This window comes from Massilia sp. YIM B02443 (genome assembly GCF_030411955.1).
Lineage (GTDB): Bacteria > Pseudomonadota > Gammaproteobacteria > Burkholderiales > Burkholderiaceae_D > Telluria.
This window is the reverse complement of sequence record NZ_JASNRA010000017.1, coordinates 1-114967: the sequence shown is the minus strand read 5'-3', so window position 1 is coordinate 114967 and position 114967 is coordinate 1. Positions and strand designations below refer to the sequence as shown.

The 114967-nt window shown below is 65.9% G+C and carries 96 protein-coding genes, 1 rRNA gene, 2 pseudogenes and 1 riboswitch (1 of these 100 cut by a window edge); of the genes and pseudogenes, 43 read left to right on the top strand and 56 right to left on the bottom strand.

What is annotated here, in order from left to right:
• Window positions 1-596: the 3' portion of a DNA polymerase IV gene (gene dinB, locus QPK27_RS17785; RefSeq protein ID WP_290419584.1), read on the top strand. 493 nt of this gene lie to the left of the window's left edge; only the last 596 of its 1089 coding nucleotides appear in the window; its start codon lies off the left edge, out of view; its stop codon occupies window positions 594-596.
• 84 nt (window positions 597-680) lie between these two features.
• Entirely contained in the window at window positions 681-1577 is an 897-nt protein-coding gene (locus QPK27_RS17780; RefSeq protein WP_290419583.1) for a recombination-associated protein RdgC, read from the top strand.
• Between the two features lie 173 nt (window positions 1578-1750).
• Here the strand turns inward: QPK27_RS17780 and QPK27_RS17775 are convergent, their stop codons facing one another.
• Window positions 1751-3394: a catalase gene (locus tag QPK27_RS17775; protein ID WP_290419582.1), complete on the bottom strand. Its 1644-nt coding sequence runs from the start codon at window positions 3392-3394 to the stop codon at window positions 1751-1753.
• Window positions 3395-3509: 115 nt separating this feature from the next.
• Complete coding sequence (locus tag QPK27_RS17770) at window positions 3510-3995, bottom strand: asparaginase domain-containing protein (protein ID WP_290419581.1); 486 nt, start codon at window positions 3993-3995, stop codon at window positions 3510-3512.
• A 134-nt stretch (window positions 3996-4129) separates the two neighbouring features.
• Between QPK27_RS17770 and QPK27_RS17765 the strand changes: the two genes are divergently transcribed.
• Window positions 4130-4906, top strand: a complete 777-nt coding sequence (locus QPK27_RS17765; protein ID WP_290419580.1) for an L-asparaginase — start codon at window positions 4130-4132, stop codon at window positions 4904-4906.
• Window positions 4907-4931: 25 nt separating this feature from the next.
• Here QPK27_RS17765 and QPK27_RS17760 read toward each other — a convergent pair whose 3' ends face one another.
• Complete coding sequence (locus QPK27_RS17760; RefSeq protein ID WP_290419579.1) at window positions 4932-5924, bottom strand: D-2-hydroxyacid dehydrogenase family protein; 993 nt, start codon at window positions 5922-5924, stop codon at window positions 4932-4934.
• A 339-nt stretch (window positions 5925-6263) separates the two neighbouring features.
• Here QPK27_RS17760 and QPK27_RS17755 point away from each other — a divergent pair, with 339 nt between their 5' ends.
• From QPK27_RS17755 to QPK27_RS17745, 3 genes are all read left to right on the top strand, one after another.
• Window positions 6264-8132: a phosphoenolpyruvate carboxykinase (GTP) gene (locus QPK27_RS17755; protein ID WP_290419578.1), complete on the top strand. Its 1869-nt coding sequence runs from the start codon at window positions 6264-6266 to the stop codon at window positions 8130-8132.
• A 174-nt stretch (window positions 8133-8306) separates the two neighbouring features.
• A complete protein-coding gene (locus tag QPK27_RS17750; RefSeq protein ID WP_290419577.1) occupies window positions 8307-8621 on the top strand; it encodes a MerR family transcriptional regulator in 315 nt (104 codons plus the stop codon).
• 60 nt (window positions 8622-8681) lie between these two features.
• Window positions 8682-9275: a TipAS antibiotic-recognition domain-containing protein gene (locus tag QPK27_RS17745; protein WP_290419576.1), complete on the top strand. Its 594-nt coding sequence runs from the start codon at window positions 8682-8684 to the stop codon at window positions 9273-9275.
• A 425-nt stretch (window positions 9276-9700) separates the two neighbouring features.
• Here the strand turns inward: QPK27_RS17745 and uvrA are convergent, their stop codons facing one another.
• Complete coding sequence (uvrA, locus tag QPK27_RS17740; RefSeq protein WP_290419575.1) at window positions 9701-12550, bottom strand: excinuclease ABC subunit UvrA; 2850 nt, start codon at window positions 12548-12550, stop codon at window positions 9701-9703.
• 460 nt (window positions 12551-13010) lie between these two features.
• On the opposite strand from uvrA, the gene ssb reads away from it, so the two are divergent.
• The 4 genes from ssb to QPK27_RS17720 all read left to right on the top strand — a co-directional run bounded on the left by ssb (window position 13011) and on the right by QPK27_RS17720 (window position 18856).
• Window positions 13011-13508, top strand: a complete 498-nt coding sequence (ssb, locus tag QPK27_RS17735) for a single-stranded DNA-binding protein (protein WP_290419574.1) — start codon at window positions 13011-13013, stop codon at window positions 13506-13508.
• A gap of 120 nt (window positions 13509-13628) precedes the next feature.
• On the top strand, window positions 13629-14768 hold the full coding sequence (locus tag QPK27_RS17730; protein WP_290419573.1) for a hypothetical protein: 1140 nt from the start codon (window positions 13629-13631) through the stop codon (window positions 14766-14768).
• Between the two features lie 95 nt (window positions 14769-14863).
• Window positions 14864-15082: riboswitch (cobalamin riboswitch) on the top strand.
• Between the two features lie 209 nt (window positions 15083-15291).
• Window positions 15292-17400, top strand: coding sequence for a TonB-dependent siderophore receptor (locus QPK27_RS17725; protein ID WP_290419572.1), 2109 nt, complete (start codon window positions 15292-15294; stop codon window positions 17398-17400).
• 4 nt (window positions 17401-17404) lie between these two features.
• Entirely contained in the window at window positions 17405-18856 is a 1452-nt protein-coding gene (locus QPK27_RS17720; RefSeq protein ID WP_290419571.1) for a PepSY domain-containing protein, read from the top strand.
• A gap of 229 nt (window positions 18857-19085) precedes the next feature.
• Here QPK27_RS17720 and QPK27_RS17715 read toward each other — a convergent pair whose 3' ends face one another.
• From QPK27_RS17715 to QPK27_RS17690, 6 genes are all read right to left on the bottom strand, one after another.
• Window positions 19086-19874, bottom strand: a complete 789-nt coding sequence (locus QPK27_RS17715; protein WP_290419570.1) for a ThuA domain-containing protein — start codon at window positions 19872-19874, stop codon at window positions 19086-19088.
• A gap of 23 nt (window positions 19875-19897) precedes the next feature.
• The gene (locus QPK27_RS17710) at window positions 19898-20791 is read right to left on the bottom strand and encodes an alpha/beta hydrolase (protein WP_290419569.1); all 894 of its coding nucleotides are present in this window, start codon (window positions 20789-20791) and stop codon (window positions 19898-19900) included.
• Complete coding sequence (locus QPK27_RS17705; protein WP_290419568.1) at window positions 20788-23820, bottom strand: glycosyl hydrolase family 28-related protein; 3033 nt, start codon at window positions 23818-23820, stop codon at window positions 20788-20790. Before QPK27_RS17705 ends, QPK27_RS17710 begins: the two co-directional genes overlap by 4 nt.
• Before the next feature lie 61 nt (window positions 23821-23881).
• Window positions 23882-25192 (bottom strand): gluconate:H+ symporter, encoded by a 1311-nt coding sequence (locus QPK27_RS17700; RefSeq protein ID WP_290419567.1) that lies wholly within the window; start codon window positions 25190-25192, stop codon window positions 23882-23884.
• Between the two features lie 12 nt (window positions 25193-25204).
• Window positions 25205-28273, bottom strand: coding sequence for a TonB-dependent siderophore receptor (locus QPK27_RS17695; RefSeq protein ID WP_290419566.1), 3069 nt, complete (start codon window positions 28271-28273; stop codon window positions 25205-25207).
• Between the two features lie 110 nt (window positions 28274-28383).
• Window positions 28384-28911: a gluconokinase gene (locus QPK27_RS17690; RefSeq protein WP_290419565.1), complete on the bottom strand. Its 528-nt coding sequence runs from the start codon at window positions 28909-28911 to the stop codon at window positions 28384-28386.
• Between the two features lie 365 nt (window positions 28912-29276).
• On the opposite strand from QPK27_RS17690, the gene QPK27_RS17685 reads away from it, so the two are divergent.
• Window positions 29277-29840 carry a putative glycolipid-binding domain-containing protein gene (locus tag QPK27_RS17685; protein ID WP_290419564.1) on the top strand — a complete coding sequence of 188 codons (564 nt, stop codon included), beginning with the start codon at window positions 29277-29279 and terminating at the stop codon, window positions 29838-29840.
• Window positions 29841-29856: 16 nt separating this feature from the next.
• On the opposite strand, the gene mnhG is transcribed toward QPK27_RS17685, so the two are convergent.
• The 8 genes from mnhG to QPK27_RS17645 form a co-directional block, all read right to left on the bottom strand.
• Window positions 29857-30228 (bottom strand): monovalent cation/H(+) antiporter subunit G, encoded by a 372-nt coding sequence (gene mnhG, locus QPK27_RS17680; protein WP_290419563.1) that lies wholly within the window; start codon window positions 30226-30228, stop codon window positions 29857-29859.
• Entirely contained in the window at window positions 30225-30503 is a 279-nt protein-coding gene (locus tag QPK27_RS17675) for a K+/H+ antiporter subunit F (protein ID WP_290419562.1), read from the bottom strand. Before QPK27_RS17675 ends, mnhG begins: the two co-directional genes overlap by 4 nt.
• 24 nt (window positions 30504-30527) lie before the next feature.
• Complete coding sequence (locus QPK27_RS17670; RefSeq protein WP_290419561.1) at window positions 30528-31058, bottom strand: Na+/H+ antiporter subunit E; 531 nt, start codon at window positions 31056-31058, stop codon at window positions 30528-30530.
• Window positions 31055-32692, bottom strand: coding sequence for a monovalent cation/H+ antiporter subunit D (locus QPK27_RS17665; RefSeq protein WP_290419560.1), 1638 nt, complete (start codon window positions 32690-32692; stop codon window positions 31055-31057). Before QPK27_RS17665 ends, QPK27_RS17670 begins: the two co-directional genes overlap by 4 nt.
• Window positions 32689-33033, bottom strand: a complete 345-nt coding sequence (locus tag QPK27_RS17660; protein ID WP_290419559.1) for a Na+/H+ antiporter subunit C — start codon at window positions 33031-33033, stop codon at window positions 32689-32691. The genes QPK27_RS17665 and QPK27_RS17660 overlap by 4 nt, the downstream gene beginning before the upstream one ends.
• The gene (locus tag QPK27_RS17655) at window positions 33033-35951 is read right to left on the bottom strand and encodes a monovalent cation/H+ antiporter subunit A (RefSeq protein WP_290419558.1); all 2919 of its coding nucleotides are present in this window, start codon (window positions 35949-35951) and stop codon (window positions 33033-33035) included. The genes QPK27_RS17660 and QPK27_RS17655 overlap by 1 nt, the downstream gene beginning before the upstream one ends.
• A gap of 70 nt (window positions 35952-36021) precedes the next feature.
• A complete protein-coding gene (locus QPK27_RS17650) occupies window positions 36022-36891 on the bottom strand; it encodes a universal stress protein (RefSeq protein ID WP_290419557.1) in 870 nt (289 codons plus the stop codon).
• A 153-nt stretch (window positions 36892-37044) separates the two neighbouring features.
• A complete protein-coding gene (locus tag QPK27_RS17645; RefSeq protein WP_290419556.1) occupies window positions 37045-37644 on the bottom strand; it encodes a hypothetical protein in 600 nt (199 codons plus the stop codon).
• Window positions 37645-37821: 177 nt separating this feature from the next.
• Between QPK27_RS17645 and QPK27_RS17640 the strand changes: the two genes are divergently transcribed.
• Together QPK27_RS17640 and QPK27_RS17635 are read left to right on the top strand one after the other, a co-directional pair.
• Window positions 37822-38982 carry a serine hydrolase gene (locus tag QPK27_RS17640; RefSeq protein WP_290419555.1) on the top strand — a complete coding sequence of 387 codons (1161 nt, stop codon included), beginning with the start codon at window positions 37822-37824 and terminating at the stop codon, window positions 38980-38982.
• 111 nt (window positions 38983-39093) lie between these two features.
• Window positions 39094-41106 (top strand): hybrid sensor histidine kinase/response regulator, encoded by a 2013-nt coding sequence (locus QPK27_RS17635; RefSeq protein ID WP_290419554.1) that lies wholly within the window; start codon window positions 39094-39096, stop codon window positions 41104-41106.
• On the opposite strand, the gene QPK27_RS17630 is transcribed toward QPK27_RS17635, so the two are convergent.
• The 6 genes from QPK27_RS17630 to QPK27_RS17605 all read right to left on the bottom strand — a co-directional run bounded on the left by QPK27_RS17630 (window position 41088) and on the right by QPK27_RS17605 (window position 50569).
• Window positions 41088-42092 (bottom strand): Gfo/Idh/MocA family protein, encoded by a 1005-nt coding sequence (locus QPK27_RS17630; RefSeq protein WP_290419553.1) that lies wholly within the window; start codon window positions 42090-42092, stop codon window positions 41088-41090. The genes QPK27_RS17635 and QPK27_RS17630 overlap by 19 nt on opposite strands.
• Window positions 42089-44272: a heme-degrading domain-containing protein gene (locus QPK27_RS17625; protein WP_290419552.1), complete on the bottom strand. Its 2184-nt coding sequence runs from the start codon at window positions 44270-44272 to the stop codon at window positions 42089-42091. The genes QPK27_RS17630 and QPK27_RS17625 overlap by 4 nt, the downstream gene beginning before the upstream one ends.
• Window positions 44269-45621: an MFS transporter gene (locus QPK27_RS17620; protein ID WP_290419551.1), complete on the bottom strand. Its 1353-nt coding sequence runs from the start codon at window positions 45619-45621 to the stop codon at window positions 44269-44271. The genes QPK27_RS17625 and QPK27_RS17620 overlap by 4 nt, the downstream gene beginning before the upstream one ends.
• A complete protein-coding gene (locus QPK27_RS17615; protein WP_290419550.1) occupies window positions 45608-46657 on the bottom strand; it encodes a glucokinase in 1050 nt (349 codons plus the stop codon). Before QPK27_RS17615 ends, QPK27_RS17620 begins: the two co-directional genes overlap by 14 nt.
• A gap of 39 nt (window positions 46658-46696) precedes the next feature.
• Window positions 46697-48040 carry a GH1 family beta-glucosidase gene (locus QPK27_RS17610; protein WP_290419549.1) on the bottom strand — a complete coding sequence of 448 codons (1344 nt, stop codon included), beginning with the start codon at window positions 48038-48040 and terminating at the stop codon, window positions 46697-46699.
• Between the two features lie 90 nt (window positions 48041-48130).
• Entirely contained in the window at window positions 48131-50569 is a 2439-nt protein-coding gene (locus tag QPK27_RS17605) for a TonB-dependent receptor (protein ID WP_290419548.1), read from the bottom strand.
• 295 nt (window positions 50570-50864) lie between these two features.
• Here QPK27_RS17605 and QPK27_RS17600 point away from each other — a divergent pair, with 295 nt between their 5' ends.
• From QPK27_RS17600 to QPK27_RS17585, 4 genes are all read left to right on the top strand, one after another.
• On the top strand, window positions 50865-51872 hold the full coding sequence (locus QPK27_RS17600; protein WP_290419547.1) for a LacI family DNA-binding transcriptional regulator: 1008 nt from the start codon (window positions 50865-50867) through the stop codon (window positions 51870-51872).
• Window positions 51873-52084: 212 nt separating this feature from the next.
• Entirely contained in the window at window positions 52085-52510 is a 426-nt protein-coding gene (locus tag QPK27_RS17595) for an organic hydroperoxide resistance protein (protein ID WP_290419546.1), read from the top strand.
• A 208-nt stretch (window positions 52511-52718) separates the two neighbouring features.
• On the top strand, window positions 52719-53735 hold the full coding sequence (locus tag QPK27_RS17590) for an alpha/beta hydrolase (protein WP_290419545.1): 1017 nt from the start codon (window positions 52719-52721) through the stop codon (window positions 53733-53735).
• 623 nt (window positions 53736-54358) lie between these two features.
• The gene (locus QPK27_RS17585) at window positions 54359-55489 is read left to right on the top strand and encodes an MFS transporter (protein ID WP_290419544.1); all 1131 of its coding nucleotides are present in this window, start codon (window positions 54359-54361) and stop codon (window positions 55487-55489) included.
• 144 nt (window positions 55490-55633) lie between these two features.
• Here the strand turns inward: QPK27_RS17585 and QPK27_RS17580 are convergent, their stop codons facing one another.
• The gene (locus QPK27_RS17580; protein ID WP_290419596.1) at window positions 55634-56458 is read right to left on the bottom strand and encodes an AraC family transcriptional regulator; all 825 of its coding nucleotides are present in this window, start codon (window positions 56456-56458) and stop codon (window positions 55634-55636) included.
• Window positions 56459-56596: 138 nt separating this feature from the next.
• Here QPK27_RS17580 and QPK27_RS17575 point away from each other — a divergent pair, with 138 nt between their 5' ends.
• From QPK27_RS17575 to QPK27_RS17560, 4 genes are all read left to right on the top strand, one after another.
• Complete coding sequence (locus QPK27_RS17575) at window positions 56597-58312, top strand: methyl-accepting chemotaxis protein (RefSeq protein WP_290419543.1); 1716 nt, start codon at window positions 56597-56599, stop codon at window positions 58310-58312.
• 149 nt (window positions 58313-58461) lie between these two features.
• Window positions 58462-59097: a DUF4254 domain-containing protein gene (locus tag QPK27_RS17570; RefSeq protein ID WP_290419542.1), complete on the top strand. Its 636-nt coding sequence runs from the start codon at window positions 58462-58464 to the stop codon at window positions 59095-59097.
• Window positions 59094-59984 carry a glycosyltransferase family A protein gene (locus tag QPK27_RS17565; protein WP_290419541.1) on the top strand — a complete coding sequence of 297 codons (891 nt, stop codon included), beginning with the start codon at window positions 59094-59096 and terminating at the stop codon, window positions 59982-59984. Before QPK27_RS17570 ends, QPK27_RS17565 begins: the two co-directional genes overlap by 4 nt.
• Window positions 59981-61126: a glycosyltransferase family 9 protein gene (locus QPK27_RS17560; protein ID WP_290419540.1), complete on the top strand. Its 1146-nt coding sequence runs from the start codon at window positions 59981-59983 to the stop codon at window positions 61124-61126. The genes QPK27_RS17565 and QPK27_RS17560 overlap by 4 nt, the downstream gene beginning before the upstream one ends.
• A 166-nt stretch (window positions 61127-61292) precedes the next feature.
• Here QPK27_RS17560 and QPK27_RS17555 read toward each other — a convergent pair whose 3' ends face one another.
• Window positions 61293-62345 (bottom strand): glycosyltransferase family 9 protein, encoded by a 1053-nt coding sequence (locus QPK27_RS17555; protein ID WP_290419539.1) that lies wholly within the window; start codon window positions 62343-62345, stop codon window positions 61293-61295.
• A 268-nt stretch (window positions 62346-62613) separates the two neighbouring features.
• On the opposite strand from QPK27_RS17555, the gene nudC reads away from it, so the two are divergent.
• On the top strand, window positions 62614-63435 hold the full coding sequence (gene nudC, locus QPK27_RS17550; RefSeq protein ID WP_290419538.1) for an NAD(+) diphosphatase: 822 nt from the start codon (window positions 62614-62616) through the stop codon (window positions 63433-63435).
• Here nudC and QPK27_RS17545 read toward each other — a convergent pair.
• Window positions 63432-64430: a hypothetical protein gene (locus QPK27_RS17545; RefSeq protein ID WP_290419537.1), complete on the bottom strand. Its 999-nt coding sequence runs from the start codon at window positions 64428-64430 to the stop codon at window positions 63432-63434. The two genes, nudC and QPK27_RS17545, sit on opposite strands and share 4 nt — an antisense overlap.
• Before the next feature lie 143 nt (window positions 64431-64573).
• Here QPK27_RS17545 and folE point away from each other — a divergent pair, with 143 nt between their 5' ends.
• From folE to QPK27_RS17530, 3 genes and pseudogenes are all read left to right on the top strand, one after another.
• A complete protein-coding gene (gene folE, locus QPK27_RS17540) occupies window positions 64574-65140 on the top strand; it encodes a GTP cyclohydrolase I FolE (protein ID WP_290419536.1) in 567 nt (188 codons plus the stop codon).
• A gap of 60 nt (window positions 65141-65200) precedes the next feature.
• Window positions 65201-65476 (top strand): annotated as a pseudogene (locus QPK27_RS17535) (transposase); the annotation flags it as partial.
• Between the two features lie 184 nt (window positions 65477-65660).
• Window positions 65661-66269: a phosphatase PAP2 family protein gene (locus QPK27_RS17530; protein WP_290419535.1), complete on the top strand. Its 609-nt coding sequence runs from the start codon at window positions 65661-65663 to the stop codon at window positions 66267-66269.
• A gap of 6 nt (window positions 66270-66275) precedes the next feature.
• Here the strand turns inward: QPK27_RS17530 and QPK27_RS17525 are convergent, their stop codons facing one another.
• Together QPK27_RS17525 and QPK27_RS17520 are read right to left on the bottom strand one after the other, a co-directional pair.
• The gene (locus QPK27_RS17525; protein ID WP_290419534.1) at window positions 66276-66689 is read right to left on the bottom strand and encodes a hypothetical protein; all 414 of its coding nucleotides are present in this window, start codon (window positions 66687-66689) and stop codon (window positions 66276-66278) included.
• 82 nt (window positions 66690-66771) lie between these two features.
• A complete protein-coding gene (locus QPK27_RS17520) occupies window positions 66772-68121 on the bottom strand; it encodes an RNA-guided endonuclease TnpB family protein (RefSeq protein ID WP_290419533.1) in 1350 nt (449 codons plus the stop codon).
• Window positions 68122-68402: 281 nt separating this feature from the next.
• Between QPK27_RS17520 and QPK27_RS17515 the strand changes: the two are divergent.
• Window positions 68403-69583 (top strand): annotated as a pseudogene (locus QPK27_RS17515) (RtcB family protein).
• Between the two features lie 88 nt (window positions 69584-69671).
• Window positions 69672-69881 (top strand): hypothetical protein, encoded by a 210-nt coding sequence (locus QPK27_RS17510; protein ID WP_290419532.1) that lies wholly within the window; start codon window positions 69672-69674, stop codon window positions 69879-69881.
• 237 nt (window positions 69882-70118) lie between these two features.
• On the opposite strand, the gene QPK27_RS17505 is transcribed toward QPK27_RS17510, so the two are convergent.
• From QPK27_RS17505 to QPK27_RS17470, 8 genes are all read right to left on the bottom strand, one after another.
• Window positions 70119-70748 carry an HAD hydrolase-like protein gene (locus QPK27_RS17505; RefSeq protein ID WP_290419531.1) on the bottom strand — a complete coding sequence of 210 codons (630 nt, stop codon included), beginning with the start codon at window positions 70746-70748 and terminating at the stop codon, window positions 70119-70121.
• 54 nt (window positions 70749-70802) lie between these two features.
• A complete protein-coding gene (locus tag QPK27_RS17500; protein ID WP_290419530.1) occupies window positions 70803-71729 on the bottom strand; it encodes an AraC family transcriptional regulator in 927 nt (308 codons plus the stop codon).
• 101 nt (window positions 71730-71830) lie between these two features.
• Entirely contained in the window at window positions 71831-72589 is a 759-nt protein-coding gene (locus QPK27_RS17495; RefSeq protein WP_290419529.1) for an SDR family oxidoreductase, read from the bottom strand.
• Window positions 72590-72692: 103 nt separating this feature from the next.
• Complete coding sequence (locus QPK27_RS17490; RefSeq protein WP_290419528.1) at window positions 72693-73178, bottom strand: MSHA biogenesis protein MshP; 486 nt, start codon at window positions 73176-73178, stop codon at window positions 72693-72695.
• Window positions 73175-74038: a prepilin-type N-terminal cleavage/methylation domain-containing protein gene (locus QPK27_RS17485; RefSeq protein ID WP_290419527.1), complete on the bottom strand. Its 864-nt coding sequence runs from the start codon at window positions 74036-74038 to the stop codon at window positions 73175-73177. The genes QPK27_RS17490 and QPK27_RS17485 overlap by 4 nt, the downstream gene beginning before the upstream one ends.
• Window positions 74035-74541 (bottom strand): type II secretion system protein, encoded by a 507-nt coding sequence (locus QPK27_RS17480; RefSeq protein ID WP_290419526.1) that lies wholly within the window; start codon window positions 74539-74541, stop codon window positions 74035-74037. Before QPK27_RS17480 ends, QPK27_RS17485 begins: the two co-directional genes overlap by 4 nt.
• Window positions 74531-75004 (bottom strand): GspH/FimT family pseudopilin, encoded by a 474-nt coding sequence (locus QPK27_RS17475; protein ID WP_290419525.1) that lies wholly within the window; start codon window positions 75002-75004, stop codon window positions 74531-74533. The genes QPK27_RS17480 and QPK27_RS17475 overlap by 11 nt, the downstream gene beginning before the upstream one ends.
• The gene (locus QPK27_RS17470) at window positions 75001-78120 is read right to left on the bottom strand and encodes a DUF6701 domain-containing protein (RefSeq protein WP_290419524.1); all 3120 of its coding nucleotides are present in this window, start codon (window positions 78118-78120) and stop codon (window positions 75001-75003) included. The genes QPK27_RS17475 and QPK27_RS17470 overlap by 4 nt, the downstream gene beginning before the upstream one ends.
• Window positions 78121-78319: 199 nt before the next feature.
• Here QPK27_RS17470 and QPK27_RS17465 point away from each other — a divergent pair, with 199 nt between their 5' ends.
• From QPK27_RS17465 to infA, 3 genes are all read left to right on the top strand, one after another.
• The gene (locus QPK27_RS17465; protein WP_290419523.1) at window positions 78320-79957 is read left to right on the top strand and encodes an ATP-binding domain-containing protein; all 1638 of its coding nucleotides are present in this window, start codon (window positions 78320-78322) and stop codon (window positions 79955-79957) included.
• Window positions 79958-80028: 71 nt separating this feature from the next.
• A complete protein-coding gene (locus tag QPK27_RS17460; RefSeq protein ID WP_290419522.1) occupies window positions 80029-80169 on the top strand; it encodes a hypothetical protein in 141 nt (46 codons plus the stop codon).
• A 430-nt stretch (window positions 80170-80599) separates the two neighbouring features.
• Window positions 80600-80866 (top strand): translation initiation factor IF-1, encoded by a 267-nt coding sequence (infA, locus tag QPK27_RS17455; RefSeq protein WP_290419521.1) that lies wholly within the window; start codon window positions 80600-80602, stop codon window positions 80864-80866.
• Between the two features lie 54 nt (window positions 80867-80920).
• On the opposite strand, the gene leuA is transcribed toward infA, so the two are convergent.
• On the bottom strand, window positions 80921-82603 hold the full coding sequence (gene leuA / locus QPK27_RS17450) for a 2-isopropylmalate synthase (RefSeq protein ID WP_290419595.1): 1683 nt from the start codon (window positions 82601-82603) through the stop codon (window positions 80921-80923).
• A gap of 576 nt (window positions 82604-83179) precedes the next feature.
• Here leuA and QPK27_RS17445 point away from each other — a divergent pair.
• Window positions 83180-84295 (top strand): hypothetical protein, encoded by a 1116-nt coding sequence (locus QPK27_RS17445; protein WP_290419520.1) that lies wholly within the window; start codon window positions 83180-83182, stop codon window positions 84293-84295.
• A gap of 38 nt (window positions 84296-84333) precedes the next feature.
• On the opposite strand, the gene QPK27_RS17440 is transcribed toward QPK27_RS17445, so the two are convergent.
• Entirely contained in the window at window positions 84334-85083 is a 750-nt protein-coding gene (locus QPK27_RS17440) for an HNH endonuclease (protein ID WP_290419519.1), read from the bottom strand.
• Between the two features lie 188 nt (window positions 85084-85271).
• Here QPK27_RS17440 and QPK27_RS17435 point away from each other — a divergent pair, with 188 nt between their 5' ends.
• Window positions 85272-86558 (top strand): MFS transporter, encoded by a 1287-nt coding sequence (locus tag QPK27_RS17435; RefSeq protein WP_290419518.1) that lies wholly within the window; start codon window positions 85272-85274, stop codon window positions 86556-86558.
• Window positions 86559-86622: 64 nt separating this feature from the next.
• Here QPK27_RS17435 and gyrB read toward each other — a convergent pair whose 3' ends face one another.
• From gyrB to dnaA, 3 genes are all read right to left on the bottom strand, one after another.
• On the bottom strand, window positions 86623-89124 hold the full coding sequence (gene gyrB, locus QPK27_RS17430) for a DNA topoisomerase (ATP-hydrolyzing) subunit B (protein ID WP_290419517.1): 2502 nt from the start codon (window positions 89122-89124) through the stop codon (window positions 86623-86625).
• A gap of 71 nt (window positions 89125-89195) precedes the next feature.
• A complete protein-coding gene (dnaN, locus tag QPK27_RS17425) occupies window positions 89196-90302 on the bottom strand; it encodes a DNA polymerase III subunit beta (RefSeq protein ID WP_290419516.1) in 1107 nt (368 codons plus the stop codon).
• A gap of 112 nt (window positions 90303-90414) precedes the next feature.
• On the bottom strand, window positions 90415-91830 hold the full coding sequence (dnaA, locus tag QPK27_RS17420; protein WP_290419515.1) for a chromosomal replication initiator protein DnaA: 1416 nt from the start codon (window positions 91828-91830) through the stop codon (window positions 90415-90417).
• Window positions 91831-92187: 357 nt separating this feature from the next.
• Here dnaA and rpmH point away from each other — a divergent pair, with 357 nt between their 5' ends.
• The 7 genes from rpmH to QPK27_RS17385 all read left to right on the top strand — a co-directional run bounded on the left by rpmH (window position 92188) and on the right by QPK27_RS17385 (window position 97449).
• Window positions 92188-92325, top strand: coding sequence for a 50S ribosomal protein L34 (gene rpmH / locus QPK27_RS17415; RefSeq protein ID WP_078035393.1), 138 nt, complete (start codon window positions 92188-92190; stop codon window positions 92323-92325).
• Between the two features lie 33 nt (window positions 92326-92358).
• Complete coding sequence (gene rnpA / locus QPK27_RS17410) at window positions 92359-92754, top strand: ribonuclease P protein component (protein ID WP_290419514.1); 396 nt, start codon at window positions 92359-92361, stop codon at window positions 92752-92754.
• Complete coding sequence (gene yidD, locus QPK27_RS17405) at window positions 92751-93026, top strand: membrane protein insertion efficiency factor YidD (RefSeq protein WP_290419513.1); 276 nt, start codon at window positions 92751-92753, stop codon at window positions 93024-93026. Before rnpA ends, yidD begins: the two co-directional genes overlap by 4 nt.
• Before the next feature lie 8 nt (window positions 93027-93034).
• Window positions 93035-94711 carry a membrane protein insertase YidC gene (gene yidC / locus QPK27_RS17400; RefSeq protein ID WP_290419512.1) on the top strand — a complete coding sequence of 559 codons (1677 nt, stop codon included), beginning with the start codon at window positions 93035-93037 and terminating at the stop codon, window positions 94709-94711.
• A gap of 254 nt (window positions 94712-94965) precedes the next feature.
• Entirely contained in the window at window positions 94966-96348 is a 1383-nt protein-coding gene (mnmE, locus tag QPK27_RS17395; protein ID WP_290419511.1) for a tRNA uridine-5-carboxymethylaminomethyl(34) synthesis GTPase MnmE, read from the top strand.
• Between the two features lie 41 nt (window positions 96349-96389).
• Complete coding sequence (locus tag QPK27_RS17390) at window positions 96390-96965, top strand: DUF1439 domain-containing protein (protein ID WP_290419510.1); 576 nt, start codon at window positions 96390-96392, stop codon at window positions 96963-96965.
• A gap of 268 nt (window positions 96966-97233) precedes the next feature.
• The gene (locus QPK27_RS17385) at window positions 97234-97449 is read left to right on the top strand and encodes a hypothetical protein (RefSeq protein WP_290419509.1); all 216 of its coding nucleotides are present in this window, start codon (window positions 97234-97236) and stop codon (window positions 97447-97449) included.
• A gap of 38 nt (window positions 97450-97487) precedes the next feature.
• Here the strand turns inward: QPK27_RS17385 and QPK27_RS17380 are convergent, their stop codons facing one another.
• Both QPK27_RS17380 and QPK27_RS17375 read right to left on the bottom strand, forming a co-directional pair.
• On the bottom strand, window positions 97488-98108 hold the full coding sequence (locus QPK27_RS17380) for an Hpt domain-containing protein (RefSeq protein WP_290419508.1): 621 nt from the start codon (window positions 98106-98108) through the stop codon (window positions 97488-97490).
• The gene (locus QPK27_RS17375; protein ID WP_290419507.1) at window positions 98105-99082 is read right to left on the bottom strand and encodes a CAP domain-containing protein; all 978 of its coding nucleotides are present in this window, start codon (window positions 99080-99082) and stop codon (window positions 98105-98107) included. Before QPK27_RS17375 ends, QPK27_RS17380 begins: the two co-directional genes overlap by 4 nt.
• A 179-nt stretch (window positions 99083-99261) precedes the next feature.
• Here QPK27_RS17375 and pssA point away from each other — a divergent pair, with 179 nt between their 5' ends.
• Window positions 99262-100041, top strand: a complete 780-nt coding sequence (pssA, locus tag QPK27_RS17370; protein ID WP_290419506.1) for a CDP-diacylglycerol--serine O-phosphatidyltransferase — start codon at window positions 99262-99264, stop codon at window positions 100039-100041.
• A gap of 7 nt (window positions 100042-100048) precedes the next feature.
• On the opposite strand, the gene QPK27_RS17365 is transcribed toward pssA, so the two are convergent.
• The 11 genes from QPK27_RS17365 to QPK27_RS17315 form a co-directional block, all read right to left on the bottom strand.
• A complete protein-coding gene (locus QPK27_RS17365) occupies window positions 100049-100363 on the bottom strand; it encodes a metal-sensitive transcriptional regulator (protein ID WP_290419594.1) in 315 nt (104 codons plus the stop codon).
• 2 nt (window positions 100364-100365) lie between these two features.
• Window positions 100366-101280 carry an aldo/keto reductase family oxidoreductase gene (locus QPK27_RS17360; protein ID WP_290419505.1) on the bottom strand — a complete coding sequence of 305 codons (915 nt, stop codon included), beginning with the start codon at window positions 101278-101280 and terminating at the stop codon, window positions 100366-100368.
• 136 nt (window positions 101281-101416) lie between these two features.
• The gene (locus tag QPK27_RS17355) at window positions 101417-102562 is read right to left on the bottom strand and encodes a D-alanyl-D-alanine carboxypeptidase family protein (protein WP_290419504.1); all 1146 of its coding nucleotides are present in this window, start codon (window positions 102560-102562) and stop codon (window positions 101417-101419) included.
• A gap of 103 nt (window positions 102563-102665) precedes the next feature.
• Window positions 102666-103295 carry an alpha/beta hydrolase gene (locus QPK27_RS17350; protein ID WP_290419593.1) on the bottom strand — a complete coding sequence of 210 codons (630 nt, stop codon included), beginning with the start codon at window positions 103293-103295 and terminating at the stop codon, window positions 102666-102668.
• 25 nt (window positions 103296-103320) lie between these two features.
• Entirely contained in the window at window positions 103321-103644 is a 324-nt protein-coding gene (locus QPK27_RS17345) for a ferredoxin (protein ID WP_290419503.1), read from the bottom strand.
• 53 nt (window positions 103645-103697) lie between these two features.
• Window positions 103698-104834, bottom strand: coding sequence for a VanZ family protein (locus QPK27_RS17340; protein WP_290419502.1), 1137 nt, complete (start codon window positions 104832-104834; stop codon window positions 103698-103700).
• Complete coding sequence (locus tag QPK27_RS17335; protein WP_374047086.1) at window positions 104831-105499, bottom strand: ABC-type transport auxiliary lipoprotein family protein; 669 nt, start codon at window positions 105497-105499, stop codon at window positions 104831-104833. Before QPK27_RS17335 ends, QPK27_RS17340 begins: the two co-directional genes overlap by 4 nt.
• An 8-nt stretch (window positions 105500-105507) precedes the next feature.
• On the bottom strand, window positions 105508-106458 hold the full coding sequence (locus tag QPK27_RS17330) for an MlaD family protein (RefSeq protein WP_290419500.1): 951 nt from the start codon (window positions 106456-106458) through the stop codon (window positions 105508-105510).
• Window positions 106459-107376, bottom strand: a complete 918-nt coding sequence (locus QPK27_RS17325) for an ABC transporter ATP-binding protein (RefSeq protein ID WP_290419499.1) — start codon at window positions 107374-107376, stop codon at window positions 106459-106461. It abuts the gene before it with no gap.
• Entirely contained in the window at window positions 107373-108512 is a 1140-nt protein-coding gene (locus QPK27_RS17320; RefSeq protein ID WP_290419498.1) for an ABC transporter permease, read from the bottom strand. Before QPK27_RS17320 ends, QPK27_RS17325 begins: the two co-directional genes overlap by 4 nt.
• A 54-nt stretch (window positions 108513-108566) precedes the next feature.
• Window positions 108567-110084, bottom strand: coding sequence for a B12-binding domain-containing radical SAM protein (locus QPK27_RS17315; RefSeq protein WP_290419497.1), 1518 nt, complete (start codon window positions 110082-110084; stop codon window positions 108567-108569).
• Between the two features lie 157 nt (window positions 110085-110241).
• Here QPK27_RS17315 and rrf point away from each other — a divergent pair.
• Both rrf and QPK27_RS17305 read left to right on the top strand, forming a co-directional pair.
• Window positions 110242-110354 (top strand): 5S ribosomal RNA (gene rrf, locus QPK27_RS17310).
• A 200-nt stretch (window positions 110355-110554) separates the two neighbouring features.
• Window positions 110555-112909 carry a penicillin acylase family protein gene (locus QPK27_RS17305; protein WP_290419496.1) on the top strand — a complete coding sequence of 785 codons (2355 nt, stop codon included), beginning with the start codon at window positions 110555-110557 and terminating at the stop codon, window positions 112907-112909.
• Here the strand turns inward: QPK27_RS17305 and QPK27_RS17300 are convergent.
• Window positions 112893-113783: an aldo/keto reductase family oxidoreductase gene (locus QPK27_RS17300; RefSeq protein ID WP_308633530.1), complete on the bottom strand. Its 891-nt coding sequence runs from the start codon at window positions 113781-113783 to the stop codon at window positions 112893-112895. The genes QPK27_RS17305 and QPK27_RS17300 overlap by 17 nt on opposite strands.
• A 117-nt stretch (window positions 113784-113900) precedes the next feature.
• Here QPK27_RS17300 and QPK27_RS17295 point away from each other — a divergent pair, with 117 nt between their 5' ends.
• Window positions 113901-114830 carry a LysR family transcriptional regulator gene (locus QPK27_RS17295; RefSeq protein WP_290419495.1) on the top strand — a complete coding sequence of 310 codons (930 nt, stop codon included), beginning with the start codon at window positions 113901-113903 and terminating at the stop codon, window positions 114828-114830.
• Window positions 114831-114967 lie beyond the last annotated feature (137 nt).

Here is a 114967-nt window from a genome sequence, read left to right as displayed (position 1 = left end):
TGTTCCTGGTGCGGCCGGAAGAAGTCGATGCGTTTGTCGCGGCGCTGCCGGTCAAGAAGCTCCACGGAGTGGGCAAGGTCACGGCAGAAAAGATGAACCGGCTCGGCCTGCAGACCTGCGCCGACCTGCGCGCCTGGACCATGGACCAGCTGCAAGAGCACTTCGGCAGCTTCGGCGCCCGCCTGTATGAGCTGAGCCGCGGCATCGACGGTCGCGAAGTCAACGTCTCGCGCGAGCGCAAGTCGATCAGCACCGAAGAAACCTATACGCCCGACGTGCCGGACCTGGCCGGCTGCCTGAAATTGCTCCCCGAACTGCACGAACACCTGCTGGGCCGCATCAAGCGCGCGAATGCCGAAAAATTCATCAACAAGCTGTTCGTGAAAATCAAGTTTTCGGACTTCCAGCAGACCACCGTCGAGTGCGTTGGATACGCGCCACATATCCCGACCTATGCGCGCCTGATGGAGACCGGCTGGGCGCGCGCCAGCCGGCCGGTGCGGTTATTGGGCGTCGGCGTGCGCCTGAGCGACACCGAGATCGTCGAGCAATTACGGCTGTTCGACGATTCTCTGGACGACTCGACAACACATTAATTTTCCCCCGTCCCTTTATGCGGATATTTCTGCGCAGCAGCGTAAAATATCGTTCCTTTGAAATAGAAACAATCGGATAAACCTATGTGGTTCAAGAATCTTCAGATCTACCGTCTTCCCGCACCATGGAACTACACCCCCGAGCAACTGGAAAAAGCCCTCGAACCGCAGAGTTTCGTTCCCTCCGAAAGCAATGAACTGCTGCGCCAGGGCTGGGATGCGCCGCGTCCGAACGGCGGCCTGGTGCACACCGTGAACAAGCAGATGCTGATCATGCTCGGCACCGAAAAGAAACTGCTGCCGGCATCGGTCATCAACCAGGTGGCCAAGGCCAAGGCGGCCGAACTGGAAGAGCAGCAAGGCTTCCCGCCAGGCAAGAAGGCAATGAAAGACCTGAAGGAGCGCGTGGCCGACGAACTGCTGCCGCGCGCCTTCACCCTGCGCAGCAATGTCTGGACCTGGATCGACCCGGTCAACGGCTGGCTGGTGGTCGATGCCGCCAGCCCGGCCAAGGCCGATGACGTGGTCAAGCTGCTGCTGAAGGCCGTGGACAAGATGCCGCTGGAGTCGCTGCGCGTGCAGAAGTCGCCGGTGGCCGTGATGACCGGCTGGCTGGAAGCGGATGAAGCGCCGTACGGCTTCACCATCGACCAGGACACCGAACTGCGCGCCACCGGCGAAAGCCGCGCCGCGGTGCGCTACGTCAAGCACACGCTGGAACCGGACGACATCCGCCGCCACATCGCCGCCGGCAAGCAGTGCACGCGCCTGGCCATGACCTGGAACGACCGCATCAGCTTCGTGCTGACCGAGTCGCTGGCGATCAAGGGCGTCAAGCCGCTGGACGTGATCAAGGAAGGCGAAAGCCCGACCTACAATGACGAAGAACGTTTCGACAACGACGTCGTGCTGATGACGGGCGAGCTGGCCAAGATGCTGGCCGACGTGGTGGACGCGCTGGGCGGCGAAGCGAAAGCCTGATTGTTCGATCCGCCATCTGGATGGCGGATCGATATGACGGTGGACGACTCCGCCGTCCACCATACGTAGGGTTGGCGGGTTCCCCGCCGACGCGTTCAACATACGCTGGCACATCGTACGGCAAATTGACGGCCGGTTGGACGCGTCGGCGGCAGAGCCGCCAACCCTACGGTTTACTTGGCAGCTGCAATCTCCTCACTGGTCGCTGGTTCTTTCTTGCCGCCTTCCGACGACCCGTTCTCCAGTTCGCCACTGGTATAGGTCGGCCCCTGCCGCTTCTGATGCGGCGCCGGACGGTTCGGCAACGGCGGCAAGGCCTTCGCCTTTTCCAGGTCGATCCCGGCAACCTCGGCCACGCGCCGGCCGTAATCCTCGTCGCAATGCCACAGGTGCCACACCATGCGCAGCTGGATCGGCTCCGGGCACTGTTTCAAATCCCCGCCGACGTTGGCCACCAGGTCGTCACGCTCCCAGTCCTCGAAGGTCCGGTAGCGCACGCCTGCCTGGTGGTAATCCGACTGCGTCGTGGTGGTCTGGTAGCGGCCCAGGTGACCTTCCACCCACTGGTGGTATTCGGAGCCCGGCGTCTCGGCTTCCTGGTAGCCGCCCATCAGGCTCGGCTCGTAGTTGATGTGCTTGTTCTCATCCTGGCTGCCGTCGACGCCGTCCACATAGAAGGTCATCTGGCCGTCGCGCTGGTTGGTGCGGGCGCGGGCTTTTTCTTGCGGGGCATTGATTGGCAGTTGCAGGTAGTTCGGCCCGACGCGGTAGCGCTGGGTGTCCGAATACGACAGGGTGCGGCCCTGCAGCATCTTGTCGTCCGAGAAGTCGATGCCTTCGACCAGCACGCCGGTGCCGAAGGCCGATTGCTCGGTTTCTGCAAAGACGTTGTCCGGGTTCTTGTTGAGCACCATGCGGCCCACGGGCAGCAGCGGGAACTGGTCTTCCGGCCATCGCTTGGTGTCGTCCAGCGGGTCGAAGTCGAGCTCGGGATGTTCGCCGTCGGCCATGATCTGGACACAGAATTCCCATTCCGGATAGTCGCCGCGCTCGATCGCATCGTACAGGTCGCGCGTGGCGTGGCTGGTATCGCGGCCCTGGATCTCGGCGGCTTGCGCGCTGGTCAGGTTGCGCACGCCCTGTTTCGGCTGCCAATGGAATTTGCACAGGTGCGCCACGCCCTGGTCGTTGACCAGTTTATAGGTGTTGACGCCCGAACCTTCCATCTCGCGGTAGTTGGCTGGAATGCCCCATGGGCTCTTGACCCAGGTAATCATGTGCAGCGCTTCCGGATGGCTGCAGATGAAGTCGTAGAAGCGCCACGGCTCCTGCTGGTTGGTGACGGGATCCGGCTTGAAGGCGTGGATCATGTCCGGGAACTTGATCGCATCGCGGATGAAGAACACCTTCAGGTTATTGCCCACCAGATCCCAGTTGCCGTCGACGGTCTTGAACTTGACGGCGAAGCCGCGTGGATCGCGCGCCGTTTCCGGCGACTCCTTGGCGCCGATCACGGTCGAGAAGCGCACGAACATCGGGGTCTGGACGCCGGTCTCGTTGAGCACGCGGGCGCAGGTGTATTTGGAAGCCGGTTCATTGCCGATCTTGCCGTAGGCTTCGAAGACGCCGTGGGCGCCGGTGCCGCGTGCGTGGACAACGCGCTCGGGAATGCGCTCGCGGTCGAAGTGGGTGATCTTTTCGATGAACTGGTAGTTCTCGAGCGTGGCCGGGCCACGTTCGCCGACGGATCGCAGCGATTGATTGTCGCGGACAGGATGACCCTGGCGCGTGGTCAAGGTGGGGCGCTGTTCGTTCATTGCCTGCTCCTTCTGGTTCGATCAAAGAGAAGGGCAGTATAGGAAGTCGGACAAGAAGGCAGCGCGCGGCTGCCTTCGCTTTCAGACCCTGTCAACACATGTTGTCGAGTACCGGTTACAGCGGCTGGAACACGCCTTCGCTGCGGTTCTTGGTGACGTTATCCCAAGGGAACACCTGGCCGTTCATCGCCACGTAGACGCCGGCCGCCAGGGCCTGCGCCACGCCACAGGCGAAGCCCAGGTTGAACAGCGCATCCGAATTGGCGATCTCGTACGGGATCATGGCGCCGGTGAGGATGATGGTCTTGCCCAGCGCGGCTTCGCCCAGCACGGCGGCGGTGTCGCGCATGGTGTCGGTGCCGTGCACGATCACGATCGCCTGCTCCGCCGACGCCTGGCACGAGGCCAGCACGCGCTGGCGATCCAGGTCTCCCATGTCGAGCGAGTCGAGCAGCGGCAGCACTTCGAGCGCCACCGGCACCGTCATGCGGCTGCGTTTAATCACCTCCGGCAAGTGGCTTTCGGCAAAGCCGAGGACGCCGTTCAGTTCGTTGTAATGCTTGTCGAAAGTGCCGCCGGTGGCGATGAGTCGCAAAGTCATGTTGGTTTATCCACTCGCAGAAATAAGGTGCGTCATGATAGCGCCAAAGCGCCTGTTTCGAGATGTGACTGCGCTAGAATTGACCGGATCGGATGAGTACACTCATCGTCGTTTTCCTTACTTCTCCTGCTCCCATGAAAGCCGTCGCACCCGGAACCGTCATCTTCCACCGCCATCGAGGCTATGGCGTGATTACCCACGTCAACCTGCTGACCGGCTGGATCTCGGCGCGCTTCGGCAACGAGTCGCGCACGCTGGACCTGAACCTGTCGAGCGACGAAGTGCAGCACGCCGACGGCGAGCCGATCCTGTTCCGGCGCGAGCCGCCCGACCGCATGCCGCATGCGCGCCTGATGGCCGTGGTGCGCGCGCTGCACCAGGCCGGCTACCAGAAGCTGTACCTGTATTCCTGGCCCAAGCCATCCGGCCTGCACTGGCGCTGGCACCTGTTCACCGGCCCGCGCAACTGGATGCAGCGCACCTGGCGCGAAGGCTGGTATGGCTCGGGCGCGGACTACAACAACAATCCGGTGCTGGGATGGGGAGACGTGCCGGGCGCCTCAACCGACGAGCTGATCCATGCGCTGGCGAAGTTCGATCCGCAGGGCCTGGCGCAGGCGCTGGGACGCGACGAAGACCATACCGCGTGGTTCGCGCAAGCCTGCGACCTGCTGCTGCCGGGATACATGTACAGCCTCAATATGGAGCGGCCCGCGGGCGCCGGCCTGGTGGAAGCGCCGCCGGTGCCGATCGTGCCGGTGCGGGCCGGGCTCAAGCCGTACAGCGGACGCGACATCGGCTGGCCGCCTGGCTGGGCCGGCTTGTGGACCGGCACCCACGTGATGCCGGCGCCGAAGATCACGATCACGGGCGAGCCGGAAGCGCGCCGCACCGAGAGCGACCGCGCCTGAAGCCGGCGCCTGGCTCGCTTGGCGCTCAGCGTTTGCCGAGCGCTTCCGGATTCAGGATATTGCTCGGCTCACCTTGTGCAAAACGCAGCAGGTTCTCGAAGGCAGTCCTGAAATACAACTCGTAACTGTCCTTCTCGACATAGCCCAAGTGCGGGGTCGCCAGCACGGTCGGGATGCGCAGCAAGGGTGAATCGGCGGCCAGCGGCTCGCTCGTGAACACGTCCAGCGCCGCGCCGCCCGGCTGGCCGCGCTTGAGCGCCGCCTCGAGCGCGCCTTCTTCCACCAGCTCGGCGCGGCTGGTATTCACGAACAGCGCATCTGGCTTCATGCGCGCCAGGTCGGCCGCGGTGACGATGCCGCGCGTGGCGTCGGCCAGCCGCAGATGCAAACTGAGCACGTCGGCCTGCTCGAACAGCGCTTCGCGCGAGGCCGCCGCCTCGAAGCCGTCGGCCAGCGCCGCTTGCCGGCTGGCTTCGCTTCCCCACACGAGCACCCGCATCCCGAACGCACGCCCGTAGCCGGCCACCAGCTTGCCGATCTTGCCGTAGCTCCAGAGCGCCAGCGTATGGCCCTGCAGCACGCGCCCGACGCCATTCAGCAGCGGATTGATCGACGCCGTCTGCCACAAGCCATCTTTCAGATTGTTCGCATATGGCACGATCTTGCGGCTGGCCGCCATGATCAGGGCCCAGGTCAGCTCGGCCGGCGCGGTCGGCGAACCGCTGCCTTCCGCAATGGCGATCCCGTGTTCGCTCGCGGCCGCCACGTCGACATGGCCGCTGACCTTGCCGGTCTGTGAGATCAGCTTCAGGTTAGGCAGCTTGGCCAGCAGCGCGCGCGGAAACGCGGTGCGTTCGCGGATCAATACCAGCGCATCGAACGGCGCCAGCCGGATCGCCAATTGGCCCAGGCCGCGGGTCGAGCTGGTGAGCACCTTGACCTCGTGGCCGTCGAGCATGCGGAAGCAGTCCAGGCTGCGCACCGCATCCTGGTAGTCGTCGAGAATCGCGATTTTCATGTGAGTTGTCTCAATTGCATCTATCGTGCGTAAACAAATAACAGGATCCAGCCGAGGGTCGAATAGCCTACTACATTAGTCAACCAATATTCCTACTTTTTTGTAATGGATGAGGTCGAAACGCTGTTTTCCGGGTGTACAATTGGCCGGAACTTGAGCGAATGACACGTATCCAACGGTGCTTGCGAAGCACCGATCCCAGCCTTGCCAGGGGCTGGCGACACCACCGCTGAACCGCCGCATGCGCTGATTCCGCCGGGCCATTGACCTGTAGACGGAACCGAACGAGGCGATCCAGACCATTCCAGACCAGAATTCTTAATTGGCATTGGAGGCACCATGAATCAGCCCGTGATGGGCGGCATCGCCGCACTGAACGTTCCAGCTTACATCAAACACCAAAAGCTCATCAATTGGGTGGCGGAAATCGCTGCCCTGACCAAGCCTGACAGCATCTACTGGTGCGACGGCTCGGAACAAGAGTACGACCGCCTGTGCGCACAGATGGTCGAGGCCGGCACTATGAAGAAACTGAATCCGGCCAAGCGTCCGAATTCCTACCTGGCCTGGTCCGATCCGTCGGACGTGGCGCGCGTCGAAGACCGCACCTTCATCTGCTCCGCCACCAAAGAACAGGCCGGCCCCACCAACAACTGGATGGCACCAAGCGAGATGCGCCGCACCCTGCACGGCCTGTTCGACGGCTGCATGGCCGGCCGCACCCTGTACGTGGTGCCGTTCTCGATGGGGCCGCTCGGTTCGCCGATCGCCCACATCGGCGTCGAGCTGTCCGATTCTCCCTATGTCGCCGTCAACATGCGCATCATGACGCGCATGGGCAAGGCCGTGTACGACGTGCTCGGCGCGGACGGCGAGTTCGTGCCCTGCGTGCACTCGGTCGGCATGCCGCTGGCCGCCGGCCAGCAAGACGTGGCGTGGCCATGCAACGCCACCAAGTACATCGTCCACTATCCCGAGACGCGCGAGATCTGGTCCTTCGGTTCCGGCTACGGCGGCAACGCGCTGCTGGGCAAGAAGTGCTTCGCGCTGCGCATCGCTTCCAACATGGGCTACCAGGAAGCGCAGCAGGGTGGCACCGGCTGGCTGGCCGAGCACATGCTGATCCTGGGCGTCGAGTCGCCGCAAGGAGATAAAAAATACGTGGCCGCCGCCTTCCCCTCGGCCTGCGGCAAGACCAATTTCGCGATGCTGATCCCGCCGAAGGCGTTCGACGGCTGGAAGGTGACCACCATCGGCGACGATATCGCCTGGATCAAGCCGGGCGCGGACGGCAAGCTGGTCGCGATCAATCCGGAAGCCGGCTACTTCGGCGTGGCGCCGGGCACCAACGACAAGACCAACCCCAACTGCATGGCCTCGCTGCGCGAGAACGTGATCTTCACCAACGTGGCGCTGACCGACGACGGCGACGTGTGGTGGGAAGGCATGACCAAAGAGGCCCCGGCGCACCTGATCGACTGGCAGGGCAAGGACTGGACCCCGGCCTCGGGCACCAAGGCGGCGCACCCGAACGCGCGCTTCACCGTGGCCGCGACCCAGAATCCGGTGATCGACCCGGCCTGGGACGATCCGGCCGGTGTGCCGATCTCGGCCTTCATCTTTGGCGGGCGCCGTTCGACCACGGTGCCGCTGGTGACCGAGGCCGGCAACTGGGTGGACGGCGTCTACATGGCCGCCACCATGGGCTCGGAAACCACCGCCGCCGCCGCCGGCCAGATGGGCGTGGTGCGGCGCGATCCGTTCGCGATGCTGCCTTTCATCGGCTACAACATGAGCGACTACTTCCAGCACTGGCTCGATCTCGGCAAGAAAGTGGCCGCGATCGATCCTGCCGCGCTGCCGAAGATCTTCTGCGTCAATTGGTTCCGCACCGGCGAAGACGGCGGCTTCGTGTGGCCGGGATACGGCGACAATATGCGCGTGCTGAAGTGGATCCTCGACCGCACCGAAGGCAGCGCCGCCGCCGGCACCGCGCACCTGTTCGGCACCTCGCCCGCATACGGCGACCTGAACTGGGATGGCACCGAATTCACCGAAGCGCAGTTCACCCAGATCACCTCGATCGACAATCAAGCCTGGGCCGAGGAACTGAAGCTGCACGGCGAACTGTTCGACAAACTGGCCTACCGTCTGCCGCAAGAGCTGGTGGATACCAAGGCCAGGCTGGAGAAGCAACTGGCCGGCTAACAACGGCTAAGTGGGGGAGAGGCCGCTGCACGACCAGCGGCCATACAAGAAGAAGCAGGGGCGGCGCCGGTGGCGTCGCCCCTGTTTTATTGTAGGCTTGAACAATTGTAGGCTTGACCCTCACGCTGCGTCAGGCTCCATCCTGTCCGGACGCATGAAGAGAGGACCAGAACGATGCTGCTGAAAATTGGAGAACTGGCAAAACGCACCGGCCTGACGGTGCGCACCTTGCACCACTACGACGCCATCGGCCTGATGTCGCCTTCTGCGCGTTCCGATGCCGGCTACCGCCTGTACAACGAAGCCGACATCGCCCGCCTGCACCGCATCCTGGCCTTGCGCCGGTTCGGGCTGGCGCTGGCCGACATCGGAACCACCCTCACCAGACCGGACCTGTCGCTGGCCGCCCTGGTGGCGCGCCAGATCGAGACGCTGACCGAGCAGATCCAGCAGGCGCGCACCTTGCGCAGCCGCCTGACGCGACTGTAAGGCCAGCTGGCCGATGGGCAGGAACCGGATCTGGCCGACTGGCTGACGACCCTGGAGCAGATGACCATGTACGACAAGTATTTTTCGCAGGAAGAACTCACGCAACTGCCGATCTACACGCGGGCCGAGGAGGTGGAACCGCAGTGGCAGCATCTGGTGGCGCAGGTGCAAGCCCTGATCGACGCCGGCGTCGCGCCGGATGACGCCCAGGCACAGGCGTTGTCGCAACGCTGGATGGCGATGGTCAAGCGCGATACGGGCGGCAATCCGGTGCTGTTCGCCAAGCTCAACACGATGCACGAGCAAGAGCCTGCAGTGCAGGAACGCACCGGCATCACGCCGGCGATGATGGCCTTCATCCTGGCCGCCTCGAAGGCGCACCAGCTGTCGATTTACGCCAAGTACCTGAATGAGAACGAGCTGGCCTTCATGCGCGCCAACCTCGGCCGGCGCGACGCCGAATGGCCGCCCTTGATTGCCCGGGTACGCACCGCGATCGACAACGGCTGCGCGCCCGATTCATCGGAAGCGCGCGAGCTGGCGCTGGCATGGTTCGACCTGTTCCGTTCGTTCGCGGGGGACGATCCGGCGACGCAGCAGAAGATCCGGCAGGCGCTGCAGAACGAGCCGGCGTTGACGGAGTCGGGGTTTTAGCAGTTAGCTTGGAACTCATTCAAACCTGTGTAGTCTTATCATACGGCGGTGAGTTCCACCGTGTCAGCCTGTGGAGAAGACGGCTCTGGCCCTGCAAAATTGCAGGGTGAAACCAGCTTCGACGACGCAGGAATTCAACAGTAAAGCACGCTGTAAATAGTTTTACGTAAGTTTGAAGGAACGGATGGTGGATGACACGATGCTCGACTTCATTCGCGCGACGATGGGCGCGTTGCGGGCGGGGTGATGCAAGCGTAGCCATGAAAAAAACAGGGGCAGCGTTGCTGGCGCTGCCCCTGTCATGGATGGCTGTCATACCGTAGGGTTGGCGGCTTGGCCGCCGACGCGTTCAATTCCGGCGTGCATTGCCACTGTGCTTGCACTGGTTGAACGCGTCGGCGGGGGACCCGCCAACCCTACGCAGGTCACGCTTTCAACAACGGCTTCAGGTACTTGCCGGTCGGGCTATCCTTCACCTTCGCCACCTGCTCCGGCGTGCCGCACGCCACGATCGTGCCGCCGCCGGCGCCGCCTTCCGGCCCCAGGTCGACGATCCAGTCCGCGGTCTTGATCACGTCCAGATTGTGCTCGATGATGGCGAGCGTGTTGCCCTGGTCGCGCAGGCGGTGGATCACCTTCAGCAGCAAATCGATGTCGGCGAAGTGCAGGCCGGTGGTCGGTTCATCCAGGATGTACAGCGTGCGTCCGGTGTCGCGCTTGGACAGCTCGAGCGACAGCTTGACGCGCTGCGCCTCGCCACCCGACAGCGTGGTCGCACTCTGTCCCAGCTTGATGTAGCCGAGGCCGACGTCGAGCAGCGTCTGGAGTTTACGCGCAATCACCGGCACCGGCTTGAAGAACTCGTGCGCATCCTCGACCGTCATCTCCAGCACTTCGGTGATGCTCTTGCCCTTGTACTGCACTTCCAGCGTTTCGCGGTTGTAGCGCTTGCCGTGGCAGACGTCGCACGGCACGTACACGTCCGGCAGGAAGTGCATCTCGACCTTGATCACGCCATCGCCCTGGCACGCCTCGCAGCGCCCGCCCTTGACGTTGAACGAGAAGCGTCCGGCCGAGTAGCCGCGTTCCTTGGCGGTCGGCACGGTCGCGAACAGGTCGCGGATCGGGGTGAACACGCCGGTATACGTCGCCGGGTTCGAGCGCGGGGTGCGGCCGATCGGCGCCTGGTCGACCGAGATCACCTTGTCGAAGTGTTCCAGGCCGTGGATCGCGGTGTGCGGCGCCGGTTCCGTCTGCGAGCCGTACAGGTGGCGCGACAGCGCCGGGTACAGCGTGTCGTTGATCAGCGTCGATTTACCCGAACCCGACACGCCCGTGATGCAGGTCATCAGGCCGACCGGCAGGTTCAGCGACACGTTCTTCAGGTTGTTGCCGGTGGCGCCGGTAATCACCAGCTGGCGCGCCGGATCGGACTTGGTGCGCTTCTTCGGCACCTCGATCTTGCGCCGGCCGTCCAGGTACTGCGCGGTCAGCGAGTGCTCGTTCTGCATGATCTGCTCGAGCGTGCCTTCGGCGATCACGGCGCCGCCGTGCACGCCCGCGCCCGGACCCATGTCGACGATGTAGTCGGCGGTGCGGATCGCGTCTTCGTCGTGCTCGACCACCAGCACGCTGTTGCCGATGTCGCGCAAATGCTTCAGGGTCGCGATCAGGCGGTCGTTGTCGCGCTGGTGCAGGCCGATCGACGGTTCATCCAGCACGTACATGACGCCGGTCAGGCCCGAACCGATCTGCGACGCCAGGCGGATGCGCTGCGCTTCGCCACCGGACAGGGTGTCCGCGCTGCGGTCGAGCGACAGGTAATCCAGGCCGACGTTGTTCAGGAACTGCAGGCGCGCCACGATTTCCTTGATCACGCGCTCGGCGATGTCGCGCTTGGCGCCGGACAGTTCGAGCGTGTTGAAGTAGTCGAGCGTTTCGCGCAATGGCTTGTCCGACACTTCATAAATGGCGCGCTGCTGCGGGCCCTGGCCGATCTTGACGAAGCGCGCTTCGGTGCGCAGGCGCGCGCCATCGCACACCGGGCATTTCTTTTCGTTGATGAACTTGGCCAGCTCTTCCTTGACCGCCATCGAGTCGGTCTCGCGGTAACGACGCTGCAGGTTGTTGACCACGCCCTCGAAGGTGTGCTCGCGGATCACGGTGCGGCCGCGCTCGTTCACATAGGTGAACGGGATCGCGGTCTTGCCCGAACCGAACAGCACGGCTTCCTGCGAAGCCTTCGGCAATTGCTCGAACGGCTTGTCCAGGTCGAAGTCGTAATGGGCCGCCAGGTTCTGCAGCATCTGGAAATAGAACTGGTTGCGGCGGTCCCAGCCCTTGACGGCGCCGGAGGCCAGCGACAGGTGCGGGAAGGCGACGATACGCTTCGGATCGAAGAACTCGATGTGGCCCAGGCCGTCACACTCCTGGCAGGCGCCCATCGGGTTGTTGAACGAGAACAGGCGCGGTTCCAGCTCTTGCAGCGAGTAGCCGCACACGTTACAGGCGAACTTGTTCGAGAACACCGTCATGTTCTCGGTATCCATTTCGTAGGCGATCGCACGGCCATCGGCCAGGCGCAGCGCGGTCTCGAAGCTTTCCGCCAGGCGCTGCTTGATCTCGGGATTGACCTTGACGCGGTCGATCACGACGTCGATGCTGTGCTTCTCGGTCTTCTTGAGCTTGGGCAGTTCGTCGATCTCATAGATCTTGGCGGCATTCACGCCGCTGGCGACGCGGAAGCGCACGAAGCCCTGGGCCTGCATTGCCTGGAACAGGTCGCTATGCTCGCCCTTGCGGCCGGCCACCACCGGCGCCAGGATCATCAGCTTGGTGCCTTCCGGCATCGCCAGCACGGCGTCGACCATCTGCGACACGGTCTGGGCCGACAGCGGCTCGTGCGGGTGCTGCGGGCAGTACGGCGTGCCGACGCGTGCGTACAGCAGGCGCAGGTAGTCGTGGATCTCGGTGACGGTGCCGACGGTCGAGCGCGGGTTGTGCGAGGTCGCTTTCTGCTCGATCGAGATTGCCGGCGACAGGCCTTCGATCAGGTCGACGTCCGGCTTTTCCATCAGCTGCAGGAACTGGCGCGCATAGGCCGACAGCGATTCGACGTAGCGGCGCTGGCCTTCGGCGTACAGGGTGTCGAAGGCGAGCGAAGACTTGCCGGAACCCGACAGGCCGGTGATCACGATCAGCTTGTTGCGTGGCAGGTCGAGATTGATGTTCTTCAGATTGTGCGTGCGGGCACCACGAATGCGAATTTCTTCCATTAAGGTCGGCAGACTTTCTATCAGTGTTTAGCGGGGCCGCGCACGCTGGATGCGGGGTGAGCGGGCCAATCAGGGGGAACCCATTAGTGTAGCTGGTTTTCGTTACGGCTGTACATTTATCCAGTGGTTGGTGTGTCAGCGATGATCAACTGGCATGCCATTCTGGAACGATGACGGTGGCTGCTGGCAGCCGTGCGTGATGTATTTGGGCCGAACTCGACGCGCTTCAATGACAAACCGTTCAGAATCCGAAAATTTTTTTGCCGGATAGCGGTTTAATGCAGGGTTGGCTATGACACCCAGCCGGTTGTACCGTGCCACCATTTTCGATGATCCCCACCAAAAATATGGCTAGTTAATCCGGCTCAACACCCCCATAATAATGAGCTGCACCACAACGTTCCCTGACGCTTAGAAGCATGCAGAGTCAGGGCTCACTTTACCCAGTAGGAGTAACAACATGGCTTCAGTCAACAAGGTCATCATCGTCGGCAATCTCGGCCGCGATCCGGAAATCCGCTACATGCCGAGCGGCGACGCCATCGCCAACATCGCCGTGGCCACCTCGTACAAATCGAAAGATCGCAACACCGGCGAGCAGAAAGAGCTGACCGAGTGGCACCGCATCTCGTTCTTCGGCCGCCTGGCCGAGATCGTCGGCCAGTACCTGAAAAAGGGCTCGTCGGTCTACGTCGAAGGCCGCCTGCAGACCCGCAAGTACACCGACAAGGACGGCATCGAGCGCTACGCCACCGACATCATCGCCGAGAACATGCAGATGCTGGGCGGCCGCCAGGGCATGGGCGGCAACGACATGGGCATGGGCGGCGGCATGGACGACGACTACTCGGCGCCGCAGCGCCCGGCCCCGCGCCAGGCTCCGCCGCCGCCAGCCGCACGTCCGCAGCCGAAACCGGCGCCGAACTTCTCGGACATGGATGACGACATTCCGTTCTGATCGTCTCAGTCTTCTGTGCTGATCTGAAAAATGGCCCTGCAGGTGATGACCTGCAGGGCCTTTTTGTTTTTACCCACAGTGCATCGCGATACCAGCGGGCTGTGAGCATCATGCGTGTCCATGAGGAGAATCAGTTTGCGAAGTGAGACGATCGAACGCCAGGTTGTCCTGGTCAGCTACGGCACACAATACCTGCGCGGAAAGATTGCATTGGATGACTGGCATCGCCACGGCACCTTGTTCAACGCGCGCCTGCAGTTTCGTGCGCTCGCCGATAATGGTTTGCTGGCCGACGATTTCACTTTGTGGCTGGGCATATTGAAGGCGTCGGGTGCGACCCGGTTGTCCTTGCATCTGGCGGCAGCGTTCGAGGCGGGCGTTGCGCGCGCCGACAAAGGTGGTGCTTATGCCGTAGTCGTCCATTTCCCCGATCGCCACCAGATATGGGTGGTGGGAGAAGAGCAGGCGACGTGGCTGTCCCATCCCTTGTTCCCCAACGAAGAAGGCCAGGGCTATCCAGTCTTCCCGGATGCGGCCTGTTATGGCGGCCCGATCGACAGCTATTGGTGTCTCGAAGACAGGCCGGGCCAACTGGACGTGCCCGACACCGACTGGAAAGCGCTGGCGCGCGCGATTGCCACGGATCTGGAATCGCCGGTGCCGTCCAGCCTTGCCCCTGCCGGGCCGTATTTCGGGCCACTTCCGCACGATGTGCCGTGGGCGAAATTCCCGCTGTTCCCGAGCTCGAATTTCACCTCGCTGGCACATCGCATCATGTCCACGCTCGTCCGGATGCAGTCGACATTCAGCCATGACACCAATCCCAGGAATGAGAGTAACCCCTATCAGTTCCTGGATCAGGAAGGCGCGGCAAAGCTGACGATCTGGAGCCGGAGTCTCGATAGCTGGATGCTTGAGGTGCAACTGCGCTGCGCCAACGAGACGCGCAGCTTCGACCTGACCGGAAAGAACACGCCGCTCGCGCGCGTGCATACGGCGCCGCCTCCGCGCCCTACCGCGGCCGATGATGACGCAGAAGAAGGCGCAAAAGAAGGCGCTTCGTCACCGGACGCACCAACTCAACAAAGCATATCGAGGTCGAATGGCAAATGGGGTGATCGAATCACATTCCTGATCCAGGTCGCATTGGGCAGCCTGGTTATCGCTTTCATGGCCAGTCTGGTTGCCGCCTACCCGTGGTTGTCGGTTCCGATCGTGGCGATATGGATGTTTTTTGCACGCTTGATGCGCCAGAATTGAAGCACTGCCTGCCGATTATCTTGTTCGTGCGCCGGCAGTTTCCTTGTTCGAGCTGACAATAATGCGGTGACAATCAGGTATTCCTGACTTAGAATCCCGCACACAAAGTGAATGGTGCCCTCCTGCTCGTCTGCCGGAGGGTGAAACGGGAAGCCGGTGACGTGCGCGATAGCCATCGCGCGCCAGTCCGGCGCAGCCCCCGCTGCTGTAAGCCTGACGACCCTGGTCCAACGCCACTGTGCCCTGCACGGGAAGGCATGACCAGGGAAGGATGACGGCAAGCCAGAAGACCGGCCTTCACGAAGCATTGCGCATGTCCCGGGGTGTGGACGTGCCGGTTGGTGGTTCGTCGTTCCCTGTTTCCTGTGACTGCATCGCGGTCGCCTGGTTGTCGCCTGCTTGCCGTGGTTCCGGCGATGCTTGCGCACGCCGGTACTGCGCACGCGCGCGCCAGGCAATCATGGAGCGATCGCGGCCGCCGTGTTTTCACGCGCATTCCCGCGCATTGATGGAAGTCGTTCACATGAACACGCCCAAGCTTTCCCGCGCCCACCTGGCGCGTATCGTCCTTGTTCAGGCCAGCCTGTCGGTCGCCGCCCAAGCCCACGCCTTCGCCGATCAGCCGCTGCCTACTGTCACCGTACGCGGCACAGTCGCCGACGACGGCCTGTCGCTCGACCGCCCGCACGCCAGCGGCAGCCGCCTCGCGATGAGCGCTCTCGACCTGCCGGCCAGCGCCGAGACGCTGAACGCCGCCACCATCGAGGCGCGCGGCGACCTGCAGATCAAGGACGCCGTCACCCGCACCACGGGCCTGACCGACAGCAGCTCGCCCGGCAACGGCATCAGCTATTCGGCGCGCGGCTTCAGCGGCAACAGCTCGATCGGCCTGCTGGAGAACGGCCAGCGCCTGCTGGTCGGCTCCGGCACCGCCACCACCCCGGCCGATCCGTGGGGCTACGAGCGCATCGAAGTGCTGCGCGGCCCCGGCTCGGTGGTCCACGGCAGCGGCACTACCGGCGCCATCATCAACGCCGTGCGTAAACTCCCCAGGCGCGAAGCCTCGGTCGAAGTCCTGCTCGGCGCCGGCAGCAGCGAGTCGCTGCGCGCCGGCATCGGCGCCACCGGTGCGCTGGGCGAGGCGGGCGCGTTCCGCGTCGACGCCTACGCCGGCCGCAGCGACGGCTTCATCGACCGCGGCGAATCGCGTCACGGCAAAATCCTCTCCAGCATGAGCACCACCCTGGCGCCGGGCGTCACGCTGTACGCCCAGCTCGACCACGCCGAGCAGGAACCGCGCCGCTACTTCGGCACGCCGCTGGTCGGCGGCCGCCTGGCGGGCCACCTGCGCGACCAGAACTACAACGCCGGCGACGCGATGCTGCGCTACGTCGACGACAAGGCGGTGGCGCGCCTGAACTGGCAAGTCGCGCCAGGCCTAGAGATCAGCAACGAGCTGGCCTACTTCAAGGCGCGCCGCGATTGGCGCAACATCGAGTCGTACAGCTACGATCCGCTGGCCGACATGGTCGAGCGCAGCGACTACATCGGCATCCGCCACGACCAGGAGCAGACCGCGAACCGGCTGGAAGCGCGTTTCAGCAGCGGCTCGAATCGGGTGGTGGCGGGCTGGGAAGTCTCGACCGTCAACTTCAAGCACACCAATAATTCGCCGTACGGCGGCGCGTCGAGCGTGGCGCCGACCGGCTTCGATCCCGGCAGTTTTTGGGATACGCCAGACCCGCTGCGGCCCAACTTCGCCACCGACACGCTGACCCACGCCTTCTACCTCGAAGACGCTTACCGCGTGAACCAGCGCCTGGTGCTGCTGCTAGGTGCGCGCCACGACCGCTACAAGGTCGACCGTGCCAACCTGCTGGCCGCCAGCGGCAGTTTTGACGCGACGCTGCGTTCGAACTCGGTGCGCCTGGGCGCGACCTGGAAGCTGGCGCCCGATACTTCGCTGTACGGCCAGTTCAGCACCGGCAGCGATCCGGTCACCAGCATCCTGTCGCTGAACCTGGCCAACAGCCGCTTCAGGCTGAGCGACGCGCGCCAGGTCGAGGCGGGCGTCAAGCAGATGCTGGCGGGCGGCCGCGCCGAATGGACCGCCGCGGTCTACGACATCAAGAAGGACGACATCATCACGCGCGACCCGAACAACGCCGCGCTGTCGATCCAGGGCGGCTCGCAGAGTTCGCGCGGCGTGGAGTTCACCGCCAGCGCGGCTCTGGCGCCAGGCTGGCGCGTGGACGCGAATGCCGTCTACACCGATGCCGAATTCGACGCGCTGCTGGAGGCGGGCGGCGTCTCGCGCGCCGGCAACCGCCCGGCCGACGTGCCGAAGACCTCGGCCAACCTGTGGCTCAACTACCGCGCCGACGCATGGCGTGCCAGCGCCGGCCTGCGCCACGTGGGCGAGCGCTTCATCAGCAACGCCAACACGCAGACGCTGCCGGCCTACACCACGCTCGACGCCTCGCTCGGCTGGAGCTTGAGCCGCAACGTCCAACTGCAGCTCAACCTGCGCAACCTGAGCGACAAGCTGTATGCGACCACGTCATATGGTTCGACCCAATACCTGCTGGGCGACCGCCGCAACGCCGAGCTGACCGTCCACTGGCGTTATTGAGCCGATGACGGGATCGCTCAAGCGCTGGCTGCACCTGCTGCACCGCTGGTCCGGGATCGGCATCGGCCTGCTGGTGCTGCTGTGGTTCGGCTCCGGCATCGTGATGATGTACGTGCCGTATCCCGAGCTTACCGAACAGGAACGCATGGCCTGGCTGGCGCCGCTCGACGCGCAGCACGTGGCGGTCGATGCCGCCGCAGCATGGGCCGCGACCGGGGTCACGGGCTTGCCGGACGCGGTGCGCCTGAACACCGTCGCGGGGAGGCCGGCCTGGCATTTTCAGCATGAGCGCGAGCGCGAGCGCGTGCACCATTCGGTGTGGGCCGACAGCGGTGCGCCGCTCGACGTTACCGGAGAAGTCGTCAACGCCAGCGCGCTCGCCGCCGCGCCGGGCGCGCAGTGGTTCGCGGCCGACGTGATCGACCTGGACCAGTGGACTTTTGGACGTGTCAGCGCGCACCGGCCGCTGTACCGGGTGACGGCGGACGATGCCGCCGGCAGCGTGCTGTACGTGTCCGGCCGCACCGGGGAGCTGGTGCGCGACACCACGCGCAGCGAGCGCGCCTGGAACTGGGTCGGCTCGGTGGTGCACTGGGTGTACCTGACGCCGCTGCGCAAGCACGGCGAGGCGTGGCGCCAGGTGGTGATGTGGACCTCCGGCACGGCGCTGCTGCTGGCGCTGTCGGGCATGGTGCTGGGCGTCCAACGCCTGCGCCTGCGGCGCCGCTATGCGGGCGGGCGCATGTCGCCCTATAAAGGCTGGCAGGCCTGGCATCACTGGCTGGGGCTCGGCGTAGGAACGCTGGCGATCACCTGGCTGTTCAGTGGCTGGCTGTCGGTGGGACCGTTCGGGTTTCCATCGGCGCCGGGGCCGTCGGCGCAGGACCGGCTGGCATTCGCCGGCGGGGCGCTGGAATCTTCCGACCTGGCGATCGACGCGGCGGCGATCCTGCGCCGCCATCCGGGCGTGCTGGAGCTGGAATGGCGGCGCGTCGACGGCACGCTGTATCTGTCCGCGCTGGGGCGGGGCGGGCGTGCCTTGTTCGACGGGCGCGATGGCGCGTCGGTCGAGCTGCTGCCGCAGGCGGCGCTCGAGCACGCGCTGCAGGCGCTCAGGCCGGGCGCGCAGCTGGAGCTGGAGATGCTGCACGCGGCCGACGATTACTATTACAGCCATCATCGCCAGGCGGCCTTTCCGGTGCTGCGGGCGCGCTTCGACCTGCCCGCGGCGCCGGTGTTCTACGTCGATCCGCGCCAGGGGCAGCTGGTGGGGTTCGTCGACCGCGATACGCGCTGGGACCGCTGGCTGTTCAACGGGCTGCACCGGTTCGACTTCGCTGTCCTGCGCGCGCGGCCGATGTGGGACGTGGTCGTGATCACGCTGTGCGTGCTGGGGGCGCTGCTGACCGCCAGCGGCTTGGTGCTGGGCTGGCGGCGCCTCAAGCGGATCATTTGAGCAGGGAAGTGGCTGGATGCGGGCCATACATCTCATGCTCGGTCGATATCGCTAGCACGTCGTTCCCGCGAAGGCGGGAACCCAAGTCCGTTGCGCTGCCACTGCGTTCAAAGTAATCAGTGCGCACGCAAACTTGGGTCCCCGCCTTCACGGGGACGATGTGCGAAGGGCGCAGGCCGATTGCATGAGGCGCGGACAAATTGCATGGGATGCGTGGTAAAGCGACGTGTTAGCGCCGCTGCCCCAACCCCGTCGCCGTCCAGTAGATCCCGCCCATCAGGTGCCCGACATACTGCGGATCCCGGTACATCTCGCCGTTATGCCCGAGCGTGGTCACGAATACACGCCCCTGCTCGTGCCGGTGATGCCACGCGATCGGATGGTCCTTGCCCATCGGCTCCGACACCTGTCCCGGCCAGATCTTGCGCGGGTCGTAGCTCGATTCGTCCACGTTCAGCACCGGGTTGATCTTCACGTTGTACGGATTGGTGGTGACGTAGAACTCGTCGCTCCAGATCCAGCGCTCGGGCAGGCCGTAGGTGGCAGGGAAGCCCTTGTCGACGGTGGTGACCACGCCGGTCTGCAGCATCGGGTGCACGCCCACGCGGCGCCCCACCAGCTTCTCGTACCACGGCCAATTGTCAGCCGGCGTGATTGCGGCCCGGTGCACCACGATCGCATTGCCGCCAGCGCGCATGTACTCTTCAAACTTCGCGCGCTGCGCCGGATTGAGTTCTTCGCCCGGCGTATTCAGGAACATCACCGCCGCATACTGGCGCAGGTCGCCCTCGAACACCTGGGTCTTGTTGGTCCATACCAGCTCGAACGCGTGCAGCTTGGCCAGCCGTTCCAGGCTGTCGCGCGCAATCGGGATGTACTCGTAGTGGTACTTGTTCGGGATCGCCAGCACCAGCAGCTTGAACTGGTTGTCGGCCAGGGCGTCGGGCATGCCGAGCGTTGCCAGCGCCAGGCCGGCCGCCAGTGTGCGGGTCATCCGCGTCAAACGTCGATTCTTCAATCGTGTCTCCTTGGTAGTCATTCTCATGGCGCGGGCACGCCTTCGGGCTTGCGCCCGTTGTGCGGCACCAGCCAGCCGCCGTCGGCCAGCCAGTCGGCCAGGCGATCGGGCCAGTGCTGCAGCGAGACGCGCTCGCCGCGCTGGCCCATATTGAACGCGTGATCGGTATCGGCATACAGGTGCAGCTCGGCCGACACGCCGGCGGCGACCAGCTGCTGGTACAGCGCCAGCGTCGGCGGCATGCAGCATTCGTCGCGCGAGCCGGCCACCAGGAAGGCCGGCGGCGCGTCTTTCGCATTTGTCGCCGGCATGCCCCCGGGGCCGGGATAAACCAGCACCTGGAAGTCGGGACGGGCGTCGAAGCCATCGATTGCATCGCGCCTGGCCCCGGCAACGGGCTGCGGATGATCGGCGACCAGCGTCACCAGCTCGCCGCCGGCCGAAAAGCCCATCGCGCCCAGCCGCTGCGGATCGACGCCATACTCCCGCGCATGCGCGCGCACCCAGCGCAGCGCGCGCCGCAGGTCGGCGGCGGCGTGGCCTTCGATCGTGTAGCCCGCGTCGCCATCGCGCGCCAGCCGGTACTTCAGCACGAAGGCGGTGACGCCGATCCGGTTCAGCGCCTTGGCCGCCACCACGCCTTCGTTCTGGAACACCAGCATGCGGTGGCCGCCGCCCGGCGCCACGACCACGGCGGCGCCGTTGGCGTGGCGCGGGTCGGCGCGCAGCACGGTCAGTGACGGATCGTGCACGTTGCTGATGTAGACGTCGCGCACGTTCTCGGGTTCGCCATGACGGCGTTCCGATCCGGGCGCGCCGTCCGGCCACAGGCGCACCTGCTGCGGCGCCGGCGGCTGCTGGGCAAGGGCGCCAGCGCCGAGCAGCAGGGCGCCGACGGCGATGGCGAAGCGCTTCATCGTCCGACCTGGGTCGCGTACAGCGAGTGATGCGTCAGGATGTACAGCGTGCGTTTATCGGCGCCGCCGAAGATCAGCTGCAGCGGACGCTCCGGCACGTCGATGCGGCCCTTCTGCTTGCCGTCCTGGCCATAGATGAAGACCTGGCCGTTGGCGACGTACACGTTGCCGTCCGGTCCCAGCGCCGCGCTCTCGCCGCCGCGATTCGCCACCTGCTTCAGGTCGGTGAGGCCGCCGCCCTGGTTCACCACGCCGCTGAAGGTGCGGTTCTCGGAGCCGTTGGTAAACACCACGCGCTGTCCCACCGGTGCGGTCACGAAGCCGTGCGCCTGCAGCGAATCGGCCCAGCGCCAGCCCAGGTGGTCCGGCCCGCCCTGGCGCAGCACGCGGTAGGCTGGCAGCACCAGGCTGCCGTCGGGCGACACGTATTCGTTCGCCTTCGGCAGCGCGACGTCGCGCGCGAACATCTCGGCCAGCGTGGTGAACTCGTAGGTGTCGAAGTTGAGCTGGTCCTTGAATTCGCCGTTCTGCCAGAAGTTGACCGGCACCGCCACGCGTGCACCATTGCGCGCAGCAACCGGCGTCGGCTTGATCATGGTGAGATCAAGCCCCGGCATGTCCGGCTTGAACGCGTACACGCTGGCCTGCGGACCGTACGACGACAACACCATCACGTTGCCGCTGTTGTCGATCGCCAGGTTGACCGGATCGAGCGGCGCGTCGCGCACCACGCTCAGGCCCTGGCTCTTGCTGTAGCTGAAGATGCGCTTCCAGTAGCGGTCGACGAAGTACAGCTTGCCTTTGGCATCGACCGCGCCGCCGGCGATCGCATAGAAGCCGCCTTCCAGTTTCTCGACCTTGCCCTGCGCGCCAGGTGCCGTGCGCTGCTTGCCGCTGTAGTCGAACATCGCGAATTCGCGCTCGCGCACGTCGAGCTTGTTGGTGACGTCGCGGATCGCGTTCTCGTAGGCGTACTTGCTGGCGCGCAGATAGGTGGTGCAGCCGGCGTCGTCGCAGGTGGCGTAGCCGCTCTCCGCGTTCACGTGCACGTTGCGAAAGCGAATGTCGCTCGAGTTCGTGATCAAGACGGCGGCCGGCATCGGCTTGTACGATCGCGTCACGCGGTAGGCGTGGTAGTTCGCGAACAGCAGGTTCTTCGAGTTGCGGATCTCGAGCGACACTGCATCGGCACCGTCGCGGATTTCCTCTTCGGTCTGCGGCGCCAGGAATTCCCAGTTCTCCACGTTGTCGAGCACGATCTCGGCGCGGATATGGTGCTCGGCCGACAGTTCGTAGACCTTGCCCGGGGTCTTGGTATTGGTCACGTAGAAGCCCGCCTGTGCGTAGCCGCTGGGCGACCAGATGCCGGAGAAGGTGCCGCCGCCGCCGTCCGTCACCCATACGCTCGGGTACTGGCGGTCCCAGTGCGCGGTGGTGTCGAATTTGGCATCCTTCTTGTACGGGTCGGCGCGGCTGCCGTCGTACAGGCGGGTGCCGTGGCCGCCCTGGATGCGCACGTCGTCCACCAGCGACTGCTCGCCGGCGCGCCACAGCAGGGCGACGGCGCGGTTGTTGACTTCACCGGTGGCCAGGCCAATGCCGGACACGATGCCGTCGCCGCCGCGCGCGCTTTCCAGCAGCGCCTTGGGCGCATCCACACCCTGGAACTTGGGCGAGCCGTTCGGGATCACCAGCTGGGTCAGGCCCGGATGCAGGGCGACGATGACGGTATCGGGCCGCATGCGGATGGTGTCGTTGACCACGTAGAAGCCGAGCGGCAGGTAGACGGTGCGGTTGCTGTCGATTGCCTTCTGCAGCGCGGCGGTGTCGTCGGTCTGGCCGTCGCCCCTGGCGCCATAGTCGAGCACATTGGCCCAGTCCTTCGACGATGGCAGCGGGCGCAATGCGCGCGTCGGCGCGGCGTTGGCGGGAATGGCGCCCGTCTTGTAGTTGGTGCCGAACGTGCCCATCTCGCCCATCTGCTTGACGAACAGGCCGTAGTTGAATTCATTCACGCGGTAGTCGCGGCCCTTGCCGGCGATGGTCTTGCCGCTGTCGCGGAAGCGGACAAAAGTCGGCACGTTGCGCGCGATGGCGTTTTCCATGCCGACCTGGGTATAGACGTTGTCCTCGTTGCTGACGATGAGCGCGGCCTTGCTGACGTTCTCGAAGCGCACGTCCTTGCCCCACAACCAGTCGCCGTAGCCGCGGTTGATCTCGACGCCCACCGGCGTATCCTTGATCTCGGTATTGATCATGGTAAGGCTGGCCTCGTGCTCGCGGATCGCCGCGTCGCGCTGGCCTTCGAAGCTCGAATCCATCAGCGTGAACTGCCAGGCGGGCGAGGTCTTCTCGCTCAGGATGCCGTAGCGGCCGCCGTAGAAGCGCAGGTTGTAGGCGACGTTGCCGACCTGGTAGACGCCGGCCAGGCCCGAGCCGAGATGAAAATCGATGTGGCTCAGGTTCGAGTGCTGGGCGGTGTGCATGCGCACCGCGGCGGCGGCCGGGTTGCCGTCCTTGATCTCGAAGTCGACGTTCGACAGCGCCGAATAGAAGGTCGAGGAGTTCGCGTTGCGCACCGCCTTGCCTTCTTCGGCACTGAACGGCACCGCGCTCGGCACCGGCATCGGCACCTTGCCCACCGTGTACTGGTCGCCGCCGGTGAAGATCACCATGTTGGCGACGCCCTTCTGGAAGCCGGGCGTGTTCTCGGCCAGCACCAGCACGGGACGGGTCGGCCCGACGCCGTACAGGCGCACCGCCAGCGGGATCAGGAGCGAGCGCGTGATGCGATAGCGTCCCGACGGCAGGAATACCACGCCGCCCTGGCCCTTGTTGGCGGCGGAATCGAGCGCGGCCTGGATCGCGGCGGTATCGTCGCTGCTGCCGTTGCCGGTGGCACGCACGACGATCGCGCGCGGGTCGACCGGCATGGCCTGGTAGGCGGACACCGAAGGCGTGGGTGCAGCATGCGTGTCAACGGCGACGCCGGCAGCGGCTGCGCCAAGCAGCAGTGCCAACGCAAGCATGCGCGGACGAACAGGTAAGGTTGTCATCATCGTTGTAGTCCCCTCTTATTTTTTACGGCATTCACAAGAACATCGACAGCAGCAGTACGAACAGCAGGCCGAACACCCCGACCAGGGTTTCCATCAGCGTCCAGGAACGGAAGGTGTCCTTCAGCGACAGGCCGAAGTACTCCTTGAACATCCAGAACCCCGAATCGTTGACGTGGCTGCACATCAGGCTTCCGGCGCCGATCGCCAGCACCATCAGGTTCGGATCCACGCCGGAGCTGTGCACCAGCGGCGCCACGATGCCGCCCGCCGTGACGCCGGCCACGGTGGCCGAGCCGAGGCAGATGCGGATCACGGTCGCCACCAGCCAGCCCAGCACCAGCGGCTGCACCGGCAGGCTTTGCAGCTGCGCGCCCAGTTCGGCGCTGACGCCCGACTCGACCAGCACCTGCTTGAGCGCGCCGGCGCCGGCGATGATCAGGAGGATCGGCGCGATCTCGCGCATCGCCTCGCCCGGGCCCTGCATCACCTGGGACAAAGTGCGCCCCTGCGCCAGGCCGAGCGTGAACACCGCCACCAGGTACGACAGCAGCATCACCACCAGCGGATTCGAGAAGAACTTGAGCGCGCCATCCAGGTCCGGGCGCGCCATCGCCAGCAAGGTGGTGGCCGCGAGCAGCAGCACCGGCAGCAGCGCGCTGGCGAAACTGTTGAAGGCCCCGGGCAGGCGCGTGTCGTCGACCTGCGCGCCGTCGCGGAAGATGGCCGCGGGCGTGGCCTGGATGCGGCGCAGCGACATCGCGAACACCGGGCCGGCCAGGATCAGCGTCGGCACCGCCACCACGATCCCGTACAGCAGCGTGGTGCCCATGTCGGCGTGGATCGCCGCCACCAGCGCCACCGGCGACGGATGCGGCGGCAAGAAGCCATGCGCGATCGAGAGCCCGGCCAATAACGGAATCGCCAGCGCCACCGCCGGCCGGCCACTGCCGGCCACCAGCGAAAAGATCAGCGGCACCAGGAGCACGAAGCCGACGTTGTAGTACAGCGGAATGCCGACCACGAAGCCGGTCACGGTCAGCGCAACCGGAATGCGCGCCGGCCCCAGCGCGTCGAGCAGACAGGTGGCGATGCGGCGCGCGGCGCCGCTGTCGGCGATCAGCTTGCCGAACACGGCGCCCAGGCAGATCACCACCACCAGCGATCCGAGCAGGTCGCCGATGCCTTTCTCGATCGCGCCCGGGATGCGCTCTGGCGGCACCCCGAGCAGCAGGGCCGCCACCAGCGAGGCGACGACGAAGGCCAGCAGCGGCTGGACCTTGCCCCAGGCGATCATCAGCGTGAGCAGGCCGACGGCCAGCAGGACGGGTAGCAGGTTCCCCATGCCCCGGCCCCGTCAGAAACCGTAGCGCAGGCCGACCCGGTAGGTGCGCCCGACCACGTCGTACAGCGCGGGGTTGATGCCGTAGCTGGCATTGGTCTGCGGCGCCGGTTCCGGATCCTGGTCGGTCAGGTTGTCGATCTTGAAGTACAGCTGCATCGCTTTCGACAGCTGGTAGCTGCCGCCCAAGTCGAAGTAGGTCGCGCCCTTCATCTTGTTGCTGTAGATGGTCGGGTTGATCAGGGTCGACACCGGGCAGCCGGTCTGGCACTCGATGAAGTCGTTGCGGTAGGTGCCGTCGCTGATCCAGCGTTCGGTCAGCGTCAGGCTCAACTTGTCGTGGTCCCAGGTCTGCTGCGCCAGCAGCTTCCACTTCGGCGTGTTGCCCATGTTCGAACCGGCGGCGTCCACCGGCGCCGTGCCGACCACGCCCGAATCGGTGATGAAGTGCAGGTTGCGGGTGGCCAGCGCGCGGAAGGTGAAGCGGCCCGGCAGGTTCAGACGCTCGAGCCCCGTCCTGTAGGCGGTCTCGATGTCGAAGCCTTTCGCGTGCAGGGACGCCAGGTTGAAGTTCTGCACCGTGACGTAGTTGTTGCCCGGGTTGTTGAGCACCATGGCCGAGCAGATCTCCTGGTTGCCGGCCACGCACAGGTCGACTTCCTGCTGGATCGTCAGCGCCGAGATCACGCCCTTGACCTTGATGTCGAAGTAGTCGAGCGAGACCGAGAAGCCCGGCGCCCACTTCGGCTGGCTCAGCACGATGCCGAACGAGTTGTTGCGCGCGATCTCGGGCCGCAGGTTGGTGTTGCCGACGGTGCGCTCCTGCACGCTGATGGTGTTGCCCTGGTACTGGACCACGTTGTTGACCACCACCGGCGCCGCGAACAGTTCGCTCAGATTCGGTGCGCGCACGTCTTTCGAGGTCACGCCGCGCAGGCGCAGGCCGTCGATCGGGGTCTGCCAGGTGGCGCCCAGCTTCCAGCTGCCGACGCTGCCGGCGGTGCTGTACTTGGTTTCGCGGTCGGCCAGGTTGATGTTGGCCTCGCCCCAGGTGTCGGACTTGAGCAGCGGGATGTTCAGCTCCACGTAGGCTTCGCGCACGTTGTAGCTGCCTTCACCGTTGTGGAAGTTACCGGCGTACCAGTTGTTGCCCACCACGCTGTCGAGCAGCGGATCGGCCGGGTACTGCGCGTTGTTGGGCGAATCGGGCGTGACGCCGTTGCCGTAGGCGTCGCCGCGCACGCGGTATTTCTCGCGCCGGTATTCGGCGCCCGTGGCCAGCGAGACCGGGCCGGCCCAGCCTTCGAAGAGTTCGCCGTTGATGTTGAAGCTGCCCACGTCCTGGCTTTGCGTGGTGCGCTGGCGCGGACCGTTTTCCGGCGCGATGTAGGCCCAGGCGCGCGGATCGACCGGGTTGTTGCCGATGATGTTGAGCGGTACGCAGCCGGAGCTTGCTGCGACCGGGTTGCGGCAGACGATGCTGCCGTCCGGCGCCCTGACCGCATCGATGGCGGCGTTGTAGCGGCGGTTGATGGTCATGGCGCGCGCGTCGAGATTGGTCTTGTTCTCGCCGTGGGTCACGTAGGCGTCGTACGACCACTCCTTGCCGAACATATTGAATTTGCCGTCGGCGCCGAGCACGAAGCGGCGCTGGGTGCGGGTCGGGTGGACGTTGATGTACTCGGGGAAGATCGCGTTCGAGGTGCCGTACTGGAAGCTGGTGATGTTGTTCTGGGCGCAGGCGGCCACGATCGACGCCGGCAGGAACGGATTCGAGCACTGGATGGTCAGGTTGGCGTTCTTGGCCGCGCCCGGGTTGGGCGAGAACTCGGACGCCACCTGGCCGTAGTTGGCGGTGAAGTAGATCTCGTTGTCGGCGTCGAGGTCGAACGACATGCGGGTGTAGGCCACCTGCCGCTTGAAGTTCATCGCCAGGTTGGTGCCGGAACCCACGCTGCCACTCAGGTCGCCGCCGATGCAGAACGGATTGACGCAACCGGTGACGGCGCCGGTGCCGGTCGGCCGGCCATTGGAGCCGTACTGGAACTGGTACGGCACGCCGCCGTCGCCGAAGGCCGTGCCTTGCAGCGGGCCGCTGGTGATCAGGCCATATTTCGAGTACTGGTACTGCTGCGCGTTCTGGATCACGCGGTATTGCGGCAGGCCGTCGCCGGTCTGGTTCAGCGGGCGCACCGAATACGCCGGGTTCTGGTACCAGGTGCGGCCGTTGGGGCCGACGCCGCCGACGCCGGGCGACTCGATGCCGTTCTCCTTGGTGAACTCGCCGCTGGCGGTGACGTGGAAACGGCCATCCATGAAGGCGCGGCCCCACGCCGCCTGCACGGTGCCGCCGCGGTCGTCGTCGTATTTGGTCTGCCCGGCCTGGACGTTGGCCTTGAAGCCCTCGAATTTTTTATCGGTGACGAAGTTGACCACGCCGCCCACCGCGTCCGAACCGTACGAGGCCGAGGCGCCGCCGGTGACCACGTCGACGCGTTTTACCAAAAGCTGCGGGAACTGGCTGACGTCGGTGACGCCGGTGACGTTGGCGCCGACCACGCGCTGGCCGTCGAGCAGGGTCAGGGTCCGGATCGTGCCCAGGCCGCGCAGGCTCAGGGAGCTGAGGCCCTGGATACCGCTGCTGGTGCTGTTGGTGCTGGTGGTGCGCCCGGTGCTGCCCTGCAGCGCCGGCAGTTCGGCCAGGGTGTTGAACAGGTTCGGCTTGGCCGCCTTTTCCAGGTCGGCGGTGCTCAGGCTGGTGGTCGGCGTCGGCTGGGTGAAGCCGCGCGCCGCGATGCGCGAGCCGGAGATGCGCACCACGTTGCCGCCTTCGGCGCTGGCCGGAGCGGTGCCGGCGGGCGCGGTCTCCGGCGCGGCTTCCTGGCCGGCGCCGGAAGCGGTGGCGCCGGCAGCAGCGCCGCCGGAAGTATCGGTGGCGGCGTCGGTACTTGCCGCCGTAGTGGTGGCCTGCGCCGGCATAGCCGCAGCGGCCGGCGCCTGCTGGGCGTGGGCGAGTGCGCCGAGCGTCCAGCAGGCGCTGGCGACGGCAAGGCTGATCAAGGTCCTTTGAACTGGGGTGCGCATGGTTGTCTCCTGTCGCTTGTTGTATTCAGGGCGCGCCGCCTCATTGGCGGGCGGCGGCGCCCCGGCTTGCGTTTGAATCGATGCTGTCGCTGCGCCTGAACCCGGCGGGTTCAGCTTGATGCGGTGATGCGGTCCACCAGCGCCGCCGGCTGCTGGGTGATGTCGAGGGTGAGCCCGCCCTCGTCGGGCTGAAGCGGTTCGAGGATGCGCAGCTGGCTGTCGAGCAGCGAGGGCGGCATGTAGTGGTCCGGGCGCTGGTGCATGCGGTCGGCGATCAGCGCGCGCGGGCCGGCCAGGTGCACGAAGCGCAGCTGAGGGTCGGCCTCGCGCAGCAGGTCGCGGTAGCGGCGCTTGAGCGCGGAGCAGGACAGCACCAGGCCGCGGTCTTCGGCGTGCGCCTGTTGCAGTTCGGCGGCCAGCGCCTGCAGCCAGCCGGCGCGGTCGTCGTCGTCGAGCGGGACGCCGGACGCCATCTTGCTGACGTTGTCGGCCGGGTGGAAGGCATCGCCTTCGAGAAAGGGAACAGCGAACGATGAAGCGAGCAGGGCGCCGATGGTGCTCTTGCCGCACCCGCTGACACCCATGATGATCCAGCGCGTACGGCTGCCTTGCCGGACCTGAAGCGGTTCTGCCTGCATATTGTCTCCTTGACTACCGTTAGCGCTATCATTGCGTTTTTTTCAGTCTCTGCCTCGCTTGAAAATTTGTAAACGGGGCAACGATGGTGCGGTGCAATAAAAATAAAGATAGGAGCGCGAGTTTTCGCGTCACGGGACAAAGCGCTTGATTAGGGTTTTCACTCAGAAAACTTGGACTGTATTTGATAGCGCTAACACTGCTGCGCCGCGCCATCGAAAGTTGTGCGCGTTGTAATTACAACACGCAGTCGTTGAATAACTATTCGACAAGCGTATAGCGGCTAAGGTGTGGCTGTGATCGAGGCGGGCAATCGGCTACCGTGGAGGGTCGACAAGGTCTTGTGACGACCTTGGAGGAGATTGACATGCAACGCATGTGCCGCTGGACGACCGAAGAAGGCGAAGGATTGGAACACTTCACGCTGGCGCAGACCGAGGAGGGTTTCGCCGCCGACGGCGTCGTCATCGGACCGTCGTTCGGGTCCATGTTCACGGGCGAGCTGTTCGGCTGCAGCTATGCCGTGCGTTGCGACGCGCGCTGGCGCGTGCGCCGGGTGCAGCTGCGGGTGGCGGGCGGCGCCACGCTGCTGCTGCGCGGCGATGGCGAGGGACACTGGAGCGGCGTCGACGGCGATCCGCTACCGGCGCTCGACGGCTGCATCGACATCGACATCACCGGCACGCCGTTCACCAATACGCTGCCGATCCGTCGCCTGGGAGAGCGCTTGCACGAGCGGCAGGAAATTCGCGTGGCCTACATCACGCTGCCCGAGGCGAGCGTGGCGCCGTCGCGCCAGGCCTATACGGCGCTGGGCACGGGGCGCTACCTGTTCGAGAGCTTGTCGAATCCGTTCCAGGCCGAGATCGTGACCGATGCCGATGGTCTGGTAGTCCACTATCCCGGCCTGTTCCGGCGCATCACAGGCTGATGTCGCACTGGCGACTTCACTCGCGCGTGGTGGTGTAAACCTCCCCCGCCGTCGCCCCGCTATCCCCCTTCTTCGCCCGCAGGTCGCGGTACACGGCCGCGCGCATGATCATCATCGCCACCACCGGCGCCGTGAGCAGCACGAAGCAGGTGATGATCACCTCGTGCACCACCAGCCGTGATTGCCCCACGGTGAAGTACAGCATCGACGCCAGCAGCAGGCTGCCGGCGCCGAGCGTGACCGTGATCGCCGGGCCGTGGATGCGTTGATAAAAGGTGCGCAGGCGCAGCAGGCCGAGCGCGCCGATCAGGATGATGCTGGCGCCCAGGATCAGCAGCAGCGACACGATCAATGACGCCCATGCGGGCAGCTGTTCGAGTTCGCTCATTCGATGATCTCCCCGCGCATCAGGAACTTGGCCATGGCGATCGTCGACACGAAGCCGACCAGCGCGATCAGCATCGCCACTTCAAAATAGACCTGGGTGCCGTAGCGGATGCCGAGCACCAGCGCCAGCAGCATGCCGCACATCCACAGGGTGTCCAGGGCCAGCACGCGGTCGTGGGCCGAGGGACCGATCAGCAGGCGTCCGGCGCACAGCACCATGGCCGCCAGCACGCACACGAGCGCGTAGCCGATCGACAGTTCAAGCAGGGTTGCCATGGTTGGCCTCCGATTCAATGCGGTTCATGGTTGTGCCTCGAATGGTTTGGTCTCGAAGATCTGGATCAGCGGCGCTTCGTAGCGCGTCTTGATCGTGTCGACCCACCAGCCGGCGTCGTGCAGGTCGAACACGTGCAGCACCAGTTCGTGCCGCTTCTCAGGCTGATCCCCGGGTTGCACCTCGGTCCAGACGGTACCGGGCGTCATGTTGATCAGGCAGGACAGCGCCGCCAGCCCGTACGGATCGCGCATCGTCAGCGGCACGCGGATGAACTGCGAGTTCAGGTTGGCGTAGTCGGCGAACAGGATCACGCGGCACACGTTGAAGCACGAGCGCACCACCTCGACCGAGGCGAAGCCCAGCAGGCGCACGATGACGATCGGCTTCCTCAGGCGCGGGTAGCCGAGCGGCTGCAGGCGCCGCGTCAGCAGCGGTCCGGCCACGCCGAGCAGGACGCCGAGCAGGATGTGGCCCGGGTACAGGGTCTGGTTCAGCAACAGCCACAGCGCGCACAGCGCCAGCGACACGAAAGGATAGGGTAGCCAGCGGCTCATGGCACCTCCGGGTTTGACACCGGTCCGGGGACCGTGGGCGTGCCCAGCACGCGCTGGACATAGGTGGCGGGGCGGTGGATGTCGTCGCTGGCGCGCCCCAGGTAACCGAACAGCGCGTTGGCGTGCACCGTCATCAGCACCGAAAGACCCAGCAGGAACAGCACCGGCGCCACTTCGGAGCGGTGCAGCTTGGGCGGCTCGGCGCCGGCGTTGGCCCAGAAGGTGCGCACGCCGAAGCGCATCATCGAGATCACCGCGATCAGGCCCGAGAGCACGATCAGCGCCATCAGGCTCCAGCCGGAGGCGGGAATCGCGCCGCCGTCGGCCGGATTGAGCAGCGCATGGAACATGCCGAACTTGGCGACGAAGCCGGACAGCGGCGGCAGGCCGGCGATCATCAGCGCGCAGGCGGCAAACGCCAGCGACAGAAAGGCCATCGCCGCCGGCACCCCGCGTCCGCTCGGCTCGGCCGGCGTATCCTCGACCGCATAGGCTTCCATGGTCAGGGCCAGCATCGCCGAACGTGGCGTGCGGATGCGGTCGATCAGTTCGATCAACAGCAGGAAGGCGGCCACCGCGACGGTCGAACCGATCAGGTAGTACAGGCCGGCCGTGACCAGGGACGGCTGGCCGTAGCCGATCACCGCCAGCAGCGTGCCGGACGAGACGATCGCGCCATAGCCCGCCATGCGGCCAGCGGTGTCGGTGGACAGCATGCCGGCGGCGCCGAACACGATGGTCAGCATGCCGCCATACAGCAGCGCGTCCTGGCCGAAGCCGGCCGCGGCGCCGTTGCCATCGGAGAACATCAACAGCCACAGACGCAGCACGATGTAGGCGCCGACCTTGGTCATCAACACCAGCATCACCGCCACCGGCGGCGAGGCCGCGGCGTAGGTGGTCGGCAGCCAGAAGCCCAGCGGCCACATGGCGCCCTTGGTCAAAAAGGCCAGCGCCAGCACCGCCGCGCCGACCTTGAACAGGGCCAGCTCTTCGCCCGCCAGCAGCGCCACGCGCGCCGACAGGTCGGCCATGTTCAGCGTGCCGGTGGTGGCGTAGATCAGCGCGGTGCCGATCAGGAACAGCAGCGCCGCGGCCAGGTTGATCGCGATGTACTGCATGCTGGCGCGAATCCGTTCGGCGTTATACCCGTGCAGCACCAGGCCGTACGAGGCGGCCAGCATCACTTCGAAGAACACGAACAGGTTGAACAGGTCGTGCGTCAAAAAGGCGCCGTTGATCCCCATCAGCAGGAACTGGAACAGGGTATGGAAGTGCACCCCGATGCGGCCCCAGCGCAGGCGCGTGAAGTGCAGCGCGGCGAGGGCCAGCACGGCGCACAGCAGCAGCATGATGCTGCTCAGGCGGTCGGCCAGCAGCGCGATGCCGAACGGCGCGCTCCAGTTGGCGGCCAGGTAGACGCCCATGCCGTCCTGCCAGTGGCCGCCGTCGGTCATCCCGATCAGCGCGAGCGCGGTGGCCAGCATGCCCAGCACCGAGGCGTAGCTGAGCCAGAACTTGAGGCGGTGCCAGCCCTGGGTGAGCGGCGCCAGGATCGCGCCGACCAGCAGCGGCAGCAGGATCGGCGCCATGATCAGGTGCTGGCTCCAGTCCAGCGACAACAGTTGATTCATACTTCAGGCTCCTTGCCGTCGACGTGGTCGGTGCCGGTCAGGCCGCGCGAACCGATCATCACCACCAGGTACAGCGCGGTGGTGGCGAAGCCGATCACGATCGCGGTCAGCACCAGCGCCTGCGGCAGCGGGTCGGCCAGGTCGCTCGGCACCGGCGTGGCGCCGGGCGGCGTGAGCGGCGGGGCGTCGACCCACAGCCGCCCCATGACGAAAATGAACAGGTTGACGGCATACGACATCAGCATCAGGCCGCTGAGCACCTGGAAGCTGCGCGGACGCAGCACCAGCCAGATGCCGGAGCCGAACACGATGCCGATGGCGAGCGAAATGATCAGCTCCATCAGAAGATCTCCTTGGCGGGCGGGATGGTGGCGCGGGTGGCGTCGGCCGCCACGCGATGGCTGCGCAGCGACTGGTGCGCCAGCGCGACCAGGGTCAACATGGTGGAACCGACCACCACCAGGAACACGCCGAGGTCGAACACGAAAGCGCTCGGCACGTGGATTTCATCCAGCAGCGGCAGCGTCAGGTGCGCCGTATGGCTGGTCAGGAACGGGTAGCCGAGGAACCAGGCGCCGATGCCGGTGAGGCAGGCGCACCACAGGCCCCAGGCGATCCAGCGGTGCGGGCGCAGGCGCAGGTGCGATTCGACCCAGTCGGTGCCGGCCACCATGTACTGCACGATCAGCGCGGTGGCGAAGATCAGGCCGGCGACGAAACCGCCGCCCGGCAGGTTGTGGCCGCGCATGAAGAAGTAGGCCGCCATCACGCCCATTACCGGCAGCAGCAGGCGCAGGTAGACGGCCGGGATCATCAGGTAGCCACTGGCCGCCTGCACCGCCGGGGTCTGGCTCACGGCCGGATCGACGTCGCTGGCCTGCTGGACCGGAATCGCGATCGACTCGGTGGCCGGACGGAAGCGGCGCAGCAGCGCATACACGGTCAGGGCCACGGCCGACAGCACGGTGATCTCGCCCATGGTGTCGAAGCCGCGGAAGTCCACCAGCAGCACGTTGACCACGTTCGAGCCGCCGCCTTCGGGCAGCGCGCGCAGCACGAAGAAGTCGCCGATCGACGGCGGCGGGCTGCGCATCAGGATCGCGTAGCTGGCCGCGGCCAGCCCGAGGCCGCCGGCGGCGGCGATCAGGCCGTCGCGCGAACGGCGCAGCCAGGTGCTGGGCGGCGCCTTGTCCTTCAGGCCCGGCGGAGCGAAGCGCGGCGGCAGCCAGCGCAGGCCGAGCAGGATCAGCACCGTGGTCACGGTTTCCACCATCAGCTGGGTCAGCGCCAGGTCGGGCGCCGACAGCCACACGAAGGTGATCGCGGTGACGATGCCGGTGCCGCCGACCATCGACAGCGCCGCCAGCCGGTGGTACTTGGCCTTATAGGCCGCGCCCACGGCGCAGCCGGCGCCGATCAGCCACAGCACGGCGAACAGCGGACTGAATTCGCGCGAGGTGAAGGCGGTGAGGTCGGGCAGCGACGGCAGCGGATCGACCAGCAGCAGCGGCGCCGCCACCATCAGCGCCATCAACACCAGCAACTGCGGCTGCAGGCGCTTGGTGCCGGTCCAGCGGATCAGCCAGTTGGCGCCGGTCGCCAGGCCGAGCATGGTGTTCTCGTAGGCTTGCGCGCCCTTCAGGCGGTGCAGCACCGGCACTTGCGTGCGCTCGCGCAGGTCGTGGCGACGCAGCAAAAAGTAGTACAGTCCCGCGCCCAGCACCAGCGCCGCGCCGCTCATCAACAGCGGCAGGTTGAAGCCGTGCCAGATCGCCAGGTCGTATTCCGGCATTGCCACGCCCAGCACCGAGCTCGATGCCACCGCCAGGATGTCGCCCACCACGCGCTCGGGGAACATGCCGACCGCGATGCACAGCACCACCAGGCATTCGACCGGGAAGCGCATCCAGCGCGCCGGCTCGTGCGGCTCAAGCGGCAGGTCCTTGGCCAGGCGGCCGAAGAACACGCTGATGAAGCGCAGCGAATAGGCCACGCTGAAGATGCCCATCGCCAGCGCGGCGTACGACATCGACCAGTCCTCGGTGCCGCCCACGTGCGCGGTCTCGGCGAAGAACATCTCTTTCGACAGGAAGCCGTTCATCAGCGGCACCCCGGCCATCGAGGCCGAGGCCACGATCGCCAGCGCGGCGGTGACCGGCATCGCGCGGCGCAGGCCGCGCAGGATGCGCATGTCGCGCGTGCCTGTCTCGTGGTCGATGATGCCGACCGCCATGAACAGCGAGGCCTTGAAGATCGCGTGGTTCATCACGTGGAAGATCGCCGCCACCACCGACATCGGGCTGCCGATGCCCATCAGTACCGTGATCAGGCCCAGGTGGCTGATGGTGGAATACGCCAGCAAGCCCTTCATGTCGTGCTGGAAGATCGCGAAGAAGGAGCCCAGCACCAGCGTGCTGACGCCGGCGCCGACGATCAGCCAGGTCCATTCCTCGGTGCCGCCCAGCGCCGGGAACAGACGGATCAGCAGGAACACGCCGGCCTTCACCATCGTCGCCGAGTGCAGGTAGGCCGAGACGGGCGTGGGCGCCGCCATCGCGTGCGGCAGCCAGAAGTGGAACGGGAACTGCGCGCTCTTGGTCAGGGCGCCGAGCGCGATCAGGATCAGGGCCGGCAGGTACAGCGCGTGCGCGCGGATCTGGTCGCCCGCGGCCAGCACCACGTCCAGCTCATAGCTGCCGACGATGTGGCCGACGACCAGCACCCCGGCCAGCAGGCACAGGCCGCCGGCGGTGGTGACGGTGAACGCCATGCGCGCGCCGCGGCGGGCGTCGTTGCGCTCCTGCCAGTAGCCGATCAGGAGGAAGGAGGTGAGGCTGGTGAGTTCCCAGAACACCACCAGCTGGATCAGGTTGCCCGACAGGACCACGCCCATCATGGCGCCCATGAAGGCCAGCATGTAGGCGTAGAAGCGCGCGACCGGGTCGCGCTTGCTCATGTAGTAGCGCGCATACAGCACCACCAGCAGGCCGATGCCGAGCACCATCACCGAGAACAGCCAGGCCAGGCCGTCCATGCGCAGGATGATGTCGAGGCCGAATGTCGGCAGCCATTCGTGGCGCGAAGTGAGGACTTCGGTGTCGAGACGGTCGAACTGGAAGATGGCGGTAGCGAGGGCCACCAGTGTGAACGCACCGGCCGCGACGGCGGGGCGGTTGCGTGAACCGTTGGGCAGGCAGGCGCACACGAAGGCGCCGGCGAAGGGGAGAAGGACGAGCAGCAGCAATGCCAGCGATGTCATCGATGTCATCCTTCAGGGCAGTGGCAGGTGTAAGGACGTGCGCACAGGCGCACGGAGCGGATGAGCGATTTCAAGGGTGTTCTCCAGAAGGATCAGATAAACGGACGACCAGGGTGTCGCTGGCGACATCCTGCAATAATTGATCGCTGCGGCTGCCGGCCAGCAGGCGCTTGAGGGCCGACTCTTCGTGCAGGCCGAACACGGCCAGGTCGATGTCGTGCTCGAGCACGTAGCGGGTGAGTTGCGAGGCCGGTTCGCCTTCGCCGATCACCGGCGTGACGTGGGCGCGCGCCGCATCCGGCAGCGCGCAGGCGGCCAGGAAGCGCGTGAACTCCGCGCGCGGTAGGGCATCATCGCCCAGCAGCTCGGCGCTGTCGTGGGCGTGGAAGAGCGTGATCGGGCAGCCCGGGAACAGGCGCACGGCCGTTGCCAGCGCCAGTTGCGCGGCTGGGGTGAAGTCGGTAGCCACCATGATGCGGCGGTACGGCCCGCGCACGCGCTGGCGCACCACCAGCAGCGGCTGCTGCAGCTTGTGGGCGAGTTTCTCGACCGTGGAGCCGAGCAGCAGGCCGCCCAGGCTGTCGTGGCTCGACGCGCCGGTGACCACGATCGCGCCCGGCAGCGCAGCGGCGGCGTCGAGGATGGCGCTGTCGACCGCGCCGCTGGCGAAGCGCGGGGTGACCTGCAGCATGCTGCCGGCGAACTCGCGCGCGAGCTCGGTGCGCGCGAGCTGTTCCTCGCGTTCGCGGCCGATGTCGCCGTCGAGCCAGCCGGTGACGTCGGCCGGCGCCTGCGGCGCATCGTGGACGGTCAGCACCGTCAAAGGGGAATGGAATTGGCCCGCCAGCTGCTTCGCGCGCTCGAGCGGCCGGTCGCAGCGGGCGCTCAGGTCCGTCGCAAGCAACAATCCGGGGGGCGTAGTTTGGCTGTGTTCGGACATGCGCCGCCTCGTGGAAAGTCTTCTCGGAGGCGACACTCTACCGTAGTTGACGACCTGACTACAACGCGTTTCTCCCGATTTTTGAAAATTGAGAGCAGGTAAATTTGGTGCGCTGCGGCGAAGCTGCGCCCTGCGCGGGGCCCGGGCGCGGCGTCAGGCGGTGATGTCGAGCGCCGGTGCGGCCTCGCCGTCGAGGCCATAGGCGCTGCGCACCTCGGCCGAGCGGGCCTCGGCCGGATCGGTCGCGGAGGCCTGCTCTTTCGCTGCCGTTTCCTCGGCCTGGCGCCGCTGTTTGGCGTCGTACACCGCGCGTTCCTGGTCGCTGACGGTCTTGTCCGAGTTGGTGTCGGCTTCTTCGATATAGTCGGTATCGGTGGTGGTCGACGCGGCCGTGGCGCCGCCGGCCGCCATCGGCGCCCCACCGCCACTCGCCGGCGCCGCAGCTTGCGTTTCTGCAGTGTCGGTCGCTTCGAGCGTTTCCGTGGTCTCGCCGCTGTCGGTCGCCGTTGCCGTGCTCTCGTCCACGGCGCGCTGCACGCGCGCGGCGTCGGCCTGTGCGCTCAGCTGGTCGCCCAGGCGCGCGGCGGCTGCCGATTCGTCGCTCAGGGTGGCGACTTGTGCGCCGCTGTCGGCCACCTCCTGGGTGACGGCTGCGGACGTGTCTTCGGCGCCGGCCGCCGTCTGGGTGCTGGTGACGGAGCGCGTCGCGTACGCCGCCTGGGTGGCGCTTGCGCCGCCGATACTGGTAACCATGTTCATACCTTGTTGAGCTGATCGTCTTTCATTAACGGCCTGGCATGAGCGCGCCAACAGGGCGGCAAATGTAAAGCCGGGTAAAGCAGCGTCAAGGCAGCGCCGATTGCCTGCTGCCGGGCTGCGCGCTACACTTCGATGGTTCGCTGTCAATACAGGCATCTTGAAGGTGACACCATGAAAGCGCTGTTCGCGGTCGTCCTGCTGCTGTGCCTCGGGTCCTGCGCCACGCCGCCCGGTGGCGCCGATCCCGGCTGGGTCGATGCCGACATCGAGCGCCTGATGGCGCGCGAAGGCGTGCAGGGACTGGCGCTGGCGCTGGTCGACGACGGCCGCGTGCTCAAGCAGGCCGCCTACGGCTGGCGCAACGCCGGGCGCCGCCTGCCGCTGCGCACCGACACCGTGATGTACGGCGCCTCGCTGACCAAGACCGTGTTCGCGCTGCCGGTGCTGCAGCTGGCGCAGGAAGGAAAGCTCGATCTCGACGCCCCGGTCGCGACGCTGCTGCCCAAGCCGCTGCCGGAATACGCGCTGGCGCGCGGCGATGGCCGCTTCGACTTCCGCCAGCTGGCCGGCGACGATCGCTGGCGCCTGCTCACGCCGCGCATCCTGCTCATCCACGCCGCCGGCTTCGCCAACTTCCGCTGGCTCGAACCGGACGGGCGGCTGCGCTTTCATTTCACGCCCGGCAGCCGCTACGCTTACTCGGCCGAGGGCTTCTATGTGCTGCAGCTGATCGTCGAAGAGGGCCTGGGGCTGGAGCTCGGGCGCGCGATGCAGGAGCGGGTGTTCGACCGCGTCGGCATGCCGGATACGGGCATGCAGTGGCGCCCCGATTTTGCCGCCAACCTGGCCGACGGCTATACGACCGAGGGCCGCATGGAGCCGCACGATGAGCGCGGCAGCCCGGTGGCGGCCGGCTCGATGGACACCAGCATCGCCGACCAGGCGCGCCTGTGGGCGGCGCTGCAGCGCGGCGCGGTGCTGGGCGCGGCGATGCGCGCCGAGATGCTGCGCGCGCAGCTGCCGATCCGCTCGGCCAGCCAGTTCCCCACGCTGGCAGTCGACACTGCGGCGCCGGTGCCCGGGCTGGCGGCGGGCCTGGGCATGGTCACCTTCCGCGACCGCAGCGGGCCGGCCTGGTTCAAGGGCGGCCACAACGACAGCACCGGCAATATGGTGATCTGCCTGGAGGCGCGCCGGCGCTGCCTGGTCATGCTGGCCAACGACGTGCGCGCCGAGCGCATCTTCCCCGACATCGCGCGCCTGGCGCTGGGCCCGAACGACATGCCGTGGCGGTGGGAATACGGATGGTACCGGCACGGATTGCCGCCCTGATAGCGCCCACGGTGCGGACTGATTTGATTGTCGTAGCGAATCAGGAGCATCTCTGGCGGCTGCGGCTGGTAGCATTAGCGTTCTTGCATCACGTTCGCGCAGTGTCGCACCATGACCAGACCAACTACCAGTCCACTCATCCCGGGCGGCGCCGCGCTGGGCTGCCTGCTGCTCGCCGGCGCCGCGCTGGCCGGTTGGTGGCTGCACCTGCCGCTGCTGATCGGGGCCGACAGCGGCCGTCCGCAGATGTATCCGGCCACCGCGCTCGGCTTCGTGTGCACCGCCGGCGCCTTGCTGCTGCAGTTGCGCACGCAGGGCGCCGCCTTGCACGCAGGCCGCGTGCTGGCGCTGGCGCTGCTCGTATTCAGCCTCGGCGCCGCACTGATGCGCGGCGCCGGCTGGGCGCCGCCGCCGCTGTCGCTCGGCATCGGCGCCAGCGCCAACGCGTGGAGCCTGCCGGCGCCGCTCACCGCCGGCCTGTTCGTGGTGCTCGGCGCCAGCCTGGTGCTGGTCGGGGCGCGCCGCAGCGTTGCCATCGCCCAGGCGCTGGCGGCCGGCTTGCTGCTGTTCGCCCTGCTCACCCTGGCCGGCTTCGCCGCCGAGGACACCGTGCTGTACCAGTTGCTGCCGGGACGCGGCACCTCGCTGCGCACCGCGCTCGGCTTCGTGCTGGCTTCCGTTGCGGTGCTGGCGCTGCGGCCCGAGCGCGGCCTGATGGTGGCGCTGGCCAGCGACAACCCGAGCAGCCGCACCCTGCGCCGCCTGCTCGGGCCCCTGGTGCTGACGCCGATCCTGCTCGGCATGGTCGCCACCTGGGCGGTGCGCACGGCCGATGCGGGCATCGATCTGACCACCATGATCTGGCTGTTCGTGTGGGGCTTGCTGGTGATCCTGATCGCCGTGGTGTGGCGCCTGGCCTACCAGCTGTACCGCCAGGACCTGACGCGCAGCCTGGCCGAGCGCGAGCGCAACGAGGCGCTGGCGGCATTGCGCCTGGCCGACGAGCGCAAGAACGAATTCCTGGCCATGCTGGCGCACGAGCTGCGCAATCCGCTGGCGCCGATCAGCACCGCGGCCGAGCTGCTCAAGAGCGTGTACGCGAGCGACCCAGCCCAGGTGCGCCGCACCAGCGAGATCATCGGGCGCCAGGTGAACCACATGGTGCACCTGGTGGACGACCTGCTGGACGTTTCGCGCGTCACGCGCGGCATCATCGAGCTCGAACGCCAGGCGGTCGACCTGCGCCAGACCGTGACCGCGGCGCTGGAACAGGCGCAGCCGCTGATGCAGATGAAGCGCCAGCGCCTGCGCACCGAGCTGCCGGAATCGAAGGTGCTGGTCGAGGGCGACCCCAAGCGCCTGATCCAGGTGCTGGCCAACCTGCTCGGCAACGCCGCCAAGTACACGCCGGAAGAGGGCAGCGTGCTGCTGGCGGTGCGCACCCATGCAGACCAGGCGCAGCTGGTGGTGCAGGACGACGGCATCGGCATCGCGCCCGAACTGCTGCCCGACGTGTTCGGCCTGTTCACCCAGGCGCGGCGCACGCCCGACCGCGCCGAGGGCGGCCTGGGGCTGGGGCTGGCGCTGGTCAAGAACCTGGTCGAGCTGCATGGGGGACGGGTGGAGGCGGCCAGCGACGGCCCGGGCCACGGCAGCACCTTCACGGTGACGCTGCCGCGGCTGACGGTGGAACCGCCGCCGCCGCCGCCACTGTCGCCGCTGCAGGCGCCGCCGGCGCTGCGCCGCGGCAGCGCCGACGACGTGCTGGTGGTCGACGACAACCAGGACGCCGCCGCCTCATTGGCGCTGCTGCTCGATGCCGAGGGCTACCGGGTGCAGGTCGAGCATGCGCCGGCGCCGGCCCTGCAGCGCGTGCTGGCGCAGCCGCCCGGCGCCTGCATCCTCGACATCGGCCTGCCCGACATGGACGGACGCGAACTGGCGCGCCGCATCCGCGCCGGATTGAAGCAAGAAACGCCGCTATTGATCGCGCTGACCGGCTACGGCAGCGACGCCGACCGCGCGCTGGCGCTGGACGCCGGGTTCGACCACTACCTGGTCAAGCCGGCCGACATGCGCCAGCTGGCGGCGCTGCTCGACGGCGTTCAGGCGTCGCCCGGATAGCGCAGGCCGATCTGGCGCCGGATGGTGTCCAACACGCCCATCAGGGCCAGGGTCTCGTCGAGCGGCATGTCCGGATGCTCGAGCATGCCGTCGCGCAGGCACTGGCCGGCGGCGATCGCCTCGTGGGTGTAGCCGTTGCCCAGCCATGGTGTTTCGATCGTGCGCGACGGCCCGTCCAGCACATCCACCGTGACCCGTTCGGCCATGTGGAACATGCGCTCCATGCGCACGCTGCCGCGCGTGCCCGACACCGTCAGTTCGCCCGGCGCCCGTGCGCGCAGCGAGCAGCTGCAGATCGACAGCGTGCCGCCGGCGTGCTTCATGGTGAAGGCGGTGGTGAGATCGACCCCGGTCTCCCCCATGATGGCCTGGGCCTGCACCGATTCGACCTTGCCCAGCAGGGCGCAGGCGATCGACAGCGGATAGATGCCCAGGTCGAGCAGCGCGCCGCCGCCCAGCGCCAGATTGTTGACGCGGTGTTCGGGGTCATGGGTGGCGGCGAAGCCGAAGTCGGCGTGCACCTGGGTCACGCTGCCGATCTCGCCGCTGGCGATGATGCGCTTGACTTCACTGAGCGCCGGCATGAAGCGGGTCCACATCGCCTCCATCAGGAACAGGTTCTTGGCGCGCGCCAGCGCCACCACTTCGCCGGCTTCGCGCCGGTTGAGGGCGAACGGCTTCTCGCACAGTACCGCCTTGCCGCCGCGTAGCGCCAGGATGGCGTTCTCGGCGTGCAGGGTGTGCGGGGTGGCGATGTAGATGATGTCGACGTCGTTCGCCTGCGCCAGCTCTTCGTACGAGCCGTAGGCGGCCGGCGCGCCGACATCGTCGGCAAAGGCTTGCGCGCTGGCCTGCGTGCGCGAGCCGACCGCCGCCAGCACCGCATCCGGCGTGTCGCGCAGGCCGGCCGCGAAGTCGCGCGCGATGCGGCCGGTGCCGAGGATGCCCCAGCGGATGGTACGGTTGTTCCCCATCGCGGCGCTCATGGCTGCACTCCCAGGTAATCCTTCACGCCGGCCACCGCCAGGGCGTGGTCGTCCGCCCCCGGCAGGCCCGAGACGGTGACGGTGCCGACCAGGCCCTGGCCGCGCACCACCACGGGGAAGGCGCCGCCGTGGGCCGCGTAGTCGCGCATGTCCAGGCCGGGCAGGGCGTCGTGGTCGCCGCCGCCCTGGCGCACTTCGTTGTGGGTGTAGAACGAGCTGTGGCCGGTGCGCTTGACCAGATTGTTCTTGCGCCGGATCCAGTCCAGGTGGTCGGGCGAGGCGCCCGGCATCGCTTGGGTGAACAGCACCGTCTCGCCCTGTTTGATCTGCACCGTCACGGTCTGGCGCTTGTTACGCGCGCGCTCGACGATCTTCGCGCCGATCGCATCGGCGATGGATTGGTCGAAGCGTTCAAATTGCAGCTGCTGCTCTTCGCGCGCCAGCAGGTCCAGCGCAACCAGGTCTTTGTCCATGGGGCGGGGCGTGAGGGTGGACAGCGCCGCCGTGACGTACACCAGCGGCGCGTTCCAGTTGATGGCGACCTCGTTGGCGGCGTAGCTGCAATCGTGGTCGATGTAAGAGAGCGCGGGGCGCGTACTTGGATACGGCGCCGGGCAATCCTTCTTGTCCTGCTGGCCCGGATTCGGCCCGCCCGCCAGCCAGCCCGGCACCGGCGCGGCGACGCCGTCGGCCATCGACGGCCGGTGGTGCGGATGCAGGAAGGGACGCGCGCCGATGCCGGTCACGAACGCGTAGCCGGTGGCGTTGCGGCCCAACACGTAGTCGAGGCCCGACTGCGCCGCCGCCAGGTAGTCCGGCTTGCGGTTGAGGCGATAGGCCTGCAGCAGCATCATGGCCTGGTTCAGGATCATGGCGTTGCTGCCCCAGACAAAGTCCTTGCTCGCCATCGGCACGCGGTAGCCGGCGTTGCGTGACGTCTCGGCGAGTTGCGCGGCCAGGCCGTCCAGGCGCGCCTCGATCCGGGCGCGGTCGAACGACGGCGCCAGGCGCTCGCGCGCCTGCGCTAATGAAATCCAGCCCAGCGCGCGTACATTGCCCCAGGATGGCGTCGTCAATGGCGCATCGTACTTGCGCAGGGCTTGGGAATACGCATCCTTGCCGGTGGCGATGAACAGTTCGGCGGCGGCCCAGAAGAATTCGTCGTCCAGTTGGTCGTCGCCATACTCGCCGGTCTTGACGTCGGCCGGATTCTTGAACACCGCCTTCGGATTGGCCTCGGCCCAGCGCCACGCGCCTTCGGCTGCCGCCAGCATGCGCGCCGCCATGCCGGGCCACTGTTTCTCGTACGGCGCCAGCACGCGGCCGGCGGCGGCCATGGTGGCGGCGAAGTCGAGCGCCGCCGCCGTGCTCTTGGCCACCACGTAGCGTGGCGTGCGGTTGGCCTCGTGCGGCATGACGGTGCCGTCGAAGCGCAGGTTGGTCAGCTTGTGGTACACGCCGCCGTCGTTCGGATCCTGCATGGTCAGCATCCACTCGAGATTCCACAGCGCCTCGTCGAGGATGTCAGGCACGCCGTTGCCGGATTCGGGAATGCCGACGTCGTGCTTGAAGGCGCCCGGATAGTGCTCGAACGCGGCCAGCAGGGTGTAGGTCGAGATGCCGGAATTGACCACGTATTTGTTGTAGTCGCCGGCGTCGTACCAGCCTTTGGGGCTGGCAATGACCGTGCCCTGTGGCCGCGCGCGCGAGGCGGCGGAAACGTGCACCAGCACCTTGTCGTCCGGGTGGCCGGCCGCACGCGCCCAGGCGCCGCCGTATCTGGCGTCGATGCCGATGCCGCTGCGGTTGAAGTAATATGCCTTGAGCGCGGCGTCGCCCAGCGCGCGGTAGGCGTCAGGCTTGATCGCGAACGGATCGGACAGCGCCAGACCGGCGACTTTCAAACGATAGGTGCCCGGCTGCGCCAGCGCGCTGAAGTCGGCCACGCGCACGGTTTCGCCGGACGGCTCCCAGCGTCCCGGCGCCCCGAGCGCGCCTTCGAACACGGTCTTGCCGTCGGCGCCGACCACCTCGAAGCGGGTGCCGCTGGCGCCCTGCGGCACCACGGCCAGCTTGTGCGCCTGCGGCAGAAAGCCGACCTGATTGAGCTTGATGGTGCTGCTTTGCGCGGCGGCCGTGCCGGCAGCGAGGAACAATAATGGAATCGACAGGCGCCTCATGCGGGGACCGCCTTGCCGTCGGCATCCTTGCCGGCATCCTGGTCCGGTTGCGGCGCGCTGCCATCGTCATGGTAGAACGGCGCGAACCAGGTCGCCAGGAACGAGGGAATGGTCGCCACCATCACCAGCACGAAGTAGCTGACGTAGCCCATCATCTCCTGCAGGTGGCCGCTGACCACGCCGGTGACCATGCCGCACAGGCCCATCAGGCCGGTGCCGAAGGCGTAGTGGGTGGTGGTGTACTTGCCGGGCGCCAGCTGCTGCATCAGGTAGATCATGAAGCCGACCGCGCCAAAGCCGAAGAAGAATTTTTCGACCGCGACGCCGAGCGTGATCAGCACCAGGCTCGATGGCATGGCGATGCTCATGATGAGGAAGGTGGCGTTCGGGATGTTGATCGCGCAGCACAGCACCAGCAGGGTCGACTTCAGCCCGCGCCTGGCGACATACCACCCGCCCAGCAGGGAGCCGAGCAGCACCGCCGCCAGTCCATAGGTGCCGTAGATCAGGCCCAGCATCTCGTTCGACAATCCGAGGCCGCCTTTCGAGGCCGGATCGACCATGAAGAACGGTCCGATCTTTTCCAGCAGCCCGACGCTGAAGCGGAACAGGAAGGCGAAGGCGATCATGCGCCACACGCCGCGCTTCTGGAACAGGGTGACGAAGGCGTCGAGCAGGATACGGCCGGCGTCCTTCACGTTCGACGGCGTATCGGCGGCGCGCGCGCCTTCCGGCATGAAGCGCCAGTGCCACAGCGCCATCAAGAGGGTCAATCCGCCGACCAGCAGGAAGATGATGCGCCAGGCGTCGATCCAGTCCGGCCCGAACACGGCCGGGTCATGGCCGAACACGGTGGTGTGCAGGTAACCGCTCAGGTAGACCATGCCGCCGGCGGCGACGATCGGACCGATGTTCCACGACAGGCTCTGGATGCCGCAGTACAGCGACTGCGAGCGCGCATCCAGCGAGGTGACGTACACGCCGTCGCTGGCGATGTCCTGCGTCGCGCCGATGAAGCTCAAGGCAAAGAAGATCGCCATCAGGAAGGCCATGTAGCCGGGCAGCTCCATCAAGAGCGCCACGCCCGCGAAGCCGGCGCCGATCAGGATCTGCGCCCACAGCACGAAGAACTTCTTGGTGCGGTACATCTCGACGAAGGGCGCGAACAGTGGCTTGACCGTGTAGGCCAGGATCAGGAGGCTCGAATACTGCGCCGCGCGGCCGTTGTCCATGCCCAGGTTCTTGAACATGATGGCGGTGACGCTGGTGAGCATCACGTAGCCGAGCGCCATCGTGAAGTAGCCGGTCGGCACCCACAGCAAAGGCGAAGCGGTTTTAGATGGACGCATTGGCCGCCTCCCGGGTCGAAGGCACGGCGTGCAGGCGCGCCGGATGGTCGGCCAAGTGGTCGGCAAGTAAGCGCGAAGCGCCCTGCAGCGCCGGATAGGAGGCCGTGATCAGGAAGGTCGGGATGCGCGCCGTGAAGCCGCTCAGGCGCCCTTTGCGCTCGAAGCGCTCGCGAAACGGGGACGACGCGAAATAGTCGCCCAGGCGCGGCACCACGCCGCCGCCGATATAGATGCCGCCCTGCGCGCCGAGGGTGACGGCGAGGTTGGCGGCGACGGTGCCGAGCATGCCGCAGAAGACGTCGACCGCTTGCTTGCACAGGGCGTCGCCGCCTTCGAGCCCGCGCGCGACCACGTCGGACGGCGCCAGCGCACTGGCGAGCGCGATGCCGGCGCGATCCGCCAGCGCTTCGTGGATCAGCGCCAGGCCGGGACCGGAGACGAAGCGTTCGGCCGAGACGTGGTCGAAGCGCTGCCAGGCGAAGCGCAGCACGTCGGCCTCGCGTTCGTCGAGCGGAGAAAAGGCGACGTGGCCGCCTTCGCTGTGCAGCGGGATCCAGCGCCCGTTGCTCGGCACCAGGCCCGAGACGCCGAGGCCGGTGCCGGCCCCGACCAGGCCGATCGCGCAGCCGGCCCTGGCGGCGCCGCCGCCTACCCGCACCAGATCGGCGTCCTGCAATGCCGGCAGCGACATCGCCAATGCGGTGAAGTCGTTCACCACCAGCAGCGTGTCCAGGCCCAGCGCGTAGCGCGCCGCTTCGATCGAGAACGCCCAGTGGTGGTTGGTCATCTTGATCTCGTCGCCGTCGACCGGATTGGCGATCGCGATCGCCGCATGGCGCACCTGCCCGCCGCAACCGGCCACGCTGGCGCCCAGGTAGGCGCGCACGGCGTCCTCGAAGCGCGGATGGTCGGCGCAGGCCAGGGTCTGCACCGCCTCGATGGAACCTGGCGCCGTCTCCAGCGCGAAGCGCGCATTGGTGCCGCCGATGTCGGCCAGCAGGCGCGGGCCGCCGGGGTGGGGGGTATTCGCTTGCATTGTCTCCTCGATTCTTCTTTTCTACTGGCGGTGCTGCGATCAGGCGGTGGCGCGCGCCGCGATGAATTCGCGGTACCACAGCGCGCTGTCCTTCAGCGTGCGCTGCTGGGTCGCATAGTCCACGTGCACGATGCCGAAGCGCTTGGCGTAGCCCGAGTTCCACTCGAAGTTGTCCAGCAGGCTCCAGAGGAAGTAGCCCTGCACGTTCACGCCCGCGTCCATCGCTTCTTTCAGCGCCGCCAGGTGGCTGCGCACGTAGGCGATGCGCTCCGGGTCGTGCACCTGCCCGCCCTCGATGGTGTCGGCATTGGCCATGCCGTTTTCGGTAATGTACACCGGCGGCAGGTCGGGATACTCGGCTTTGAGTTTCAGCAGCAGCTCGGGCAAGCCTTCCGGGAAAATCTCCCAGCCCATGTCGGTGACGCCGTGGCGCGCCGGCGCCGGCACTGGCGGCACGGCGGCGCTGCACCACGAGCGGAAGTAGTAGTTACAGCCGAGGAAATCGATCTTCTGCTGGATGATGGCGAAGTCGCCGTCATGAACGACGGGCGCATTGTCGCCGTGGCCGCGCAGCGCCAGTTCCGGGTAATGGCCCTTGAAGATCGGATCCATGAACCACTGCACCGAGCGCGCGTACTCGAATTCGGCCATGTCGCGGTCTGCCTGCGAATCGGTGGCGGCATCTGCCGTCCATTGATTCAGAACGATCCCGAGCTTGGCGCTGCTGCCGACTTCGCGCATTGCCGTCATGGCCAGGCCGTGCGACAGCAGCAGGTGGTGCGACACCTGGATCGACTGCTTCAGGTCGCGCACGCCGGGCGCGAATTGCGCATTGCCGTAGCCGAGATTGGCCGTGCACCACGGTTCGTTGTGGGTGGCGATCGCCTCGACCCGGTCGCCGAAGCGGCGCGCCACTTCGCGTGCGTAGTCGGCGAAGCGGTAGGCGGTGTCGCGATTGAGCCAGCCGCCGTCGTCCTGCAGGCCTTGCGGCAGGTCCCAGTGGTACAGCGTGATGTGGGCGCGGATGTTCTTTTCCGCCAGGGCGTCGAGCAGGCGGCTGTAGAAATCGAAGCCGGCTTCGTTCCAGGCGCCCTTGCCGTCGGGCTGCACGCGCGCCCAGGCCATCGAGAAGCGATAGGCGTCCACGCCCAGCGATGCCATCAGCGCCACGTCTTCGCGGTAGCGGTGGTAATGGTCGCAGGCGACGGTGCCGTCGCTGCCGTCCTTGATGTTGGCCTTGTCCAGGCAGAAGGTGTCCCAGATCGAGGGACCCTTGCCGTCGGCGTCCCAGGCGCCTTCGATCTGGAAGGAACTGGTGGCGACGCCCCAGGTGAAGTCATGCGGGAAATCGTTCTGGAAATCGAATTGGGCGCTCTTGGTCATGGGACTCTCTAGATGTGCTTACGCGTTGCGGGTAGGGCTTGGTGCAAAAAACGGCAGGCCGCTTGCGCGGACCTGCCGTGGTTCGGTCGATCAGAAATCGAAACCGGTGTTGATGCCGACCGTGCGCGGCGGCTTGTACTGCGCCAGCCACGGACCGAAGCCGTTGAAGGCGCTGGTCTTGATCTTCTTGTCGCTCACGTTGCGGACAAACGCGTCGACCCACCATTTGTCCTTTGCGTAGCGCAGGCCGAGGTCGGCGCTGGCGTAGGCTTTCTGGCGGTCTTCCGGACCCAGGTCGAACACGCTCAGGCGCACTTCATCCTCGTAGCGCGCGGTGATGCGCGGGACCAGCGTCGAGCCGTCGCCCAGGCGGAAGGTGTGCTGGTACTGCACCGTGGTCGAGAACTTCGGCGCGTGCGGCAGCTTGTGGCCGCTGACGTCGAGGCAGGTCTCGATGCGGGTGTCGACCGTGCATGGCGGCAGCGCGTAGTCGTTCGAGCCGGCGATCAGGTGGCCGAGCTTGGTGTCCAGCACCGCCAGCGCGACCGACAGGCGGCCGTCGCCGATGCGCGCGGCGATCTCGGTTTCCAGGCCGTAGACTTCGGCGCCGTCCGCGTTCTCGATGGCCAGGCCACGGCTGCCGTCCGGGAAGCTGACCGGCGAATTGAACTGGAAGTCCTTGAAGTCCATGTAGAACAGCGCGTTGTTGATGCGCAGGCCGCCGTTCAGGAAGGTGCTCTTCGAGCCGATCTCGTAGTTGGTGAGGGTTTCCGGCTTGTACGGCAGGCCGCGATCCTGCACGCCGCCCGACTTGTAGCCGGTCGAGACGCTGGCATAGACCATGTTGTTGCGGTCGATGTCGTAGTTCAGGCGCACCAGGCCGGTGGCCTTGTTGTCGCTGTAGCGGCCGTCGTTGGGCACGCCCGCGACGTAGCCGTTGGCCGGGTCGAGCGGGTCGATCTGCGGATTGAGCGGCAGCTGCGGCGCGGCCGGGTCGTAGCCCCAGGTGTAGCCGCGGCCACCGGTGTGCACGCGCTTGTCGTGGGTGTAGCGCACGCCGCCGGTCAGGTGCCACTGGTCGGTGATGTTCCACGTGGCCTGGCCGAACACGGCGCTGGTGTCCACGGTCTGCTTCGGCTGGATGAACGAACCCTGCCAGGCCACGGTGCCGTCTTCGGTGCCGTTCATGCCGCCGATGTCGAAGCGGATGTCGTTCTTCTCGTTGCCGTAATAGGCGCCGACCTGCCAGTCGACGGTACGGGTGCCGACCGATTGCAGCAGCAGCTCGTGGCTGTGGCTCTTGTAGTTGGAGTCGACCGTGGTGTGTTCCTGGAACTTGCCGCCCGAGATGATCGAGGTCGGCACGATGGTGCCGCCGTCCTGGTCGAAGCGCATGTCGCCGCTGAACTTGGACCAGCCGGCCACGTACTGCAGCGCCAGGTCGGGGCTGATGTCCCAGCTCAGGCGGCTGCGCACGTTATGGCTGTCGCGGTTGACCCAGGGCGAGGTGTCCGACAGGGTCGACCAGTGTTTTTCGCCCGGACGCGGGGTTTGCATCAGGTTGGCGCTCGGGGTACCACGGTCAATAAATTTCTCGTAGGCGATGTTCCAGCGCACGTTCGGCGCCAGTTGCCACAGCAGCGACAGGCGCGCCGCGCTCTGGTCCTGGGCGCTGTACTTGTCGCCGCCCGAGACGAAGTTGTTCGGGTTGATCGGGCGGAACGCGGCCGGGTCGCCGCCGGCGGCAAGATACGCCGCGCGCTGCGAGTCGACCGACGGGTTCTGGAATTTCTGGTAGTCGACGTAGCCGTCATGGCGCTCGTGCACCACGGCGAAACGCAGCGCCGCGTTATCCGACAGCGGCACGTTGACCGCGCCGCGCGCGCCCAGGCGGTTGTAGTCGCCGATGCCGCCTTCGATGTAGCCCGAGCGGCTGCCCAGTTCCGGCTTGACGGTCTGGATGTTGACCGCGCCGACGGTGGAGTTGCGGCCCCACAGCGTGCCTTGCGGGCCGCGCAGCACCTCGATGCCCTCGACGTCGAACATCAGGGCGGTGGCGCCTTCGGCGCGCGGCGAGTACACGTTGTCGACGAACGAGGCGACTTCGGGATCGGCGTATTCGGTCTTGGCGCTGTCGTTGCCGATGCCGCGCAGGGTCATGGTGGTGACGCCGTGGTCGCCCTGGGCGGTGGCCTGGAAGCCCGGCACCAGCGCCACCACGTCGAGCATGGTCTGCACGTGGTTGTCGGCCAGGGTGGCGGCGTTCAGGGCGGTGACCGCGATCGGGGTCTTTTGCAGCGAGGTCGAGCGCTTGGTGGCGGTGACCACCACCTCGGCGATGTTGGCGTTGGCGTTGGCGTTCGCCGCCGGGTTGATCACGGTGGTGGGGCTGTTGACGGCGGCGGCCGGCGAGGCCGGGTCGGATGCCGACTGGGCCTGGGCGCCGGCGGCGATGCCGGCCAGCAGGGCCAGGACGGCAAGGTGGATAGGCGCGTGGCGGCGAGCGCCGAGGGGTGCAGCGTTTGTCATGCTTGTCTCCGATATTGTTGATTTATTTGATATTGCGAGCGCTAACAATACATCCGGCAAGAAATCGTTTTCAGAATTCTTGAAAACGGTTTCATAGTAAAATCACCCGTAAAAAAATGTCAAATAGAATCGTTTAAAACTAAAAAATAGTTTGTTGCAGATCAACGACGCTGTTTTTATGAAACGCTTTCATAAACCTTCGACGCCTATCCACGGCGGGTTGAAGCCCTGAAAACGCGTGATATACTTCAAGCAACAAACTGCCTTGAACCTGTCCAGGACGTCCGCCGGATCCATGAAAAACGAGAGCAGTACCACCACCCTGTACCAGGTCGCCAGCGCGGCCGGGGTATCGCCGGCCACGGTGTCGCGCTTCCTGAACGGCACCGCCAAGGTGTCCGACGACAAGCGGCGCGCCATCGAACGCGTCATCGACGAGCTCAACTACAAACCGAACCTGCTGGCGCAAAGCCTCAAGATGGGCAGCACGCGCACCATCGGCGTCCTGACCCAGTCGCTCGAGAGCGGCTACTTCAACCGTGCCATGGTCGGCATCGAGGATGCGGTCAAGACCGCCGGCTATGCGCTGCTGATCATGAGCGGCCACTGGCATGCGGACGAAGAGGCGGAGCGGGTCGAGCTGCTGATCGGGCGCCGCGTCGACGGCGTCGCCATCCTCACCGGCAATATGAGCGACCAGCAGATCCTGGACTTCTCGCGCCGGGTGCCGATCGTCGCCTTCGGGCGCGAAGTGCAGGGCGAGCGCACCCAGGGCTTTTGCCTGGACAATTACCGTGGCGCCTGCGAGGCGATGGAATACCTGATCGCCCAGGGCCACCGCCGCATTGCCCACATCAGCGGTCCGGTCGACCACCGCGACGCGCGTGCGCGCCTGGCCGGCTACCACGACACCCTGGCCAAGCACGGCATTGCGATCGACGAGCGGCTGGTGGTGGCGGGCGAGTTCGACGAATCGAGCGGCCTGCTGGCGGTGAATGCGCTGCTGCAGGCCAACCTGCGCTTTTCCGCCATCTTTGCGGCCAACGACCTGAGCGCCTACGGTGCCCGCCTGGCGCTGTACCGGCGCAATATCCGAGTGCCGGAAGACGTTTCGCTGGTCGGCTTCGACGACCTGCACAGCTCGATGTACACGACGCCGCCCCTGACCACGGTGCGCCAGCCGCTGTACGAGGTCGGCATCGGTGTGGGACGCAGGATGCTGGCAATGCTGGGTCATGAAGCGGCGCCGGAACAGGTGCCGGACCTGAGCCTGGTGGTGCGCGAGTCGGTGCGGCTGGTCTGACGGCGCTGCGCCGGCGGTGGCCGGCAAATCCACACATTTACAACTTGTCACAAATATCGCTTGCAATTAAATAGCGCGCTAGTTAATATGCTTTCCATGGCAGCGCCGAACGACAAGCAAGGGGTCGGCGGGCCAAGGCAAGGCGCTCAAATACATAGCGCGCTACTTAATATCGTTTTATATATCACCGAAACATTACAAGGAGTCTCATCATGGCAATCGAACAAGTGCTCTACCGCGCCAACGCCAAAGCCACCGGTGGCCGCGAAGGCCGCGCCGTCTCGTTGGATGGCGCACTGGACGTCAAGCTGACCACCCCGAAGGAACTGGGCGGCGCCGGCCAGGCCGGCACCAATCCGGAACAGCTGTTCGCGGCCGGTTATTCGGCCTGCTTCCTGGGCGCCATGAAGTTCGTCGCGGCGCGCGACAAGCTGAAGATCTCGCCGGACGTGTCGGTCGAAGGCACGGTGGGCATCGGCCCGATCCCGACCGGCTTCGGCATCGAAGTGCAACTGAAGATCAGCCTGCCGGGCGTGCCGGCCGACGAAGCGCAGACCCTGGTCGACCGCGCTCACATCGTCTGCCCGTACTCGAACGCGACCCGCGGCAATATCGACGTCACGCTGCAACTGGTGTAAGGCAGGGCTTCCCGGGAACCGGGGAGTCATGCGAGGGCCCGCTCACGCGGGCTAAAAAAGGCCAAATAAGTAGCGTGCGATTTAATCGTGTTACTAGTTCTGGCAAAGAATGATTCGTTTATGCAATGCCGGCGCGGATGGCGCTGCTACCGTCACTGACGGCCCCATGCCGCTGATTCAATTCCACATATAAGAAAGGAAGTCCACCATGAACACCCTGAACAAAGCCCTCGTTGCAGCCACCCTTGCCATCGGCGCCGGCGCCGCCTGCGCCGCTCCCGGCGTCGAAAGCCATACCCAGGCATTCCTCGACGCCCTGAACGGCAGCGGTGGCAAGCCGCTCGAGCAATTGTCTCCGGCCGATGCCCGCGCCGTGCTGGAAGGCGCCCAGAAGAGCGTGCAGGTGAACCTGCCGGCGGCGGAGGTCTCGGACAAGGTGATCACGGTGGACGGCAAGCAGATCAAGCTGAAGATCGTGCGCCCGGCCGGGGTCAAGGGCGAACTGCCGGCCTTCATGTTCATCCACGGCGGCGGCTGGGTGCTGGGCGACTACCCGACCCACGAACGCCTGGTGCGCGACCTGGTCGCCAGCTCTGGCGCGGTGGCGGTGTTCGTCGACTATTCGCGCTCGCCGGAAGCGGGCTATGGCGTGGCGATCAACGAGATCTACGCCGCCACCAGGTGGATTGCCCAGAACGGCAAGAGCTTGCAGATCGACGGCAGCCGCCTGGCGGTGGCCGGCAACAGCGTGGGCGGCAATATGTCGGCGGTGCTGGCCCTGATGGCCAAGGACAAGGGCGGACCGAAACTGCGCTACCAGCTCCTGATGTGGCCGGTGACCGACGCCAACTTCGAGACTGCATCCTATCAACAGTATGCGCAAGGCCACTTCCTGACCACGAACATGATGAAATGGTTCTGGGACAGCTACACCACCGACGCCGCCAAGCGCAAGGAAATCTATGCGGCGCCGCTGCAGGCCAGCCTCGGCCAGCTGAAAGGCTTGCCGCCGGCACTGATCCAGACCGCCGAGTTCGACGTGCTGCGCGACGAAGGCGAAGCCTACGGCCGCAAGCTGGACCAGGCCGGCGTGGACGTCACCGTGACGCGCTACAACGGCATGATCCACGACTTCGGCCTGCTCAACCCGCTGGCCAAGGTGCCGGCGGTGCGTTCGCAGGTGCTGCAGGCCGGGACCGAACTGAAAAAGCATCTGGCCAAATAAAGGCAGGATGGAATCAGCTGTAGAAAGCCGCCGCGAGGCGGCTTTTTTTATGCGCGGCGATATTCGTGGCATGGATTCCCATTTATCCATGCCTGTAACAAAATTTAACAATAAGGCGAACTCGGCTTAATTGACGAGATATGTTGTTTCGGTATTTCAGTTATGCGGCTGAGAATAGGCGAGCAGATTCTTTATTTACTTAATTGGAAATATTTTTTGTCATCTTCAGGTGCGATTTGAGCGGAATCTGACGCGGCGCAACAAACTTTGCACATCCGGATATTCCCGCCAGCTCAGCAGTAAGTCAGTGCAAATTCCTGCAATCTCCGGCTTCTCCATTCACGAAAACTACATTTTCGCCAAATACAGATGCATGTGCGTAAATGAAGTTGTCATCCTTGCGTCAGCGCAATACAACGCTTCGAAATATTTTTCCACCTGGAAAACTCAAATCGCGATCAGGTGTTTAGAATTGCCTCCCATCAGCTTCCTGACGTCAATATTTAAACCGTCCGGTCTGTCGAAGCATCTGGCAACTCCTTCATATCTCAACAAATATTTAACAATTCGGCGATTTAATGCAAACCGTTTCCGTTCCAAACACCGTTTCTGCACCACGTGGCTTGTCGGCTGTTCGCGTCCAGGCCCAGCAGTTCTCGCTGCCGGTCCTGTTCGCCCTGTTCGGCCTGATCATGGGCTCGTGGGCCGGTCGCATCCCGGCCCTGGCCGCCGGCGTCAACGTGTCGCACTCGGCCCTGTCGATGGTCCTGCTGTGCGGCGGCCTGGGCGCCGTCGTGTCGTACCCGATCTCGTCGTTCCTGATGTCGCGCTTCGGCGCCCGCAAGACTCTCCTGATCTCGGGCATGGCGCTGCTGGCCGTGCTGGTCTCGATCGGCATGGCGCCGAACGTGTCGCGCCTGATGATGGCCGTGCTGATGCTGGGCATCACCGCCAGCACCTTCGACGTCGCCATGAACTCGGCCGCAACCCGTCGTGAAAAGCAGAGCGGCAAGTCGGAAATGTCGCGCCTGCACGGCCTGGCTTGCGCCGGCGGCCTGATCGGCGCCACCCTGGGCAGCTTCATGGCCAGCAACAAGATTGCTCCGGCACAGCACTTCCTGATGCTGGTCGGTCCACTGGCCGCGATCCTGTGGATGGGCGTCACCATGCTCGAAGCCGATGGCGGCGGCGAGAAAGTCGCGAAGAAGGCGTTCGTGCTGCCGCGCGGTCCGCTGGTCCTGCTGGGTCTGCTGGGCTTCCTGGGTTCGATGGCCGAAGGCAGCATCGCCGACTGGAGCGGCCTGTTCCTGAAAGAACACTTCGGCGCATCGGACGGCCTGGCGCCGCTGGCACTGTCGTCGTTCTCGGTGATGATGCTGATGTCGCGCATGGTCGGCGACAAGCTGAAGGAACGCTTCGGCGCCCAGCGCCTGGTGACCCTGGGCGCGCTGGTTGCAGCCTGCGGCCTGATGTTCGCGGTCCTGTCGCCGAACGCCTACTTCGCCCTGGGCGGCTTCGCCATCGCCGGCGTCGGCCTGGCCCTGCTGTTCCCGTTCGTGTTCAGCGCCGCCGGCGCCCAGGGCCCGACCGCCCTGGCAGCCGTCGCCAGCATGGCCTACAGCGGCAGCCTGATGGGCCCGCCGGCAATCGGCGCCGTCGCCCACTTCGTCGGCATGCAGGCAGCCATCGCCTACGTCGGTGGCCTGGCACTGGTCATCGCACTGGTTGCCTGCCGCACCCGCCTGCTCAAATAATTGGCAGCGGCCCTGGTGGCCGCAACCGAGGCCTCGACGCAGACGCTTCCGCAAGGGGCGTCTGCGTTGTCGTTTACGATGTGAAAACAGGCAAAAAAATGCCGGGACAGCGCCCGGCACAGCGATGATACGGAACGCCTTCTGTCAGGCGGCACCCTGCTTGAGCCACTCACGCGGCGAGGCGCCCATCAAAGCGGTGAACGCGCGCGTGAATGTTGACGGACTGGTATACCCTGCACGGCTGCTTACTTGCTTGACTGACATGCCCTCGCGCAGCAGGCGGGTGCTGACCCCAATGCGCCAGCGTGTCAGGTATTCGCCCGGCGGCACGCCCATCACGTCGCGGAAACGCTCGGTAAAGGCGGCGCGCGACATGCACGCGACCTGGGCCAGCGATTGCAGGCTCCACGGTTCCTGCGGGCGCTCATGGATCGCGGCCAGCGCCAGCGACAACTGGCGGTCGGACAAGCCGGCCAGCAGGCCCAGCGACAGCCGGCCGCTTTCGAATTCGCGCCGGATCACCTGGATCAGCAGCACGTCGCACAGCCGGTCGAGGATCACTTCACGTCCCGGCGCAGTCGCGCCGGCTTCGCTGAACAGCAGGTCGAGCGTGGCGCCCAGCCCGCCCATTTCGGACAAGCGCAGCACCAGGCATTGCGGCAGCACGCGCGCCAGCGGATTGGCGACCCCGTCATGGAACACGATATGGGCGCACAACAGGCTGGCCGTCTGGCCAGGCTGGACTTCAACGCGATGCGTGTCGCCGCGCGGGTAGAACAGCAGACTTGGCTCGGACACCGAAACCACGGAACCGTCGGCGTTGATGAAATCGACCGGGCCTTGGCGAACCAAGTGCAACTGTCCAGAAACACCGTTCTCGGTGAACTGATTGGCATTACAAAATGTCCCGTTATAAAAGATGCGGGCATTGAAAGAATGACGGCCTACTAGTGATGACAGTTTGTCCATAACGAAGTGATTCCGACAGTTAGCCTGTAATTCTGGACGAAAAGCGTAGTTACCGTGTGGAAATTTGTGAGATTTGGTACCACAATACAACGGTCTGCTGCCGCTTTCGGCGTCTTCTCCTTTTCTTCCCTCAAAAACATGAAAAATCTCAGCATCAAGCACGTCATTACGTGCGTGGTCGGCGCATTGATCGTCCTGACCCTGATCGTGGGGGGCCTTGGCTACCACACCACCCAGCGCTCGGTCGAACTGCTCGAAAACCTGGCACTGCGCTCGGTCGCCCAGCAAACCGGCGTCGCCAATCTCATGCTACGTAGTGAAATGAACCGTAGTCACATTTTACAGGCGCTACAACATAACCCGGATAGCAAGTATTCGGTGCTGCACCAGCATGAACTATCGGTTCATAGCCAGTACATCGCCAATAACAGCGCCGAGTTGCGCAAGGAGCAGGACGCCCTGATGTCCAGCATCGTCCGCCCGCAGGTACGCGAGGCCATCAACGGCTGGATCGCGGCCAGCGACAACCTGGCGCTGGACATCGTCGGCGACGCCATGCGCGCCATCGAAGCGGGCAACTGGGACCTGGCCAACGAGATGCTGGGCAAGAAGATCAACCCGACTTACAACAAGTCGATGGCTGCCTACAAGGAACTGCAAATCGCCGTGACCCGGCTGAATGCCGAGCAGGGCGAGGAACTGCATCATGAGCTGGCCATGCTGAACACCATCATGGTCGCCACCATCGTCATCGCCGTGCTGCTGGCCTGCGGCGGCGCCGTGTACCTGACCCGTGCGATCGGCCGTCCGCTGGAGCAAGCCGTGAGCGTGGCGCGCCGCGTTGCCGATGGCGACCTGACCGCACGCATCGAAGTCGACTCGCGCAACGAGTTCGGCCAGCTGCTGGCGTCGCTGCGCGACATGACCGCCAGCCTGTCGAACATCGTCGGCGACGTGCGCTCCGGCAGCGACACCATTGCCACTGCCTCGAGCCAGATCGCCGCCGGCAACCTGGACCTGTCGGGCCGCACCGAGCAGCAGGCCAGCTCGATCGAGGAAACCGCGGCGTCGGTCGAGGAACTGACCAGCACCGTGCGCCAGAATGCCGAGAACGCACGCCAAGCCAATGGTCTGGCGGCATCGGCGTCCGACGTCGCCACCCGCGGCGGTGCGGTGGTGGCCGAAGTGGTCGGCACCATGGGCGAGATCAACGAATCGGCGCGCAAGATCGTCGACATCATCGCCGTCATCGACGGCATCGCGTTCCAGACCAATATCCTGGCGCTGAATGCGGCGGTCGAGGCGGCCCGCGCCGGCGAGCAGGGCCGCGGATTCGCGGTGGTGGCGAGCGAGGTGCGCAACCTGGCGCAGCGCTCGGCCGGCGCCGCCAAGGAAATCAAGGAACTGATTACCGACTCGGTCGGCAAGGTCGAGAGCGGCAGCCGCCTGGTGGACCAGGCCGGTGCTACCATGGACGAGATCGTCACCAGCGTGCGCCGCGTGGCCGACATCATGGGCGAGATCACCGCCGCCAGCAGCGAGCAGAGCGCCGGCATCGAGCAGATCCACCACGCGATCAGCCAGATGGACCAGGTGACCCAGCAGAACGCGGCCCTGGTCGAGGAAGCGGCCAGTGCGGCACAGTCGCTGCAGGACAGCGCCGCCGGCCTGGCCGAGCGCGTCAGCGTGTTCAAGGTGACGGCGCAGGCGCAGTCGCCATCGCAGTCGCCGCTGAAACGTCCGGCGCTGCGCGCCGCGACGCCGCGTGCCCCGGCGCCGGCAGCCCAGGCCAGGCCGGCCCGCGCCGCGCTGGCCGCCGCGCCGGTGCGCGAGACCGAGTGGGAAACCTTCTGACCGGCCGCGTGACCGGCGGGTGAGGGCGCCTGCGCTGCGCGGTGTGCTGCTGTTTGCGCCACATTAAGCCAGCGCAACCATGACCGAACTTCGTCCGCTGCCGCGCTTCCAAGTGTTGTTAGAGACTTTCGACAGCACTGGGAGGCGGCATGCGCAGCGACGTGTACGGGGGCGCGCTCACCCATTTTCATGACGACATATTGGCCCGGCCGGGCTGGCCCGATGCACCCGGCCAGGCACCCGCGGCCAGCCTGCCCGGCCCCTGGGGCGCGATCGCGGCCAACCACCGCTTCAACTGCCTGCTCTGGCAAGAAGAAGACCGCGCGCGCCGCACCGACGTGCCGGCCAGCGCCATCGCCGCCAGCAAGCGCCTGATCGACCGCCACAACCAGCAGCGCAACGACGCCGTCGAGGCGATCGACGAAGCGCTGCTTGCGCAACTGGACGGCGTGCGCATCGGCGCCGACGCCCGCCTGTCGAGCGAGACGCCAGGTGCGATGATCGACCGGCTGTCGATCCTGTCGCTCAAGATCCATCACATGCGGCTGCAGGCCGCGCGCCAGGACGCCGGCGACGGCCACGTGCAGACCTGCGGCGCCAGGCTGCAGCGCCTGCTGGTGCAGCGGCAAGACCTGGCCGACTGCCTCGACCGGCTGCTGGCCGAGGCGCACGGCGGCGCCGCCTATTTCAAGGTCTACCGCCAGTTCAAGATGTACAACGATCCGGCGCTCAATCCCTATCTCTACGGCGCCGCGCCATCGGCCGGCGTGGGGAGCGCGCCTTGAGTGCTGGCGGCGCTGCGTCCGCCGAGATGCAGGGTGGGGCCACGCGCGGCGCGCCCTGCATCGACGTGCTGGTGCCCACCTGCGCCCGCCCGGCGGCGCTGGCCGTGACGCTGGCCTCGATCGGCGCCCAGGACTGGCCGGCGCTGCGCGTGATCGTGTCCGACCAGAGTCATGGCCGCGGCGCGCTGGCCGCGCCCGAGGTGGTCGCGGTGCTGCGCTACCTGCAGGCGCGCGGACACAAGGTCAACACCTGGCAGCACCTGCCGCGGCGCGGCATGGCCGAGCAGCGTGCCTTTCTGCTTTCTCAAGTGCGCGCCGCCTGGTGCCTGTTCGTCGACGACGATGTGATCCTCGAACCGGACCTGGTGCGCCGCCTGCATGCCACGCTGGTGGCGCACGGCTGCGGCTTTGCCGGCAGCGCCGTGCACGGGCTCAGTTATCGGGGGCAGCTGCGGCCGGCCGAAGAGGACATTGCGTTCTGGGATGGGCGGGTGGCGCCGGAGACGGTGGTTCCCGGCAGCCGCGCGTGGCGGCGCCATCGGCTGCACAGCGCGGCGAACCTGTTTCATCTGCAGTCGCGTGCGGGTGGTGACGCTGGGCCGGATGCCGCCACGCGCGCGTATCGCGTGGCCTGGGTCGGCGGCTGCGTGCTGTTCGATACCGCCAAACTGCGCGCCGTGGGCGGCTTCGACTTCTGGCCCGAGCTGCCGGATGCGCACTGCGGCGAAGACGTGCTGGCGCAACTGCGGGTGATGCAGGCGTATGGAGGATGCGGCGTGTTCCCGTCCGGTGCGTATCACATGGAACTGCCGACCACGCTGAAGGAGCGCATGGTGGACGCGCCGCTGGCGCTGGAAGCATGGCGGTCTGTGGCGGAGGGCGCATGAATTCTCCATCACAGGCAAACCTCCGCGCGCCGCGCGATGCGACCGACGCACACGCGAGGCCAACGCTGGCCATGGAGCAGGTCGCCAAGATTGCCGTGCTGAGGCCGAATGCGGTCGGCGATTTCGTGTTCGCCTTGCCGGCCTTGCATGCGCTGAAACACGCTTATCCCGATGCCGAGCTGGTGTACATCGGCAAGGAATGGCATGCGCAATTCCTGCACGGCCGGCCGGGGCCGGTGGACCGGGTGCTGGAGATGCCGCCGGTGCCGGGTGTCGGTGCGCCAATGGCGATCGACGGCAGGGCATCATCGGAATGCGGGCGCGATCCGGTCGAACGTTTCCTGGCGCGGATGCGCGATGAGCGTTTCGACATCGCGCTGCAGATGTTCGGCGGTGGCCGATTTTCCAATCCTTTCGTGGCGCAGTTCGGCGCGCGCCTGAGCGTGGGAGCGCGTGCGCTCGATGCGCCGCCGCTCGACCGCTGCGTCGCCTACGTCGAGCCCGGCAATCGCCGGCTGGCGCTGCTGGAAATCGCCGCCCTGGCCGGCGCCGGCGTCCTGCCGTTGCAGCAGGAGCTGGCCGTCATCGATGCCGACCGGGGCGAAGCCGACGCCGTGCTGCCGCCCGAACCTGGACGCCGCCTGGCCGTGCTGCAGCCGGGCGCCAGCGACCCGCGCCGCCGCTGGTCGCCCGAGCGCTTTGCCGCCGTCGGCGACGCGCTGGCGGCGCAGGGCGCACTGGTGGCGATCAACGGCACCGGGCAGGAAGCGGACGTGGCAGGCCAGGTGCGCGCCGCCATGCGTCACGACGCCGTCGACCTGAGCGGCAAGCTTTCGCTCGGCGGCCTGTGCGGATTGCTGGAGCGGGCCGACGTGGTGATCGCGAACGACACCGGCCCGCTGCACCTGGCGCTGGCGATCGGCACGCCGTGCGTCGGCATCTTCTGGCACACGAATCTGGCGGACGGCATGCCGCTGCGCCCAAGCCTGCTGCGTGCGGCGGTGTCGGCGCGGCTGCACTGTCCGGTTTGCGGACTGGACAACCGCGCGATGCGCTGCGCGCATGCGGCCAGCTTTGTCGATGACGTAGCGGTAGCCGAAGTGGTCGAGATGGCGTGCGCTACGCTCGGTTTGCGGAAATGAACCGTTGTGGAGGCATGCTGCGCAAGCTGAGCTGGTGGATGGCGTGCGATCGCATCGCTTGGATTCCTGCCAAGGGGGCGCCTGGCCCGGGAACGACAGCCTTCAGGCTCGCGGGAACAGCGGCGATGCATTTGCAGCATCTGCTAACGCACACCGAAGCGATCCCTCACCAGTAAGGCCACATCCCCGCCGCGCGCTGCCCGCTGGGCGCGGTGCCGGACAGCAGCGTACGTGCGTGCTGCAGCACCACCGCCGCCCGTTCCGCGCCCGGATCCCAGATGCAGCGGTGGCGCAGGCGGTCGAGCGGGGCCCAGCGCGCGATGTCGGCCTTGCTGAACACCACCACACTGTCCAGGCCGAGGCCGGCCGCGATGTGCGACACGCCGGTGTCGTTGCAGATCAGCAGGCGCGAGCGGCTCATCAGCGCCGCCATGGCGCCGATCGAAATCGGCGCGGCGGCGATCACGGCCGGTGCGCGCATGTGGCCGGCGACGGCCTGGGCCAGCGCGGCTTCGCTGGCCGAGCCGGTCAGGACGATGCGCACGCCGAACTCGTCGGCCAGGCGGTCGGCGACGCCGGCGAAGCATTCCGGCGGCCAGCACTTGTCGCGCTGCCGCGCGCCCGGGTGGATGCAGATGTAGCCGTTCGGCTCCAGTCCGGCGGCAAGGCCGCTGGCGGCGAGTTCGTCTTCGTCCTCGCGCAGCAGCGGAAATTCCAGGTGGGTGCCGGCGGCGGGGGCGCCGATGCGCGTGGTCAGGTGCAGCAGGCGTTCCGGTTCGGCGCCGGTGTCCGGGTAGGGCGCGAGCACGGTGCGGTCGGTCGCCACCGGTGCGCCGCGGCAGTGGCCAGCCATCGCGCGCGCGCCGAAGCCGGCGACAATGTGGTTGGTGACGTCGCCGCTGCCGTGCAGCTGGAGCGCCAGGCTGAACTGGCGCGCGCAGACGGTGGCGTAGAACGCGGTCAGCTCGCCGTGGCGCGCCGGCTGCTCGGGCAGCAGCGGATGGCCGGGGAAGGGCAGGAATTCGTCGAGGTAGGCGGAAAAGCGCCGCACCAGCTGCGCCGCCCACGGCAGGCCGGCCAGCACGATGTGGGCCGAGGGCAGGGCGGCGCGCAGCGCGCGCAGGGCCGGCACCGCGCACAGCATGTCCCCCAGCTGCAGCGCCCGGAACACCACGATGGACTGGACGTCGAGACGGTGCAGCAGGGGGCGCCGGGACATGGGTTTCTCCAGAAATAGGCAACATCGAGCGGCGCCAGCTTCGGTGGCAAAGCAAGCGCCGGCTGCAATCGGGAGATGTTTGAGCGCAACCGTTCAGGATTAGTTCGGGGCGCGGGCAGCGAATTGCGTATGCGTCATGGACGAGTTGCGCCGATGCTGCGCGCAGGACGGGAGCGTCGGCGGATTGCGTCGAACGGCGATCGGGCGGCCGCCTGAAGCCGGCCGCGAAAGGCGGTATCATCGGGCAACTCTTTTGTGGGCGCCGACCATGCTACAGACCCCAGCCTCCTTCACTTCGACGTTCGTGCAGCACCCCGATCCCGAACCGCTCAGCTTCCTGTTCTACCGTGGCCAGCTGCTGGTGCGCGAGCCAGACATCGCCTTGCCGGACGCGGCGCTGGTGGAGCGCCTCGGCATGCCGGAACACAATCTGCAGCCGCTGGGCCTGCTGAACGGCCGTTATTGCCGCACCGGCTGGTTCGATGCCGAGCCGGCGCTGCCCCAGGGCTATGCCTGGCGCGGCCTGCGCTCGCTGTTCGGCGCCATCGGCGAGCCGCTGCTGGCGGTGGCCGGCCGCGCCGCCCAGATCGCCGAGTGGGCGCGTACCCACCGCTTCTGCGGCGCCTGCGGGGGCGGTACCGCGCTGGCTGGCGGCGAGCGCTGCTTCAAATGCGTCAATTGCGGCCACGTGGCCTATCCGCGCATCTCGCCGGCCATGATGGTGCTGATCCGCAAGGGCGATTCGGTGCTGATGGCGCTGCACCAGGCGCCGGCGGTACAGCGCTTCGTGCCGCTGGCCGGCTTCCTGGAGGCGGGCGAGTCGATCGAGGAAGCGATCCACCGCGAGGTGTATGAAGAGGTCGGCCTGCGCGTGCACAACCTGCGCTACTTCGCCAGCCAGTCCTGGCCGTTCCCGCATTCGCTGATGCTGGCTTTCACCGCCGACTACCTGGACGGCGAGATCCGCGTCGACCCCAGCGAGATCGCCGAGGCGCGCTGGTTCGGCCCGGACGACGAGTGGCCGGAACGGGTGGCGCAGATCTCGATCTCGAGCGTGCTGGTCGACGCGCACCGCCCGCCCGGGCGCTAGGACTGCGCCGGCGCCGCTGCCGCCGTAGCGGCGGGAACCGCGGCGTGGGCAACTGGCGGCACCGCTGCGGGCGACGCTGCCGGAGCAAGTGCCGCGCTCTGAACGTCTGCCGCGGAAGCGGGCGCAGCCGCCGGCACCAGCACCCCGGCCACCGGCACCACCCCGGCCCCATCCAGGCGCGCTTCCAGCGGCGCCGGCTTGGCGCCGGTGCTGCGCAGGTTGACGGCGCGCTGCAGCACGTCGAACCAGAACGGCGCGCCGAACAGGGTCGTGCTGGCCGTGACCAGCCAGCCGGCCGCCTGCAGGGCAAAGGCGGCGTCGAGCGCGGGCGGGAAGTGCTGCCAGCCGATCGGCAGCGCCCACATCTGGTCGAGCATGTCGGCATTGAGCACCGGGCTCATGGCGCCCAGCTGCGCCGCCAGCGCCGGCTGCTGCCACAGCGTGCGGAACAGGTGGATGCTGTCGATATTGAACAGGATCGCCAGCAGCAGCGACAGCAGGAACGACACCAGCAGCTGGCGCCGCTTGTAGACGCCGGACAGGCGCTCCATCGCCGCCTCGAACCAGGCGGCGACGCCGGCCTGGAACCGCGCCGGGTCCAGGCCGGCCTGGGTGTACAGCGTTTGCAGCGTGCGCCGCAGTTGCGGGTCTTGCACCGCCAGGATGGCGGCGTCGAGCGAGGCGTGGCCCGGGCGGATGCCGTCGATCAGGGCAATCGCGAAATTTCCCGGTTCGATGTAGGATGGCCGCGATGGCCGGGCGCCATCCGGCGCGCCGCCGGAACGCGGATTGGCCAGCGGATGCGCGTACAGCGCGCGCGCCAGGCCGTCGCAGCGCGGGTCGCCCAGCATGCGCCCGACCGCGCCTTCCAGCATCGCGGCGCGCAGGTGGAAGGCGCCGGCCAGCGCTTCCTGCAGGGTGGTGACCACCAGCGCCAGCGTGGCGTAGCAGAACGCCAGGCCGATCGCGACTTCGAGAACCGTGCTGCCGAACATGATCGTCTCCCAGGGCCGGAACCACGCTCAACGCTAAGCCAACTGTCGCGTCCGGGTCTGATCTTGCTCAAGAGTGGGGCAGCCGACCATCGACCGGACGCATTTTCTATATACTTGCGGCAATCGTTTTTTTAGGGTTTACCATGTCTGACAAAGAAGCTTTCACCGAACACGACTGGCGTCGCCTGCTCACCAGCATCGGCGAGGATCCGGACCGTCCGGGCCTGCACGAAACCCCTGCACGCGTGGCCAAGGCCTGGAAACACTGGACTTCCGGCTACGACCAGAACCCGGTGGAAGTGCTCAAGGCGTTCGAGGACGGCGCCGAGGAATACAACGAACTGATCGTGGTGCGCGGCATCCCGGTCTACAGCCACTGCGAACACCACCTGGCGCCGTTCTTCGGCAAGGCCACGGTCGGTTACCTGCCCAACGGCAAGATCGTCGGCCTGTCCAAGCTGACCCGCCTGGTCGACATCTTCGCCAAGCGCCTGCAGGTGCAGGAACGCATGACGATCCAGATCGCCAACGCGCTGATGGAAGTGCTGGAGCCGAAAGCCGTGGGCGTGGTCGTCAAGTGCCGCCACATGTGCATGGAAAGCCGCGGCATCCGCGCCATCGGCGAGGAAACCATTACCTCGGCGATGCTGGGCGACCTGCAGCCGAACCTGGCGCTGCGTACCGAGTTCCTGGCCCTGGCCCGCGATTAAAAGACCGACGTAGCGGAACCTGTTCCAGATCAAGACCTCCAAGCTATTTTGGAGGTCGATATGGACCGTCCCGACTACCCGAGCGATATCTCTCGCGAACAGTTCGAGAGCGTGCGTGGCATGCTCGAGGCCGCACGGCGCAAGACCCGCCCGCGCAAGCACGACCTGTACGACGTGTTCTGCGCCGTCCTCTATTTTCTCCACACCGGCAGCACCTGGCGCGCGATGCCGCCCGGCTTCCCGCCATGGCGCACCGTACACGAATACTTCACCCAGTGGACCATGCAGCGGGAGGGCGGCCAGTCGCTGCTTGAAAACGTGCTGGAACACGTCGGGCGCCAGGCCGAACTGGCCCATCTGCGCGCGCTGTTGCACCGGCATTGAAGCCGTTACCTGAAGTCGTCATGCGGCGACGGCGTCATCTGTCTGTCACATTTTGTTGCATTTGGCCAGCAGTGCGCAAGAAAGCTTGGGCTAAGCTCTTGATGATTTATCAACATTTCATCACGCGCGCCCACCCATGCTCGAGCATTTCAACCTGATCCTGTTTTCCGCTCTCAACGCCCACGCCGACCTGGCGGGGTGGCAACTGCAAGGCGCAGTGTTCGCGGCCGAGTGGCTGATCTTCCTGGTGCCCCTGTCGCTGGTGCTGCTCTGGACCACCGGGGCGGGCCCGGGCCGCGAAGTGGCGCTGCGCGCCTTCGGCGCCGCGATCGGCGCGCTGACGCTCAACGCCATGATCGGCCATCTCTGGTACAGCCCGCGTCCCTTCGTGGCCGAAGTCGGCCATACCTTCCTGCTGCACGCCCCCGACAGTTCTTTCCCGAGCGACCATGCTACCAGCATCTTTTCGGTCGCGTTGGTGCTGGCCTTCAGCCAGGCGCCGCTGGCGCGCAGGCTGGGCCTGGTGATGTTGCCGCTGTCGCTGGTGGTGGCCTGGTCGCGCGTCTACCTGGGCGTGCACTGGCCGAAGGACATGTTCGGGGCGCTGCTGGTGTCGTCCGGCTTCGCGCTGCTGGCCTGCACGCCGCTGGCGCAAGCCGCCTGCGCGCGCGTGCTGCCGGCGCTGGAATCGGTGTATCGCCGCGTGCTGGCGCTGCCGATCGGGCGCGGCTGGCTGCGTCCCTGACGCGGTTTACGACGCGTCGCTGTCCGGCTTGGCGAACACCAGCTGCTTGTCTTCCTCGAGCACGAACACGCCCAGCGGCTGGCCGGTGACGGCGTCGGCCTTCGGCGCCTCCAGCTGGGTGCAGTCCGAGATATTGACCTGCCACGCCTCGTCGTCAGCGCGCAGGGTGTAGACGTCGTTGCCGCTGTCGAACAGCTCGATCTGCAGGTCGGCCAGCCAGACCGAACCCAGCTCCAGCTGGCGCTGGCAGGCCGGCATGTGCGAGACGATCGCGCGCAGCGTGCCTTCCTTACTCCAGAAATATTCCTTATCCACTCGTACGGTGAGCGCGTGCTGGTCATTGTCGATGGCGTAGCTGGCGGTTTCGGTAAAGCAGCCAGTGAGGAGCAGCGGGGCCAACAAGTAAAGTGGAAAGCGCATGAAGGGTCCATGGTTCATGTTGCAACAGTGCAGTCGCTGGCGAGTATAGCAATTGCGACAGCAGGTTTCAGCCGGACTGCTATCAAAAACGTGAACAAATGTGCTCAGCGTTCTCTTCCTGCCCCGAACCGTCCTGTTGACCGTGTTCGTGCCTGACAGGCGTGACTTTCCCGCCTCCCGCCAGCAATATGCCGGCGGCAGTGTCTGACGTCGCCGTCGGACTCGCCACGGGTAGCGCAGTACGCGCTGCAAGAGCGCCGGTTGCGAGCCGTTTCAGATTGAGGGTGGCATTCACATCGCGATCGTGATGCATACCACAGTGACTGCAGGTCCAGTCCCGTACTGCCAAGATCAAACCGTCATTCCTGGCGCCGCAGGCTGAACATAGTTTGCTCGATGGGTACCACCGATCCGCAACGACCACCAGGGTATCGTAACGCCTTGCCTTGTAGGCGATCTGCGACCGGATTCGGTACCATCCGACGTCCGAGATGGCGCGTGCCAATTTTCGGTTTCTCAGCATGCCTTGCACGTTCAGGTCTTCGATTGCGATCGCTTGGTTTTCGCGACACAATCGCGTGGTCAGCTTATGTGACCAATCCTTTCTGATATGCGTGATGCGAGCGTGAAGGCGGGCCAGCACATTCGCTGCCTTGATGGTGTTGGATGATTTTCTCCTCGGAGGTTGATCGGCCACCGCTAAGGCAGACGGCATGTTCTCGCGCCCTTTCACTTTCTTGCGACTATGCCTGCGACTACGGATGCGCAGGCGCCGCAATGCAGAGCGCAGTGGATTGGGCCCTGGTATTTTCTCTCCCGTACTCAGGGTCGCAGCGGTGGTGATGCCCACATCAAGACCGACGACACCGTTGCTCTGGCGAGAGCGTCTTGCATGCTGGTCGGGGACATCGACCTGAATTGCCAGGTACCAGGCGTTAGCTTCACGCGAAACTGACGCGCCCATGATTTTTCCTGCGAAGCGAAGCTGCTCACACATGGCAACCCTGCCGATTTTCGGCAGTACAGCCGTCTTGCCTTCGAGGCGGAATTTATCGTTAGCGACATAGAACGCGTCGCGGCAACGTCCTTTCTTTTTAAAACGCGGAGGAGACGCCCGTACCCCGGCACGACGTTGCTCGAAATATCGTGCAAAGGCTTTGTTCAGGTTGGCAAATGGCTGCGCATGCGCATCGCGGTGAATACCGCGAAGCCAGGGTTGATCATCCTCGTTCAGCCATGCCGGATCGACGTACTTGATGCTGTTGAAGTGCTTCTTGAGATCGAAGATGCGCACGGGGAGTCCGCGAGCGGACAGCTGCAGGCATTGGGCGAGCGCCCAGTTCCAGACGCGCCGAGCGGTGCCAGCTGCCCGAGCGAAATACGCGCATTGTGCCTCCGTTGGGCCGAGCCTGATGCTATGGGCCAGGAGCATAAGGAGTTCAACACGCATTGGTTGAGGTTGACTACGGCGTTGCTCGAGCTAGTCGGTCGTGTTCAAAAGACGCGAAATCAAGATGTGCTTTCGTTGTCGATCGGTACACATGTTTTGACATCTGCTGTGTTACTAGAGTTCCGCTCCCTGTTTTTCCGAATTGTGCCATCATGCGCCGCATGGAACGGAACGACTATCAGCTGCTCAATGAAAGGCCGGCCGAGGCTGCTGCGGATCGCCGCCCAACGGATCGCCGCGCGACGGAGAGCCGCCCTGTGAAGATGTGGACCGAAGGCGTGCCGGTCGAGCCGGAAGCGAAGGAACAGCTGGCCAGGCTGGCGCAGCTGCCCTTCGTGTTCCACCACATCGCCGTGATGCCGGACGTTCACGTTGGCAAGGGCTCGACCATCGGCAGCGTGATCCCGACGCTGGGCGCGGTGATCCCGGCCGCGGTCGGCGTCGACATCGGCTGCGGCATAATGGCGGCCAAGACCACGCTGCGCGCCGCCGACCTGCCCGACAATCTGGGCCGGCTGCGCAGCGCCATCGAACAGGCGGTGCCGCACGGGATGTCGCCCAAAACACGCAACGCCAGGGGGCGCGACGTCGGCTCCTGGAACAATCCGCCGCCGGCCGTCGATGCCGGCTGGATGACACTGAAGGACGAGTTCGACGCGATCTGCCGCAAGTATCCCAAGCTGCGCCACGCCAACCACTACAAGCACCTGGGCACGCTCGGCAGCGGCAACCATTTCGTCGAGGTCTGCCTGGACGAGGAGGGGGCGGTGTGGCTGATGCTGCACTCCGGCTCGCGCGGCGTCGGCAATGCGATCGGCAGCCATTTCATCGAGCTGGCGCGCCAGGACATGCGGCGCCACATGGTCAACCTGCCCGACCAGGACTGGCCTACCTGGAAGAAGGCACCCAGCATTACGACGACTATGTGGAAGCGGTCGGCTGGGCCCAGAAGTTCGCGCGCATCAACCGCGAAGTCATGATGCATAACCTGATTCACGCGCTGCGCGGCGTGATCAAAAAACCGTTCGAGACCCACGTCGAAGCGGTAAACTGCCACCACAATTACGTGCAGCGCGAGCGCCATTTCGGCAAGGACGTGCTGATTACCCGCAAGGGCGCGGTGTCGGCGCAAGAGGGCGAGCTGGGCATCATCCCGGGCTCGATGGGCGCGCGCAGTTTCATCGTGCGTGGCAAAGGTAATCCAGAAAGTTTCAACAGCTGCAGCCATGGCGCAGGACGCGTGATGAGCCGCACCGAGGCCAAGCGCCGCTTCACCGTGGCCGACCAGGAACGCGCGACGCGCGGGGTCGAGTGCCGCAAGGACGAAGGCGTGATCGACGAAATCCCGATGGCGTACAAGGACATCGACGCCGTCATGCATGCCCAGCGCGAGCTGGTGGAAGTGGTCCACACCCTGAAGCAGGTGGTGTGCGTGAAGGGATGAACGTTCGAGGTGTCCCAGCCAGCGCCGGCGGTCCGGCCTGTCGATAGCGACGGCCGGCGGCGCGCCTTTTGACGAAGCGAGCGATCCGATGCGAGATGACACCTTGGCGGCCAGCCAGCCGCCCGTTCCTGCCGGCAGTCCGGCTTCCAGCCCAGTGGAAGCGGCGGCGGCCGATCAGTCCCCCGAGTGCGGCAAGGACGCGGCGCCGGCCGACGTGCTGTGCCGTGACGGCGCCTATCCGAACAAGGTGCGGGCGGTGCGCAAGGCGGTCGAGCGCAACGCGGCGTTCGGGTGCTAGGGCTGCGGCTGCGCCTGATCAGCCTTGTTAGCCTGATTATCCACGTACCCTTGACACGTCGTTCCCGCGCAGGCGGGAACCTAAGTTCGCTGCGTTCCGTTATCGTCAAAACGCAGGTGGCGCGCTAAGAAACTTGGATTCCCGCCTGCGCGGGAATGACGTGCTGGGGCTGGCGACATCGTTCGGCGTCGTGGTCTGCATGCAGTTGCAGGAGCGCTGCTACGCCCGCTCGACCGCTCAGCTGGCGGCCAGCGACAGCAGATCCCCGGGCGCCCCGAACTCGCGCGCCGGCCCCGCGTTGCGCAGCGCCTCGATCGGCGCATAGCCCCAGCTCACCGCGCCGAACCCGACCCCGGCGCGGCGCGCGGCCTCGGCATCGGTGGTCTGGTCGCCCACGTACAGCGCCCGCTCCGGCGGCGTCCGCGCCTGGCGCACCACCTTGCGGATGCGCGCGCTCTTGCCGAAGATCGACATGCCGCATTCGTAGTGGCGGAACAGCGACGCCAGCTCGGGCCCCAGCGTGCGCCGCACGTTGTCCTCGGCATTCGACGACACCAGCGCCAGCCGCATGCCGGCTTGGTCGAGCGCGCGCAAAGCGCTCTCGACGCCGTCGAACAGGGGAATCTGTCCCGGATGGCCGCGCATGCGGTCGATGAACGAGCGCGAGGCGATCGGCAGCTTCCAGGCCGGCATGCCGACGTGGCGCATGATGTCGCGCGGGCCGTAGTGGCGCAGCCGCTCGGCCTGGCAGGCGTCGACGCGCCGGAAGCCGTGCTGGTCGGCGATGTCGTTGAACACGCTCACGAAGAACGGCCAGGAATCGGCCAGGGTGCCGTCGAAATCGAAGATCGCCAGTTGGTAGCTCATGGTCCGATTATAGGACCGAATACCAGGGCGAATGCGAACGGCATGGACCAGTCGTCAGGGCATCCCCTGCAACACGCTCGGCCCGCCATCGAGCATCACTTCGCGCAGCCGCATCGAATCCTTCCCCGGCGGCATCCCGAAGAAGCGCGCATACTCGCGCGAAAACTGCGAGCTGCTCTCGTAGCCCACCGCGTGCCCGGCGCGCGCCGCGTCCTTCAGGCCGGTCAGCATCAGCCGCCGCGCCTCCTGCAGCCGCAGCTGCTTCTGGTACTGCAAGGGACTCATCGCCGTCACCGACTTGAAATGCTCGTGCAGGGTGGACGCGCTCATGCCCACCTCGCCGGCCAGCCGCTCCACGCTCAAGGGGCGGTTGTAGTTGTTCTTGATCCAGCAGATGGCGCGCGTGATCTGCGCCAGCCGCCCCTCGCCGCAGGCGATGTGGCGCACCACGCCGGCGTGTTCGCCGGTCAGGAGGCGGTAGTGCAGCTCGCGTACCAGCAGCGGGGCCAGGATGGCGATGTCCTGCGGCGTGTCGAGCAGGCGCACCAGACGCGTTCCGACGTCGACCATCTCGGGCGTGGTCTGGCTCAGGTACAGGCCGCGCGCCGCCGCGCCGCGCACCGGCTTGCTAGGTGACGGCGGCAGCTCGAGGTCGATCGCCGCCAGCAGCTGCGGATCGAGGTCGACCCGCAGGCACAGATAGGGTTCCCCGGGCGAGGCTTCGGTGACGCTGCCGGTGAGCGGCAGGTCGACCGACACCACCAGGTACTTGGCCGGATCGTAGCGGTAGTTGTCGCCGCCCAGCGTCACCACCTTGGCGCCCTGCGCGATGATGCACACGGCCGGCACGTGCAGCACCTGCAGCGGCCGGGTCGGCTGCGCGCTGCGGATCAGCCACATGCCCGGCACCTCGGTCTGGCGCATGCCGTCCGTGCTCTGGTGGCGGGCGATCAGGCCGGCCAGGTCGTGGATCGCTCCCATGGTCTCCCCGGTTGGTGAATGACGATGCGTCGTATTACACCACGAAGGCGACCGACAATGGTCCGCCGCGATTGCACGATCCTCCGGCGCAGGCGTTCTGGTCAGATCACGCCGCCGTTGGCGCGCAGCACCTGGCCGTTGACCCAGGCCGCGTCCGGGCCGGCCAAAAACGACACCACGTTGGCGATGTCGCGCGGCTCGCCCAGGCGCTCGAGCGGCGGCAGGCTGGCGAAGTGGGCGATCTGTTCCGGCGTCTTCCCGTCCAAAAACAGCTCGGTCGCCACCGGCCCCGGCGCCACCACGTTGACGCGGATGCGGCGCCCGCGCAGTTCCTTGGCGAAGATCTGGCTCATCGACTCCACCGCCGCCTTGGTGGCGCTGTAGATCGTGTAGCCGGGCAGCTTGAGGCCCACCACGCTGGTCGAGAAATTGACGATGCTGCCGCCGTCGTTCAGGCGCGTGGCCGCTTCGCGCAGGGTGTTGAAGGTGCCCTGCACGTTGATGGCGAAGGTGCGCTGGAACAGTTCGTCGCTGGAGTCGGCCAGCGGCACGGTCTTGAGGATGCCGGCGTTGTTGATCAGGACGTCGACCTTGCCCAATTCTCGCTCGACGGTGTCGAACAGGGCGCGCACCTGGTCGGCCTGCGAGACGTCGGCCTGCACCGCGATGGCCGTGTGGCCGGCTGCGCGCAGGGCGGCGACGGTCTTGTCGGCCTCGGCGACGTTGCTGGCGTAGTTGACGGCCACGCGGTAGCCGTCTTCGGCCAGGCGCTGGGTCACGGCGGCGCCGATGCCGCGCGAAGCGCCGGTGACGATGGCGACGCGGGTGCTGCTTGTTTGTTGCGCGCTTGCTTGCTGCATGCTGTCCTCCGAATGAGTGATCGAAGGCTCCATCATCGTCTGTTATCGGATAAAGATCATTAGCTGAAAAGTGAAACCTTTGTTCAGCATGTAATAACAATGCTCATTCGCAAGAGGTATTGTTGCCGTCTAGGCAGACGGTGGCGATCCGGGCTCGCTCGACGTAGTCGGGACGCGCCACGCTGTTGCCATCCGGGCAGTCGGCGGCGTTGCAGGCGATTGCTTCGATGCGGTAGATGCGGATAGTCCTGGGCTCCGTTCCCGATGCGGTGCCTGGCGCAGGCTGGTCGCCTTCGGTGAACAGGCTGGACGTGCAGGCAACCCGAACTCGGAAGCCGGTCGCATAGCTGAAATCGTTCAGCGTGACGGGCGTCTGGGCGCACCGGTTGGGCAAGTCGCGGAACACCCATTCGAGACCGGCGCGCGCGGTCAGGTTGGCATGCGCACCGAGCAGCGCCCCGTTGACGGTGCTGCGCTGGGTATCGGTCAGGCGCAGCAGCGCCACCGCGATACCCGCGACCACCACCAGCAACACCACCGCCGCGATGTAGGCGAAACCGCCCTGGGACGAAGAGCGCGGGCGCATCATGGCACGTTGCTCACGAAGGTGCCGACCGTGAGCGGGACCGCTTCGCCCTTGTCGCTCAGGGTCAGCTGCATCTGCACGAAGCCGCTGTCCGGGGTGGCGCCGGCATTGGCGTAGAACACGAAGCCGCAGCTGGCGACCTTGCTGGCGACCAGCTGCGCGCCGGCCGGCACGGTGCCGGTGCAGGCCGGCGCCGCGGCCAGGCTGGCGCCGTTCAGGCGCACCAGGGTGCCGGTGCCGGTGCCGTTCGCGTCCAGGCCCGCATTGACGCAGCGGTAGGTCGCGATCTGGCGTGCGGCCGGCACCACCACGAAGCGCGCGCCGGTATAGTTCTGCGGCACCTGCAGCTGGCGGTCGAGCTGGATGCGCCCCGTGCCCAGGCTTGGATCCGGCGCAGGACCGACGCCGGTGACGACGGCAACGTTGGACTGGCCATAGACCTCGCCCGGGCTGCGGTTGCCAACCACGATCACGTCGCCGGCCACCGGCGCGCTGTTGAATCGTGTGAGCACGTCGAAGGCATTGCCCGGTTCCCCGTCGTTGATGCGGGCGTCGTCGCTGCGTCCGTCGACCGGGCCGGTGCGGTAACGCCCGCCGTCCTTGGTCGGCACCAGTTCCAGGCATTGCGCGTCGCCCAGGCGCAGCGAATTGGGCACTGCGCGCCGCACGTCGACGGCGACCGTGCGCAGGGCCGTGTCGGCCTGGTCGGTGAGGGCGGCGCGCTGGCCGACCAGCAGGTAGCTCTGGATCGCCGGCGCCAGCATCATGGTCAGCATGCCGCCGATGATGCCCACCAGGACGATCACGACGATCAGCTCGACGAGCGTGAATCCTTGCTGGCGCTGCATGGTCTTGCGCTTCACGGTCTCGTCCTCCAGCCGGTGAGCGTGATCGCGTCGGCGCCGGGCGCACTCACCGTGACCTGGATGCGCAGGGCGTCGCCGACGTTGGTGCTTGTAAGCGACGGCCCGCCGTCGCCGGGCGGGCAGCCGGCGGCCACCGCGCCGCTGTTGCCGGGGCAGCGCACGGTGACCGCGACGGTGTAGCGTTCCAGGCCGGCGACCGCATCGCCGTTGACGTTGACGATGCCGGTCCTGGCGTAGCCGGCGTAATCGCGCACCTCGTCGTACAGGACGCGGCTGGCGGGCACCGCGCCGTCGCCGGTGTAGGGTTTCTGCATGATCTCTTCCATCATGGTCTCGGCCACCGACAGCATCTGCTGCGTGACTAGCGGATCGGCGCTGCCGACGTTGGCGCGGTTGTAGACCGCCACCAGGCTGGCCAGGGCGATGCCGACGATGGCCATCGCGATGATCAGCTCCACCAGCGTGACGCCGCCCATGCGGCCAGGGTTCTTAATCGACATGGCCGGTGCCTCCGTCCAGGCGGATGGTGCGCTGGACCTTGCCGGACAGCGTGATGGCGATCCTGATCTCGCTGCGCTGCGCGTTGTCGCCATCGAGGATGCTGCCGTCCGGCTGGAAGCGCAGCTCGGGCGGCGCGCCGCTCATGCCGATGCCGGCGTCCTGGTTGGCGAACAGATTGACGGCGCCCTCGATCGTGTCTTCGCAGTCGCTGGAGCCGGGATTGCGGCTCACCCGCAGCGTGCCGCTCGCGGTGGCCAGGCACACCACGCGGCGCTTGGCCACCGCCGTCTTCTGCGCCAGGCGCAGCGCGCTGACCACCTTGTCGCCATGCACCGCCGCTTCAGTGATGTTATCGCCCATCAGCTTCGGGATCGCGATCGCGGCCAGCACGCCGAGCAGCACCATCACGGTGATCAGTTCGACCATGGTGAAGCCGGTGTCGTGTTTGCGTATCGGCTTCAATTGAACACCTCGCGCACGTGGATGATGCGGCGGTTCTCCGGCGCCAGCTCGCCGAAGGTGGCGCGTCCGGCCGGATCGCGGCAGCCCCTGGCCTGGCGCAGCCAGGGCAGTTCGGCGCCGGTGACGGGCGGATGGCTGCCCAGGCAGGCCAGGTCCGGGGTATTGTCGCCGGTGCCGAGGTTGATCGCCAGGTCGATCCAGCCGGCGCGGTTGCCGGTCAGTTTCACCGTGGGCTCGGCCTTGCCGTCCTTGATCGCCACGGCCTGGGTCAGCTGGGTGATCGCCGGCGCCAGGCCGGATCCTGCCTTGCCCGAGGCGGTCTGCGCGAAGGCGTCGGCCGGAATCCGGGTGACGTTGTCCTGGGCGTTGAATAGCCAGCTGCGACCGCTCCAGTAGTCGGTGAAGATCTCCAGGCCGACCGTCGCGCCGACGCGTCCGAAGGCGTTGGCGACGCGCAGGCGTCCGCTCAGGATCTGCGGCCGCGCCTTTTCGTAGTCGCCCTCGGCGTCGTTGGACGTCACCGTTGGCGCGGCGCTGGAGGTTGCGCGCAGCACGATCTGGGTAGGCGCCATCGGCGCGGCGGTCGCCGAGGCATAGGCGATGTTCACCAACGCCGCGCCGCCGCTGAATCCGTCCGCCTTCACTTGCGCCGGCGCCAGCCGGCCGCCGTTTGGGTTCGTCGTCTCGCGCCTGCTGTCGTAGGCCGCGAGCGTCACCGCGCTGCTGTAGCCCAGCACGCCGTCATAGTTCTGCGTCACCGCATGGCGCGCATTCATGGCGCTGACCCGCACCGGCACCGGCTCGCCGGCATAGTAGAACGGACGCTTCTTGTCCGCTTCTTCCTTGGTCTGGTCGACCAGGAAGTACTTCGGGATGAAGGGACCGACGCTGGCCGTGCAACCGGCCTTGGGCTCGTCGCTGGTGCCGCTGACATCCAGGCCGCTGCCCAGGAAATCGGTCAGCGTGGCTTTCAGGTCGAAGGCGCCGACTTCGCTCCACCACAGGGTGGGACTGGCGCTGCCCTTGCTGAACTGCGCGGCGGCGGTCGTGCCCAGCGCCCCCGCGCTGCCCTTGGCCGCGCACTCCACCGCGAAAGTGGTCTTGGTGGCATCGAGCGGCAGCGACGCCTGGTCGAAACTCGGCGTGACCGCGCCCTTGGCGTTGAGCGCATTCACCGTGAGCTTGAAGTCGTCGCCGGCGCGCAGCGCATCGTTCGCCGCTGGCTTGGGCGGATCGCCGAAGCCGAAGCGGTGCGGCGCCACGATGAAGGTGGCGTCGCCTTTGGCGTCGTCGAGTTCCGCCATCAGTTTCAGCTTGCCCACGTCCTGGTAATTGAGCGTGAGTCTGGCGGCGCCATTGGCGTCGAAGCGGGTGGTCACGGCTTTCCTGGCGCCGCTGCTGCACACCAGGCTGGCGCTGGCATTGAGGGCCGCATCGGCCAGCGTCAGGCCGGCCGTGTCCTTGCTGGTGGTGACGTGACCGCAGCTGTACTGGATCGGCTTGTCGGTGCTCTTGAACGCCGCCACGCACTGGTTGGTCTTGGGATCGGACTGCAGCGCCTTGATGGTGGCGCCGGCGTTTTCTGCGGCGCGGTGGTCCGGCACGTCGATGCTGAACGCGACCCCGCCGCTGAATGTCATGTCGCAGCTGGCGCTGCCGGCGGCGCTGTTGCGGCAGGTGGCGCCGGACGTCACCGCGCCGGTATAAGCCAGCTTGAGCGTCTCGACACCGGCCGTGTTGCGCGACACGTTGCCGCTGGCGACGCCGCTGCTGCCGATGATGACCGTGTCGCCGCCGGGCTGCAGCGTGACCCTGGCGCCGCTCGTGTAGTGCGGCGCGCTGCAGGCCGCGTTGGCGCAGGCGGTGACGGTGACGCTCTCCGGCGCGCAGGTCTGGCCGCTGCCGTCGTGCGTGATCTGGAAGTGGTGCAGCGGTCCCTGCACCGGCTTGCCGGACTCGCAGCGCGGGCCGTTGGCGGAGTTGACCGGGTTGCCGCTCTGGTTGTCCACGCAGTCGCAATAGCCCGCGCGCGTGCCCGACTTGCAGACGATGGTCTGGCTCACGCGGCCGTTCCAGTACAGGGTGGCGAAATCGACTTTGGCCACGCCTTCGATCAGGGCGTCGGAGGCGTACATCGTCAGCTGGCCGGTGTCGACCGTGCCCCGGATCCTGACGTCGTGTCCCATGGTCAGCAGCTTGCTGGCGCTGACGTTGCCGCCGATGCGGCTGGAGGACGCGTACAGCTCGACCTCGGGCGCGGTGATGTTGCCGTTGACCGTGCTCTCCGAGCCGAGCGTGAAGCGGGTAGTGGCGATGACGTCGCCGTTCAGGGTGACCGGCGAATCGGCGGTGATGGTGGTGCCCTTGACCGCGCCGCCGATGTTGGCGCCCGAGCCGATCATGATCGGACCCTGCGAAGTGACCGATTTGCCGAGCGTGGCCGGCGAGTTGATGGTGATCGAGGTGTTGCCGGCCACCGTCCCGCCGATCACGCCGCCGGATGCGATCAGCAGCGTGTCGCTGGCGGTGACGTCGCCGGTGACCTTGAACGGGGAGTTGGTCATGATCGCCGTGCCGCTTACCGAGCCATTGATGGTGGTGTTGGAGCCGATCGACAGCGCGCCGCGCGAGACCATGGTGCCGGTGATCTGGAAGGTCGAGCCGGTGCCGATATTGAGTGTGCCGGCGGTGACGTCGGCCTTGACCTGGGCCGGGCCGGTGACGGTGAAGGTCTTGGCGGCCTCGAACGAACCGCCACTGACCAGCAAATTGGCCGGGTTCATGCCGGCCAGGTCGATGTTGCCGCTGCTGGTCAGGCGCGCCGTGCCGGACATGCTCAGGCCTTGTTCCCAGCCGAAGCCGACGTCGGCGTTGACGTTGACGGTGTAGCCGTTGCCGATCACGATCTTGTCGTCCCACTGCGGCAGGGCGATCGAGTCGCAGGTATAGACCTTGCCCTTGTTGTTGCAGCCGAGGACCTTGCCGCCGCTGAAGGCGTAGGTGGTGCCGGCGTGGGCGGGCAGGGTGAACAGGCTCAGCACCACCAGCAGGCACGGCAGCAGGCCACGGCGCAGCGCCGGCGTGACGAATGCCAGGAAGGTGGAAGCAGGGTGCACTTATGGCCTAACACGAATGTGATGGACGAAAGTGTGCATTAGATTGCCTGAAGGCGACAATAAGTTTTTCGCTCTGGCAACGATTTCGACGGTGTGGGCAGGCAGGAATGCGTTCCCCGGACAACGGTGTGTGAGTATCCTGGAAACAGTCATACAATAGTTTTCATCTTACTAACGAACGCTAGCACTCCGAGGACCCATGGCCCACCTCCATCCAGCCGGCTGGCGCGAAATGTCCGTGACCGGCGCCGCGGCCCGCGAAATCGAAACCCTGGCTTACCTCGACCAGCGCCTGGCCGACGCGCCCTACAGCATCTACCACGGCGTGCACTGGACCAACGTCGAGCAAGGCTACTCGGTCTACGGCGACATCGACTTCATCGTGCTGGCGCCGAACGGGCGCATGCTGGTGATCGAACAGGTGGCGGGCTTCCTGAACGAGACGCCGGAAGGGCTGGTCAAGAGTTTTCAGGGTAAATCGCGCAAGATCCGCACCCAGATCCTGGCCAATATCGAAGGCCTGGCCAAGCGCTACCACGGCACGCTGTCGATCGACTACCTGCTGTACTGCCCCGACTACATCGTGCGCGACCAGCAGTTGGCCGGCATCGACCCGCACCACATCATCGACGCCTCCAACAAACCGAAGCTGGCGCGCGTGATCCGCGAGACGCTGCCGATCACCGACAAGACCGAGGAATTCGACAAGGTCACGCGCTTTTTGGGCGACACCCTGAACCTGCGGCCCGACCTGAGCGCGATGATCGGCAACGCGGTGCAGATGGTCACGCGCCTGTCGGGCGGCTTGGCCACCTGGGCGCGCCGGCTCGACTTTTCACCATTTCGCCTGCACGTGATCGGCACCGCCGGCAGCGGCAAGACCCAGCTGGCGCTGGCCGAATACACCGCCGCGATCGACGCCGGCCTGCGCCCGCTGTACGTCTGCTTCAACCGCCCGCTGGCCGACCACATCGAGCGCCTGGTGCCGAATGGCGGCCGGGTGGCCACCTTCCACACCCTGTCCGACGCCTGGCTGCGCGCGCAGGACGTCACGCCCGACTACGGCGCGCACGACGTCTGGCAGCGCATCGAAAACTCGATGGCCGGCGCCGCGCTGCCCGAGACCTGGCAGTACGACGTGGTGATCATCGACGAGGGCCAGGACTTCTCGGTGGCGTGGCGCGACATCGTGCTGCGCATGCTGAAACCCGAGGGCCGCGCGATCTGGATGGAAGACCCGGACCAGAACCTGTACGGCCGCGCGATGGTGCCGCTGCCGGGCTGGGTGACGCTGCACTCGCACACCAACTACCGCAGCCCGCGCCAGATCGTCGACATGCTGACCAAGCTGGGCGCCGCGCGCCAGCCGGTGGAGGCGGGCAGTCCGTTCAAGGGGGCGGATATCGAAGAACTCACGTATCCCGAGGGCGACACGGAAGCGATGCTGGCGCAGACGCGGCGCGCGGTGACGTCGTGCCTGTCGGCCGGCTACGCGCGCCACGACATCGCGATCTGCTCGTTCCGCGGGCGCGAGAAGTCGGCGATCCTGCAGCTGGACCGCTTGAGCGATACGCACACGCTGCGCTCGTTCACGGGGGCGTATGACCTGTTCGGGATTCCCGTGTTCCGCGAGGGCGGGTTGCTGGCGGAATCGGTGTACCGCTTCAAGGGGCAGTCGGCGCCGGCGCTGATCTTTACCGAGATCGACTTCGAGGAGCTGGACGAGAAGGCGCTGCGCAAACTGTTCGTGGGGATGACGCGGGCACGCTTGAAGCTGGTGCTGGTGATGAGCGATCGGGCCTCGGTGCAGATGCTGGACCGCATGAGCGGCAGCTAGAACAGATCCGGCACTATATCCACCAGCGCGAGCGGGCCGGCAAGGACTGGGACACATTCGAACTGCGCGCCATGCTGGCCGACATGCTCGACCCTCCCGAGACGGCGACCTGTTCGCGCATCGCGGACGACGCATCCACGCTCGCCGGGCGCCGCCTTGCGGCGCACGACGGCGACGATGAAGCGCGCGCCGATACGACGGGCACGCACTGATGCACTGATGCCGGAATAATTTTTGTGCGCCGCACAAAAAAACCTGTTATGCTCCGTCCGTCGATGAAGCGAACGTTTTGTCGGCGTCATGCGAACAGTCGCCGCGCCTGTGCAGTGCGCGAAACGCCCGCATGACGTGTTTTCGGTATGTCAGTCAGCCTGTACAGCGGACGCACCGCGCAGATAGCGCGGGTATCCATCAGCTTCGGCACCACGCAGATAGCATGGGCCAAAGCGGCGATAAATCGGTAATGCTTTGAAACGAAGCCCGCAGGATGCGGGCTTTTTTTTCATCCGTCCCATCTCTTCCTGGCGCAGGCCGCCGGGTCTCTTCCACGGCGCTTCGGCGCAGCATTCCCTCCGCCGGTCGATGCGCGACGCTCGACTTCCGGCCGCTTCCGGACCGGCTGAATTCACCAGGAAACCACGCATGGCAAAAGAAGAACTGATCGAAATGAACGGGCTCGTGTCCGAAGTGCTGCCCGAGCTGCGCTTCCGCGTCGACCTCGACAACGGCCACAAGATGATCGCCTATACCGCAGGCCGGATGAAGAAGAACCATATCCGCATCCTGGCAGGCGACCGCGTCACGCTCGAGCTGTCGCCGTATGACCTGACCAAGGGACGTATCGTGTTCCGCCACCTCGAAACGCGCGGCCCGGCCGGCCCGCGCCGCCCGCCGCAGCGCCGCCGCTGATTTTCCGATCGTGCGCATGGCCGGGCCGCTCGTGGCAGCGCGCCATGCGCGGCTTTAGGCCGCCAGCGCGTCCGCCTCGCCGGCGCCGGCAGCCATGTGCCGGTTCACCGCCGACAGCACCGACTTGAACGACGCCGTCACGATATTGCTGTCGATGCCGACGCCGAACAAGGTCGGCCCGTTCCCGACGCGCAGTTCGACATAGCACGCCGCGCGCGCATCCGCGCCCGAGCCGATCGCATGCTCGTGGTAGTCCATCAGCTTGATGTCCAGCCCCAGCGCATTGACGAAGGCGTCGATCGGCCCGTTGCCGGTGCCGGCAAAGGTCTGCGGCGCATGGTGGCGCGCCACGTTCACGTCGAGCTGCACTTCATGTTCGCTGTCCTCGACCATGCGGTGCGAGATGTAGTGATACGGTTCGTCCTGCTCCAGGTACTCGCGCGCGAACAGCGCATGCAGGTCGCCCGCATTGATCTCGCGCCCGCTCTCGTCGGCCACGCGCTGCACGGCGCGCGAGAACTCGATCTGCAGGCGGCGCGGCAGCTGCAGGCCGTATTCCTGTTCCAGCAGATACGCCATGCCGCCCTTGCCCGACTGGCTGTTGACGCGGATGACGGCGTCGTAGCTGCGTCCCAGGTCGGCCGGGTCGATCGGCAGGTAAGGAACCTCCCAGATGGCATCCGCCTGCTGCTTGGCGAAGCCCTTCTTGATCGCATCCTGGTGCGAGCCCGAGAACGCGGTGAACACCAGGTCGCCCGCATATGGATGGCGCGGGTGCACCGGCAGCTGGTTGCACTCCTCGACCAACTGGCGCACGGCGTCGATGTCCGAGAAGTCCAGGCCGGGATTGACGCCTTGCGTGTACAGGTTCATCGCCAGCGTCACCAGGTCGACGTTGCCGGTGCGTTCGCCATTGCCGAACAGGCAGCCTTCGACGCGGTCGGCGCCGGCCATCACCGCCAGCTCGGCGGCGGCGACCGCGGTGCCGCGGTCGTTGTGCGGGTGGACGCTGATGGTCAGGCACTCGCGGTTGTTCAGGTGGCGGCACATCCACTCGATCTGGTCGGCGTACACGTTGGGCGTGGCCGCTTCCACGGTCGAGGGCAGGTTGACGATCATCTTGTTGTCTGGCGTCGGCTGCCACACGGCGCCGACCGCGTCGACGATCTGTTTCGAGAAATCGAGTTCGGTGGTGGAGAACGATTCCGGCGAATACTCCAGGCCCCACTGGGTCTGCGGATGCTGTGCCACCAGTTCCTTGATCAGCTGCGTGCCGTTGACCGCGATCTGCACGATCTCGTCGCGCTCCATGTTGAACACCACGCGGCGGAACACCGGCGCCACCGAGTTGTAGACGTGGACGATGGCGCGCTTGGCGCCCACCGCCGACTCCACCGTGCGGCGGATCAGCTCATCGCGCGCCTGGGTCAGCACGATGATGGTGACGTCGTCGGGGATGTGCTTGTCTTCGACCAGCATGCGCACGAAGTCGAAGTCGGTCTGCGAGGCGGACGGGAAGCCGACCTCGATCTCCTTGATGCCGATTTTCACCAGCATCTGGAAAAAGCGCAGCTTCTTCTCCGGGCTCATCGGCTCGATCAGCGCCTGGTTGCCGTCGCGCAGGTCGGTGCTCATCCAGATCGGCGGGCGCGTGATGGCGCGGCTCGGCCACTGGCGGTCGGCCAGGTCGATGGTGGGGAAGGGACGGTACTTGGCGGCGGGATTGGTCAGCATGATCTGGGCTCCTGTTGGGTTGGTCGCTTGGCGGCTCCGGCGTTTGGTCGCGGGGGCAATGGTGGCGAAGGCTGCCGGACGGGCCACGAAACGCTAGGCCCGGCAACCGATCGGTAGTTCTAGCAGCGCACGAGCATGTGCGCGCAGGCCACTTGCCAGGACGAACCCGGTGGCGAAAAACGATGGTGCGAAAACTGGGGAGGTAGACATCTTGCAACTTCCTTGACTGCTGGGGAGGCCGGCGGAGCCGGGCGTACGGCGACGATTACGCGCGTAGTAGCAGGGCAGCCGGCGATAGGGCGCCGGCGGCTGGTAGGGAAATCGGCAGTTGCAGGATGAAAGACATAATTTCGACTTTAAAGTCGTGGGCGCCGTATGTCAAGCGGACAATTGATTGATGTGGCAAAGAAAGTACGGAGATTTTGCAGTGTGATCGGCTGCGCTTGCTCATCCAAAGTGTCGTTTCGGCGTCCACCAAGACTGCAGGCGCCTGCAGTTTATGCAGCGCTCATGGCCCAACGCGGGCAGCGGCGCGACCGTGCGTGATAGCATCGGCGGCGAACCTTTCTGGAGAGATTCATGACCCATCGTCCCGCCCATGATACCGCCCGCTTGCGCCTGAAACTGTTCGGCGCCGCCGCCTTGATGCTGCTGTGCTCCGCCTGCGGCGACGGCATCCCGAAGGACCAGGACGGCGATGACGATGGCAATGGCGGCACGCCGCCGCCGACGCAGACCGCCGCGCTCAGCATCCTGGCCGGTGACGCCACCGCCGAGGGCACGATCGACGCCACCGGCGCCGCCGCGCGTTTTAAATCGCCGCGCGGTCTCGCGATCGACGCCAACGGCAACCTGTACGTGGCCGACACCGGCAACTTCACCATCCGCAAGATCACGCCGGAAGGCGTGGTCACGACCGTGGCGGGCGCGGCCGGCAGCAGCGGCACCGCCGAGGGCAGCGCCGGCAACGCGCGCTTCGCCAATCCGGTCGCGGTGGCCGTGAACGGCAGCGGCACGCTGTACGTTGCGGACAACCAGCGCATTCGCAGCATCACGTCGGCCGGACAGGTCAGCACCTGGGCCACGATCCCGGTCGGTAGCAACGTCGTCGACGGCAGCATGACCAGCGCCCGTCCCGGCGCGCTGGCGCTCGACGGCAACGGCAACCTGTTCATCACCAACGCCTACGGCACGCGCAGGATCTCGGCCGGCGAGACCACGATGCTGGAAGGGCAGTCGGTGCAGAACGACCTGTCCGGCACGCGCCCGTTCGAACCGCGCGGGGTGGCGGTGGACAGCAGTAACAGCGTCTACCTGTTCGACCTCGAGCGCGAGATCAGCCGCTGGAATCCGAACGGGGCATTTGGCATGGCGAGCATGGTGGCGCTGGCCGGGGCGCAGAACGTGCGCGGGGCGGTGAATGGGGCGGGCAGTGAGGCGCGGTTCGAGCAGGTGGTGGGGCTGGCGGTTGATCCGCAGGGGAATGTGTATGCGGCGGATGCGGTCAATAATCTGGTGCGCAGGATTACGTCGGCGGGGGTGGTGACGACGGTTGCGGGGACGACGCGTTCGACCACGCTGCGGACGGGGGATTTGCCGGGGAGCCTGGCGGATATTCGCGGGATTGTGACGGATGGGAAGGGGAGTTTGTATGCGACTTCCGGCAATGCGATCGTCAAGATAAGGTTGCAGTAAATGATTTTGTATTGACCGACCGTGGCGGTCGCGGTGCATTAATCCATTGCCGGTGCTTCGACAATCAGGCGTGAAATTTTTTGATACAGAGACAGTTTGAATTCGTCGCGATCAATCGATGAATGACAGCGGCGGTGGCAATTCGGGCACAGCGCGACCGCGTTGGTCGTCGTATCCGAGCCATGGCTCGATAGTGGCATAACATGATGCACTTCGAGGTAGGGAAAACCGTCTGATGCAATGAACGGCGCGGCGGTATCGCATCCTTCGCATTTGCCGCCTGCAGCCTGTAAAACCCAGGCCTTGACGGCCGGATCGCGGACATACGAAGTTGTAATCTTTGACACCATGATCGGCTGGAATGAGCCGATTGGTCTGACTTCCGGTGCCTGCTTCCTGAGCGCGGAAGCCTTGTTGTCCAACTCCTGCCGATCGGCAGTCGGGACATAGAGCTCAAGAAAAGCGATGTCATTCGCGCGCAGAAGATCGACGATTTTTTCCTTGGCAGTGCTGCCGATATTATTCGCAGGAAGATAGCCTGCAATCCAAGGCATTCTCAGCTCGTAAAGCGCGGCCGAGATGTTGCGCATGCGGAATTCGATCGAACCTTTGGACCGAGTAGGGAGCGGACCTGCGCGTAGCTGTCGATTGATTTCAGCTTTGTTGTACGGCTCGCCGTTCAACTCGGCGCGCAACATGTTCAGATAAGCCTGGATTGCGCCGTTGAACTCTTCATCCGTCCAGTCACGACTGCCGAGAACGAGCGATTCCTGAGTAGATTCGGACATGACTGAGTGAGTGGGATGAAGCGCTCAGTCTATCAACTGTTCAATATCTCTACAACAACATATCGAATACTAATAGTAGGCAGCCCACTTCTGAGAGTGGGCGTCCGGCAAAGCCGAATGACATCGGATCGCGAATTTGCGGCATAAATACCTTTCCTTCAATTAACGCTCCTTGGTAGCATTCCGAGATGAACGTTATCTCCTCCCGCGAAGCTGCTTCTCCCCGTATTCGCCACCGCCAGACCCTAGCGCTGGTCCTGCTGGTTATCACCGGCGTCATCAATTATCTGGACCGCGCCACCCTCGCCGTCGCCAACGAATTCATCCGCGCCGACCTTGATTTGTCGCTCGGCCAGATGGGGCTGCTGCTCTCGGCGTTCTCGTGGAGCTATGCGCTGTGCCAGTTGCCGGTGGGCGCATTGGTCGACAAGATCGGTCCACGCTGGCTGCTTGGCACGGGACTGGTGGTGTGGTCGCTGGCCCAGGCTGCGGGCGGCCTCGTATCGACCTTTGGCTGGTTCGTTCTCGCGCGCATCGTGCTCGGCATTGGCGAGGCGCCGCAATTCCCGGCGGCAGCACGGGTCGTGAGTAACTGGTTCCCGATACGCGCGCGCGGTACGCCAACCGGCATCTACAACTCGGCATCGCCGCTCGGCTTTGCGCTGGCGCCACTGTGCCTGTCGTCGCTGATCGCTGCGACCAGCTGGCATTGGGCCTTCTTTATCACGGGCGCGCTGGGCATCGTCGCCGCCATCGTGTGGGTTATCTTGTATCGCGACCCGGTACGCGAGCAACTCACTGAAGCCGAGCGCGCTTACTTGGATGAGGGCCAGACACTGGAGGCCGCGCCCAAAGCAGGCTTTGCGTCCTGGCGCGCACTGTTCTGCCAGCGCGCCACCTGGGGCATGTTGCTCGGCTTCTTTGGCTCGGTGTACCTGAACTGGGTGTTCCTGACTTGGCTGCCGGGCTATCTGCGCACGGAGCGTCACATGGACGTGGCTTACGTCGGCGTGGCGGCCACGATTCCATTCCTATGCGGCTTCGCCGGTGCATTGACAGCGGGCTGGGCCTCGGACCAGATCACACGCCGCGCAGCATCAGCCGTGTCAGGGCGCCGTACGGCGGTGGTGCTGTCCATGCTGGGCATGGTGGCGTTCACGATCCCTGCTGCGCTGGTCGAAAGCAATACCGCGGCGATTGCCTGCATCTCGGTCGTGATCTTCCTGGCCAACGCGGCGTCAGCCTGTTCGTGGTCGCTCGTGACTGCAGTGGCGCCGCGTAGCCGTGTTGCTTCGCTTGGTGCGATTCAGAACTTCGGCGGGTTCATCGGCGGCGCACTGGCTCCGATTTTCACCGGATTTATTGCACAGAGCTGGTCGTTCGTTCCAGCTCTGCTGACGGGCGCCGGCATTGCTTTCCTTGGCGCGATGTCATATCAGTTCCTGGTTGTCCGGCCGATTTCCGAGCAGGATTAAACGCAGAGACAACAATAAAAAACGGCCTCACGAAGAGGCCGTTTTGATTTGAAGCGGAGGACGATTAAACGTCGATGTTCCCCGCGCGCAGTGCATTGGACTCAATGAAATTACGACGTGGCTCGACTTCATCACCCATCAGCGTCGTGAAGATCTGATCCGCCGCAATCGCATCCTCAATCTGCACTTTCAGCAAACGACGCACAGTCGGATCCATCGTCGTCTCCCACAGCTGCTCCGGATTCATCTCACCCAGACCCTTGTAACGCTGCTTCGACACACCACGCTCCGCCTCTTCACGCAGCCACTCCATCGCGCCATGGAAATCGCGCACCGCGAATTCCTTCATGCGATCGCCTTCGCCGCGGCGCACGATCGCGCCTTCGCCCATCAGGCCCTGGAAGGTGGCGGCCGAGTTGGCCAGCACGCCGTAGTCGGCGCCGGCGACGAAGTCGGCGTCGATGCCGGTCACCTGCACGTTGCCGTGGTGGATGCGTTCGATGCGCAGGCCGTGCTTCTCGGACAGCTCGTCCGATTTCACTTTGACCTTCACCGCCGGATCGTTGATCGCCGCTTCCATTGCCTTGGCCGAGCTTTCCGCATTTTCCAGCGTGGTCAAGTCCAGCACCACGCCGCCGCTGACGATGGCGGTCAGCGCCGCGCGGTCGATCACACGCGCCAGGCGCATCATGATGGCGTTGGCCAGGTTGTACTGGCGCACCAGTTCGCCCAGCGCTTCGCCGGTGATCGGCTCGACGCCTTCGCGCGGGATCAGCGATGCCGAGTTCAGCGCGAACATCATCATGTAGCTCGCTTCTTCGACGTCATCCTTCAGGTAGCGCTCGTCGCGCCCGGCCTTCACCTTGTACAGCGGCGGCTGCGCGATGTAGATGTGGCCGCGCTCGACCAGCTGCGGCATCTGGCGGTAGAACAGCGTCAGCAGCAGGGTGCGGATGTGGGCGCCGTCGACGTCCGCATCGGTCATGATGATGATGCGGTGGTAGCGCAGCTTGTCGACGTTGAACTCGTCTGGGCCGATCGAGGTGCCGAGCGTCGCGATCAGGGTCGTGATCTGCTCCGACGACAGCATCTTCTCGAAGCGCGCCTTTTCCACGTTCAGCACCTTGCCGCGCAGCGGCAGGATCGCCTGGAACTTGCGGTCGCGGCCTTGCTTGGCCGAGCCGCCTGCCGAGTCACCCTCGACGATGTACAGTTCGGCCAGCGCCGGGTCGCGTTCCTGGCAGTCGGCCAGTTTCGACGACAGGCCGAGGCCGTCCATCACGCCCTTGCGGCGGGTCAGGTCGCGTGCCTTGCGCGCCGCTTCACGGGCACGGGCTGCTTCCACGATCTTGCCGCAGATGATCTTGGCGTCGTTCGGCTTTTCCGCCAGGAAGTCGGTGAGCGTCTTGGCGACGATTTCTTCGACCGGGCCGCGCACTTCCGACGACACCAGCTTGTCTTTGGTCTGCGACGAGAACTTTGGCTCAGGCACTTTCACCGACAGGACGCAGGTCAGGCCTTCGCGCATGTCGTCGCCCGAGATCTCGACCTTGGCCTTCTTGGCGAAGTCGTTCTCGTCGATGTACTTGTTGATCACGCGCGTCATCGCCGCGCGCAGGCCGGTCAGGTGGGTGCCGCCGTCGCGCTGCGGGATGTTGTTGGTGAAGCACAGCACTTGCTCGTTGTAGGCGTCGTTCCACTGCATCGAGACGTCGACCGAGATGTTGGTGCCCTGGTCCGACAGGCGGTCGCCGGTGGCCTGGAACACGGTCGGGTGCAGGACGGTCTTGGCCTTGTTGATGTACTCGACGAAGCCGCGCGTGCCGCCTTCGAAGGCGAACACTTCTTCCTTGCCGGTGCGCTGGTCGGTCAGCTTGATGTTGACGCCATTGTTCAGGAACGACAGTTCGCGGATGCGCTTCGACAGGATTTCGTAGTGGAACTCGACGGTGGTGAAGATTTCTTCGTCGGCCCAGAAATGCACTTCGGTGCCGCGCTTGTCGGTGTCGCCCAGCACTTTCATCGGCGACACTTCGACGCCGTCGACGACTTCGATGATGCGGTCAACCGGCGCGCCGCGCACGAATTCCAGCTGGTGTACCTTGCCTTTTTGGCGCACGGTCACGCGCAGCAGTTTCGACAGGGCGTTCACGCACGAGACGCCGACGCCGTGCAGGCCGCCGGACACTTTATAGGAGTTCTGGTTGAACTTGCCGCCGGCGTGCAGTTCGGTCAGGGCGATCTCGGTCGCCGAGCGCTTCGGCTCGTGCTTGTCGTCCATCTTGACGCCGGTCGGGATGCCGCGGCCGTTGTCGGCGATCGAGATCGAGTTGTCGGAGTGGATCGTGACGTGGATCTCGGTGCAATAGCCGGCCAGCGCTTCGTCGATCGAGTTGTCGAGCACCTCGAACACCAGGTGGTGCAGGCCGGTGCCGTCCGAGGTGTCGCCAATGTACATGCCCGGACGCTTGCGAACCGCTTCCAGGCCTTCCAGGATCTGGATCGAGGCGGCGCCGTATTCGTCCGCCTTGGGGGCGGTGTTTTCTGCTGGGATATTCTCGGACATGGACTGCTTTCTATAAGACTATCTAATTCAGGCAAATGCATGCGGGCCGCCGAAGCGGCCCGCGCGATGCGTCAGATGCGCATCGGCATGACGACATACTTGAAGTCGCCATTGTCGGGAATCGAAATCAGCGCCGACGAATTCGAATCGCCCAGGGCAATGTTCACCTGGTCGCACTTCAGATTGTTCAGCACGTCGAGCAGGTAGGTGACGTTGAAGCCGATGTCGATCGCGTCGCCGCCGTAGTCGATCTCGAGTTCTTCGACCGCTTCTTCCTGGTCGGCATTGGTCGAGCTGATCTTCATGACGCCCGGCTCGATGATGCAGCGCACGCCCTTGAACTTGTCGCTGGTCATGATCGCGGCGCGCTGCAGCGAACGCAGCAGTTCTTCGCGGCTGATCGTGAAGTCGTTCTTGTAACCCTTCGGGATCACACGGGTGTAGTCAGGGAACTTGCCCTCGACCAGCTTCGAGACCAGCTCGATGTCGGCGAAGGTCAGTTTCACCTGCGAGGCCGCGATGTCCAGGCGCACGGTTTCGTCGCTTTCTTCCAGCAGGCGCTGCAGTTCGATGATGGTCTTGCGCGGGATGATCACTTCCTGACGCTCGAACTGCTGCTCGGTTTCCACTTGGCAGAAGGCCAGGCGGTGGCCGTCGGTCGCCACGGCGATGATGTTGCTGCCGTCCAGCACCAGCAGCAGGCCGTTCAGGTAGTAACGGATGTCCTGCTGGGCCATCGAGAAGTACACCATGTTGAACAGGTGCTTCAGGGTTTTTTGCGGCAGCGTCACGGATGCGTTGTGGCTCTCGGCCACCGACACGGTCGGGAATTCCTCGGCCGCCAGCGTCTGCAGCGCGAAGCGCGACTTGCCGCTCTGCACGGCCAGGCGCTTGTTCTGCAGCGTCATGGTGACGTCGCCCGATTCCGGCAGCGCGCGCAGGATGTCCAGCAGTTTACGTGCGGCCACGGTGGTGCCGGTCACGTCGTCGCCGCTACCGATGTTGGCGTGCGTGGTGATCTGCACTTCGGTGTCGGTCGACAGGAAAGACACGCTCTCGCCGTTCTTGCGAATGAGGATATTGGCCAGAATCGGCATGGTGTGCCGACGCTCGACAATACCGCTCACGATCTGCAGTGGCCGGAGAAGCGTGTCTCGGGTGGATTTGACCAATTGCATAGTTATCCTCAGGTCGTTTAGAGATTAGGTTATTGCGAATGCTTTTGTTGCTAATGCGATATTTTGCCATTGCCTGAGAAAAACACAATCAACCCTTCCCAGGCAGTGGAACTCAGCCCTTGAGCGTCTGTTCCAGCACGTGCAGCTCGTGGTTGCACTCGGCATTCTTCTGGCGGTCGCCGGCGATCTTGCGCACCGCGTGCAGCACGGTGGTGTGGTCGCGGCCACCGAACAGTTCGCCGATTTCCGGCAGACTCTTCTGGGTCAGCTCTTTCGCCAGGTACATGGCGATCTGGCGCGGACGGGCGATGTTGGCCGGGCGGCGCTTGGAATACATGTCCGCCACCTTGATATTGAAGAAGTCGGCCACCGTCTTCTGGATGTTTTCCACAGAAATCTGGCGGTTCTGCACCGAGAGCAGATCCTTGAGGGCTTCCTTCACCACGTCGATGGTGATGTCCTTGCCGTGGAAACGCGAGTAGGCCAGGATCTTGCGCAGCGCGCCTTCCAGTTCGCGCACGTTCGAGCGCAGGTGCTTGGCCACGAAGAAGGCGACGTCGTCGGACAGGGTCACGTCCTCGGACTGGGCTTTCTTCAACAGAATCGCCACCCGCATTTCCAGTTCCGGCGGCTCGATCGCCACCGTCAGGCCGGAGTCGAAGCGCGAGATCAGGCGGTCGTCCATGCCCGTGATCTCTTTCGGATAGGTATCCGACGTAATGATGATCTGCTTCTTGGCCGCGATCAGCGCCTCGAACGCATAGAAGAACTCTTCCTGCGTGCGGCTCTTGCCACCGAAGAATTGAATATCGTCGATCAGCAGCATGTCGAGCGAGTGGTAATAGTGCTTGAAATCGTCGAAGCCTTTTCTCTGATAGGCGGTGACGACGTCGCGCACGTACTGCTCGGCGTGGATGTAGCGGATGCGCGCGCCCGGCTGGTCGGCCATCACCTGGTTGCCGATCGCATGGATCAGGTGGGTCTTACCCAGGCCGACGCCGCCGTAGAAGAACAGCGGGTTGTACGACACGCCCGGGTTGTTGGCGACCTGGATCGCGGCGGCGCGCGCCAGCTGGTTGGCCTTACCGGTGACGAAGCTGTCGAAGGTCAGCTCGGTGTTGATGCGGCTCTGCTCGCGCTTGGGCGAGTTGGCGATGTTCAGGTTCTGGGTCGGGCTCGGCGCGCTTGGCATGCCCGGGGCTTCCTGGCCGGGGGCAGGGCGCGGCGCGTCGAAGTCCACGGTGGACGTGGTCGCGGCAGCGCCCGCGGGTTTACGCGACGGATTGGTCTTCGGGTCGAGCACGAACTGCACCTCGACCGGCGCTTCCCAGTACTGGGCGGCGAGCTCGGTGATGCGGGTGGCGAACTGCGTCTTGACCCAGTCGAGCTTGAAGCGGTTGGGCGCGGCGATGCGCAGCTTGCCGTCTTCGTAGTCGAGGGCGACCAGCGGTTTGATCCACGCGCTGTACTGCTGGGGCGTCAGCTCGAGCTCCAGCTGCGCGGATGCGGTCTGCCAAAAGTTTTCCATACTTCGCTAATTGATACGTAACACGCTATTTTACCTGTCTCGGCCCAAGTTATCCACAGGCGACTCACATATTTTCCACCGAAAGTCCGCGTTCTTGCCAGCCTGCCAAGCCTCCGGATGCTCATCCGTCAAACAACAGCTTTCTTGACAGCGTGATGCGAACTAGGGTCTAATTCAGGGTTCCCCGTCCGTGCGCCATCTCATGCCGTGATTTTTACGGCGGCTGGTGATCGGGCGACAAGAGACTTGCTGTGGCGTGACGCTGGCTTAACCTTCTGCGAAACTGTCATTGGCGCCGAATCTGACAAAGACGTCAGACCCGATTTTGCACTTTATTTTGCTTTAAGCGAGACCACCATGAAACGTACTTACCAACCTTCCGTCGTCCGTCGCAAGCGCACGCACGGCTTCCGCGCACGTATGGCTACCCGTGGTGGCCGTCAAGTCCTGAACGCTCGCCGCGCCAAGGGCCGCAAGCGTCTGGCAGTCGTCTAAGACGACCGCGCCCGCACCATTGACGCGGTCGGCATGACAGGCGAAGGTTCGCACGACTTCGCGCGCGTTCGGCGCATCGTTAAAACGGATGAATTTTCATCCGTTTTTCGTTTGCGGCCGGCGCAAAAGTCGGCGCATTTCGTGCTCTACACGCGACCGAATTCCCTGCCGCATGCGCGGCTGGGCGTCGTTGCGGCCAAGCGCTTCGCGCCGCGCGCGGTCACGCGCAACACGATCAAGCGCATCACGCGCGAACTGTTCCGCACCAGCCGCCTGCAGGCCGTCGATTGCATCGTGCGCCTGTCGCGCCCGGTCAATACCAAGGCCGGCCCGGCCACCACGCGCGCCCTGAAGGCAGAGCTGCGCGTCGAGCTGGCGCGCCTGTTCGCCTCGCAAAAACCGCGTACCGCGGCGCCGGCGTCATCATGAACAAGCTGCTGATCTGGTTGCTTCGCGGCTACCAGCTGCTGCTGTCTCCGATGCTGGGACCGCGTTGCCGGTTCTACCCCAGCTGTTCCAATTATGCGATCGAAGCGCTGCGCGTCCATGGCGCCGCACGCGGTTCGCTCCTCACCGCGCGCCGCCTGGGCCGCTGCCACCCGTGGCATCCGGGCGGCCTGGACCCGGTCCCGCCAGCCGCAGGCAGCCCGGAAAGCGCCAAGGAATCCCCACCAGCCGCTTGCGGTTGCAACCACTCCTGAAGACTCCAATGGAATTCAATAAACGTACTGTCCTGTGGATCGTGTTCGCCATTTCCCTGATTGTTCTGTGGAACAACTGGATGGTGGCCAACGGCAAGCAGTCGCTGTTCTCGAACCAGCCGCCGGCCAAGGTCGCCCAGCAGCAGACCAAGCCGTCCGACGTGCCGGCCGCCGCCCAGCCGGGCAGCACCGCCGTGCCGGGCACGCCTGGCGCCAGCGCCGCCGCCGTTCCCGGCGCGCCGGCCGCACCGGTCAGCCAGACCATCACCGTCACCACCGACGTGGTGAAAGTCGACATCGACAGCGTCGGCGGCGTCATCAAGCGCCTCGAGCTGCTCAAGTATGACGACCACTTCGACAAGACCAAGAACCAGGTCCTGTTCAACGTCGGCGGCCCGAACGTCTACCTCGGCCAGACCGGCCTGATCGGCACCAGCGCCGCCGGCGTGCTGCCGAACCACACGACGCCATTCACCGTCCGTCCGGGCTCGCGCACGCTGGACAGCAACGGCGTGGTGCAGGTGGTGATGGACGCGGAGCAGGGCGGCGTGCGCCTGACCAAGACCCTCACCTTCCGCAAGGGCGACTACCTGATCGGCGTGCGTCACGAAGTGACCAACCTGAGCGGTGCACCGGTCAATCCGTCGCTGTACCTGCAGCTGCAGCACGACGGCAACAAGCCGGCCAACGATTCGTGGTTCATGTCGAGCTACACCGGCCCGACCCTGTACACCGACGCCGACAAGTACCAGAAGCTGACCTTCGAGGAAATCGAAAAGGGCAAGGCCGACCACTCGACCAAGGCCGACAACGGCTGGATCGCGATCTCGCAGCACTTCTTCGTCTCGGCCTTCATCCCGGCCGACAAGGCGCCGCGCGACATCTTCACCAAGAAGATCGCCAACAACCTGTATGCGATCGGCACCGTGCAGTCGCTGGGCACCGTGGCCCCGGGCGCGACCGTCTCGAGCGACACCCGCCTGTATTCGGGGCCGCAGGAAGAGAAGATCCTGGAAACCATCACTCCGGGCCTGGAACTGGTCAAGGACTACGGCATGCTGACCGTGATCGCCAAGCCGATCTTCTGGGTGATGGACCACCTGCACGCAATGCTGGGCAACTGGGGCTGGACCATCGTGGTCCTGACCATCCTGATCAAGCTGCTGTTCTTCCCGCTGTCGGCGGCCGGTTATCGCAGCATGGCCAAGATGCGCGTGGTGACGCCGAAGATGCAGGCGATCCGCGAGCGCTTCAAGAACGACCCGGCCAAGATGCAGCAGGCCACCATGGAGCTGTACAAGACCGAGAAGATCAACCCGCTGGGCGGCTGCCTGCCGATCCTGGTGCAGATGCCGGTGTTCTTCGCCCTGTACTGGGTGCTGCAGGCCTCGGTCGAGATGCGCGGCGCGCCGTGGATCGGCTGGATCCAGGACCTGACCCAGCCCGACCCGTACTACATCCTGCCGGTGATCTACGCGGTGTCGATGTACATCACGACCAAGCTCAATCCGCAGCCGACCGACCCGGTGCAGGCCAAGATGATGCTGTTCATGCCGATCGCGTTCTCGGTGGTGTTCTTCTTCTTCCCGTCCGGCCTGGTGCTGTACTGGGTGGTCAACAACATCCTGTCGATCGCGCAGCAGTGGGTGATCACCCGCAAATTCGAGACCGGCGCGGCGAAGTAATTCTTGCCGTTGCTTGTGAAAAGCCCGCGCCTTGTGCGCGGGTTTTTTGTTTGTGGTTCGGTGTTGGTGGTGCGCGGCGGACTTGGATCCCCGCCTGCGCGGGGATGACGTGCATAAGAAGCGGACTACGGAAAGTATTGTGGCCAGCTCCTTAAAGACCGTCATTCCCGCGCAGGCGGGAATCCAAGTCTGCCCGCAAACCCGTACCCCCCCCGCACCCACCCGCACCCCCGTATTCCCTTACAATCCACCCCATGAAACTCGACACCTCCCCCATCGCCGCCATCGCCACCGCCCCGGGGCGCGGCGGCATCGGCGTCGTGCGCGCTTCCGGCAAGTCGCTGGGCGCCCTGATCGACGCGCTGTTCCCCGGCGTGACGCTGGCGCCGCGCCACGCCACCTACATCCCGTTCAAGGCGGCCAATGGCGACACCATCGACGAAGGCCTGGCCCTGTACTTCAAGGGACCGCACTCGTACACCGGCGAAGACGTGCTCGAACTACAGGGCCACGGCGGCCCGGTGGTGCTGCAGATGCTCCTTGGCCGCGTGCTGGAGGCGGGCGCCACATCCGGCCTGCGCCTGGCCGAACCGGGCGAATTCACGCGCCGCGCCTTCCTCAACGACAAGCTCGACCTGGCCCAGGCCGAGGCGGTGGCCGACCTGATCGACGCTTCCACCGAAGCGGCCGCCAGATCGGCGTCGCAGTCGCTGTCCGGCGCCTTCTCGCAAGTGGTGCACAAGCTGGTCGACCAGACCATCAACCTGCGCATGCTGGTCGAAGCCACGCTCGACTTCCCGGAAGAAGAAATCGACTTCCTGGAAAAATCCAACGCGCGCGGCCAGCTGGCCGGCATCGTCGAGGCGCTCGAGAACGTATTCCGCCAGGCGGCGCAAGGCGCGCTGCTGCGCGAAGGCCTGAACGTGGTGCTGGTGGGGCAGCCCAACGTGGGCAAGTCCTCACTCCTGAACGCGCTGGCCGGCAGCGAGGTGGCGATCGTGACGCCGATCGCCGGCACCACGCGCGACAAGGTGAGCGAGACGATCCAGATCGAAGGCATCCCGCTGAACATCATCGACACCGCCGGTATCCGCCCGGCGGACGACGAAGGCGTCGATGTGGTCGAGCGCATCGGCATCGAGCGCACCTGGGGCGAGGTCGGCAAGGCCGACGTGATCTTGCACCTGCTGGACGCCAACCTGGGCCCGAGCGCGGCCGACGAAGCGATCGTCGCCGCTTTCCCGGCCGGGGTGCCGGTGGTGCGGATCTGGAACAAGATCGACCTGTCGGGCCACAAGCCCTCGAAGGACGAGAGTGCCGACGCTGTTCATCTTTACCTGTCGGCCAACGAGGGCCTCGGCATCGACCTGCTGCGCGCCGAACTGCTGCGCATCGCCGGCTGGCAGCAGACCGGCGAGTCGCTGTACCTGGCGCGCGAACGCCACCTGATCGCGCTGCGCGCCGCGCGCGAGCACCTCGACATGGCCGGCCGCCACGCGGCCCAGGACGACCAGTCGCTCGACCTGTTCGCCGAAGAACTGCGCCTGGCGCAGGACCAGCTGTCGAGCATTACGGGCCAATTCACGCCGGACGACCTGCTGGGCGTGATCTTCAGCCGCTTCTGTATCGGGAAGTAAGCGCAACGCGGCAGCGGTCCGGCTCGTGCTAGGCTTGGGATATGAATAAGCTCACTCATACCCCAACCGGCGCCCGGCGCAAGCTGCTCACCCTGGGCGCCGTCGTCATCGGCGCCAGCCTGCTGGCTTCCTGCTCCAGCCTGATCGGCCCGCGCCAGGTCGAGATCCCGCTGCACAAGCTGCAGGCGGGCCTGGACCGGCGCTTCCCGATCAACGAGCGTCTGCTCGAACTGTTCGACGTCCAGCTCACCAGGCCGCAACTGGCGCTGCAGCCGGAGCAGGACCGGGTGGCGCTGAACGTCGATGCCTCGGTGGCGCCGCCGTTCGCGCGCGCCTGGACCGGCAGCGTGGCGTTCTCGGGACGCCTGTACGTCGACCCGGGCCGCGCCGCCGTCATGATGGCCGAACCGCGCGTCGAGCGCCTGCAGCTTGGCAACCCGGAAGCCGAGCGCCGCCTGACCAGTGTCGCCAATGGCCTGATCGACAGCGTGGCGCGCGACCTGCCGGTGTACACCTTCGACCAGAACGACCTGCGCTACGCCGGCGTGCAGTTCGTGCCGACCCGCATCCAGACCACGCGCACAGGCCTGCTGGTGTCGCTCGAACCGGCCAAGTGAACGTGCCGCCGGCTATACACGTGCTACATTTTGTGCGCTGCACAGCAGGCGTGTGGATAGTTGTTGCGAGCATGTGCCAATCTGTCGATCCGGCTAGATGAGGGATTGCATGACCATGGCATTGAGCGCACACTGGCATGCATCGAATCGCCACGACGGCAAGCTTGTTGCAGTCTGGCTTGCGCTTTCTCATGCACACGGAGTTCCGCTGAAGTAATCTTTCCTTTGACCTTAGGAAACTTCAGGCAGCCGTGTTAGGGGGTGGAACTTGGAAACGACACACGACAGTTTTCCGGACAGCGCTCTGCCCGTCGAGCGGCCCCCAGCCGCCGTCGCGGCGAGTGCCAGCGGCACGCCGACGCGCGCCAGCCTGCCGGCCAAAGGATCGTGCTGGTACTGCGAAAAACCGCTCGACAGCGTGCGGCGCTTCTGCGGCAAGCCGTGCGCCGATTCGTTCGACGAAGAAGCCGAGTTTACACGCTGAAATCCTGCCGCCGACCGGCGGCCGATGCGCCGGCCCGGTTAGCCGCCGGAAGCGTTTTCTTCCAGTTGTTCCAGCAGCGCCAGGGCGCGTTCGAAATCGAAGCGTTCGATCGCTGCGTCGAAGCTGCGCATGCGTTCCCGGCCGAGCGCTGCTTCCAGGCCGGCACGCCATTGGCGCACCACGTCGGGCGCGCGGCCGTCGCCGATATCGAGCATGGCGCGCAGCCGCGCCAGTTCCTGGTCCGGGATCGGCTCCGCTGTTGCCGCCGCCGCAAACGCCGCCTCCGGCGCAGCCAGCATGGCCTCGACCTGGCGCAGCACCCGCGCCAGCTCGGCGTCCAGCGCATCGACCAGCGCCGGCAGCGCCGCGTCAATCGCGTTACCTTCCTTGAGCGCCAGTTCCAGCGCCAGCGCACGCCGGCGCAGCGGCTCGGCGTCAATCATCGCCGAAGCGCCCTTGAGGGTGTGTGCAATGCGCTGCGCCAGCCCGGCGTCCTGCGTGGCAAGCGCCGCGCGCAGGCGCGCGCCGACGTCACGGTAGTCGGCGGCGAAGCGCGCCAGCACGCGCTGCAGCAGTGCGCGCTCGCCCATCACCCGTTCCAGCGCCGCGGCCAGGTCGATGGCCGGCGCCGCGGCTGCGGTGGCGGTAGCGTCCCTCACCGCGTGGTGAACGACCAGGTGCGCGTCACCGGCACGCCGTCCAGGGTGCCGGAGAAGCTGACGTCGTAGGTGGTCGCCGCGCGCAGCGGCGCCAGTGGGACGATCGACGCGGCCGTCTTGTACTCCGACAGCGGATCGACGCGCTGCACCTGCAGGTCGGCGCCGCCGCGCGGGCGGATGCCGAAGCTTTGCACGGTCAGGTTGGCGTCGAGGTTGGCATGCACGCTGACCGGGTAGCCGACTTCGTTGCGGTTGGGGATCGGGTCCGGCTCTTCGGTGTCGCTGAAGAAGTTGGGTACGACCTGGGTCTGGCCGTTGAAGGGCCAGGTGACCAGGGTGCCGCGCGCGATGCCGGGGCCGTAGCCGTTGCGGGTCGCGAAATCGGCGGTGAAGTAGTTGTAGCCGCCGGCCGAGGTGGCGGCGCCGGTGCCGATCTCGCGGAACATCGGCTCGAAGATCACGAAGCGGTGGTAGATCGCGGTGATCAGCTCTTCGGCCATGAAGAAGCCGGAGCCGTTGGTAGTGCCCGAGATCACCTCGCCATAGGCGTAGCCGCTGGACGGAATGGTATAGCCGGCCGCGTTCAGGCGCGCGCCGACGTTGGCGCCGGTGAAGCCCTGGCGGCCCGGCTCCTGGTCGTGGCTCATCAGGTTGTTGATGCGCAGGTATTCGGAGTGGCCCAGCGCCGCATTGTTGATCTGCGCGTTCTCGGCCACGGTCGGCATGCCGATCTGGGTGCGCCGGTAGTTGATCCAGTTGCGGCCGTCAAGCGCGATGTTGCCGCTTAGCGTGGGCGCGTTGGCGTCCGACGGCAGTGGCGCGGGCGCGGGGGTGGTGGGGGGCGGGGTGACCGCGGTGCCGCCGGAGACCGGCGCGGCCGGGCTGCTGTCGCCGCCACCGCCGCCGCAAGCGGCCAGCGCCAGCGACGCTGCGACCGCCGCAGCGATCTGCTGCCAACGAAGGGGATAGCTCATCTTGCAACTCCTGTCAGACCAAGCGCATGCGGCCATTCTAGGACAAATCGGCAAAACGTGACGATTTGCAGTAACGCGCCGCGCCAACGGGTTCGGTAATGCCGGATCGGCGCTATTTCGCTCCCCGTGCAAAAGGCTGGCTGTAGAATAAGCCATCGTTCATCTTGCCGAGTCGTCCATTGAATCCTACCCGCCAGCAGCGCCTCGCGCGCGCCAAGTTCGCCCTGCCTAGTCTCGTCACGCTGCTGTCGATCGCCTGCGGCTTCGGCAGCATCGTGATCTCGGTCGACAATGCTCGCGTCGGCGACCCGGCCGACTACCGACTGGCCGCGATCCTGCTGGTGCTGGCCGGCGTGTTCGATGCGCTCGACGGCTTCGTGGCGCGCGCCACCAACACCCAGTCCAGCTTCGGCGTGCAGCTCGACTCGATCGCCGACGTGATGAACTTCGGCTGCGCACCGGGGCTGCTGCTGTACTGCTACGGCTTCACCCAGCTCGCCGACGCCCATCCGACCCTGGTGCGCATGGGCGGCCTGGCCTGCTTCGTGTTCGTCACCTGCGGCGCGCTGCGCCTGGCGCGCTTCAACATCAGCCATGGCCGCACCGACCCGCGCTACTTCGTCGGCATGCCGATCACCGCCGGCGCGGCCTGCGTCGCTTCGGTGGTGGTGGCCTGGCCCGATCCGGTCACCGCGATGGCGCCGGCCTTCATGGTGGCGGCGCTGATGGTGGCGGTAGGCGCGCTGATGGTCTCGACCATCCGCTTCCCCAGCTCCAAGCACCCCAAGGGCAAGGTGATGCTGGCGCTGCTCGCCGTGTGCGCGGTGCTGCTGGTGTTCCTGCAGACGCGCTTCTTCGTGCTGTTCTTCCTGCTGTATATCTGCGCCACGCTGCTGCTGAACATCGGCTGGAAGCTGGGCTGGCGCGGCGTGGCGCCGCCCAAGGTGTTCGAAGACTGAGCGCGATCTAAGCAAAACGGTCGAGCATCGCCGCCAGGTGCGCGGCGCGCTCGCGCGCTTCCGGCAGGTCGGCGGCGTCGCCGGTCTGGGTCTGCAGGGCGGCCGTCAAGAGCTGCACGAAGGAGCGGTCGAGCGCCTTGCGCGCGGCCGACATCTGCTGCGCCACCGCGTCGCAATCCTCGGGCGCGTCGGCCAGCGCGATCAGTTTCTGCACGCCGCGCAGCTGGCCTTCGATCCGGGCCAGCCGGTTCAGCAAGTCCTTCTTCTGGCGCGCGCTGAGGGCCTTGCCCTCGACGATGCGCAGCTGGCCGTCCGCCGCCATGTTCACGCCACCTCGTGCCCGCGTGCAGCGCGCAGGATGCGGAACCAGTCGCCGCGCTCCAGCTGGAAAGTAGCGCCGATGACGGCGTCGCGGATCGCCTCGATGCGTCCGCTGCCGGTGAGCGGCAGCGGGTGGCTCGGCAGCGCCATGATCCACGCGAACACCACGCTGGCGAACGGCTTGTCCATGCGCTCGGCGATTTCCTGCACCACGGCGCGCACCTCGGCGGCGCGTGCATTATCCTGCGCGAACAGGCGTCCGCCGCCCAAGGGCGACCAGGCCATCGGCGCGATGCGCAGGTCCTGCAGGCCGTCCAGCGTTTCGTCGAAGATCGGCGCGGTGTACAACGGCGATAGCTCGACCTGGTTGGTGGCCAGCGCCACGCGGCGGTTGAGCGACTCGAACTGGTGGCGCGTGAAGTTCGACACGCCCACGTGTTTCACCTTGCCCGCTTGCTGCAGGCGGGTGAAGGCATCGGCCACTTCGTCGAAGTCCATCAGCGGATCCGGACGGTGGATCAGCAGCAGGTCGAGGTGGTCGGTGTGCAGCTGGCGCAGTGAATTCTCGGCCGAGGCGATGATGTGCCGGGCCGTGGTGTCGTAGTGCTGGATGGTGTGCTGCGGGTGTTTTTTCGACCGCAGCTTGATGCCGCACTTGCTGACCAACTCGATCTTGTCGCGCAGCGACGGCTGCAGGCGCAGGGCTTCGCCGAACAAGGTTTCGACGCCGTAGTCGCCGTAGATGTCGGCGTGGTCGAAGGTGGTGACGCCCATTTCCAGGCACTGTTCGACCAGGGCCACGCGCTGTTCAGGGGACATGCCCCACTCGGTCATGCGCCACATGCCGGCGACGATGCGCGAGAATTCCGGGCCGTTTTCGCGGGTGGTGATGCGGGGGCAGGACAGGGCGTGGGACATCGTCGGGACTTTCGAGAAAAAGGGTGATGTGATTATAACGGCGCGCTTTGGGCTCGGAGCGTCCCGGCGCACGCCATGAAAAAAGCCCGCCCGGCTTCACGCACGGGCGGGCTCGATATCCGGCGTCAAACGCGGATCACTGCATCCACAGACGCATCGAATCCCACGCGCGTCCGAAGATGCTCGCTTCCTGCACCTCTTCCAGCGCCACCACCGGCAGCGTCAGCAGCGGCTTGCCATCCACCGTCATCTTCAGCGTGCCGACCTGGCCGCCGCGCGCCAGCGGCGCGACCAGCGGGTCCTTGCGCTCCAGCACCGGCTTCAGTTTACCGGCCACGCCCTTCGGCACGGTCACCAGGATGTCGCGCTGGAAGCCCAGCTTGACGGTCGACTGCGAACCCTTCCACACCTGCGGGGTCTGGATCGCCTGGCCCTTCGAGTACAGCTTGACGGTGTCGAAGTTCTGGAAGCCCCAGTTCAGCAGCTTCTGGCTTTCCTGGGTGCGGATCGCATCCGAGGCGGCGCCCGAGATCACCGAGATCAGGCGGCGCTGGCCGGTGGTGCCGTTGGCGCGGCGCGCCGAGGCGATCATGCTGTAGCCCGAGGCGTCGGTGTGACCGGTCTTCATGCCGTCCACGGTCGGGTCCAGCCACAGCAGGCGGTTGCGGTTCTGCTGGGTGATCTTGTTGTAGGTGAACTGCTTGACCGAGTCGATCTTGTAGTACTCGGGGAAGTCGCGGATCACCGAGGCGGCCAGGATCGACAGGTCGTGCGCGGTCGAGTAGTTGTTGGCGTCCGGCAGGCCGTGCGGGTTGGCGAAGCGGGTGTTCTTCATGCCCAGGCGCTGCGCTTCGCGGTTCATCAGCGTGACGAACGTGCCTTCGTCGCCGGCCACCGCTTCGGCCAGCGCCACCGCGGCGTCGTTGCCCGACTGGATCATCAGGCCATGCAGCAGGTCGTCGACCGAGACCGGGGTGGCCGGGTCGATGAACATCTTCGAGCTGCTGCCGTCGACTTTCCAGGCGCGGACCGAGACGTTCACCATCTGGTTCAGCGTCAAGCGCTTTTCGCGGATCGCGGCGAAGGTGACGTAGGCCGTCATGACCTTGGTCAGCGATGCCGGTTCAATGCGCAGGGACGGATCTTGCGCAGCGATGACCTGGCCACTGGTCGCATCGAGCAGCAACCACGATTTGGCGGCGACGGTGGGGGCCGGCACGGTTTGCGCGCTGGCCGAGACCATCACCAGGCTGGCGGCGAAGGCCGCTAACAGTTTTTTCATGGGAACAATATCGTCAATAAAAGGTGGTAAAGCAGTGGAGCGCAAGGCAATGCCCGTGGGCAATGCCTCAGGAGAAGCAAAACATTATAGGGGAGTGTGCGGCCTAATTGTCACGGCGCCACAGTTGAACGACCAGATTTTTAATGTGGCCGAGCTTGCGGTGGAAGAAATGGTCGGCGCCGGTAATCACGGTCACCGGGATGTCCTGGGGGCGCGCCCACTCGAACACGTCCTGCAGCGGGATGGTGTCGTCCAGCTCGCCGTGGATGAGGATGGTGTCCTGCGGCACCTGCGGCATGGCCCACTTGCCGGCCGCGCTGCCGACCAGCACCAGGCGCTCGGCCGGGCGGTTTTGTTCCACCAGGCGCAGCGCGAACTGGGCCTGCACGAAGGTGCCGAACGAGAAGCCGGTCAGCGTCACCGGCAGGCCGGGATACTGCGTCACCATGTGCTGGTACATGATCGCCATGTCGTCCACCTCGCCGCGGCCCTCGTCGTGCACGCCTTCGGATTCGCCCACGCCGCGGAAGTTGAAGCGCGCCGTCGCGTAGCCGAGCGTGACGAAGGTGCGCGCCAGCGTCTGCGCCACCTTGTTTTCCATGGTGCCTCCGTACAGCGGGTGCGGGTGCGCCACCAGGGCGATGCCGCGCGGGGCGCCTTCGGGCAGGTCGAGCAGGCATTGCATCTTGCCGGCGTGGCCGTCGAGGGTGAACTTGTGCGAATGGATGTTCATCATGTTAGTTGGGATGTCGTGCGGATCAGATCTTGAGGCGTTCGACGACCTTGCCGCCGACCAGGTGGGTATCGATGATGTCGTCGATGTCGTCGTTGTCGACGTAGGTGTACCAGGTGCCTTCCGGGTAGACCACCAGCACCGGGCCTTCCTCGCAGCGGTCGAGGCAGCCGGACTGGTTGACGCGCACCTTGCCTTCGCCGCTCAGGCCGAGTTCCTTGATGCGTTTCTTGGCGTGTTTCTGGGCTTTCTCGGCGCCGCACTTGCCGCAGCTGGGGCGCGCGTCCTTGCCTTCACGCTCGTTCATGCAGAAAAAGACGTGGTATTTATAGAATGATTGCTCGTTCATGTCGGTCTCGTCGAAAGAAGGGCAGTGGTTCACGCGGTGAATGATACGCGCTCTTACTGCCGATTGAGTTTATGCGAGGGCAGCAGCAGGAACCACAGCGCGAAAAATGGCCACATCAGCGACAGGAACTCGGCCGCGCCATTGAAGTTCAGGAATTTCCCCTGCACCCAGCCTTGCAGGGTAGACGAAAAATACGGGTTCACCGGAATCGTGTTCACCACGATCAGGCTCAGTATCAAGGTCACCACCGCCAGCCGGCGCTGCGCCACCTGCGGCGCGAACACCAGGCCCGCCAGCATGATCAGCCCGATCAGGAACCCCCCTTCGGCGCCGGGCGTGACCCAGACCAGGGCGTTATCGGGCCGGAACAGCAGCGAGCTGGCGAAGGCTTTCACCACCAATGCCGACGCCAGCAGGGCCAGCATCAGCCAGAAGCGCGGTGCGCCCCGGCGGACCAAGCACATCAGGGTGAGCGCGGCGCCGGTCATGCCGCAGGCGGTGATGATGGTCTCGGACAGCCAGTACTGCTCGACCGTCATGATGTCGTCGCCGGGACGCAGCATGGCCACCAGGTCGATCTCGGTGTCGAACCAGGACGACAGCCAGCCCGAGATGATGGGCAGCACCTGGCCGTGGCCGAACAGGTAGCTCTGCGGGTAGATCTGGGCCAGCGGCCAGATCGCCACCAGCACCAGGCCCTGGCTGGCGTGCGGCAGGAACCAGCGCCGGCGCAGCTTGAACAAACGGCTGCGGTCGAGCAGGCCGGGCGCCCACAGCGCACCCAGGATCGCGCCGAGCAGGCAGCCGCCGGCATTGGTGATGAAGTCCAGGTTGGACGGCACCCGGGTCGGCAGGAAGTTCTGCACCGCTTCCATGGTGCCGGTGACCAGCACGCCGGCAATGGCCGCCAGCAGCACCGCCCAGATGCCCTTGATGCGCGGGTACAGCGACAGCACGATCAGCATCCCGAACGGGATGTAGCCGGCGATGTTGACGCCGACGTCGAAGCCGGTCCAGTAGCGCTGCTTGACCAGGTTCAGGAAGGCGAACAGCGGCACGCCGTTGTCGCGCCAGCCCGAGAACGGGTACCAGCTGGCGTACACGATCAGCAGCAGGTACGCCAGCAGGGCGGCGCGCGCGATCGGCGAGGCGCGCGAGCGCGCGGCGTCGTCGTCGTGCTCTTCGGTCATCGGCGCAGCAGCGGTTGCGGCTGGGCGGCCGGGACGATCGGCGCCATGCGGCCCTGCAGCGACGCCAGCCAGGCCACGATGTCGGCCGCCACCAGGTCGGCGCCGTCGGCCAGGGCGCGCGCGCCGCCGGCGGCGTCGTTGCCCGGGGCCGGCGCGCTGCGCGTAAAGCTGCGCTGGTCGACCAGGCGGTGTTCAAGGAACACCGAGGCGCGCAGCATCACCTGGCCCGAGCTTTGACTGGCGCCGGCGAAGGCGTGCACGAAGTCGTCGATCTCGATGCGCAGGATCGGCACGCCGCTGGCGGCGTCGGTGGCCGACAGCACCTTCATGCCCGATTGCGCCAGGCGCGCCTTCATGCGCGCGGTGACCAGGTTCAGCGGGGTGGCGCTCCAGCGCGCGCTGGCATAGGTGCGCGCCTGCAGGGCGTCGGCGTAGTTCAGGCGGTAGAACATGCGTTCGGTGTCCAGCGCCGAGGGGCCGGTGGCGTCCATCACCACGATCGCCGGCGGCAGGGCGGCGGCATTCGCGGACGCCTGCGCGGCCGGGACCGGCGGGCCGAAGTCGAACACGGTATTCTGCGCGCGTTCACCGGTGCCGCAGCCGGCCAGCAGGACGGCGACGGCGAGGGCGGCGGGAGCGAACAGGCGGCGGGAGCGGAGATTCACGGTGGTCCTCATTTGGTCGGGGGCACGAAGCCCGGCTCGCCCGGTCCGGGCGCGTCGCCCGGCGCGCCGAACAGGATGCTCTGCGGGCGCTCGGACAGCGAATTGGCGGTGCGCTTGACCGCGCGCAGCGAGGCGCGCGCTTCGTCGGTCATCTGCACCACGTGCGGCAGGGTTTCCAGTTCCAGCTCGCTGGTGGCGGCGCCGAGTGAACCGATGGCCGTGTTCAGGCGCTCGATCGGGCCGTCCGGGGCCTGCAGGCGGATCGCCAGCTGGTCGTAGTTGCGCGTCATCGAGGTGGCGCTGCTGGACAGGGTGTTGAACGAATCCAGGCTGCTGTCTATCTTCGCGGCCAGGCCCGGCAGGCGGTCGATCGTCGGGCCCAGGCGCTCCGGAATCGCGGCGTAGGCTTGCGCCGCCTTGTCGATGTTCTGGACCGCGCCGATGATGGCGGCCTGGTTTTCCGGGCCGACCAGGGTGTTCAGGCGGTCGGTGATCTGCTCGGCCTTTTCCAGGATTGCCAGGCCGCGGTCTTCCAATTGATCCAGCAGGCCCGGACGCAGCGGGATGCGCGGGATGCGGTCGCCGCCATTGGTGGCCAGGCGCGGCGAGCCAGTGCGGTCGTCGTCGAGCTGGATGAAGGCGATGCCGGTCACGCCCTGGTAGCCGAGCGAAGCGAAGGTGGTGGTGGTGATCGGCGAGGCTTCGTCGACCGACAGCTTGATGAGGATCTGGCCGGTGACGCGCGGATCGAACACGATCTCGTCGACGCGCCCGACTTCCAGGCCGCGGTAGCGCACCGTCGCCTGCGGGTTCAGGCCCGGGATCGACTGGGTGGTGACGATCTCGTACGGCAGCAGCTCGGTCTTGTCGCGGTTCAGCCAGAGGCCGACCAGCACCGTGGCCACCAGCAGCGCGATCGTGAACACGCCGGTCATCAGGGCATATGACCTGTTTTCCATCTATCGATTCTCCACTCTGTTCTGTGCGTCGTTGCGGATCTGGTCCGCGCGGGTTTCCGTACGATTGTCATTGGCGTCATCCTGTGCATGGCGTTCTTCCAGCACTTCCAGCGCGCGCAGGCCGCGCGGGCCGAGGAAGAAGTGCTGGATGAACGGATGCTGGACCTGCAGCACGTCGCACGACGGTCCCACCGCCAGCACGTGCTTCTCGGCCAGCACCGCGATGCGCGAGGACAGCGCGAACAGCGTGTCCAGGTCGTGCGTGACCATCACCACCGTCAGGCCCAGTTCGCGGTGCAGGGTCTGGATCAGGGCCACGAAGGCGTCCGACAGATCCGGGTCGAGGCCCGCGGTCGGCTCGTCCAGGAACAATAACTGAGGCTCGAGGGCCAGGGCGCGCGCCAGCGCGGCGCGCTTGACCATGCCGCCCGACAGGTCGGCCGGCATCTTGTTGGCGTGCTCGGGGCCGAGTCCCACCATGTCCATCTTGAGCAGCACGGCGTCGCGGATCACGTCCTCGGGCAGCGCGCGCAGCTCGCGCATCGGCAGCGCGATGTTGTCGAACACGCTCAGCGCCGAATACAGCGCGCCCTGCTGGAACAGCATGCCCCAGTGGTTGCGCATGCGCTGCAGCTGGGTGGGCGAGGCGGCGCTGATGTCTTCGCCGAACACGCGCACGCTGCCCTGCGAGGGGCGCTCGAGGCCCAGCATCTGGCGCAGCAGCACGGTCTTGCCGGTGCCCGAGCCGCCGACGATGGTCAAAATCTCTCCGGCGTAGATGTCCAGGTTCAGGTCCTGGTGCACCACGGTGCGGCCGAACCGGGTCCACAGGTTGCGGATCTCGACCACCGGCGCGCCGACGTCGACGTCCGGGCGCAGGTTCAACTGCTGCTGCCGTCCTTTGCCGGATGCGCTCATGAAGTCAGTCCCGTGCTGCTGAAGATGATGGCGTACACGGCATCGGCCAGGATCACGACCGTGATCGCGGTGACCACCGAGGTGGTGGTGCCGCGGCCCAGGCTTTCGGTGTTCGGCTTGATGCGCAGGCCGAAGTGGCAGGCGATCAGCACGATCAGCACGCCGAAGGTGGCGCCTTTCAGCAGGCCGATGGTGTAGTTCACGAACGGCACCGCGTCCGGCAGCTTTTGCATGAAGTACCGGAACGACATGCCCATCTCGATCTTGGCCGCGACCATGCCGCCCAACAGGGCCATGGCGTCGGTCCACACCACCAGCAGCGGCATCGACACCGCCAGCGCGATCACCTTGGGCAGGATCAGGCGGTAGCCGTGTGACACCCCCATCACCAGCATCGCGTCCAGTTCCTCGGTCACCCGCATCACGCCCAGCTGCGCCGTGATCGAGGAGCCGGAACGCCCGGCCACCAGGATCGCCGCCAGCAGTGGGCCCAGTTCGCGTATCACGGCGATGCCCAGCAGGTCGACCAGGAACACGTCGCCGCCGAACATGCGCAGCTGCTGCGACACCAGGTAGGAGAGCACGATCCCGATCAGGAAGCCCACCAGCGCCGTGATGCCGAGCGCCTGGAAACCGGAGTGATAGATGTTGGCCGAGATCTCGCGCCACGGCCCGAGCGCCGGGCGGCGCAGGAAGCGGCCCAGGTCTTGCACCACGATGCCGATCAGGCCGATGAAGCTGCGCAGGTGTTCGAAGAAGTTGAGGATGCCGGCGCCAAGATTGACCACCCAGTCGAACGGGCTGACCCGGGTGCGCGGCAGCTTGATGCCGCTGGCGCCCTCGATGCGCTTGAACAGGTCTTCCTGGCGCGGGTCGAGTTTCAAACGCTTGGGGCGCTCCTTGTTCCAGGTGTTCCAGAACAGCTGGGCGCCGATGTGGTCCAGGCTTTCGATGCCGGACAGGTCCCACTCGCAGGCGCCCTTGTCCTTGAGACCGGCCAGCTGGCGCGTGATGCCTTTCAAGACGCCGCGCTGCGACAGGCCATGCACCTGCCAGACGCCGCCGGCAATGACCGACGATCCGGAACCGGAGCCGGACTGTTGGATGGTCAATGTTGGCGCATTTTCAATCTGCATTGCGGCAGTGTAAAAGAGAATCGAAACTGCTGCCAGCCGGGCGTCTCTACCGTATCAGGCGGCCAGGTGGCGAACCTGGCGTGTTGGGGCCACGGCTTTGATCGCTTCCGGCGGCGTGTCGGCGAAATGTTTGAGGGTGCTGCGGGCGTGATGGTCGCCCTTGCCGGCATAGTCGCTGGCGACCAGCGCCTCTGCATCAATCCGCGCCATGCCACGCAGCGCCAGCCATTCCACCACCAGCTTGGCCAGGCGGTCGAGCGCGATGCGGTGGGTGGCGTCGGTCCTGGTAAACATCCAGTCCGAGAAGGCCATGAAGTTGTCGAACGGCGTCTCGCCCAGCAGCGTCGGGGTGGTGTGGGCGAAGCGTCCCGAGTTGGCCACCAGGTCCCAGTAGCGTGCGAAGCGCACCAGGCGCTGCATGGTGGCAAAGTCGATCAGGCTTGTCGCCAGCACGGTGTAGGGCGGATACGGGTCGTACACCATGCCGAACGGCTCGGTGTGGCGGATGATCGGCGTGCCGCGCAGGCGCTTGAGGATGCCGAACTGGATCTCTTGCGCGCCCAGGGCCACCAGCTGGTCGAAGCCGCGCGCGAAGCTCTCGACGTCTTCGCCCGGCAGGCCGGCGATCAGGTCGACGTGCAGGTGGGCTTGCGACTCCTGCGTCAGCCAGCGGATGTTGTCGGCCGCCTTTTCGTTGTTCTGGCGCCGGCTGACCAGGGCCTGGACTTTCGGGTTGAAGCTCTGGATGCCGATCTCGAACTGCAGGGCGCCGGCCGGGAACCTGGCGATGGTTTCCTTCAGCGCGTCCGGCAGGTGATCCGGCACCAGCTCGAAGTGGGCATACACCGGGTCATCGGGATGGGCCTCGATCTTATCCAGGAAGAACTGCATGATGCGCAGGCTGGTCTTGACGTTCAGGTTGAAGGTGCGGTCGACGAACTTGAACAGGCGCGCGCCCTTTTGGTACATGGTCTCCATCTCGGCCAGGAAGGCGTCGAGCGGGAACGGCCACGCCGTCTTGTCCAGCGACGACAGGCAGAACTCGCACTTGAACGGGCAGCCGCGCGAGGCTTCCACGTACAGTGTACGGTGGGCGATGTCGTCCTCGCTATATAAAGAGTAGGGCAGGTCGATGTCTTCCATCGGCGGCTGCACGCCGGCGTGCACCTTCATCAGCGGCTTGGGGCCGTTCAGGATCTCGCCGCACAGCCTGGGGAAGGTGACGTCGCCCCAGCCGGTGACCACATAGTCGGCCAGCCGCACGATCTCCTGTTCATTCGTCTCGTGCGAGACTTCCGGGCCGCCCAGCACAATGGTCAGTTTGGGCGCAACGCGCTTGAGCATCGCCACCAGGCGCGTGGTCTCTTCCACGTTCCAGATATACACGCCAAAAGCCACGATGCGCGGGCCGTGCGCCAGGATGCGCTCGACCAGGTCGGTGGTCTTGGCGCCGATGACGAATTCCTGGATCCTGGTTTGCTCTTGCAGCGGGCCCATATTGGCCAGCAGGTAGCGCAGGCCGAGCGAGGCGTGCGTGTAGCGGGCATTGAGCGTGGAGAGCAGGATGGTCATGACGGCGGCGTGTTTGGACGAAACGGGCATTTTACGCGCTGGCGCCGTCGAAAGCGCTGGTGGTTTGCCAACTTACTTGGTAGAATGCACGCCGGAATTCAGGGCAGCTGTTGCCGACGCTTTAGCCAGCGCAGGGACAGCCACCCAGCAAGTCAAGCCTGATGACCATAGCAAGTCGGTACCACCCCTTCCCATCCCGAACAGGACCGTGAAACGACATTGCGACGATGATAGTGCTGCAACCAGTGTGAAAGTAGTTTATCGTCAGGCTAGTTATTGGAGAAAGCCCACCAGGTGTCTGGTGGGCTTTTTTGCTTTCCGGGCCATCCACGGGCGATGTTTCAAGGGTAAAGTACGTAACATTATTTTATTGTTCCGTACCGATGATGCGGCGCCGCCGCGGAAAGGCCCTCATGCAGCGCTGCACCAAGCCCGTCCCGTTCCGTCTCCTCGTCGCGGCAGCACTTGCCGTGTCCTTGTCTGCCTGCGATTGGGGCGACGATGACGATACAGCGCCGCCGCCGGCTACCGCCTCCCGCATCCAGGTCGACGTGGCGCGCACCACGCACGGCGTGCCGCACGTGCGCGCCAATGACTTCCGCAGCCTGGGCTACGGCCTGGCCTACGCCTACGCGCAGGACAACGTCTGCATGTTCGCCGACTCGCTGCTCACCGTGCGCGGCGAGCGTTCCGCCTTCTTCGGCGGCGAAGCGCGGCCGCAACGCCGCAGCGGCGACGACTACGGCGCCGCCAGCGGCTTCATGGACCTCAAGAACGAGGACAGCGATTTCTTCTTCAAGGGCTATCTCGACCTCGAGCAGCTGCGCGCCGGCTACGCCGCCGGTGGCGCCGAGCCGCGCGAGCTGCTCGACGGCTTCGTCGAAGGCTACAACCGTTACCTGAAGGACTACGCCAACAAGCTGCCGGCCGCCTGCGCGGGAGCGAAGTGGGTGCGGCCGATGACGTTCGACGACATGATGCTGGTGATCGCCGAGAAGGCGCTGCACGCGTCCGGCCAGGTGTTCGCGAAAGACTTCGTGGCCGCCGGCCGCGCACCGGGCGCCGCCACGCTGGCCAAAACGTCGGCGCGCAAGCTGGATCCGAGCACGCTGGTGGCGCAGCTCGACGCCCTGAACCGCCAGGGCTTCGGCAGCAATGCGCTGGCCGTCGGGCGCGAGCTGTCGGCCAACGGCCGCGGCCTGTTGCTCGGCAATCCGCACTATCCATGGACCACCACCGACCGCTTCTACCAGGCGCACCTGACGGTGCCGGGCCGCTACGACGCGATGGGTGTGATCATCGGCGGCGTGCCGGCGGTCGTCATCGGCTTCAACCGCGACGTGGCGTGGAGCCACACGGTGACCACGGCGTACCACTTCACCACCTTCCGCCTGGCCCTCGATGCCGGCGACGCCAGCGGCACCACCTATCTGTATGACGGCGAGCGCATCAAGATGACGTCGAAGAGCGTCGAGGTCGAGGTGCTGCAGGCCGACGGCACGCTGGCCAGGCGCAGCAAGACCTTCTGGTTCAGCCGCCAGGGCGCAGTGATCGTGCGGCCGGAAGCCGGCATGACCTGGACGGCCAATGCCGCCTACGCGCTGGCCGACCCCAACCGCAACAACACCCGCCTGCTCGCGCAGTGGCTGGGCATCGGCACCGCCACCAGCACAGCGGCGCTCAAGGCCTCGCTCGACCGGGTGGTCGGCCTGCCGTGGGTGAACACGCTGGCGGCCGACCGCGACGGCAACGCGCTGTTCGCCGACGCCAGCGTGGTGCCGCATATGAATGCCGACAAATTCGTCAACGGTTGCCTGCTGCTGCAGGCGGCGCTGCTGTTCGACGGCTCGCGCAGCAGTTGCGGCTGGGGCCAGGATGCCGGCGCGCCGAGCGGGATCTATTCGCCGGCCAACGCGCCGTGGATGGCGCGCCTTGATTACGTCGGCAATTCGAACGACAGCTACTGGCTGACCAATCCGCGCCAGCTGCTGGTCGGCCCGGCGCCGCTCGGCTTCTCGCCGCTGTACGGCCGCGTGGGCGTGGAGCAGAGTCTGCGCACGCGCATCGGCTTCCGCCAGGTGGAAGACCTGCTGGCCCAGCGCGGGCCCAATGGCAAGCTGACGCTGGCCGACATGCAGGCGCTGGCGTTCTCGAACCGCGTGTACGCGGCCGAGCTGGTGCTGCCGCAGCTGTTGCCGGCCTGCGAGACCAGTGGCGACGCCGTGCTGCGCCAGGCCTGCAGCGTGCTGGCGAACTGGGACCGGCGCGCCGACATCGACAGTCGCGGCGCGGTGCTGTTCCGCGAATTCTGGAGCACGGCGTCGGCGCTGCCGAACAAATGGGCGGTGCCGTTCGACCCGCGCGATCCGGTCAACACGCCGAACGGCGTCGCCCCAAGCGCGATCCCGGCCATGCTGACGGCGCTGCGCAATGCCGCGCTGGCGCTGCAGGCGCTGGGCGTGCCGTTCGACGGCCGCCTGGGCGACTACCAGGTCGAGCCGCGCAACGGCGTGCGCATCCCGCTGCACGGCGGGAACGGCAACCAGGAAGGCACTTATGGTTCGCTCACCATGAGAAGCGGCCTGACTTCCAGCGGTTACGTCGGCGCGCACTGGGGCCAGAGCTACATCCAGACCGTGACCTTCGACGAGCAGGGGCCGGTGGCGCAGGGCATGCTGACCTATGGCCAGTCGACCGATCCGGCCTCGCCCTGGTATGCCGACCAGACCCGGGTCTATTCGCGCAAGGAGTGGCCGCTGCTGCCGTTCACCCAGGAGCGGATCAAGGCCGATCCGAACTACACCTCCATCACGCTGCGCGAATAGGGTCCGCGATACCGTCCAGTGCTGCCAGCGCATCCGCCGGCAGCGCCAGGTCGGCAGCAGCCAGGTTCTCGCGCAGGTGCGTCACCGACGAGGTGCCCGGGATCAGCAGCAGGTTCGGCGCGCGCTGCAACAGCCAGGCCAGCGCCACCTGCATCGGCGTCGCCTCCAGTTGCGCCGCGACGGTGGACAGCGCATCCGACTGCAGCGGCGTGAAGCCGCCGAGCGGGAAGAACGGCACGTAAGGAATGCCTTGTTCGGCCAGGCTGTCGATCAACGCATCGTCGCCGCGGTGCGCCAGGTTGTACTGGTTCTGCACGCAGGCGATCGGCACGATGCGTTGCGCGTCCGCGACCTGGCGCGGCGTCACGTTGCTCAGGCCAATGTGGCGGATCAGGCCGCGCTGGCGCAGCCCGGCCAGGGTCGTCAGCGCTTCCTCCAATGAACCTTCGGCCGGCCCGTGCACGTCGAACATGGCGCGCAGGTTGACCACGTCCAGCACGTCCAGGCCCAGGTTGCGCAGGTTGTCGTGCACCGCCTGTTCCAGTTCGGTCTTCGAGAACGCCGGCAGCCAGCTGGCATCGGCGCCACGGCGCGCGCCGATCTTGGTGACGATCAGCAGGTCGTCGCGGTACGGGTGCAGCGCTTCACGAATGAGTTGATTGGTGACGTGCGGGCCGTAGAAGTCCGAGGTGTCGATGTGGTTCACGCCCAGCGCGACCGCCTCGCGCAGCACGGCGCGCGCAGCGTCCGGGTCGCGCGGCGGGCCGAACACGCCGGGGCCGGCCAACTGCATTGCGCCGTAGCCGAGTCGGGCGACGCTGCGGCCGCCGAATGAATAGGTGCCTGCCTGTGCTGCCTTGGCGATCGTGGTCATGATGTGCTCCTGTGCGTGATGGGGTGGTTGGAGTCATCACGATACGGCCGCGTCACATGTGTGACAATCCGTCGTAGTCCACACGGGTTGTGCGAAAAAACGAACAATGAGGCTGGCATGAAAGTAGAGCTGGGAGATCTGTCCGCATTCGTGGCGGTGGCACGCGCCGGCGGCTTCCGCGAGGCGGCGCGGGCGCTGGATGCCAGTGCGTCCGGCCTGAGCGAAGCGGTGCGGCGGCTGGAAACGCGGCTGGGTGTGCGCCTGCTGAACCGCACCACGCGCAGCGTGGCGCCGACCGAGGCGGGGCAAAGCCTGCTGGCGCGGCTCGACCCGGTGCTGAGCGAAATCGACGCCGCGCTGGACGTGGTCAACGGTTTCCGCGACCGCCCGACCGGCACACTGCGCCTGAACGTCCCGCTCAGTGCGGCGCGCCTGGTGCTGCCGAAGATCGTGCCGCGTTTTCTGCAGGCGTATCCCGAGATCCGGCTCGAGGTGGTGGCCGACGAAAGCTTCGTCGACGTGCTGGCGGCCGGCTGCGACGCCGGCATCCGCTACGAGGAAAAGCTGGAGCAGGACATGATCGCGGTGCCGATCGGTCCGCGCAGGCAGCGCATGGCTGCCGCCGCCTCGCCTGCGTGGCTGGCGCGGCATGGCGCGCCGGCGCATCCGCGCGACCTGGCTCCCGGAGACTGCATCCGCGCCCGTTTCAGCAGCGGCGCCATGATCCAGTGGGTGTTCGAGCGCAATGGCGAAACCATGACCATCGACCCCAACGGCCAGCTGCTGGTGCAGGTGGGCGGCGCGATCGACCTGGCGCTCGACGCGGCGGTGGCGGGGCTGGGCGTGGTGTACCTGTTCGAGGACTGGCTGGCGCCGTATGTCGCACGCGGTGAACTGCAGCCGGTGCTGGAAGAGTGGTGGCCGCGCTTTTCCGGTCCCTACCTGTATTACCCGGGACGGCGGCTGGTGCCGGCGCCGCTACGGGCATTTGTCGATTTCATTCGGACCGATGCAGGCATGGACGGCGGCGCGGAAAAAAAGTCGTAAAAAAGCTGTTGACGAGCGGCTGAGCGAACGGCATAATCTCGTTCCTCTGCTGCTGACGAACAAAACGATTCGAAGCAGACGGCAGGTGAAGCAGTGCCGAATTCTGATCTTTAAAAATTAACAGTCGATAAGTGTGG

Bases quoted from the DNA above. Each gene is read 5' to 3' on its own strand.
- QPK27_RS17780 (WP_290419583.1), top strand. From the start codon at position 681: ATGTGGTTCAAGAATCTTCAGATCTACCGTCTTCCCGCACCATGGAAC.
- QPK27_RS17775 (WP_290419582.1), bottom strand. From the start codon at position 3,394: ATGAACGAACAGCGCCCCACCTTGACCACGCGCCAGGGTCATCCTGTC.
- QPK27_RS17770 (WP_290419581.1), bottom strand. From the start codon at position 3,995: ATGACTTTGCGACTCATCGCCACCGGCGGCACTTTCGACAAGCATTAC.
- QPK27_RS17765 (WP_290419580.1), top strand. From the start codon at position 4,130: ATGAAAGCCGTCGCACCCGGAACCGTCATCTTCCACCGCCATCGAGGC.
- QPK27_RS17760 (WP_290419579.1), bottom strand. From the start codon at position 5,924: ATGAAAATCGCGATTCTCGACGACTACCAGGATGCGGTGCGCAGCCTG.
- QPK27_RS17755 (WP_290419578.1), top strand. From the start codon at position 6,264: ATGAATCAGCCCGTGATGGGCGGCATCGCCGCACTGAACGTTCCAGCT.
- QPK27_RS17750 (WP_290419577.1), top strand. From the start codon at position 8,307: ATGCTGCTGAAAATTGGAGAACTGGCAAAACGCACCGGCCTGACGGTG.
- QPK27_RS17745 (WP_290419576.1), top strand. From the start codon at position 8,682: ATGACCATGTACGACAAGTATTTTTCGCAGGAAGAACTCACGCAACTG.
- uvrA (WP_290419575.1), bottom strand. From the start codon at position 12,550: ATGGAAGAAATTCGCATTCGTGGTGCCCGCACGCACAATCTGAAGAAC.
- ssb (WP_290419574.1), top strand. From the start codon at position 13,011: ATGGCTTCAGTCAACAAGGTCATCATCGTCGGCAATCTCGGCCGCGAT.
- QPK27_RS17730 (WP_290419573.1), top strand. From the start codon at position 13,629: ATGAGGAGAATCAGTTTGCGAAGTGAGACGATCGAACGCCAGGTTGTC.
- QPK27_RS17725 (WP_290419572.1), top strand. From the start codon at position 15,292: ATGAACACGCCCAAGCTTTCCCGCGCCCACCTGGCGCGTATCGTCCTT.
- QPK27_RS17720 (WP_290419571.1), top strand. From the start codon at position 17,405: ATGACGGGATCGCTCAAGCGCTGGCTGCACCTGCTGCACCGCTGGTCC.
- QPK27_RS17710 (WP_290419569.1), bottom strand. From the start codon at position 20,791: ATGAAGCGCTTCGCCATCGCCGTCGGCGCCCTGCTGCTCGGCGCTGGC.
- QPK27_RS17705 (WP_290419568.1), bottom strand. From the start codon at position 23,820: ATGCTTGCGTTGGCACTGCTGCTTGGCGCAGCCGCTGCCGGCGTCGCC.
- QPK27_RS17700 (WP_290419567.1), bottom strand. From the start codon at position 25,192: ATGGGGAACCTGCTACCCGTCCTGCTGGCCGTCGGCCTGCTCACGCTG.
- QPK27_RS17695 (WP_290419566.1), bottom strand. From the start codon at position 28,273: ATGCGCACCCCAGTTCAAAGGACCTTGATCAGCCTTGCCGTCGCCAGC.
- QPK27_RS17690 (WP_290419565.1), bottom strand. From the start codon at position 28,911: ATGCAGGCAGAACCGCTTCAGGTCCGGCAAGGCAGCCGTACGCGCTGG.
- QPK27_RS17685 (WP_290419564.1), top strand. From the start codon at position 29,277: ATGCAACGCATGTGCCGCTGGACGACCGAAGAAGGCGAAGGATTGGAA.
- mnhG (WP_290419563.1), bottom strand. From the start codon at position 30,228: ATGAGCGAACTCGAACAGCTGCCCGCATGGGCGTCATTGATCGTGTCG.
- QPK27_RS17675 (WP_290419562.1), bottom strand. From the start codon at position 30,503: ATGGCAACCCTGCTTGAACTGTCGATCGGCTACGCGCTCGTGTGCGTG.
- QPK27_RS17670 (WP_290419561.1), bottom strand. From the start codon at position 31,058: ATGAGCCGCTGGCTACCCTATCCTTTCGTGTCGCTGGCGCTGTGCGCG.
- QPK27_RS17665 (WP_290419560.1), bottom strand. From the start codon at position 32,692: ATGAATCAACTGTTGTCGCTGGACTGGAGCCAGCACCTGATCATGGCG.
- QPK27_RS17660 (WP_290419559.1), bottom strand. From the start codon at position 33,033: ATGGAGCTGATCATTTCGCTCGCCATCGGCATCGTGTTCGGCTCCGGC.
- QPK27_RS17655 (WP_290419558.1), bottom strand. From the start codon at position 35,951: ATGACATCGCTGGCATTGCTGCTGCTCGTCCTTCTCCCCTTCGCCGGC.
- QPK27_RS17650 (WP_290419557.1), bottom strand. From the start codon at position 36,891: ATGTCCGAACACAGCCAAACTACGCCCCCCGGATTGTTGCTTGCGACG.
- QPK27_RS17645 (WP_290419556.1), bottom strand. From the start codon at position 37,644: ATGGTTACCAGTATCGGCGGCGCAAGCGCCACCCAGGCGGCGTACGCG.
- QPK27_RS17640 (WP_290419555.1), top strand. From the start codon at position 37,822: ATGAAAGCGCTGTTCGCGGTCGTCCTGCTGCTGTGCCTCGGGTCCTGC.
- QPK27_RS17635 (WP_290419554.1), top strand. From the start codon at position 39,094: ATGACCAGACCAACTACCAGTCCACTCATCCCGGGCGGCGCCGCGCTG.
- QPK27_RS17630 (WP_290419553.1), bottom strand. From the start codon at position 42,092: ATGAGCGCCGCGATGGGGAACAACCGTACCATCCGCTGGGGCATCCTC.
- QPK27_RS17625 (WP_290419552.1), bottom strand. From the start codon at position 44,272: ATGAGGCGCCTGTCGATTCCATTATTGTTCCTCGCTGCCGGCACGGCC.
- QPK27_RS17620 (WP_290419551.1), bottom strand. From the start codon at position 45,621: ATGCGTCCATCTAAAACCGCTTCGCCTTTGCTGTGGGTGCCGACCGGC.
- QPK27_RS17615 (WP_290419550.1), bottom strand. From the start codon at position 46,657: ATGCAAGCGAATACCCCCCACCCCGGCGGCCCGCGCCTGCTGGCCGAC.
- QPK27_RS17610 (WP_290419549.1), bottom strand. From the start codon at position 48,040: ATGACCAAGAGCGCCCAATTCGATTTCCAGAACGATTTCCCGCATGAC.
- QPK27_RS17605 (WP_290419548.1), bottom strand. From the start codon at position 50,569: ATGACAAACGCTGCACCCCTCGGCGCTCGCCGCCACGCGCCTATCCAC.
- QPK27_RS17600 (WP_290419547.1), top strand. From the start codon at position 50,865: ATGAAAAACGAGAGCAGTACCACCACCCTGTACCAGGTCGCCAGCGCG.
- QPK27_RS17595 (WP_290419546.1), top strand. From the start codon at position 52,085: ATGGCAATCGAACAAGTGCTCTACCGCGCCAACGCCAAAGCCACCGGT.
- QPK27_RS17590 (WP_290419545.1), top strand. From the start codon at position 52,719: ATGAACACCCTGAACAAAGCCCTCGTTGCAGCCACCCTTGCCATCGGC.
- QPK27_RS17580 (WP_290419596.1), bottom strand. From the start codon at position 56,458: ATGGACAAACTGTCATCACTAGTAGGCCGTCATTCTTTCAATGCCCGC.
- QPK27_RS17575 (WP_290419543.1), top strand. From the start codon at position 56,597: ATGAAAAATCTCAGCATCAAGCACGTCATTACGTGCGTGGTCGGCGCA.
- QPK27_RS17570 (WP_290419542.1), top strand. From the start codon at position 58,462: ATGCGCAGCGACGTGTACGGGGGCGCGCTCACCCATTTTCATGACGAC.
- QPK27_RS17560 (WP_290419540.1), top strand. From the start codon at position 59,981: ATGAATTCTCCATCACAGGCAAACCTCCGCGCGCCGCGCGATGCGACC.
- QPK27_RS17555 (WP_290419539.1), bottom strand. From the start codon at position 62,345: ATGTCCCGGCGCCCCCTGCTGCACCGTCTCGACGTCCAGTCCATCGTG.
- nudC (WP_290419538.1), top strand. From the start codon at position 62,614: ATGCTACAGACCCCAGCCTCCTTCACTTCGACGTTCGTGCAGCACCCC.
- QPK27_RS17545 (WP_290419537.1), bottom strand. From the start codon at position 64,430: ATGTTCGGCAGCACGGTTCTCGAAGTCGCGATCGGCCTGGCGTTCTGC.
- folE (WP_290419536.1), top strand. From the start codon at position 64,574: ATGTCTGACAAAGAAGCTTTCACCGAACACGACTGGCGTCGCCTGCTC.
- QPK27_RS17530 (WP_290419535.1), top strand. From the start codon at position 65,661: ATGCTCGAGCATTTCAACCTGATCCTGTTTTCCGCTCTCAACGCCCAC.
- QPK27_RS17525 (WP_290419534.1), bottom strand. From the start codon at position 66,689: ATGCGCTTTCCACTTTACTTGTTGGCCCCGCTGCTCCTCACTGGCTGC.
- QPK27_RS17520 (WP_290419533.1), bottom strand. From the start codon at position 68,121: ATGCTCCTGGCCCATAGCATCAGGCTCGGCCCAACGGAGGCACAATGC.
- QPK27_RS17510 (WP_290419532.1), top strand. From the start codon at position 69,672: ATGCGAGATGACACCTTGGCGGCCAGCCAGCCGCCCGTTCCTGCCGGC.
- QPK27_RS17505 (WP_290419531.1), bottom strand. From the start codon at position 70,748: ATGAGCTACCAACTGGCGATCTTCGATTTCGACGGCACCCTGGCCGAT.
- QPK27_RS17500 (WP_290419530.1), bottom strand. From the start codon at position 71,729: ATGGGAGCGATCCACGACCTGGCCGGCCTGATCGCCCGCCACCAGAGC.
- QPK27_RS17495 (WP_290419529.1), bottom strand. From the start codon at position 72,589: ATGCAGCAAGCAAGCGCGCAACAAACAAGCAGCACCCGCGTCGCCATC.
- QPK27_RS17490 (WP_290419528.1), bottom strand. From the start codon at position 73,178: ATGATGCGCCCGCGCTCTTCGTCCCAGGGCGGTTTCGCCTACATCGCG.
- QPK27_RS17480 (WP_290419526.1), bottom strand. From the start codon at position 74,541: ATGTCGATTAAGAACCCTGGCCGCATGGGCGGCGTCACGCTGGTGGAG.
- QPK27_RS17465 (WP_290419523.1), top strand. From the start codon at position 78,320: ATGGCCCACCTCCATCCAGCCGGCTGGCGCGAAATGTCCGTGACCGGC.
- QPK27_RS17460 (WP_290419522.1), top strand. From the start codon at position 80,029: ATGCTGGCCGACATGCTCGACCCTCCCGAGACGGCGACCTGTTCGCGC.
- infA (WP_290419521.1), top strand. From the start codon at position 80,600: ATGGCAAAAGAAGAACTGATCGAAATGAACGGGCTCGTGTCCGAAGTG.
- QPK27_RS17445 (WP_290419520.1), top strand. From the start codon at position 83,180: ATGACCCATCGTCCCGCCCATGATACCGCCCGCTTGCGCCTGAAACTG.
- QPK27_RS17440 (WP_290419519.1), bottom strand. From the start codon at position 85,083: ATGTCCGAATCTACTCAGGAATCGCTCGTTCTCGGCAGTCGTGACTGG.
- QPK27_RS17435 (WP_290419518.1), top strand. From the start codon at position 85,272: ATGAACGTTATCTCCTCCCGCGAAGCTGCTTCTCCCCGTATTCGCCAC.
- gyrB (WP_290419517.1), bottom strand. From the start codon at position 89,124: ATGTCCGAGAATATCCCAGCAGAAAACACCGCCCCCAAGGCGGACGAA.
- dnaN (WP_290419516.1), bottom strand. From the start codon at position 90,302: ATGCAATTGGTCAAATCCACCCGAGACACGCTTCTCCGGCCACTGCAG.
- dnaA (WP_290419515.1), bottom strand. From the start codon at position 91,830: ATGGAAAACTTTTGGCAGACCGCATCCGCGCAGCTGGAGCTCGAGCTG.
- rpmH (WP_078035393.1), top strand. From the start codon at position 92,188: ATGAAACGTACTTACCAACCTTCCGTCGTCCGTCGCAAGCGCACGCAC.
- rnpA (WP_290419514.1), top strand. From the start codon at position 92,359: ATGACAGGCGAAGGTTCGCACGACTTCGCGCGCGTTCGGCGCATCGTT.
- yidD (WP_290419513.1), top strand. From the start codon at position 92,751: ATGAACAAGCTGCTGATCTGGTTGCTTCGCGGCTACCAGCTGCTGCTG.
- yidC (WP_290419512.1), top strand. From the start codon at position 93,035: ATGGAATTCAATAAACGTACTGTCCTGTGGATCGTGTTCGCCATTTCC.
- mnmE (WP_290419511.1), top strand. From the start codon at position 94,966: ATGAAACTCGACACCTCCCCCATCGCCGCCATCGCCACCGCCCCGGGG.
- QPK27_RS17390 (WP_290419510.1), top strand. From the start codon at position 96,390: ATGAATAAGCTCACTCATACCCCAACCGGCGCCCGGCGCAAGCTGCTC.
- QPK27_RS17375 (WP_290419507.1), bottom strand. From the start codon at position 99,082: ATGAGCTATCCCCTTCGTTGGCAGCAGATCGCTGCGGCGGTCGCAGCG.
- QPK27_RS17365 (WP_290419594.1), bottom strand. From the start codon at position 100,363: ATGGCGGCGGACGGCCAGCTGCGCATCGTCGAGGGCAAGGCCCTCAGC.
- QPK27_RS17360 (WP_290419505.1), bottom strand. From the start codon at position 101,280: ATGTCCCACGCCCTGTCCTGCCCCCGCATCACCACCCGCGAAAACGGC.
- QPK27_RS17355 (WP_290419504.1), bottom strand. From the start codon at position 102,562: ATGAAAAAACTGTTAGCGGCCTTCGCCGCCAGCCTGGTGATGGTCTCG.
- QPK27_RS17350 (WP_290419593.1), bottom strand. From the start codon at position 103,295: ATGAACATCCATTCGCACAAGTTCACCCTCGACGGCCACGCCGGCAAG.
- QPK27_RS17345 (WP_290419503.1), bottom strand. From the start codon at position 103,644: ATGAACGAGCAATCATTCTATAAATACCACGTCTTTTTCTGCATGAAC.
- QPK27_RS17340 (WP_290419502.1), bottom strand. From the start codon at position 104,834: ATGACCGAAGAGCACGACGACGACGCCGCGCGCTCGCGCGCCTCGCCG.
- QPK27_RS17330 (WP_290419500.1), bottom strand. From the start codon at position 106,458: ATGGAAAACAGGTCATATGCCCTGATGACCGGCGTGTTCACGATCGCG.
- QPK27_RS17325 (WP_290419499.1), bottom strand. From the start codon at position 107,376: ATGAGCGCATCCGGCAAAGGACGGCAGCAGCAGTTGAACCTGCGCCCG.
- QPK27_RS17320 (WP_290419498.1), bottom strand. From the start codon at position 108,512: ATGCAGATTGAAAATGCGCCAACATTGACCATCCAACAGTCCGGCTCC.
- QPK27_RS17315 (WP_290419497.1), bottom strand. From the start codon at position 110,084: ATGACCATCCTGCTCTCCACGCTCAATGCCCGCTACACGCACGCCTCG.
- QPK27_RS17300 (WP_308633530.1), bottom strand. From the start codon at position 113,783: ATGACCACGATCGCCAAGGCAGCACAGGCAGGCACCTATTCATTCGGC.
- QPK27_RS17295 (WP_290419495.1), top strand. From the start codon at position 113,901: ATGAAAGTAGAGCTGGGAGATCTGTCCGCATTCGTGGCGGTGGCACGC.